Annotated in this window: 105 protein-coding genes, 1 tRNA gene, 1 pseudogene and 1 riboswitch (1 of these 108 only partly in view); of the genes and pseudogenes, 49 read left to right on the top strand and 58 right to left on the bottom strand. The window is 66.7% G+C overall.

Annotation, left to right across the window (positions count from 1 at the left end):
• Positions 1-203: the 3' portion of a lactoylglutathione lyase gene (gene gloA / locus KPB06_RS04260; protein WP_059578709.1), read on the top strand. Its footprint begins 181 nt before the window's first position; the window shows 203 of its 384 coding nt (coding positions 182-384); its start codon lies beyond the left edge, outside the window; it ends in the stop codon at positions 201-203.
• Between the two features lie 108 nt (positions 204-311).
• Here the strand turns inward: gloA and KPB06_RS04255 are convergent, their stop codons facing one another.
• From KPB06_RS04255 to glyQ, 5 genes are read right to left on the bottom strand one after another with little or no spacing between them, the layout of a single operon-like run.
• Positions 312-1,199 (bottom strand): M48 family metallopeptidase, encoded by an 888-nt coding sequence (locus tag KPB06_RS04255; RefSeq protein WP_059578706.1) that lies wholly within the window; start codon positions 1,197-1,199, stop codon positions 312-314.
• A gap of 45 nt (positions 1,200-1,244) precedes the next feature.
• Positions 1,245-2,009, bottom strand: a complete 765-nt coding sequence (locus KPB06_RS04250; protein WP_059578704.1) for a lysophospholipid acyltransferase family protein — start codon at positions 2,007-2,009, stop codon at positions 1,245-1,247.
• Between the two features lie 43 nt (positions 2,010-2,052).
• A complete protein-coding gene (gmhB, locus tag KPB06_RS04245) occupies positions 2,053-2,616 on the bottom strand; it encodes a D-glycero-beta-D-manno-heptose 1,7-bisphosphate 7-phosphatase (RefSeq protein ID WP_059578701.1) in 564 nt (187 codons plus the stop codon).
• A 10-nt stretch (positions 2,617-2,626) separates the two neighbouring features.
• Complete coding sequence (gene glyS / locus KPB06_RS04240) at positions 2,627-4,726, bottom strand: glycine--tRNA ligase subunit beta (RefSeq protein WP_059578699.1); 2,100 nt, start codon at positions 4,724-4,726, stop codon at positions 2,627-2,629.
• Positions 4,727-4,748: 22 nt separating this feature from the next.
• On the bottom strand, positions 4,749-5,753 hold the full coding sequence (glyQ, locus tag KPB06_RS04235) for a glycine--tRNA ligase subunit alpha (protein WP_006477868.1): 1,005 nt from the start codon (positions 5,751-5,753) through the stop codon (positions 4,749-4,751).
• A gap of 287 nt (positions 5,754-6,040) precedes the next feature.
• Between glyQ and KPB06_RS04230 the strand changes: the two genes are divergently transcribed.
• Entirely contained in the window at positions 6,041-7,696 is a 1,656-nt protein-coding gene (locus KPB06_RS04230) for a hypothetical protein (RefSeq protein ID WP_226290567.1), read from the top strand.
• Between the two features lie 57 nt (positions 7,697-7,753).
• Here the strand turns inward: KPB06_RS04230 and lnt are convergent, their stop codons facing one another.
• The 8 genes from lnt to KPB06_RS04190 form a co-directional block, all read right to left on the bottom strand.
• Positions 7,754-9,457: an apolipoprotein N-acyltransferase gene (gene lnt, locus KPB06_RS04225; RefSeq protein WP_059578697.1), complete on the bottom strand. Its 1,704-nt coding sequence runs from the start codon at positions 9,455-9,457 to the stop codon at positions 7,754-7,756.
• Between the two features lie 52 nt (positions 9,458-9,509).
• Entirely contained in the window at positions 9,510-10,397 is an 888-nt protein-coding gene (locus KPB06_RS04220) for an HlyC/CorC family transporter (RefSeq protein WP_059578694.1), read from the bottom strand.
• 276 nt (positions 10,398-10,673) lie between these two features.
• Positions 10,674-10,823 (bottom strand): hypothetical protein, encoded by a 150-nt coding sequence (locus KPB06_RS04215; protein WP_167351617.1) that lies wholly within the window; start codon positions 10,821-10,823, stop codon positions 10,674-10,676.
• 43 nt (positions 10,824-10,866) lie between these two features.
• Positions 10,867-11,499, bottom strand: coding sequence for a gamma-glutamylcyclotransferase (locus tag KPB06_RS04210; RefSeq protein ID WP_059578691.1), 633 nt, complete (start codon positions 11,497-11,499; stop codon positions 10,867-10,869).
• A 12-nt stretch (positions 11,500-11,511) separates the two neighbouring features.
• Entirely contained in the window at positions 11,512-12,288 is a 777-nt protein-coding gene (gene ybeY, locus KPB06_RS04205; RefSeq protein ID WP_059608775.1) for an rRNA maturation RNase YbeY, read from the bottom strand.
• Between the two features lie 151 nt (positions 12,289-12,439).
• Positions 12,440-13,486 carry a PhoH family protein gene (locus KPB06_RS04200; protein WP_059578685.1) on the bottom strand — a complete coding sequence of 349 codons (1,047 nt, stop codon included), beginning with the start codon at positions 13,484-13,486 and terminating at the stop codon, positions 12,440-12,442.
• A gap of 33 nt (positions 13,487-13,519) precedes the next feature.
• The gene (miaB, locus tag KPB06_RS04195; protein ID WP_059578683.1) at positions 13,520-14,893 is read right to left on the bottom strand and encodes a tRNA (N6-isopentenyl adenosine(37)-C2)-methylthiotransferase MiaB; all 1,374 of its coding nucleotides are present in this window, start codon (positions 14,891-14,893) and stop codon (positions 13,520-13,522) included.
• Positions 14,894-15,116: 223 nt separating this feature from the next.
• Positions 15,117-16,049, bottom strand: coding sequence for a LysR family transcriptional regulator (locus KPB06_RS04190; protein ID WP_104011917.1), 933 nt, complete (start codon positions 16,047-16,049; stop codon positions 15,117-15,119).
• A gap of 147 nt (positions 16,050-16,196) precedes the next feature.
• On the opposite strand from KPB06_RS04190, the gene KPB06_RS04185 reads away from it, so the two are divergent.
• The 3 genes from KPB06_RS04185 (at position 16,197) to ribB (ending at position 19,445) form a co-directional block, all read left to right on the top strand.
• On the top strand, positions 16,197-17,372 hold the full coding sequence (locus KPB06_RS04185; protein WP_059578810.1) for an MFS transporter: 1,176 nt from the start codon (positions 16,197-16,199) through the stop codon (positions 17,370-17,372).
• 217 nt (positions 17,373-17,589) lie between these two features.
• Positions 17,590-18,276 carry a helix-turn-helix domain-containing protein gene (locus tag KPB06_RS04180; RefSeq protein ID WP_059578678.1) on the top strand — a complete coding sequence of 229 codons (687 nt, stop codon included), beginning with the start codon at positions 17,590-17,592 and terminating at the stop codon, positions 18,274-18,276.
• Positions 18,277-18,468: 192 nt separating this feature from the next.
• A riboswitch (FMN riboswitch) is annotated at positions 18,469-18,618 on the top strand.
• A 116-nt stretch (positions 18,619-18,734) separates the two neighbouring features.
• Positions 18,735-19,445: a 3,4-dihydroxy-2-butanone-4-phosphate synthase gene (gene ribB / locus KPB06_RS04175; protein WP_012329192.1), complete on the top strand. Its 711-nt coding sequence runs from the start codon at positions 18,735-18,737 to the stop codon at positions 19,443-19,445.
• 72 nt (positions 19,446-19,517) lie between these two features.
• Here the strand turns inward: ribB and KPB06_RS04170 are convergent, their stop codons facing one another.
• The 5 genes and pseudogenes from KPB06_RS04170 to KPB06_RS04150 form a co-directional block, all read right to left on the bottom strand.
• A complete protein-coding gene (locus KPB06_RS04170; RefSeq protein ID WP_059578675.1) occupies positions 19,518-20,204 on the bottom strand; it encodes an HAD family hydrolase in 687 nt (228 codons plus the stop codon).
• Between the two features lie 190 nt (positions 20,205-20,394).
• Positions 20,395-21,380 (bottom strand): annotated as a pseudogene (gene iolG, locus KPB06_RS04165) (inositol 2-dehydrogenase).
• 74 nt (positions 21,381-21,454) lie between these two features.
• On the bottom strand, positions 21,455-22,282 hold the full coding sequence (locus tag KPB06_RS04160) for a TIM barrel protein (RefSeq protein ID WP_104011919.1): 828 nt from the start codon (positions 22,280-22,282) through the stop codon (positions 21,455-21,457).
• 37 nt (positions 22,283-22,319) lie between these two features.
• Positions 22,320-23,327: a xylose isomerase gene (locus tag KPB06_RS04155; protein WP_275905573.1), complete on the bottom strand. Its 1,008-nt coding sequence runs from the start codon at positions 23,325-23,327 to the stop codon at positions 22,320-22,322.
• Between the two features lie 169 nt (positions 23,328-23,496).
• Complete coding sequence (locus KPB06_RS04150; RefSeq protein WP_060966973.1) at positions 23,497-24,561, bottom strand: LacI family DNA-binding transcriptional regulator; 1,065 nt, start codon at positions 24,559-24,561, stop codon at positions 23,497-23,499.
• Between the two features lie 172 nt (positions 24,562-24,733).
• On the opposite strand from KPB06_RS04150, the gene KPB06_RS04145 reads away from it, so the two are divergent.
• Genes KPB06_RS04145 through KPB06_RS04135 form a run of 3 tightly spaced genes read left to right on the top strand, consistent with a single transcriptional unit; the run spans position 24,734 to position 27,434 of the window.
• Positions 24,734-25,816 carry a fatty acid desaturase family protein gene (locus tag KPB06_RS04145; protein ID WP_275905574.1) on the top strand — a complete coding sequence of 361 codons (1,083 nt, stop codon included), beginning with the start codon at positions 24,734-24,736 and terminating at the stop codon, positions 25,814-25,816.
• A gap of 36 nt (positions 25,817-25,852) precedes the next feature.
• A complete protein-coding gene (locus KPB06_RS04140) occupies positions 25,853-26,161 on the top strand; it encodes a non-heme iron oxygenase ferredoxin subunit (protein ID WP_059578663.1) in 309 nt (102 codons plus the stop codon).
• Positions 26,162-26,165: 4 nt separating this feature from the next.
• Positions 26,166-27,434, top strand: coding sequence for an NAD(P)/FAD-dependent oxidoreductase (locus KPB06_RS04135; protein WP_275905575.1), 1,269 nt, complete (start codon positions 26,166-26,168; stop codon positions 27,432-27,434).
• 42 nt (positions 27,435-27,476) lie between these two features.
• Here KPB06_RS04135 and KPB06_RS04130 read toward each other — a convergent pair whose 3' ends face one another.
• From KPB06_RS04130 to glpD, 3 genes are all read right to left on the bottom strand, one after another.
• Positions 27,477-28,193 carry an MIP/aquaporin family protein gene (locus tag KPB06_RS04130; RefSeq protein WP_011546148.1) on the bottom strand — a complete coding sequence of 239 codons (717 nt, stop codon included), beginning with the start codon at positions 28,191-28,193 and terminating at the stop codon, positions 27,477-27,479.
• 81 nt (positions 28,194-28,274) lie between these two features.
• A complete protein-coding gene (gene glpK, locus KPB06_RS04125) occupies positions 28,275-29,777 on the bottom strand; it encodes a glycerol kinase GlpK (RefSeq protein ID WP_226225294.1) in 1,503 nt (500 codons plus the stop codon).
• A 110-nt stretch (positions 29,778-29,887) separates the two neighbouring features.
• On the bottom strand, positions 29,888-31,411 hold the full coding sequence (gene glpD, locus KPB06_RS04120; protein ID WP_059643008.1) for a glycerol-3-phosphate dehydrogenase: 1,524 nt from the start codon (positions 31,409-31,411) through the stop codon (positions 29,888-29,890).
• 162 nt (positions 31,412-31,573) lie between these two features.
• Between glpD and KPB06_RS04115 the strand changes: the two genes are divergently transcribed.
• On the top strand, positions 31,574-31,942 hold the full coding sequence (locus KPB06_RS04115; protein ID WP_275905576.1) for a hypothetical protein: 369 nt from the start codon (positions 31,574-31,576) through the stop codon (positions 31,940-31,942).
• Positions 31,943-32,035: 93 nt separating this feature from the next.
• On the opposite strand, the gene KPB06_RS04110 is transcribed toward KPB06_RS04115, so the two are convergent.
• Together KPB06_RS04110 and KPB06_RS04105 are read right to left on the bottom strand one after the other, a co-directional pair.
• Positions 32,036-32,233, bottom strand: coding sequence for a hypothetical protein (locus tag KPB06_RS04110; protein WP_006477892.1), 198 nt, complete (start codon positions 32,231-32,233; stop codon positions 32,036-32,038).
• A 301-nt stretch (positions 32,234-32,534) separates the two neighbouring features.
• Positions 32,535-33,314 (bottom strand): DeoR/GlpR family DNA-binding transcription regulator, encoded by a 780-nt coding sequence (locus KPB06_RS04105; RefSeq protein WP_034208319.1) that lies wholly within the window; start codon positions 33,312-33,314, stop codon positions 32,535-32,537.
• A 213-nt stretch (positions 33,315-33,527) separates the two neighbouring features.
• On the opposite strand from KPB06_RS04105, the gene KPB06_RS04100 reads away from it, so the two are divergent.
• From KPB06_RS04100 to KPB06_RS04090, 3 genes are all read left to right on the top strand, one after another.
• Positions 33,528-35,168 (top strand): gamma-glutamyltransferase family protein, encoded by a 1,641-nt coding sequence (locus tag KPB06_RS04100; RefSeq protein WP_059643124.1) that lies wholly within the window; start codon positions 33,528-33,530, stop codon positions 35,166-35,168.
• Positions 35,169-35,494: 326 nt separating this feature from the next.
• Positions 35,495-36,322 carry a ferritin-like domain-containing protein gene (locus KPB06_RS04095; RefSeq protein ID WP_011546143.1) on the top strand — a complete coding sequence of 276 codons (828 nt, stop codon included), beginning with the start codon at positions 35,495-35,497 and terminating at the stop codon, positions 36,320-36,322.
• Positions 36,323-36,392: 70 nt separating this feature from the next.
• Positions 36,393-36,899, top strand: a complete 507-nt coding sequence (locus tag KPB06_RS04090; protein WP_059578652.1) for a hypothetical protein — start codon at positions 36,393-36,395, stop codon at positions 36,897-36,899.
• Here KPB06_RS04090 and KPB06_RS04085 read toward each other — a convergent pair.
• From KPB06_RS04085 to KPB06_RS04075, 3 genes are all read right to left on the bottom strand, one after another.
• Entirely contained in the window at positions 36,893-38,332 is a 1,440-nt protein-coding gene (locus tag KPB06_RS04085) for a DEAD/DEAH box helicase (RefSeq protein ID WP_059578649.1), read from the bottom strand. The two genes, KPB06_RS04090 and KPB06_RS04085, sit on opposite strands and share 7 nt — an antisense overlap.
• 137 nt (positions 38,333-38,469) lie before the next feature.
• Positions 38,470-39,768 carry a c-type cytochrome gene (locus KPB06_RS04080; protein WP_059578646.1) on the bottom strand — a complete coding sequence of 433 codons (1,299 nt, stop codon included), beginning with the start codon at positions 39,766-39,768 and terminating at the stop codon, positions 38,470-38,472.
• A 19-nt stretch (positions 39,769-39,787) separates the two neighbouring features.
• Positions 39,788-40,552 carry a c-type cytochrome gene (locus KPB06_RS04075; protein ID WP_006477898.1) on the bottom strand — a complete coding sequence of 255 codons (765 nt, stop codon included), beginning with the start codon at positions 40,550-40,552 and terminating at the stop codon, positions 39,788-39,790.
• A 378-nt stretch (positions 40,553-40,930) separates the two neighbouring features.
• Here KPB06_RS04075 and KPB06_RS04070 point away from each other — a divergent pair, with 378 nt between their 5' ends.
• Positions 40,931-41,863 (top strand): CopD family protein, encoded by a 933-nt coding sequence (locus tag KPB06_RS04070; RefSeq protein WP_059578801.1) that lies wholly within the window; start codon positions 40,931-40,933, stop codon positions 41,861-41,863.
• Positions 41,864-41,998: 135 nt separating this feature from the next.
• Here KPB06_RS04070 and dgoD read toward each other — a convergent pair whose 3' ends face one another.
• Positions 41,999-43,147: a galactonate dehydratase gene (dgoD, locus tag KPB06_RS04065; RefSeq protein WP_059578798.1), complete on the bottom strand. Its 1,149-nt coding sequence runs from the start codon at positions 43,145-43,147 to the stop codon at positions 41,999-42,001.
• A 146-nt stretch (positions 43,148-43,293) separates the two neighbouring features.
• On the opposite strand from dgoD, the gene KPB06_RS04060 reads away from it, so the two are divergent.
• Positions 43,294-43,977 carry a FadR/GntR family transcriptional regulator gene (locus KPB06_RS04060; RefSeq protein WP_059578644.1) on the top strand — a complete coding sequence of 228 codons (684 nt, stop codon included), beginning with the start codon at positions 43,294-43,296 and terminating at the stop codon, positions 43,975-43,977.
• A gap of 34 nt (positions 43,978-44,011) precedes the next feature.
• Here the strand turns inward: KPB06_RS04060 and KPB06_RS04055 are convergent, their stop codons facing one another.
• Complete coding sequence (locus KPB06_RS04055) at positions 44,012-44,257, bottom strand: DUF1272 domain-containing protein (RefSeq protein ID WP_059578642.1); 246 nt, start codon at positions 44,255-44,257, stop codon at positions 44,012-44,014.
• A 141-nt stretch (positions 44,258-44,398) separates the two neighbouring features.
• Between KPB06_RS04055 and KPB06_RS04050 the strand changes: the two genes are divergently transcribed.
• A complete protein-coding gene (locus tag KPB06_RS04050; protein ID WP_059578639.1) occupies positions 44,399-44,746 on the top strand; it encodes a GFA family protein in 348 nt (115 codons plus the stop codon).
• A gap of 39 nt (positions 44,747-44,785) precedes the next feature.
• Here the strand turns inward: KPB06_RS04050 and KPB06_RS04045 are convergent, their stop codons facing one another.
• The 3 genes from KPB06_RS04045 to KPB06_RS04035 form a co-directional block, all read right to left on the bottom strand.
• Positions 44,786-47,893 carry a transglycosylase domain-containing protein gene (locus KPB06_RS04045; RefSeq protein WP_059578637.1) on the bottom strand — a complete coding sequence of 1,036 codons (3,108 nt, stop codon included), beginning with the start codon at positions 47,891-47,893 and terminating at the stop codon, positions 44,786-44,788.
• 242 nt (positions 47,894-48,135) lie between these two features.
• Complete coding sequence (locus KPB06_RS04040) at positions 48,136-49,023, bottom strand: LysR family transcriptional regulator (RefSeq protein WP_059578634.1); 888 nt, start codon at positions 49,021-49,023, stop codon at positions 48,136-48,138.
• 231 nt (positions 49,024-49,254) lie between these two features.
• Positions 49,255-49,416 carry a hypothetical protein gene (locus KPB06_RS04035; RefSeq protein ID WP_155634633.1) on the bottom strand — a complete coding sequence of 54 codons (162 nt, stop codon included), beginning with the start codon at positions 49,414-49,416 and terminating at the stop codon, positions 49,255-49,257.
• Positions 49,417-49,709: 293 nt separating this feature from the next.
• Between KPB06_RS04035 and KPB06_RS04030 the strand changes: the two genes are divergently transcribed.
• Positions 49,710-49,994 (top strand): PAAR domain-containing protein, encoded by a 285-nt coding sequence (locus KPB06_RS04030; RefSeq protein ID WP_059578632.1) that lies wholly within the window; start codon positions 49,710-49,712, stop codon positions 49,992-49,994.
• Between the two features lie 58 nt (positions 49,995-50,052).
• On the opposite strand, the gene KPB06_RS04025 is transcribed toward KPB06_RS04030, so the two are convergent.
• Together KPB06_RS04025 and KPB06_RS04020 are read right to left on the bottom strand one after the other, a co-directional pair.
• Positions 50,053-50,364 (bottom strand): cupin domain-containing protein, encoded by a 312-nt coding sequence (locus tag KPB06_RS04025; protein WP_059578629.1) that lies wholly within the window; start codon positions 50,362-50,364, stop codon positions 50,053-50,055.
• A gap of 59 nt (positions 50,365-50,423) precedes the next feature.
• Complete coding sequence (locus KPB06_RS04020) at positions 50,424-51,107, bottom strand: DJ-1/PfpI family protein (RefSeq protein ID WP_059578626.1); 684 nt, start codon at positions 51,105-51,107, stop codon at positions 50,424-50,426.
• A 115-nt stretch (positions 51,108-51,222) separates the two neighbouring features.
• Here KPB06_RS04020 and KPB06_RS04015 point away from each other — a divergent pair, with 115 nt between their 5' ends.
• The 3 genes from KPB06_RS04015 (at position 51,223) to KPB06_RS04005 (ending at position 54,083) form a co-directional block, all read left to right on the top strand.
• On the top strand, positions 51,223-52,197 hold the full coding sequence (locus KPB06_RS04015) for a GlxA family transcriptional regulator (protein ID WP_104011923.1): 975 nt from the start codon (positions 51,223-51,225) through the stop codon (positions 52,195-52,197).
• A gap of 177 nt (positions 52,198-52,374) precedes the next feature.
• Complete coding sequence (locus KPB06_RS04010) at positions 52,375-53,349, top strand: LysR family transcriptional regulator (protein WP_059578621.1); 975 nt, start codon at positions 52,375-52,377, stop codon at positions 53,347-53,349.
• 431 nt (positions 53,350-53,780) lie between these two features.
• Positions 53,781-54,083 carry a hypothetical protein gene (locus KPB06_RS04005; RefSeq protein ID WP_146125978.1) on the top strand — a complete coding sequence of 101 codons (303 nt, stop codon included), beginning with the start codon at positions 53,781-53,783 and terminating at the stop codon, positions 54,081-54,083.
• A 45-nt stretch (positions 54,084-54,128) separates the two neighbouring features.
• Here the strand turns inward: KPB06_RS04005 and KPB06_RS04000 are convergent, their stop codons facing one another.
• Positions 54,129-54,554: a hypothetical protein gene (locus KPB06_RS04000; RefSeq protein ID WP_275920419.1), complete on the bottom strand. Its 426-nt coding sequence runs from the start codon at positions 54,552-54,554 to the stop codon at positions 54,129-54,131.
• 68 nt (positions 54,555-54,622) lie between these two features.
• Here KPB06_RS04000 and KPB06_RS03995 point away from each other — a divergent pair, with 68 nt between their 5' ends.
• Both KPB06_RS03995 and KPB06_RS03990 read left to right on the top strand, forming a co-directional pair.
• On the top strand, positions 54,623-54,841 hold the full coding sequence (locus KPB06_RS03995; protein WP_176314242.1) for a helix-turn-helix domain-containing protein: 219 nt from the start codon (positions 54,623-54,625) through the stop codon (positions 54,839-54,841).
• An 11-nt stretch (positions 54,842-54,852) separates the two neighbouring features.
• On the top strand, positions 54,853-55,077 hold the full coding sequence (locus KPB06_RS03990; RefSeq protein WP_275920418.1) for a hypothetical protein: 225 nt from the start codon (positions 54,853-54,855) through the stop codon (positions 55,075-55,077).
• On the opposite strand, the gene KPB06_RS03985 is transcribed toward KPB06_RS03990, so the two are convergent.
• The 7 genes from KPB06_RS03985 to KPB06_RS03955 form a co-directional block, all read right to left on the bottom strand.
• Positions 55,057-55,242 carry a hypothetical protein gene (locus KPB06_RS03985; protein ID WP_200062998.1) on the bottom strand — a complete coding sequence of 62 codons (186 nt, stop codon included), beginning with the start codon at positions 55,240-55,242 and terminating at the stop codon, positions 55,057-55,059. The genes KPB06_RS03990 and KPB06_RS03985 overlap by 21 nt on opposite strands.
• A 794-nt stretch (positions 55,243-56,036) precedes the next feature.
• A complete protein-coding gene (locus KPB06_RS03980) occupies positions 56,037-57,131 on the bottom strand; it encodes a plasmid recombination protein (protein ID WP_275920417.1) in 1,095 nt (364 codons plus the stop codon).
• A gap of 466 nt (positions 57,132-57,597) precedes the next feature.
• Positions 57,598-58,974 (bottom strand): site-specific integrase, encoded by a 1,377-nt coding sequence (locus KPB06_RS03975; protein WP_275920416.1) that lies wholly within the window; start codon positions 58,972-58,974, stop codon positions 57,598-57,600.
• Positions 58,975-59,051: 77 nt separating this feature from the next.
• Positions 59,052-59,128, bottom strand: a tRNA-Met gene (locus KPB06_RS03970).
• Between the two features lie 158 nt (positions 59,129-59,286).
• On the bottom strand, positions 59,287-60,945 hold the full coding sequence (locus KPB06_RS03965) for an MFS transporter (RefSeq protein WP_059643034.1): 1,659 nt from the start codon (positions 60,943-60,945) through the stop codon (positions 59,287-59,289).
• A gap of 226 nt (positions 60,946-61,171) precedes the next feature.
• Positions 61,172-62,719 (bottom strand): sensor histidine kinase, encoded by a 1,548-nt coding sequence (locus tag KPB06_RS03960; protein WP_059578611.1) that lies wholly within the window; start codon positions 62,717-62,719, stop codon positions 61,172-61,174.
• Between the two features lie 17 nt (positions 62,720-62,736).
• On the bottom strand, positions 62,737-63,465 hold the full coding sequence (locus tag KPB06_RS03955) for a response regulator transcription factor (protein WP_059578609.1): 729 nt from the start codon (positions 63,463-63,465) through the stop codon (positions 62,737-62,739).
• 190 nt (positions 63,466-63,655) lie between these two features.
• On the opposite strand from KPB06_RS03955, the gene recA reads away from it, so the two are divergent.
• The 9 genes from recA to KPB06_RS03910 all read left to right on the top strand — a co-directional run bounded on the left by recA (position 63,656) and on the right by KPB06_RS03910 (position 72,838).
• Positions 63,656-64,726, top strand: a complete 1,071-nt coding sequence (recA, locus tag KPB06_RS03950) for a recombinase RecA (RefSeq protein ID WP_059578606.1) — start codon at positions 63,656-63,658, stop codon at positions 64,724-64,726.
• The gene (recX, locus tag KPB06_RS03945) at positions 64,726-65,607 is read left to right on the top strand and encodes a recombination regulator RecX (protein ID WP_059578603.1); all 882 of its coding nucleotides are present in this window, start codon (positions 64,726-64,728) and stop codon (positions 65,605-65,607) included. The genes recA and recX overlap by 1 nt, the downstream gene beginning before the upstream one ends.
• Before the next feature lie 146 nt (positions 65,608-65,753).
• Entirely contained in the window at positions 65,754-66,362 is a 609-nt protein-coding gene (locus KPB06_RS03940) for a DUF2889 domain-containing protein (protein ID WP_050014576.1), read from the top strand.
• A 68-nt stretch (positions 66,363-66,430) separates the two neighbouring features.
• Entirely contained in the window at positions 66,431-67,597 is a 1,167-nt protein-coding gene (gene sucC / locus KPB06_RS03935) for an ADP-forming succinate--CoA ligase subunit beta (protein ID WP_059578600.1), read from the top strand.
• Positions 67,598-67,666: 69 nt separating this feature from the next.
• Positions 67,667-68,548 carry a succinate--CoA ligase subunit alpha gene (gene sucD, locus KPB06_RS03930; RefSeq protein ID WP_006477916.1) on the top strand — a complete coding sequence of 294 codons (882 nt, stop codon included), beginning with the start codon at positions 67,667-67,669 and terminating at the stop codon, positions 68,546-68,548.
• A 157-nt stretch (positions 68,549-68,705) separates the two neighbouring features.
• Positions 68,706-69,410 carry a TerC family protein gene (locus KPB06_RS03925; protein ID WP_059578598.1) on the top strand — a complete coding sequence of 235 codons (705 nt, stop codon included), beginning with the start codon at positions 68,706-68,708 and terminating at the stop codon, positions 69,408-69,410.
• A 95-nt stretch (positions 69,411-69,505) separates the two neighbouring features.
• Positions 69,506-70,102 carry a pilin gene (locus tag KPB06_RS03920; RefSeq protein ID WP_059578595.1) on the top strand — a complete coding sequence of 199 codons (597 nt, stop codon included), beginning with the start codon at positions 69,506-69,508 and terminating at the stop codon, positions 70,100-70,102.
• 155 nt (positions 70,103-70,257) lie between these two features.
• Positions 70,258-72,036, top strand: a complete 1,779-nt coding sequence (locus KPB06_RS03915; protein WP_059578593.1) for a PglL family O-oligosaccharyltransferase — start codon at positions 70,258-70,260, stop codon at positions 72,034-72,036.
• A gap of 451 nt (positions 72,037-72,487) precedes the next feature.
• Positions 72,488-72,838 carry a TonB family protein gene (locus KPB06_RS03910; protein ID WP_059578589.1) on the top strand — a complete coding sequence of 117 codons (351 nt, stop codon included), beginning with the start codon at positions 72,488-72,490 and terminating at the stop codon, positions 72,836-72,838.
• A 23-nt stretch (positions 72,839-72,861) separates the two neighbouring features.
• Here KPB06_RS03910 and KPB06_RS03905 read toward each other — a convergent pair whose 3' ends face one another.
• From KPB06_RS03905 to moaC, 5 genes are all read right to left on the bottom strand, one after another.
• Complete coding sequence (locus KPB06_RS03905) at positions 72,862-74,211, bottom strand: hypothetical protein (RefSeq protein ID WP_059578795.1); 1,350 nt, start codon at positions 74,209-74,211, stop codon at positions 72,862-72,864.
• Positions 74,212-74,281: 70 nt separating this feature from the next.
• The gene (locus KPB06_RS03900; protein WP_059578587.1) at positions 74,282-75,433 is read right to left on the bottom strand and encodes a WD40/YVTN/BNR-like repeat-containing protein; all 1,152 of its coding nucleotides are present in this window, start codon (positions 75,431-75,433) and stop codon (positions 74,282-74,284) included.
• 79 nt (positions 75,434-75,512) lie between these two features.
• Positions 75,513-76,379 (bottom strand): calponin homology domain-containing protein, encoded by an 867-nt coding sequence (locus KPB06_RS03895; protein ID WP_059578584.1) that lies wholly within the window; start codon positions 76,377-76,379, stop codon positions 75,513-75,515.
• Positions 76,372-79,059 carry a type VI secretion system Vgr family protein gene (locus KPB06_RS03890; RefSeq protein ID WP_059578582.1) on the bottom strand — a complete coding sequence of 896 codons (2,688 nt, stop codon included), beginning with the start codon at positions 79,057-79,059 and terminating at the stop codon, positions 76,372-76,374. The genes KPB06_RS03895 and KPB06_RS03890 overlap by 8 nt, the downstream gene beginning before the upstream one ends.
• 120 nt (positions 79,060-79,179) lie before the next feature.
• A complete protein-coding gene (gene moaC, locus KPB06_RS03885) occupies positions 79,180-79,668 on the bottom strand; it encodes a cyclic pyranopterin monophosphate synthase MoaC (protein WP_050014564.1) in 489 nt (162 codons plus the stop codon).
• 271 nt (positions 79,669-79,939) lie between these two features.
• On the opposite strand from moaC, the gene KPB06_RS03880 reads away from it, so the two are divergent.
• Complete coding sequence (locus tag KPB06_RS03880) at positions 79,940-81,634, top strand: M48 family metalloprotease (RefSeq protein WP_060011305.1); 1,695 nt, start codon at positions 79,940-79,942, stop codon at positions 81,632-81,634.
• Between the two features lie 39 nt (positions 81,635-81,673).
• Here KPB06_RS03880 and KPB06_RS03875 read toward each other — a convergent pair whose 3' ends face one another.
• From KPB06_RS03875 to KPB06_RS03850, 6 genes are all read right to left on the bottom strand, one after another.
• Positions 81,674-82,261 carry a DUF2946 family protein gene (locus tag KPB06_RS03875; RefSeq protein WP_059578578.1) on the bottom strand — a complete coding sequence of 196 codons (588 nt, stop codon included), beginning with the start codon at positions 82,259-82,261 and terminating at the stop codon, positions 81,674-81,676.
• Positions 82,254-83,291 (bottom strand): hydrolase, encoded by a 1,038-nt coding sequence (locus tag KPB06_RS03870; RefSeq protein ID WP_059578575.1) that lies wholly within the window; start codon positions 83,289-83,291, stop codon positions 82,254-82,256. Before KPB06_RS03870 ends, KPB06_RS03875 begins: the two co-directional genes overlap by 8 nt.
• Before the next feature lie 33 nt (positions 83,292-83,324).
• Positions 83,325-83,771: a nuclear transport factor 2 family protein gene (locus KPB06_RS03865; RefSeq protein ID WP_006477934.1), complete on the bottom strand. Its 447-nt coding sequence runs from the start codon at positions 83,769-83,771 to the stop codon at positions 83,325-83,327.
• 115 nt (positions 83,772-83,886) lie between these two features.
• Positions 83,887-84,924 (bottom strand): lipopolysaccharide heptosyltransferase II, encoded by a 1,038-nt coding sequence (waaF, locus tag KPB06_RS03860; protein ID WP_059578574.1) that lies wholly within the window; start codon positions 84,922-84,924, stop codon positions 83,887-83,889.
• 139 nt (positions 84,925-85,063) lie between these two features.
• Positions 85,064-85,258, bottom strand: coding sequence for a zinc-finger domain-containing protein (locus KPB06_RS03855; protein WP_006482499.1), 195 nt, complete (start codon positions 85,256-85,258; stop codon positions 85,064-85,066).
• Positions 85,259-85,309: 51 nt separating this feature from the next.
• On the bottom strand, positions 85,310-86,233 hold the full coding sequence (locus KPB06_RS03850) for a branched-chain amino acid transaminase (RefSeq protein WP_011546109.1): 924 nt from the start codon (positions 86,231-86,233) through the stop codon (positions 85,310-85,312).
• Positions 86,234-86,440: 207 nt separating this feature from the next.
• Between KPB06_RS03850 and KPB06_RS03845 the strand changes: the two genes are divergently transcribed.
• From KPB06_RS03845 to KPB06_RS03835, 3 genes are all read left to right on the top strand, one after another.
• On the top strand, positions 86,441-87,196 hold the full coding sequence (locus KPB06_RS03845) for an AzlC family ABC transporter permease (protein ID WP_059578571.1): 756 nt from the start codon (positions 86,441-86,443) through the stop codon (positions 87,194-87,196).
• Complete coding sequence (locus tag KPB06_RS03840; protein WP_059578569.1) at positions 87,193-87,516, top strand: AzlD domain-containing protein; 324 nt, start codon at positions 87,193-87,195, stop codon at positions 87,514-87,516. Before KPB06_RS03845 ends, KPB06_RS03840 begins: the two co-directional genes overlap by 4 nt.
• A 279-nt stretch (positions 87,517-87,795) precedes the next feature.
• The gene (locus KPB06_RS03835; protein WP_059578566.1) at positions 87,796-88,992 is read left to right on the top strand and encodes a phosphoglycerate kinase; all 1,197 of its coding nucleotides are present in this window, start codon (positions 87,796-87,798) and stop codon (positions 88,990-88,992) included.
• A gap of 154 nt (positions 88,993-89,146) precedes the next feature.
• On the opposite strand, the gene KPB06_RS03830 is transcribed toward KPB06_RS03835, so the two are convergent.
• On the bottom strand, positions 89,147-89,275 hold the full coding sequence (locus tag KPB06_RS03830; RefSeq protein WP_023476234.1) for a hypothetical protein: 129 nt from the start codon (positions 89,273-89,275) through the stop codon (positions 89,147-89,149).
• Here KPB06_RS03830 and pyk point away from each other — a divergent pair.
• From pyk to KPB06_RS03800, 6 genes are all read left to right on the top strand, one after another.
• Positions 89,274-90,710 (top strand): pyruvate kinase, encoded by a 1,437-nt coding sequence (pyk, locus tag KPB06_RS03825; RefSeq protein WP_050014704.1) that lies wholly within the window; start codon positions 89,274-89,276, stop codon positions 90,708-90,710. The genes KPB06_RS03830 and pyk overlap by 2 nt on opposite strands.
• Before the next feature lie 317 nt (positions 90,711-91,027).
• On the top strand, positions 91,028-92,092 hold the full coding sequence (fba, locus tag KPB06_RS03820; RefSeq protein ID WP_059578563.1) for a class II fructose-bisphosphate aldolase: 1,065 nt from the start codon (positions 91,028-91,030) through the stop codon (positions 92,090-92,092).
• A 233-nt stretch (positions 92,093-92,325) separates the two neighbouring features.
• The gene (locus tag KPB06_RS03815; RefSeq protein WP_027785305.1) at positions 92,326-93,216 is read left to right on the top strand and encodes a phosphoribosylaminoimidazolesuccinocarboxamide synthase; all 891 of its coding nucleotides are present in this window, start codon (positions 92,326-92,328) and stop codon (positions 93,214-93,216) included.
• Between the two features lie 16 nt (positions 93,217-93,232).
• Complete coding sequence (purE, locus tag KPB06_RS03810) at positions 93,233-93,754, top strand: 5-(carboxyamino)imidazole ribonucleotide mutase (protein ID WP_039360624.1); 522 nt, start codon at positions 93,233-93,235, stop codon at positions 93,752-93,754.
• 89 nt (positions 93,755-93,843) lie between these two features.
• Positions 93,844-95,040, top strand: a complete 1,197-nt coding sequence (locus tag KPB06_RS03805) for a 5-(carboxyamino)imidazole ribonucleotide synthase (RefSeq protein WP_059578558.1) — start codon at positions 93,844-93,846, stop codon at positions 95,038-95,040.
• An 11-nt stretch (positions 95,041-95,051) separates the two neighbouring features.
• On the top strand, positions 95,052-96,080 hold the full coding sequence (locus KPB06_RS03800; RefSeq protein ID WP_059578557.1) for an L-threonylcarbamoyladenylate synthase: 1,029 nt from the start codon (positions 95,052-95,054) through the stop codon (positions 96,078-96,080).
• Between the two features lie 89 nt (positions 96,081-96,169).
• Here the strand turns inward: KPB06_RS03800 and KPB06_RS03795 are convergent, their stop codons facing one another.
• The 3 genes from KPB06_RS03795 to dacB form a co-directional block, all read right to left on the bottom strand.
• Complete coding sequence (locus tag KPB06_RS03795; protein WP_059578553.1) at positions 96,170-97,309, bottom strand: SGNH/GDSL hydrolase family protein; 1,140 nt, start codon at positions 97,307-97,309, stop codon at positions 96,170-96,172.
• Between the two features lie 95 nt (positions 97,310-97,404).
• The gene (locus tag KPB06_RS03790; protein ID WP_059578550.1) at positions 97,405-98,319 is read right to left on the bottom strand and encodes a sterol desaturase family protein; all 915 of its coding nucleotides are present in this window, start codon (positions 98,317-98,319) and stop codon (positions 97,405-97,407) included.
• A 312-nt stretch (positions 98,320-98,631) separates the two neighbouring features.
• Positions 98,632-100,164: a D-alanyl-D-alanine carboxypeptidase/D-alanyl-D-alanine endopeptidase gene (gene dacB, locus KPB06_RS03785; protein WP_059578548.1), complete on the bottom strand. Its 1,533-nt coding sequence runs from the start codon at positions 100,162-100,164 to the stop codon at positions 98,632-98,634.
• Between the two features lie 186 nt (positions 100,165-100,350).
• Here dacB and KPB06_RS03780 point away from each other — a divergent pair, with 186 nt between their 5' ends.
• The 6 genes from KPB06_RS03780 (at position 100,351) to KPB06_RS03755 (ending at position 105,729) form a co-directional block, all read left to right on the top strand.
• Entirely contained in the window at positions 100,351-101,013 is a 663-nt protein-coding gene (locus KPB06_RS03780) for a response regulator (protein WP_050014536.1), read from the top strand.
• 3 nt (positions 101,014-101,016) lie between these two features.
• Positions 101,017-102,363, top strand: a complete 1,347-nt coding sequence (locus KPB06_RS03775; RefSeq protein ID WP_059578545.1) for an ATP-binding protein — start codon at positions 101,017-101,019, stop codon at positions 102,361-102,363.
• A gap of 118 nt (positions 102,364-102,481) precedes the next feature.
• A complete protein-coding gene (locus KPB06_RS03770) occupies positions 102,482-103,963 on the top strand; it encodes a DegQ family serine endoprotease (RefSeq protein ID WP_059578544.1) in 1,482 nt (493 codons plus the stop codon).
• A gap of 103 nt (positions 103,964-104,066) precedes the next feature.
• A complete protein-coding gene (locus KPB06_RS03765; protein WP_059578541.1) occupies positions 104,067-104,504 on the top strand; it encodes a carboxypeptidase-like regulatory domain-containing protein in 438 nt (145 codons plus the stop codon).
• A 129-nt stretch (positions 104,505-104,633) separates the two neighbouring features.
• Complete coding sequence (locus KPB06_RS03760) at positions 104,634-104,993, top strand: DUF427 domain-containing protein (RefSeq protein WP_059578538.1); 360 nt, start codon at positions 104,634-104,636, stop codon at positions 104,991-104,993.
• Between the two features lie 28 nt (positions 104,994-105,021).
• A complete protein-coding gene (locus KPB06_RS03755) occupies positions 105,022-105,729 on the top strand; it encodes an SRPBCC family protein (protein WP_059578536.1) in 708 nt (235 codons plus the stop codon).
• 59 nt (positions 105,730-105,788) lie between these two features.
• Here KPB06_RS03755 and KPB06_RS03750 read toward each other — a convergent pair whose 3' ends face one another.
• Positions 105,789-106,796 carry a helix-turn-helix domain-containing protein gene (locus tag KPB06_RS03750; protein ID WP_059578533.1) on the bottom strand — a complete coding sequence of 336 codons (1,008 nt, stop codon included), beginning with the start codon at positions 106,794-106,796 and terminating at the stop codon, positions 105,789-105,791.
• A gap of 154 nt (positions 106,797-106,950) precedes the next feature.
• On the opposite strand from KPB06_RS03750, the gene KPB06_RS03745 reads away from it, so the two are divergent.
• Positions 106,951-107,616 (top strand): cysteine hydrolase family protein, encoded by a 666-nt coding sequence (locus KPB06_RS03745; RefSeq protein WP_059578530.1) that lies wholly within the window; start codon positions 106,951-106,953, stop codon positions 107,614-107,616.
• A 37-nt stretch (positions 107,617-107,653) separates the two neighbouring features.
• Here KPB06_RS03745 and KPB06_RS03740 read toward each other — a convergent pair whose 3' ends face one another.
• On the bottom strand, positions 107,654-108,295 hold the full coding sequence (locus KPB06_RS03740; RefSeq protein ID WP_059578528.1) for a TetR family transcriptional regulator: 642 nt from the start codon (positions 108,293-108,295) through the stop codon (positions 107,654-107,656).
• Positions 108,296-108,694: 399 nt separating this feature from the next.
• Here KPB06_RS03740 and KPB06_RS03735 point away from each other — a divergent pair, with 399 nt between their 5' ends.
• Together KPB06_RS03735 and KPB06_RS03730 are read left to right on the top strand one after the other, a co-directional pair.
• Positions 108,695-109,969: an efflux RND transporter periplasmic adaptor subunit gene (locus KPB06_RS03735; RefSeq protein WP_059578525.1), complete on the top strand. Its 1,275-nt coding sequence runs from the start codon at positions 108,695-108,697 to the stop codon at positions 109,967-109,969.
• A 15-nt stretch (positions 109,970-109,984) separates the two neighbouring features.
• Positions 109,985-111,348 (top strand): efflux RND transporter permease subunit (locus KPB06_RS03730; RefSeq protein WP_275920415.1); only part of this gene is annotated, 1,364 nt, incomplete at its 3' end.

Genomic DNA, 111,348 nt, shown 5'->3' with positions numbered 1-111,348 from the left:
GGGACACGCCGTCCTACGATCTCGGCAATGGCTTCGGCCATCTGGCGGTGGCGGTCGACGATGCGTACGCGGCCTGCGAGAAGATCAAGGCGCAAGGCGGCAAGGTCACGCGCGAGGCGGGCCCGATGAAGCACGGCACGACCGTGATCGCGTTCGTCGAGGATCCGGACGGCTACAAGATCGAGTTCATCCAGAAGAAGTAAGCGCGGGATGAACCGGGCCGCGGCGTGCGATGTGCGCCGCGCCAACGAAAAAGGGCGATGCGGGGTAATCCGCATCGCCCTTTTTCGTTGGCGGCGAAGCCGTGCGCGTCAGAGCGACGGCAGCAGCTCGGGCGGGTGATGCTTGAGCGTGTGCCGCGCTTCGCGGAACTCGGGGAAGATCGATTCGACGGTCTGCCAGAAGGCCGGGCTGTGGTTCATCTCGCGCAGGTGCGACAGCTCGTGCGCGACGACGTAGTCGATGATCGACATCGGGAAATGGATCAGCCGCCAGTTCAGGCGGATCTTGCCGTCGCTCGAGCAACTGCCCCAACGCGTCGCGGCCGACGACAGCGCATACATCGAATACGTGACGCCGAGCTTTTCCGCATAGACCGCGAGGCGTTCGCCGAAGATGCGTTTCGCTTCGCCCTGCAGCCAGCCCTGCACGCGGTCCTTGATCTGCTGCATGTCGGCCTGCACGGGCAGCGGCAGCGACAGCCGCTGCGCATCGGCATCGAACGCGACGGCGCCCGCGCCGAGCGCGATCGTCACCGTCTTGCCCAGATACGGCAGTTGCGCGCCGTCACGCCAGTCGATCTGCGGCAGCGCGCGCTGCTCGGTGCGCGTCTTCCATTCCGCGAGCTTCGCGAAGATCCAGCGCTGCTTCTCGGCGATCGCCGCCTCGATGTCAGCGAGCGTGACCCAGCGCGGCGCGGTGATCGACAGCCCGCTGCCATCGATCGTGAAGCCGATCGTGCGGCGCGCCGAGCGCTTGAGCCGGTATTCGAGCACGCGGCTGTCGAGCGCGATCGTGCGCACGCGCGAGCGATCGGGCGCCGGACCGGGATCGAGCGGCGCGGCAGGGGCGGCTTCGGGCGGCGCCGGCGGGGCGGCGGGCGCCGACGGCGGCGCGGCCGGCCCGTCGAAGAGCGGCAGGTCCATCTGGCGATGATCGAGGGCCACGACGGCAGGCCGTGGCCGCGGACGCTGTTTCATCAGTTCGCTTCTTTTTGTCGTACGCAACGGCTGCAATCCGGGGCGTCAGGCGCGCGCGGCATCGCGTGTGCCGGCGTTGCCCGCCTGACGATACGCATCGGGATCGATGCGGCGCATTTCCGCTTCGATCCAGGCTTCGACCTGCGAGTTCAATACGTCGGGCGTCTTGCCTTCGACCGGAATCGGCTTGCCGATCGACACGGTGACGACGCCCGGGAATTTCGTGAACGAGTTGCGCGGCCACACACGACCTGCATTGTGCGCGATCGGCACGACCGGCGTGCCGGTTTCGATCGCGAAGCGCGCGCCGCCCGTCTTGTACTTGCCCTGCTTGCCGACCGGCGTGCGCGTGCCTTCGGGGAACATGATCATCCATGCGCCTTCCGACAGGCGCTTCTTGCCCTGGCGGATCACCGAATTGAACGCGTTCTTGCCTTCCTTGCGGTTGATGTTGACCATGTGCAGCAGCCCGAGCGCCCAGCCGAAGAACGGCACGTACAGCAGCTCGCGCTTGAACACGTAGCAGAGCGGCTTGGGCATCAGCGCGGGAAACGCGAGCGTCTCCCACGCGGATTGATGCTTCGACAGCAGCACGGCCGGGCCGTCGGGCAGGTTCTCCATCCCTTCGATCCGGTAGCGGATGCCGTTCAGCCAGCGCACGACCCACAGCGTCGACTTGCACCAGCCGGCCGCCATCCAGTAGCGTGCGTCGGGGCGCATGAACGGGAACGCGATGAAGCACGCGGTGGCGTACGGCACCGTGTACAGGATGAAGTAGATCAGCAGCAGCAGGGAGCGAACGAAGCGCATCGGCGTGAGTCTGGCGTTGGGGAGGATGCGCGCGGCAGCCGCATCACTCGTGTTCGTGTGAAAGAAAATCGAGCGCGAACGCGCGCAGGTCGTCGTGCACCTTCGTGCCGGGCGGCAGGTTGCCCGCGGCGAGCGTCTTCTTGCCCTTGCCGGTCAGCACGAGGTGCGGCTGGAAGCCGACCGCGACGCCGGCGAGCAGGTCGCGCAGCGAATCGCCGACGACCGGCGTGTGATCGGGATCGATCTCGAAGCGCTCGGCGATCATCTGCATCATGCCGGGTTTCGGCTTGCGGCAGTCGCAGTGATCCTCGGCCGTGTGCGGGCAGAAGAACACCGCGTCGATGCGCGCGCCGACGGCAGCCGCCGCGCGATGCATCTTCAGGTGCATCTCGTTGAGCGCGGCCATGTCGAACAGCCCGCGACCGATGCCGGACTGGTTGGTCGCGACGACCACGCGGTAGCCCGCGTGGTTGAGCCGGGCGATCGCCTCGAAACTGCCGGGCAGCGCGATCCATTCGTCGGGCGTCTTGATGAACGCGTCCGAATCGACGTTGATCACGCCGTCCCGGTCGAGGACGACGAGCTTTCGGTTGGGGCTGGTCGGCATCGTGCGGCCCTTATGCGGCGAGCTTCGAGATGTCGGCGACGCAGTTCATCTGCTGGTGCAGCGCGGACAGCAGCGCGAGACGGTTCGCGCGCAGCGCCGGATCGTCTGCGTTGACCATCACGTCGTTGAAGAACGTGTCGACCGGCGCGCGCAGCGCGGCGAGCGCCGACAGCGCGCCCGTGTACGCACGCGCCTCGAGCTGCGACTGCACGTGCGGCGTGACGGCCGCGAGCTGCTCATGCAGCGCCTTTTCCGCGGCCTCGACGAGCAGCGTCGGCTGCACCGCGCCGTTCGCGCCGCCTTCCGACTTCTTCAGGATGTTCGAGATCCGCTTGTTCGCGGCCGCGAGCGCTTCGGCTTCCGCGAGGCGCGTGAATTCGCGCACCGCGTCGAGGCGCGCGACGAGATCGTCGATGCGCGTCGGGTTCAGGCTCAGCACCGCGTCGATTTCGCCGGCCGAATAGCCGCGCTCGCGCAGCAGGCCGCGCAGGCGATCCATGAAGAACGCGAAGATCGCGTCGGTCGATTCGGCGACGCCCGGCACGCCGTCGAAGCGTGCATGGGCCGTGCGCAGCAGCGACACGAGATCGAGCGGCAACTGCTTTTCGAGCAGCAGGCGCAGCACGCCGAGCGCGTGGCGGCGCAGCGCGAACGGATCCTTCTCGCCCGTCGGCGCGAGGCCGATGCCCCAGATGCCGACGATCGTTTCGAGCTTGTCGGCGAGCGCGACGGCGGTCGACACCGGCGTGGTCGGCAGCGCGTCGCCGGAAAAGCGCGGCTGGTAGTGCTCGGCGCACGCGAGCGCGACGTCGTCGGCTTCGCCGTCGTGGCGCGCGTAGTACGTGCCCATCGTGCCCTGCAGTTCCGGGAACTCGCCGACCATGTCGGTCAGCAGGTCGGCCTTCGCGAGGCGCGCGGCGCGCTTCGCGTGCGCGGGATCGGCGCCGATCGCCGGGGCGATCTCGCCCGCCAGCGCCTCGAGGCGCTCGACGCGCGCGAGCGCCGAACCGAGCTTGTTGTGATAGACGACGTTGGCGAGCTGCGGCACGCGATCGGCGAGCGGCTTCTTCTTGTCCTGCTCGAAGAAGAACTTCGCGTCGGCGAGGCGCGGGCGCACGACGCGCTCGTTGCCTTCGACGATCTCGCCCGGCGTCTTCGTCTCGATGTTCGACACGATCAGGAAGCGCGAGCGCAGCTTGCCTGCGACGTCGGTCAGCGCGAAATACTTCTGGTTCGTCTGCATCGTGAGGATCAGGCATTCCTGCGGCACCTGCAGGAATTCGTCCTCGAAGCGGCACGGGTAGACGACCGGCCACTCGACCAGCGACGTCACTTCGTCGAGCAGCGATTCGGGCATCACGACCGTGTCGCCGTTCGCATGTTCGTTCAGTTGCGTGCGGATCGTTTCGCGACGATCGGCGAAGTGCGCGATCACGCGGCCCTTGTCGCGCAGCGTGTCGGCGTACGCGCGCGCATGCTGGATCGCGACGAGGCCGTCGGACAGGAAGCGGTGGCCGAGCGTGGTGTCGCCGGCATCGACGCCGAACGCGGTGACGGGCACCACGCGGTCGTCGTGCAGCACCGTCAGGCGATGCACCGGACGCACGAACTTCACGTCCGTGCCGTCCGGGCGCTGGTACGTCATGAATTTCGGGATCGGCAGCTTCGCGAGCGCTTCGTCGAGCGCGGCCTGCAGGCCGTCGGCGAGCGTGGCGCCGGCCGCCGAATAGTTGATGAAGAACGCTTCGGCCTTGCCGTCCTGCGCGCGTTCGAGATCGGCGATCGAGGCGTTCGGGTGGCCGAGCGCCGCGAGCTTCTTCGCGAGCGGGGCCGTCGGGTTGCCTTGCGCGTCGAGCGCGACCGACACGGGCAGGACCTTTTCGCGGACCTGTCTGTCGGGCGCGACGGCGCGTACGTTCTGCACGACGACGGCGAGGCGGCGCGGCGTCGCGTAGCGTTCGAACACGAGTTCGCCTTCGACGAGGTCGCGCGCGGCGAGGCGTTGTGCGATGCCTTCGGCGAATGCGTCGCCGAGGCGCGCGAGGGCCTTCGGCGGCAGCTCTTCGGTCAGCAGTTCGACGAGCAGGGGGGCGGGATGATTGTGCGTCATGTCTGGAATAAATCTCGTCTCGTCAGTCCTGATCGATCTTGCGTTCGACCTTGAGCGGCGGCGCCCATGCCGGCTGCGCGGCATCCTGGGCGTCGGTGGTGAGGCCCGGCACGCCCGGCGGGTTGCCGAGCATCGGGAAGCCGAGCTTCTCGCGCGAGTCGTAGTAAGCCTGCGCGACGAGACGCGACAGCGCGCGGATGCGGCCGATGTACGCTGCCCGCTCGGTGACCGAGATCGCGCCGCGCGCGTCGAGCAGGTTGAACGTGTGGCCGGCTTTCAGCACGAGCTCGTACGCGGGCAGCGCGAGCTGCGCGTCGATCATTTTCTTCGCTTCCGCTTCGTAGCTGTTGAAGAACGTGAACAGCAGGTCGACGTTCGCATGCTCGAAGTTGTAGGTCGACTGTTCGACCTCGTTCTGGTGGTACACGTCGCCATACGACAGGCGGCGCAGCTCGGGGCCGTTCGGGCCTTGCTCTTCCCACTCGGTCCACACGAGGTCGTACACGTTCTCGACCTTCTGCAGGTACATCGCCAGGCGCTCGAGGCCGTACGTGATCTCGCCGAGCACCGGCTTGCATTCGAGGCCGCCGACTTCCTGGAAATACGTGAACTGCGTGACTTCCATCCCGTTCAGCCACACTTCCCAGCCGAGGCCCCACGCGCCGAGCGTCGGGTTTTCCCAGTCGTCCTCGACGAAGCGCACGTCGTTCTGCTTCAGGTCGAAGCCGAGCGCTTCCAGCGAGCCGAGGTACAGGTCGAGGATGTTTTCCGGCGCCGGCTTGAGCACGACCTGGTACTGGTAGTAGTGCTGCAGGCGGTTCGGGTTTTCGCCGTAGCGGCCGTCCTTCGGGCGGCGCGACGGCTGCACGTACGCGGCGCGCCACGGCTCGGGGCCGACCGCGCGCAGGAACGTGTGGACGTGCGACGTACCCGCGCCGACTTCCATGTCGATGGGCTGGAGCAGGGCGCAACCCTGCTTGTCCCAGTAGGACTGCAGCGTCAGGATGATTTGCTGAAACGTAAGCATGAAGAGCCTTCGTGGCGCTGGCGCTCCGTTGCGGACGGCGCTCCGGGCGGGCCCGGAGGGTCGGCTCGCGCGGCGGCGCGGCTTGTTAGTGTGCAGAAACGCGTAATTTTACCGGATCGGCGAGCGGATGCGGCCGGAAGCCGGATGCGGGCACCGCCGCACCGTTCCGGCGGCCCGCGCACCGGTGCGCACGCGCGCGGGCCGCGGCGCCTCGCGCGGGCGTTAAGATGCGCGTATTGCGGCGCGTGCGATGCGCGCCGCGTCACCCGCTCGCCGATGCCGATTGCATGAACGAACCGACCGACATTCTGATTCCGCTGCTTCCGCCGTTCCTCGCGCTGCTCGGGCAGGCCGCCGACGCGCAGGCGCGCGGCGAGCGCCCCGCGCACGATCTTTGGCTGGCCGCCGCCGCCCATCTGCATGCGGTCGATGCCGACTCGCTGGTGCGGCTCACGACCGCGCTCGTTGCCCGGCAGCGCCCGGCCGACGCGCTCGCGCTCGCCGAATGCGCGGCGCGCATGCAGCCGGGCGCGGCCACGCACTTCAACCACGGCTACGTGCTGCAGATGGCCGGCCATCACGCGCAGGCGGTCGCGCCGTACCGCGCGGCGCTCGCCATCGACGCCGGCTGGCCGTCGCTGCGCAACAACCTCGCGATCGCGCTGCGGCTGTCTGGCGGCGACCGCGCGGAAGAGATCGCGCTGCTCGACGCGGCCGTGAAGCACGATCCGCAGGACGTGCAGGCATGGATCAACCTCGTCGTCGCGCGGATCGCGATGCACGACCTGGATGGTGCGCTCGCGAGCGCCGCGCGGCTCGCCGATCTCGCACCCGACAACGCGCTCGCGATGAACAACGTCGCGATGGCGATGAAGGAGGCGCAGCGCTGGGACGACGCCGAGCGCTACGCGGCGCGCGCGTGCGAGCTCGCGCCCGACGACGCGTCGTTCCGCTTCAACCTCGCGATCATCCAGCTCGTGCGCGGCAACTACGCGGCCGGCTGGCGCGGCCACGAGGCGCGCTGGGACGGCGCGGGCGAGCTGCGCGGCCGCCGGCCGGCGCTGCCGGGCCCGCGCTGGCAGGGCGAGCCGCTTGCCGGCAAGACGCTGCTGGTGTGGGGCGAGCAGGGGCTCGGCGACGTGCTGCAGTTCTGCCGCTTCGTCGTGCCGCTCGCCGAACGCGTGCATCGCGAGGGCGGCCGGCTCGCGTGGAATACGTTTCCGGCGCTCGGCGCGCTGATGCAGCGCAGCCTCGGCGCGCATGCGGACGTGTTCGGCGCGGGCGGCGGCGTCGACGCGCTGCCGGCGTTCGATTACGAAGTGCCGCTGATCGGCGTGCCGCTGATGCTCGGCATGGAGGCGTCGACGCTTGCGGCGTCGGTGCCGTACCTGCGGGCCGAGCCGGGCGCCCGCGACGCATGGCGCGCGCGGCTCGCGGGCGACGGCCGGCTCAAGGTCGGGCTCGTGTGGACGGGCAGCGCGGGCCACCAGCGCAATCCGTTCCGGCGCGTCGGGCTCGAACGCTACGCCGACGCGTTTCGCGGCATCGACGGCGTCACGTTTTATTCGCTGCAGCCGGGGGCGGACGCGGACGTCGCCGCCGCGCGCGCGGCCGGTTTCGCGATCGAAGACTACACCGACGAATTGAAGAGCTTCGACGATACGGCCGCATTCATCGGCGCGCTGGATCTCGTGATCACCGTGTGCACGTCGGTCGCGCACCTGGCCGGCGCGCTCGGCGCGCGCACCTGGGTGCTGCTCGACGTGAATCCGCACTGGCCGTGGCTGCTCGATCGCCGGGACAGCCCGTGGTATCCGACCGCGACGTTGTACCGGCAGCCGACGTTCGGCGCGTGGGCGCCGGTGATGGAGGACGTGAGTCGCGACCTGCGGGGCCTCGCCGCGCAGCCGGCGCAATCGGATCGATCGTCCCGGCAGGCCTGAACGGCCGGCCGGTTCGCGGTCACGGGCCGCCGCCGTGCGCGGCAGCGGCCCGTTGCGTCATGCCGCTTCGTCGCCGCCGTGCTGCTGCCGGCCGTTGCGGCGGCGCAGCCCGGGCCCGAACGTGAAGCCGAACGCGAGCAGCACGAACGACACCGCGAGCACGATGTTGTTGCCGCTCGTCACGTACGGCGTGAAGCCGCTCGTGCCTTCGATCCGTACGTCGAGCGAGCCGATCGTGAACGGCTTCAACTGACCGAGCACGCGGCCGTGCGCGTCGATCGCGGCCGTCATCCCGGTGTTGGTCGAGCGCAGCATCGGCCGGCCCGTTTCGAGCGAGCGCATCCGCGCGATCTGCAGATGCTGGTCGAGCGCGATCGTGTCGCCGAACCACGCGAGGTTCGTCACGTTGACGAGCACGCCGGGCGGCTGCGGATTGTCGCGGATCGTCGCGGCGATTTCCTCGCCGAACAAGTCCTCGTAGCAGATGTCGGCCATCACCGGCTGGTTGTGCACGAGGAACGGCTTCTGCACCGGCGCGCCGCGCGCGAAGTCGCCGAGCGGCATCTTCATCAGGTTGACGAACCACCGGAAGCCCCACGGGATGAATTCGCCGAAGGGCACGAGGTGATGCTTGTCGTAGTGATAGATGTCGCGCGAATTCGGCGTCACGCCGTACAGGCTGTTCGTGTAGTCGACGTAGTGGCCGTCCTCGGTCACCGACGCGCCGACCGCGCCGAACAGCACGGCCGACCCGGTCGTGTCGCTGAACTTGCGGATCGCGGCGGCGAACGGCTCGGGCAGTTCCTGGATCATCACCGCGATCGCGGTCTCGGGCGTGACGATCAGGTCGGCCGGCTTCTCGACGATCATCTGCTGGTACATCTTGATCGCCGCGTCGATGCCTTCCTGCTCGAACTTGATGTCCTGCTTCACGTTGCCCTGTAGCAGCCGCACGGTGAGCGGCGCGTTCGCGGGCACGGTCCACGTGACCTGCGACAGCCCGAGGCCGGCCGCGACGAGCGCGAGCGCGATGCCGGCCGGCGCGGCGATGCGCACGCGGGCGTTGCCGCCCGATGCGCCGGCTGCGCCGCCACGCACCGGCGACGGGCGCGCGGCGGCGAGCGCCTGCACGACCAGCGCGGCGAACAGCGCGAGCACCCACGCGATCCCGTACACGCCGACCACCGGCGCGAAGCCCGCGAACGGGCCGTCGACCTGCGGATAGCCGCTGCCGAGCCACGGAAAGCCGGTGAACACGGTGCCGCGCAGCCATTCGCCGAGCGCCCACGCGCTGGCGAACGCAAACGCGCCGTGCCAGGTCGGCGAGAATGGTCGCGGGTCGGGCTCGCGGCGGTGCCACGCATGGCCCGCGCAGAACGACCACAGCCCGGCCGAGAACGCCGGATACAGCGCCAGGTACAGCGAGAACAGCACGAGCGCGCCGCCGGCGAGCGGCGCGGCCATCTCGCCGTACACGTGCATGCTGATGTAGAGCCACCAGACGCCGGTGATGAAGTTGCCGAAGCCGAACGCGCCGCCGGTGAGCGCGGCGCCGCGCCAGCTCGACGTGCGCGTCAGTTGCGCGAAAAACCAGACGAATACGACGAGCTGCAGCCAGCCGCCATGCGGCGTGGGCGCGAAGGTGAGCGTATTGGCCGCGCCGGCGAGCAGCGCGGCCGGATAGTGCCAGCGCGGCAGCGCGCGGCCGGGGGCCGGCGCGAGAAGGCCGCCAGCCGGGCGGGACGGGATCGGATCGTCCATGTGAAGCGGAAGTGGGCGAGCGGTTGAAGGACGCGCGGCTGGCGCGGAGCGGTCAGTCTTCGTGCGAGGTTTCGGCGCGACGGCTGGCGAGCGGGTTGCGGCGCACCAGCAGCACATGAACCTGGCGCGCATCGCCGCGCTGGATTTCGAACACGAGGTTGCCGAGCTGCAGCTTCTCGCCGCGGTGCGGCACGCGTCCGAAATGATGGGTGATCAGCCCGCCGATCGTGTCGACCTCGTCGTCGGGAAAATCGGTGCCGAACGTCTCGTTGAACTGTTCGATCTCGGTCAGCGCGCGCACGCGGTAGCGGCCGTCCGGCCCCGCGATGATGTTGCCGGCTTCCTCGTCGAAGTCGTATTCGTCCTCGATGTCGCCGACGATCTGTTCGAGCACGTCCTCGATCGTGATCAGGCCCGCGACGCCGCCGTATTCGTCGACGACGATCGCCAGGTGGTTGCGGTTCACGCGGAAGTCGTGCAGCAGCACGTTCAGGCGCTTCGATTCCGGAATGAACACGGCCGGGCGCAGCATCCCGCGCACGTCGAACTCCTCCTCGGCGTAGAAGCGCAGCAGATCCTTCGCGAGCAGCACGCCGATCACGTTGTCGCGGTTCTCCTCGTACACCGGGTAGCGCGAGTGCGCCTTTTCCAGGACGAACGGGATGAAATCCTCGGGCTTGTCGGCGATGTTGATCGCGTCCATCTGCGCGCGCGGCACCATGATGTCGCGCGCGCACAGATCGGACACCTGGAACACGCCTTCGATCATCGACAGCGAATCGGCGTCGATCAGGTTGCGTTCGTGGGCGTCTTGGAGGATTTCCAGCAGCTCGCCGCGGGATTCGGGCTCGGGCGAGATGAAGTCGGTCAGGCGCTCGAGCAGCGAGCGCTTTTCTTGCGGTTTGTCGGTTGGCTTACGACTGGGATACGAATCGTTCATGGTGGTGCGCCCGGGTCATGCCGGGGCGCGCGGTCACGGAGTAGGCAAGGATACACCAAGGGGACGACGCGACCGTGTCACCCCGGCCGCACGGCCAGGGCGGGCGGCTCGCGCGGGCCCCGCTCGCGGACGGCCGCGCCGGGCGCGACGTCGTCGTCGGGTCCATCCTATCGCAGAAAGGAGCGGCGGGGCGCGGCGGCCAAAAATCGGTGGCGGGACGGGCGGCGCGGCCGGACGGCGGCATTCTGCCGCAGGCGGGCGCCGCCGGCGCGCCGCTCAGAACCGCATGCCGGCCGAGCAGCCGCCGGCGGCCGCGCCGTTGGTCGCGGCGCCGCCGCAGCCGAGTATCCCGCAGCCGGACAGCGCGACGCTCGCGGCGACGAGCAGCACGGCGATCCTGCAACGCGACCAGTGTGACGGTTTCATTGGCGGTGTCCTCGTGCGGGTGCGCGGGCGGCGCGGTGTCGGATCACCGGCATCGCGCCAGCAACCCTTCCAGCGCGCGGTCGGGGATGCCGCTCGCGCGCAGCGCGTCGACCGTGCGGCTCACGTAGTCGAGCGTCGTGCCGTAGCGGCCGGCCGCGCAGCCGAACACTTCCTTCACGACGGCGTCGGTCAGCTTGCCCGTATAGGTCGGTGCGTCGCGGCGCATCACGAACGCGAGCGCGTTCACGCGTTCGCCGGTCTCGAGCGAGCACGGCAGCCACGCGGGCCGGTACGAGCCCATCGGCATCTCGCGTTTCCACAATGTCTCGAGGTGCGGCTGCGCGGTCGGGCCGGAAAGCCGGAACGCGATGCCCGAGCACGAGCCGCCGCGATCGAGCGCGAGCACGAGGCCCGGCCGTTCGGGCGTGCCGCGGTTCACGCGCGACCACAGGTAGAGCCCGCGATGATAGCCGTGCACCTTGCCGCGCACGGCGGCGACGGTCGGCAGCCCGGGGTTCCAGATCAGCGAGCCATAGCCGAACAGCCAGAGATCCTGCCGGCCGTCCCAGTCGCGCATCGTGTGCGCGAGCGATGCCGCGAGCTCGTCTTCGGTCAGCAGACGGCCTTCGCCGATCGACGGCGGGTAGGCGGGCGGCAGCATCGCGGCGTGACGCATCGTGCGGACGGCTTACCGGTACGGGTTCGGGAAACCCAGTTTCGCGAGGATGTCGACTTCGAGCGCTTCCATTTCGGCCGCGTCCTCGTCGCTCGTCTCGTGGTCGTAGCCCTGCGCGTGCAGCGCGCCGTGCACCAGCAGGTGCGCGTAATGGGCCATGAGCGGCTTGCCTTGCTCGTGCGCTTCCTTCTCGACGACCGGGCAGCACAGCACGAGGTCGCCGATCACGGTGCCGTCGGGCGCCGGGTCGTACGCGAAGGTCAGCACGTTGGTCGGATAGTCCTTGTGGCGGTAGCCGGCGTTCAGCGTACGGCCTTCGTTTTCGCCGACGAAGCGCACGGTGAGCTGCGCGCTCGCGAACAGCGCCGGCTCGAGCCATTCGGCGATCAGCTTGCGCTTGGGCAGCGTCTTGCGCACGTCGCTCGTGATCTCGTCGCCGTACTGGACGGACAAGTCGAGTTCCAGCGCGCGCGGCTCGTCTTCGGGGTCGTCCTCGCGCGGCGCGAATTCGGCGCCGACGTGCAGCGTCACGCTGTCGTAGTGCTCGGGCTGCAGCGCGAGCTTCGCGCGCATCGCCGGGTCGTTGTGCTGCGCGACGATCGCGACAGCCGCGTCGCCCGAGCTGCCCGACAGGTCGAACATCAGGCTGCGGCCGTCCGGGAAGTCGATCCGCAGCCCTTGCGCGTTGACGGTCCGGGCCTTGCCCTTCGCGTCGAACAGCGAAAGGCGGGGGGATTCGGACGCGACGGACTGGGCGCGGCCGGACTTGCGGGAACGGGAGGATTTCATGACGCGTGAGGCGATTGGGACGCGTCGAGGATACACCAAATGGCCGATCGCGCCCGAATTCGGCCGGGCCGCGCACGGGCAAAAAAAGCCCGGCGCGCCGTCGGGCGGGCCGGGCCGGGAGGCCGGGGGGGCGGCACGCGGCGGCCGCCGCTCAGCCGTCCTGATGCTGCGCGTGGAATTCGTCGTACGCCTCGACGATGCGCGCGACGAGCGGGTGGCGCACCACGTCGGCGCTCGTGAAGCGCGTGAGCGCGATGCCGCGCACGCCGCCGAGTACCTGCTGCGCCTCGACGAGGCCGCTCTTGTGGCCGCGCGGCAGGTCGACCTGGCTCGTGTCGCCGGTCACGACCGCCTTCGAGCCGAAGCCGATCCGCGTGAGGAACATCTTCATCTGCTCGGGCGTCGTGTTCTGCGCCTCGTCGAGGATGATGAACGCGTGGTTCAGCGTGCGGCCGCGCATGTACGCGAGCGGCGCGATCTCGATCATCTGGCGCTCGAACATCTTGGCCGTCTTGTCGAAGCCGAGCAGGTCGTACAGCGCGTCGTACAGCGGCCGCAGGTACGGGTCGACCTTCTGCGCGAGATCGCCGGGCAGGAAGCCGAGCCGCTCGCCGGCCTCGACGGCCGGGCGCGTCAGCACGATCCGCTTGACCTGGTCGCGCTCGAGCGCGTCGACCGCGCATGCGACCGCGAGGTAGGTCTTGCCGGTGCCGGCCGGCCCGATGCCGAACGTCACGTCGTGTTGCAGGATCTGCTTCAGGTATTCGCGCTGGGCCGGCGTGCGGCCGCGCAGGTCGGCGCGCCGCGTGTAGAGCTTCGGCCCCGGCTCTTCGTCCGGCTCGCTGGCGTCGAGCTGCACGACCGGTTCGTCGAACGGATGGTCGGGATCGCCGCGAAAGCGCACGTCGAGCGTGTCCTGGCGGCCGTTGCCGGCCGTGTGGCGCACTTCGACCAGCGCGAGCTGGATGTCGTCGACCGACAGCGGATCGCGCGCGCGGTTGTAGAAGTTTTCGAGCGCGGCGAGCGCGAGCTTGGCGCCGCGCCCGCGAATCGTGATCCGGTGGCCGCGCCGCGCGAGCGTCACGTCGAGCGCCTGTTCGATCTGCCGCAGGTTTTCGTCGAGCGGGCCGCAGAGGTTGGCGAGGCGCGCGTTGTCGTCGCGCGGGGCGGTGAATTCCAGTGCTTGGACGGTCTTCAAAGTAGCGTCGGGCTCCTGTCGGGCGTCGGTCGGTCAGTGGGTGGCCGTGCTCGCGTCGTCGCTGACGAGCACGAGCTCGCCGCGCAGCGAGTGCGGGTACGCATGGTTGATCTTTACGTCGATCATCTGGCCGATCAGGCGCGGGTGCGACGCGAGCGGCGCCGGGAAATTCACGACCCGGTTGTTCTCGGTGCGGCCCGCGAGCTCGTTCGGGTCCTTGCGCGACGGGCCCTCGACGAGGATCCGCTCGACCTTCCCGACCATCGACTGGCTGATGCGCGCGACGTTTTCCTCGATCGTCGCCTGCAGGTGTTGCAGGCGTTTGAGCTTGACCTCGCGCGGCGTGTCGTCGGCGAGGTTCGCGGCCGGCGTGCCGGGGCGCGGGCTGTAGATGAACGAGAAGCTCGTGTCGTAGCGCATGTCGTGCACGAGCGCCATCATCTTGTCGAAATCCTCCTCGGTCTCGCCGGGGAAGCCGACGATCATGTCGGTCGACAGCGACAGGTCGGGGCGGATCGCGCGCAGCTTGCGGATCACCGACTTGTATTCGAGCACCGTGTAGCCGCGCTTCATCGCCATCAGGATACGGTCGGAACCGTGCTGGACCGGCAGGTGCAGGTGGCTCACGAGCTTCGGCACCTTCGCGTACGTGTCGATCAGGCGCTGCGTGAATTCCTTCGGATGCGACGTCGTGTAGCGGATCCGCTCGATGCCGGGGATGTCGGCGACGTATTCGATCAGCGTCGCGAAATCGGCGATTTCCGACGAACCGGCCGTCAGTGCGCCGCGGTAGGCGTTCACGTTCTGGCCGAGCAGCGTGACTTCGCGCACGCCCTGGTCGGCGAGGCCGGCCACTTCGGTCAGCACGTCGTCGAGCGGGCGCGACACTTCATCGCCGCGCGTGTACGGCACCACGCAGTAGCTGCAGTACTTCGAGCAGCCTTCCATGATCGACACGAACGCGCTCGGCCCCTCGACGCGCGCGGGCGGCAGGTGGTCGAACTTCTCGATTTCGGGGAACGTGATGTCGACCTGCGCGCGGCCGCTCTCGCGGCGCGCGTCGATCATCTGCGGCAGGCGGTGCAGGGTTTGCGGGCCGAACACGAGGTCGACGTACGGCGCGCGCGACACGATCGACGCGCCTTCCTGGCTCGCGACGCAGCCGCCGACGCCGATCAGCAGGCCCGGCTTCGCTTCCTTCAGCTCGCGCACGCGGCCGAGATCGGAGAACACTTTTTCCTGCGCCTTCTCGCGCACCGAGCACGTGTTGAACAGGATGATGTCCGCGTCTTCCGGCGTGTCGGTCTTTTCGAGGCCTTCGGCCGCGTTGAGCACGTCCACCATCTTGTCCGAGTCGTACTCGTTCATCTGGCAGCCGAAGGTCTTTACGTAAACTTTCTTGGTCATGGGGATTCGCCGTTCGCAGTGGTTGACCTGGGGGCGTCGTCAAAGGTGAGTCGGGACGGCGGTGCGCGGCGCGCGAATCGCGCGCAGCCGGGAGGAAAGGCCGTCGGGAAAGCCTTCCATTATAGCTTTTCACGCCGCGGCGGACGGGCCGCCGGTTGCGGGCGTGCGACGCCGGCTTCCGGGTTCTGACCCCTCGATAGCGGCGACGACGGCGGGCCGGCCGTCAACGGCACGCGTTCAGCAGGTCGTCGAGCGCGGCTTCCTCGCGCGCGAAGCGTTCGGCGAGAAAGTCGAGCAGCACGCGCACGCGCGGCGCCATGTAGCGCTTGCTGTGGTAGATCGCGTGCAGCGGCGCGTCCTGGTGCCGCCAGTCGGGCAGCAGCACGCGCAGCCGGCCCCCGCGGACGTCGTCGGCGATGTCCCATAGCGATTTCAGCGCGATGCCGTGGCCGCGCAGCGTCCATTCGCGCGTGAGCCCGCCGTCGTTGGTCTCGAACGCGGTCGACACGGGCACCGTGTGAACCTGCACTTCATCGCCGCGCGTGAAGTGCCAGGTGTTCATCGGGCCGGACGCGATCGTGATCACGTTGCACGGAAAGCGGGCCAGATCGTGCGGATCGGCCGGGACGCCGTGGCGTTCGATGAACGACGGCGCCGCGCACAGCACCCGCCGGTTGGTCGCGAGCCGGCGGGCGATCAGCGCGCCGTCGGGCGGCGCGGCGAAGCGGATCGCGAGATCGATCTCGTCCTGCCACAGGTTCGACGACGAATCGGACGCCGTCAGCGAGAACGTGACGTCGGGATGTTGCGTCGTGAATTCGTCGAGCCAGTCGAGCAACTGATTGCGGCCGAAATCGGACGTCGACGACAGCCGCACCTTGCCGCTCACGACGTTGCGGCCTTCCTGCAACATCGCGTCCGCGTCGTCGAGCGCCTGCAGCGCCTGGCGGCAGCAGTTCAGGTACAGCTTGCCTTCGTCGGTGAGCCGCAATTGCCGCGTCGAGCGTTCGAACAGCCGCGTCGCGATCTTCGCCTCGAGCTTCGCGAGGCGCGCGCTCGCGGCGGCCGGCGTGAGGTTCAGCTTGCGCCCGGCGGCGGACAGGCTGCCCAGCTCCGCCGCCTCGACGAACAGCCGGATGTCGCCCAGTCGGTCCATGCGATTTTCCAGAAATATTTGAAAATGGTTCAAATGCCACGCCAATTATCAAATATTGGCGTCTTCGGGACAATGCGCGCACATCCCGCTTTCTTGTGCGGTGCGGCACCGAACCGGCGCCGCGGCCGCCGCCTACCGGAGAACGTCATGCCCATTCCACTCCTGGCGCTCGCGATCAGCGCCTTCGCCATCGGCACCACCGAATTCATCATCATGGGCCTGCTGCCCGAAGTCGCGCACGACCTCGCCGTGTCGCTGCCGTCGGCCGGCCTGCTCGTCACCGGCTACGCGCTCGGCGTCGCGGTGGGCGCGCCGCTGCTCGCGGTGCTGACGAGCCGCATGCCGCGCAAGGCCGCGCTGCAACTGCTGATGGCGATCTTCATCGTCGGCAACGTGCTGTGCGCGACCGCGTCCGGCTACGCGATGCTGATGGTCGCGCGCGTCGTCACGTCGTTCGCGCACGGCTCGTTCTTCGGGATCGGCGCGGTGGTCGCCGCGTCGCTCGTGCCGGCCGACAAGCGCGCGAGCGCGATCGCGCTGATGTTCACGGGGCTCACGCTGTCGAACGTGCTCGGCGTGCCGTTCGGCACGTTCGTCGGCCAGGTGCTCGGCTGGCGCGCGTCGTTCTGGATCGTCGCCGCGCTCGGCGTGCTCGCGCTCGGCGGCGTGGCCGCGCTGGTGCCGAACCGTCACGACAGCGGGCCGGTCGGCCTCGGCCATGAAGTGCGCGTGCTGAAGGAGCCGCAGGTGTGGCTCGCGCTGCTGATGACCGTGCTCGGCTTCGGCGGCGTGTTCGTCGTGTTCACGTACATCGCGCCGATCCTCGAGGCCGTGTCGGGCTACTCGCCGCGCGCGGTCGCGCTGATCCTCGTGCTGTTCGGCGCGGGGCTGACGATCGGCAACACGATCGGCGGCAAGCTCGCCGACCGCGCGCTGATGCCGTCGCTGATCGCGATCCTCGTCGCGCTGATGGCCGTGATGGCCGTGTTCGCGAAGACGAGCCACCTGCCGGTCGCGGCCGCCGTCACCGTGTTCGTCTGGGGGATCGCCGCGTTCGCGACGGTGCCGCCGCTGCAGGCGCGCGTGGTCGAAAAGGCCGCGAGCGCGCCGCATCTCGCGTCGACGCTGAACATCGGCGCGTTCAACGTCGGCAATGCGGGCGGCGCGTGGCTCGGCGGCCTCGCGCTGGAGCACGGCTTCGCGCTCGATGCGCTGCCGTGGGTCGCGGTCGCGGTGACGTTCGCGGCGCTGGTCGTCACGTGGCTCGCGATGCGGCTCGACGCGCGCGGCCCGGCGCGCGGCGCGGCGCCGGCGGCGCAGTGAACGCCGCCACGGCGCGCCGAGCGCGACGCCATAGCGGCAGGAAAAGGTTCGCGAGAAACGCATTCCTCCGCGATGCTGATAACGGTGTGAAGATAACTTCGTTTGCCCGTGCAAGGCCGGGTGATAGCGTTTCGATACGCGCCACGACCGGCGCAACCCTATTCCGATTCCGGCTTACCCCCTACGCAGGGCCGCGCGGCGGCCCGGAGGCAATGCTATGTCTTCATCCCTGGCGCTCGTGCGCGACGTGTCTTCCTTCGAGTCCGGCAATGGCGCCGACCTGCGCGCGTCCGCATCGCTCGACGCGCTCGAGCAGGTCGTCGGCGTGAACCTCGCGCGCTTGCGCGCCGAGCGGCAACTGTCGCTCGATGCGCTCGCGCGGCTGTCCGGCGTGTCGCGGGCGATGCTCGCGCAGATCGAATCGGCGCGCAGCGTGCCGTCGATCAAGGTGCTCTGCAAGATCGCCGCGGCGCTGAAGGTGTCGGTCGCCGCGTTCCTGCGGCGCCATGCGGTGAACGGGTTCGAGCACCTGGCGGCCGAGCGCGCGTCGCGCGTCGTCAGCTCGAACGGCCGCTTCTCGGCGCGTGCGCTGTATCCGGAAGGCGAGCCGGCCGCGGCCGAATTCCACGAGCTGCGGATCGCGCCGCTGCATACGGAACCCGGCGCGCGCCGCGCACCGGGCACGACGGTCAATCTCGTCGTCAGCGAAGGCACGCTCGAAGTCAGCGTGCATGATCGCCGCCAGTTGCTGGCGACCGGCGACGCGATCGTGTTCGACGCCGATCAGCCGTACAGCCTGCGCAACCCGGGCGACAGCGAAGCGCGTGCGTTCCGCGTGACGGTGAGCCCGGAGGTGCCGCCGCGCTGGCTCGTGCCCGACGCGGCGCACGCGGCCGCCAACTGATCGCGCGGGTCGCGCGGCGCGAGCGTTGCGGTCCCCGGTTTGCGCGGGAGACGCCGCGTGCGCGCGTCGGCCGTTCGGACGATGCCGTTAGACGGGGTCGTCAGTAAGGTTTTACCGGTCATTCGCTGCGCGTCGTGTGCGGCTGTTGTATGCTTGGCCCGCCGGTCACGGGGCGTTCCCGTCCGGCAATCAGTGCGTCTTCAGGGCGGGGCGAAATTCCCCACCGGCGGTAGGCTGGCGTAAGCCGGCGAGCCCGCGAGCGCCCGCGCATTTCGCGCGGGGTCAGCAGATCTGGTCGAATGCCAGAGCCGACGGTCACAGTCCGGATGAGAGAAGATGTGCAGATAGTCATGTCCGTCAGGGCCGCTTCGCCGCGCGCGAAGCGGGTTGTCGTTCTGTCTGTTTGCAATGCCCTGAAACGTTTTTCGCCCAAATCGTCTTTGCGAGGAGCGTTTCACATGTCCTTGATGTCCGTTTCGTCGGCGCCTGCCGACGCCTTTGCCGATCTCCCTCTGCTGGATTCCGAACCGGTGCCGCCGCGCATCGCCGCCGCGCTCGACGCGATGCGCGCGGGCCGCGCGGTCGTGCTGCAGGACGACCACGACCGCGAGAACGAGGCCGACCTGATCGTCGCCGCCGAGCGCATCACGCCCGAGACGATGGCGCTGCTGATTCGCGAGTGCAGCGGCATCGTGTGCCTGTGCCTGACCGACGACACGGTGCGTGCGCTGGAGCTGCCGCCGATGGTGCAGACCAACGAAAGCCGCAACGGCACCGCGTTCACCGTGTCGATCGAGGCGCGCGAAGGCGTGCATACCGGCGTGTCGGCGGCCGACCGCGTGACGACGATCCGCGCGGCGATCGCCGACGGCGCGAAGCCGCACGACATCGTGCGCCCCGGCCACGTGTTTCCGTTGCGTGCGCAACCGGGCGGCGTGCTCGCGCGCCGCGGTCACACCGAAGGCACGGTCGACCTGTCGATCCTCGCGGGCCTGAAGCCGGCCGGCGTGCTGTGCGAGCTGATGAATCCGGACGGCACGATGACGCGCGGCGACGATGTCGAGCGCTTCGCGCAACGGCACGGGCTGCCGATGCTGACGATCGCGGAACTCGTCGCGTTCCGCGAGGCGCTGGCCGCCGCGCGCGAACGCTGCTGCGAGCCGGCCTGAGCGGAAGGAAACGCGGGCGGGTTCGCGCGCCCGTGGCGCGGCCGGATCGACCCGAACCGGCCCGAATGACGATCAGGACTGCACGTCGCCGAATTCGCCGCGCATGCCGGCTTCGACGAGCGCCGGCAGTTCGTCCATCCTGCGCATGATCCGCGTGATGCCCATCGCGCGCAGCGCGTCCGCGTAGTTGTCGGGGATGTGGCTCGCGCCGACGAACGCGATCGTCTTCATCCCGGCCGCCCGCGCGGCATTCAGCCCCGAGATGCTGTCCTCGACGACGACGCAGCGCGCCGGCGCGACGCCGAGCGTGTGCGCTGCGTGCAGGTACACGTCGGGGTAGGGCTTCGGCCGCGCGACCTGTTCGGCGCTGAACACGCGTTCGCCGAAGATCTCGGTGAGCGCGGCGCGCTTGAGCGAGCTGCGCACGCGCGCGAGCCGGCTGTTCGACACGACGGCGGCCGGCAGCGTGATCTTCAGCAGCGCGTCGCGCACGCCGCTGATCGGCGCGAGCGATTGCGCGAGCGCGACTTCGATGTTGTGCTCGACGGTCTCGATGAAGTTGGCGGGCATCTCGACCCCGAAGCGGGCTTCGATGCCGGTGAGGAAGCGGGACGTCTGCTGGCCGAATGCCGACTTCGCGGCGGCTTCGAAATCGAGGTTCGGGAACGTGGCGGACAGCGTGTCGAGCAGCACGCGGTCGGCGATGACTTCGCTGTCGACGAGCACGCCGTCGCAGTCGCAGATGAGGTGATCGAGCATGGTGATGAAAACGCGGGATATCGGCGACGCCGATCGATTCGCCATCATACGTGCTTTCACGCGCACGCCGCGCGACGTGGCGGCAAATTTGCCCGATGCGGCCGTGCCGTGCGGCAGGTTGTGCCGGACGGCCGGCGCTTGCGCGGCGGCCGCGGTCCGCTTGCCCGGATCGCGGCCGCCGTTCGCGGCGTTACAGCTCGATCACGCGCCCCGTTTTCCAAGACGTCATCGCGGCTTCGGCCAGTTCGAGCGCGGCGAGCCCGTCGTCGATCGTCGTCCTGACCGGCGTGCCGTCGCGCAACGCGTCGACGAAGTGCGCGATCTCGGCCGCGTACGCATGCCGGTAGCGTTCCAGGAAGAACGGCTCCGGCACGTCCGTCGCGATGCCGCTGGCAAGCCACGCGCTCACCTCGGTCGGCCGCACGTTGCCGGCCTGCAGCATCCCGCGGCTGCCGAGCAGTTCGAAGCGCTGGTCGTAGCCGTACGCCGCGCGGCGCGACGTGTTGATCTGGCACAGCAATCGCGCCGCGTGCGGATCGTCACGGCGGTCGAATCGATGTCGCCGGCGTCGTGCACGGCCGGATCGGTCAGGCAGCTTCCCGTCGCATGCAGCGTGTGCGCTTCGTCGCCGAGGATCCAGCGGAACACGTCGAAGTCGTGGATCAGCATGTCCTTGAAAATGCCGCCCGAGCTGCGGAGGTAGTCGGCCGGCGGCGCGCCCGGGTCGCGGCTCGTGACGACCAGCATTTCAGGCGCGCCGATCTCGCCGCGCTCGACGCGCGCCTTCAGCGCCGCGAAGGTCGGGTCGAAGCGGCGCTGGAAGCCGATCATGCAGGTCACGCCGGTGCGCCGCACGACGTCCGCGCATGCACGCGAGCGTTCGACGGCGAGGTCGACCGGCTTTTCGCAAAACACGGCCTTGCCCGCGTTCGCGGCCGCGACGATCAGGTCCGCGTGCGTATCGGTGCTCGATGCGATCACGACGGCCCGCACCGACGCGTCGCCCAGCGCGCGTTCGACGTCGGTTGCCTGCGCGCCGTGCGCGCGAGCGAGTGCGTCCGCCGACGGCGCGTGCCGGTCGATCACGTACTTCAGTGTCGCGCCCGGATGGCGCGCGAGATTCGCCGCGTGGATCTTGCCGATCCTGCCCGCGCCGAACAAAGCGAATTCGATCATTCCGTTCTCCCGTGGATTTTCCTGTCTTGCCGATGCGCGACCGGCGTGGGCCGCACGCCGTCGCGACGGTCCGCTCAGCGATCCGCCAGCTCGCCGCGCACGTAGTCGAGGCTTGCCCGCAGCCGCTCCTCGATGTCGTCGGCTTCGGCGATCTCGTTCGCGAACGGCTCGAACGACAACGCACCGCAGTAGCCGCGCGCGAGCAGCTCGCGCAGTTGGCGGACGTTGCCGAGCCGGTCGGCGCCGCCGACCAGCACGCGGTGGCCGTCGCGCATCCGCTCGACCGGCAGGTCGGCTTCCTCGACGCCCGAGAGGTGCACGAGGCCCGTGAGGTTCGGGAAGAAGACGTCCTCGCCGGCGAGGTGATGGTGGAACGTGTCGTGCACGAGCCGGAACACCGGTTCGCCCGCTGCCGCGTAGATGCCCTTCACCGCGTCCGACTTGCGGCGCAGCGCGCACTCTTCGAAACCGAGCGGCTCGATGAAGCCGAGCAGGCCGCGGGCTTCGAGGATCGGCTTCAATGTCTTCAGCGCCGTGACGAGGTCCGCGTGACGGGCGTGCTCGTCGCGCGTGTCGGCGCGGCTGTTGGTTGGGCACAGCACCAGCGCACGCGCGCCGCATTGCGCCGCGTAGTCGGCCAGCACGGTCGCCTCGTCGGCGCGCTCGGCATTCCACTGCTCGAAGCGCTGCAGTGCGTTGATCGTCAGGATCGTCACGCCGCCGGCTTCGACCGTCGCGCGGACGGCGGCGGCCGGCGTGCCGTCGGCGAGTTCGACGCCGTCGAGATCGTTGCGGATCTCGATCGTGTCGACGCCGAGGCGCCGGCACAGCGCGACGTAGCGGTCGAGCGGCAAGCGCGGCGCGCTCATCCGGTTCAGCGAAAAGTGCAAGGCTCGCGTCATCGTTCTGTCCTTGGGGCTTGAGTGGGGCGGGTTCGGATCAGGCGCCGGCGCGCGCGGCGAGTGCGTGCCACGTGTCGCGCAGCCAGTGCGCGCACGCGACGTTGTTGTCGAAGATCGAATAGCGTGCGCCGCCGCCGTAGTCGGGAAACGGGATGAATTCGCAACTGATCTGCTCGAGCGGTGTCGCTTGCGCATGGGCCTGCCCCCGCGCCTGCAGCAACTGACGCAGCGCGGCTTTCCATGGATCGAGCGACTCGGCACGCCATTCGCCGTGGTACGCGCCCGGCGGCGGCGCGACGAACGGGTACTGGATGCCGCGTCCGGGCCGGCCGTCCGCGCGGCGCATCCAGCGATTGTCCGGGTTGTTCGGCACGACGCTGCGCGCATGCGCATGCCGGACCCAGCCGCGCGCGATCCAGTCGGCGTAGATCGCGGCGGGCGATGCGGGGTCGAGCATCGCGCGGCCGCCGTCGGCCGATTCGTGCAGGCCCGATGCGTCGAGTTCGGCGCGATTGCCGATCTTGAACAGCAGGTGCGAATGATCGAGCGTGATACGGAACGGCGCGCCGGCCTGCTCGACATGCCGCGCGACGCGTGCAACCCGCGCGAAATCCTCGCTCCACATGTCGACGTGCACTTCGAGGCTCGGCAGGCAGCCGGACGGTTCGCCCCATGCATAGGCGCGCAGGTAGAAATCGGCGACTTCGCGATCCGACAGCGGATGGCCGTCCGCGTGATGCGCGAACAGCTGACAGTTGAGCACCGTGCTGCCGAACCGCGCGCCCGCCGCGACGATCTCGGCGACATGCGCTTCGTCGCGGCCCGCGCACCAGATGCCGCCGATCACGCGAATCGGCAGCGCGTGGCGCTCGACCAGCGCGAAATATGGCGACAGGTCCTCGCCGCGCACCGGGTTCTTTTCGACGTAGTCGAACACGCCGGCGGCGGCGACCATCCGGAAGCGCTCGGCGGGCGTGGGCGGCGGCAGCCCGTCGTGTTCGAGCACGCCGTCGAAATTCACGCCGATGAGGATCGGTTCAGCCATCGTCTCCTGTCCGTCGTTGTTCGTGGATGGCTGCCAATGTACGGACGCGCGGCGCGGGCTGCATGACAAACGTTGACGAAAAATCGCCAATGCGGCGATCGATTTTTTCGACGCATGCACGCGCCGGGCCGCACGCCGCATGCCGCATGCCGCATGCCGTGCGGCGGGTTCACGGCTGCAGGTACGCGCTCGTCCTCACGTTCGCCGGACAGAACACGCGGAATTCGACCGGATCGTGCGGCGGCGGCGCCTCGACGATGCCGCATGCATGCAGCACGTGCTGCAGCGCGGAAATCGCCTGACCGTCCGGATCCTGGTCGATCGCCAGATCCATCGCGCCGGCTTCGATGAACGTGCGGTGCAGATCGATCATCTCGTGGCCGATCCATACGACGCGCCCGATCGCGCCGGCCCGGCGCAGCGCCGCCTCGATCCCGGCCGACCCGGCGCCGCTGTTGTAGATCGCGACCACGTCGTCGTGCGCCTGCAGCGCCTTCGACACCGCGCGGTAGCAGCGGTCGTCCTGGTCGAGCGTTTCGACCGGCGCGTCGTCGCAGCGCACGGCGGCGAACGCGTCGGCGAGCTGGTCGCGGCAGCCGGCCATCCGGTCGGCGTGCGCGCGGTAGCCCATGCGGCCGCCGAGCAGCAGCACGCGGCCGGGGCGCGCCGCGAGACGGCCGATGTAGTAGCCGGCCGTGCGCCCGGCGCGATAGTTGTCGATGCCGGCGAAGTGCGCGCGGTCGATGCCGCCGATGTCGGTGACCATCGTGACGACGGTCTCGCCCCGCGCGATCGCGGCGGCCAGCGCGTCGCGCATGCGGGCCGTGTCGTGCGCGGTGACGATCAGCGCCGCGCGCCGGTACGCGGGCCGTTCGATCAGCGCGGCGGCGCGCGCGTCGTCCGCGGCGGGCAGGATCGTCCGGTGCACGACCACGCGCCGGTCGAGCATTTGCAGCGAGCGCTGCAGCGCTTGCTGCAACCGCCGGAAGAACGGCGCGTCGGTGTCCGGCAGCAGTACGTCGACGTGGATCAGCCCGTGCCGCGTGTCGGGCAGCTGCCGCGGCACGCCGAGCTGCCGCGCGGCCGCCACCACGCGTTCGCGCGCCTGCGCGGAGACGCTGCCGCGCTCGTTCAGCACGCGGTCGACGGTCGTCGTGCTGACGCCGGCAAGCGCCGCGATCTCGTCGAAGCGCGCGGTGCGCTTGCGCCAGCGCGGCCCGGATTCTCCTGCCATGGTCGTCTCCATCGTGATAGGCGCCATCGATCGCGTGGCGTTGCCGGGAACGCTAAAGCGATGGCGAAATTTCGTCAACGTTTCGATTGAGCAGCGGAAGCCGGGCGCCTAATTTTGACTCCATGGCAGCGCGTGTCGCGCTTGCATCGCACAAGAACCCCAGGAGACAGACGTGGCCCCTATCGACGACCCGGCACGCAAGCGCAACGCGGCGCGCCGTCAGGAATACCGAATGATCGGCGGCGCGGGCGAGCGCGCGCACGCGGCCGGGCTCGTCAACGCCGCGTGGTACCGGTGCGCGGTGCCGCGGCCGCTGATGAAGCAGTTGATGCAGCGTGGCGACGCGCGTGCGATTCGCGACACGCTGATCTGGTACGCGGCGATCGCGATCAGCGGCGCGCTCGCGTGGCTGGCGTGGCGCGCGCATTCGGCATGGGCGATCCCGGCGTTCTTCGTGTACGGCACCCTTTACTGCAGCCCGGCCGATTCGCGCTGGCACGAATGCGGGCACGGCACCGCGTTCCGCACGCGCTGGATGAACGACGCGCTGTACCAGGTCGCGTCGTTCCAGGTGTTCCGCCGCGCAACCGCGTGGCGCTGGAGTCATGCGCGCCATCACACCGATACGCTGGTCGTCGGGCGCGATCCGGAAATCGCCGCCCCGAAGCCGACCGACTGGCTCGCGCTCGTGCTGAACGTCGTCGCGCTGAAGCACGTGGCCGGCGAGTTGCGCAAGATGATCGCGGTGTCGGTCACCGGTCGGCTCGACGACGAGGAGCGCACCTACGTGCCTGAATCGGAATGGCCGAAGGTCGTGCGCGAGTCGCGCATCCATCTCGCGATCTACGCGCTCGTGACGGGCGCCGCGATGTACTGGCACACGATCCTGCCGCTGCTCTACATCGGGCTGCCGAGCCTCTACGGCGCATGGCTGTACCTGTATTTCGGCCTCACGCAGCACGCGGGCATGCCGGAGAACGTGCTCGATCACCGGCGCAACTGCCGCACCGTGATGATGAATCCGCTGTTCCGCTTCCTGTACTGGAACATGAACTATCACGTCGAGCACCACATGTTCCCGATGGTGCCGTTCCATGCGCTGCCGAAGCTGCACGAAGCCGTGAAGGCCGACATGCCGCCGCCGTACCGCAGCACGCTCGCCGCGTATGCGGAGATCGTGCCGGCGCTGATCCGGCAGACGCGCGATCCGTCCGATTACGTCGTGCGGCCGGTGCCCGATGCTGCGCGTGCATGACAGCTACCGACCATCCCGACGAAGGAGACACACCCCATGACGCAATGGATCGACACCGGCGCGCTCGACGACATCGACGACGAAGACGTCGCGCGCTTCGATCACGCCGGCCGCACGTACGCGATCTACCGGATCGACGGCCAGGTGTACGCGAGCGACGGCCTGTGCACGCACGAGCACGTACATCTCGCGGACGGGTTCGTGATGGATCACGTGATCGAATGCCCGAAGCACAACGGTCGCTTCGACGTACGCGACGGCCGGCCGCTGTCCGCGCCCGCGTGCGAGAAGCTGCGCACGTACCGCGCGAAGATCGAAGACGGTCGCATCCTGATCGAGGTGTGACGCGATGAGCCACGACCGGGTAATGGCGATCGTCGGCGCGGGTCATGCGGGCGGCCGCGCGGCGCAGGTGCTGCGCGCGTCCGGCTGGCGCGGGCGCATCGTGCTGATCGGCGCGGAGCCGCACCCGCCGTACGAGCGGCCGCCGTTGTCGAAGGGCGTGCTGACGGGCGAGCGTAGCGCGGCGCAATGCCGGTTGCGCGATGCCGAGGCGTGGGCGGCCGACCGCATCGAGCGGGTCGTCGCGACCGTCGAGCGCATCGACCCGCATGCACGCGAAGTGCACGTGTCGGGCGGGCATGGGTTCGGCTACGACGCGTTGCTGCTGGCGACCGGCGGCAGCGCGCGCCGTCTGGCCATTCCGGGCGCGGCGCTCGACGGCGTGGTCGCGTTGCGCACGCTCGACGATGCGGCGGCGCTCGGCGCGCGGCTCGTGCCCGACGCACGGATCGTGCTGGTCGGCGGCGGCTTCATCGGACTCGAAGTCGCGGCGTCGGCGCGGCAGCGCGGCTGCCGCGTGACCGTGCTCGATGCGGCGCCACGGCTGCTCGGCCGGGCAGTGCCGGAAGCCATCGCGACGCGCGTGCATGCGCTTCACGACGAGCGCGGCGTGGCGATCCGTCTGAACCGCAAGCCCGTTGCGATCGAGCGGACCTCGGGCGGGGCGCTGGCCGTCTTGCTCGACGACGGCGACGCGCTGCTTGCCGACACGGTCGTGACCGGCATCGGCATCGAACCGGCCGACGCGCTGGCGCGCGACGCGGGCCTCGCGGTCGAGCGCGGGATCGTCGTGAACGCGCGGCTCGAGACGTCGGCGCGCGGCATCTACGCGGCCGGCGACGTCGCGGTGTTTCCGAGCGCGTTATCGGGGCGGCTGGTTCGCCAGGAGACGTGGCATGGCGCCGAGACGCAGGCGCACGTGGCCGCCCGCAACATGCTCGGCGCGGGCGCACCGTATCGCGACACGCCGTGGTTCTGGTCCGATCAATACGATGCGCAGTTGCAGGTGGCCGGGGAGCCGGCGCTCGGCGTGCAGTCGGTCGCGCGCGTGCTCGGCGACGATGCGGAAATCCATTTCCATTTCGATGCGCTCGCGCGGCTCGTCGCGGCGAGCGGCTTCGGCCGTGCAGCGGGATTCGTGAAGGAAATGCGCGTGGCGAGGATGCTGGTCGAACGCGGGATCGACGTGACGCCGGCTGCGGTCGCGAACGTCGGCGTGAAGCTGAAATCGCTGGTGACGGCCGTGAATGACCGGCAGAAGAAGGGAGGGGCGTGAAGCGCGCGGCAGTGAACACCGCGCGCTTCGTTCAAACGGCGATCAGGCCATCGCGTGCAGGCGCAGATACAGCCCGGCTGCCGCGGCGCCGCCGAGCAGCGGGCCGACGACGGGCACCCAGGCATAGCGCCAGTCGCTGTCGCGCTTGCCGGGAATCGGCAGCAGCGCATGCATGATGCGCGGCGACAGGTCGCGCGCGGGGCTCATCGCATAGCCGGTCGGGCCGCCGAGCGAGATGCCGATGCCGAGCACCAGCAGGCCGACGGGCAGCGCGTCGAGTGCGCCGAGGCCGACCTGCGGTGACGCGAGATACAGCACGCCGAGGATCAGCACGAACGTGCAGATCGCTTCGGTCAGCACGTTGTGCGTGGTGCTGCGGATCGCGGGCGCCGTGCAGAACACCGCGAGCTTCAGGTCCGCATCGGCTTCCTTCGCGAAGTGCTGGCGATACGCGAGCCACACGAGCAGCGCGCCGGCCATCCCGCCGAGCATCTGCGCGAGCACGTAGCCGCCCACTTTCGACCACGCGAACTTGCCCGCGAGCGCGAGGCTGATCGTGACGATCGGGTTCAGGTGCGCGCCGCTGAACGACGCGGTCACGTAGACCGCGACGAATACCGCCATCGCCCAGCCCATCACGATCACGATCAGGTCCGCGCCTTTGCCCTTGGTCTTGGCAAGCAGCACGTTCGCGACCGCGCCGTTGCCGAGCAGCACGAGGATCGCCGTGCCGATGAATTCCGCAATATAAGGTGACATGGTTGTCTCTCGTATGTCACGGCGGACTCGCGCATCGCGCGGTCCGCCGGTGTTGTTGTATTTCGTCTGGATTGATTCGGGTTACTGGGTGTCGTCGGCCCATGCCTTCGCGGCGCGTACCGCACGCTGCCAGCCGGCCATGCGCTGCTCGACCTGCTCCTTGGGCATCGACGGGGCGAAGCGGCGATCGAGCTGCCACTGGTCGCGTACTTCGTCGAGGTTCTTCCAGTAGCCGATCGCGAGGCCCGCGAGGTAGGCCGCGCCGAGCGCGGTCGTCTCGGTGATCTGCGGACGCACCGCGTCGACGCCGAGCAGGTCGGCCTGGAACTGCATCAGCAGATCGTTCGCGCTCGCGCCGCCGTCCACGCGCAGCTCGCCGATGCTGATGCCGGAATCGGCTTCCATTGCGGCCAGCACGTCGAGCGACTGGTACGCGATCGCATCGAGCGCCGCGCGGGCGAGATGGGCGGCGCTCGTGCCGCGCGTGACGCCGAACACGGAGCCGCGCGCCCGCGCGTTCCAGTGCGGCGCGCCGAGGCCGGCGAACGCGGGTACGAGATACACGCCGTCGGTATGCGGCACGCTGGCGGCGAGCGCTTCGATTTCCGCGGCCGTCTTGATGAGGCCGACGCCGTCGCGCAGCCACTGCACGACCGCGCCCGCGATGAAGATGCTGCCTTCGAGCGCGTACTGCACGTCGTCGCCGATCTGCCACGCGATCGTCGTGACGAGGTTGTTCTTCGACTCGATCGGCTTGTCGCCGGTGTTCATCATCAGGAAGCAGCCGGTGCCGTAGGTGTTCTTCACCATGCCCGACGTCGTGCACATCTGGCCGAACAGCGCCGCGTGCTGGTCGCCGGCGATGCCCGCGAGCGGGATCTTCGATGCGAACACGGTGGTCTTCGTGTGGCCGTAGATCTCCGACGACGCCTTCACTTCCGGCAGCATGCTGCGTGGGATGTCGAGCAGTTCGAGCAGCTCGTTGTCCCACTCGCGCGTATGGATGTTGAACAGCATCGTGCGCGACGCGTTGGTCACGTCGGTCACGTGCAGCTCGTGCTTCGTGAAGTTCCACACGAGCCAGCTGTCGACGGTGCCGAACGCGAGCTTGCCCTGGCGCGCCTTGTCGCGCGCGCCCGGCACGTTGTCGAGGATCCAGCGGATCTTCGTCGCCGAGAAATACGAGTCGATCGGCAGGCCGGTCTTCGCGCGCACCTTCGCTTCGAGGCCCTGCTTCTTCAGCGAGTCGCAGAAGTCGGCGGTACGGCGATCCTGCCACACGATCGCGTTGTAGACGGGCTGGCCCGTCTCGCGATCCCAGACGATCGTCGTTTCGCGCTGGTTGGTGATGCCGATCGCCGCGATCGACGTGCCGTTCAGGCCCGTGCGCGTGACGGCTTCCGCGGCGACGCCGGCTTGCGTCGACCAGATTTCCTGCGGGTCGTGCTCGACCCAGCCGGGTTGCGGGTAGATCTGTTCGAATTCCTTCTGGGCGATCGATACGATATTGCCCTGGCGATCGAACAGCATCGCGCGGGAACTCGTGGTGCCCTGGTCAAGCGCGAGGATGTACTGGTCCTGCATGTCTCTCATCTCCATCCGTGGATCGGCTTAGTTGTGATGCGCGCCGCTTGGGGCGGCGCGTCGGTGAATCAACGTCGGTCAGGCAACTGCAACTGCAATTTGCGTTCGAGTCACGCGTGCGGCGCATGCGCGGCGGCGAACCACGCGTCGACCGCGGCGGTCACGGCATCGAGCGTGCCGGGCGCGACGTGCAGGCCGAGCTTCGAGCGGCGCCACAGCACGTCCTGCGCGCAGGTCGCCCATTCGGCGTCGCGCAGGTAGCGCAGCTCGGCGTCGTGGATGCCCGGCGCGATTTCGGCGCCGAGATCGGCGAGCGACTTCGCGCCTTCCACCACGCGTTCCGCACGCGTGCCGTACGCACGCGCATAGCGGCGCGCGAGCGCGGCGGGCAGCCACGGGTGACGTTTCGCGAACGCGCCGGCGAACACGTCGAACTTCGCGTCCGCGATGTCGCCGCCCGGCAGCGCGACGCCGGCCGTCCAGCGCTTCGCGTCGCGGCCGAGCGCGCGGCACAGCATGTCGCCGGCTTCTTCCGCGAGCTTGCGGAACGTCGTGATCTTGCCGCCGAACACCGACAGCAGCGGGGCGCCCGCGCCGTCGTCGAGCTCGAGGCGGTAGTCGCGCGTGACGGCCGACGCGTTCGCCGCGTTCTCGTCCTCCAGCAGCGGACGCACGCCCGAATAGGTCCAGTGCACGTCGGCCGGCGAGATCTTGCGCTTGAAGTAGCGGTTGATCGAATCGCACAGATACTGCGTCTCGTCGCGATCGATCGCGACCTTCGCGGGATCGTTCGTGTACTCGACGTCGGTCGTGCCGATCAGCGTGAAATCGTGCTCGTACGGAATCGCGAAGATGATCCGCTTGTCCGGGTTCTGGAAGATGTACGCGTGATCGTGATCGAACAGGCGGCGCGTGATGATGTGGCTGCCCTTCACGAGCCGCACGCTGTGATGTGCGCCGCGGCCGAGCGCGCCGTGCAGCACGTCGCCGACCCACGGGCCGGCCGCGTTCGCGATCGCGCGCGCATGCACGACGCGGATCGAGCCGTCGGCGTGCTGCAGCCGCGCTTCCCACTCGTCGCCGCGGCGCTCGGCGGAAACGAGCTTCGTGCGCGTCAGGATCTCGGCGCCGCGTTCCTTCGCATCCATCGCGTTCAGCACGACGAGGCGCGCGTCGTCGACCCAGCCGTCGGAATACACGAAGCCGCGCTTGATCGAGTCGATCAGCGGCGCGCCGGCCGCATGGCGGCGCATGTCGATGCCGCGCGAGCCGGGCAGCAGTTCGCGTTTCGCGAGGTGATCGTAGAGGAACAGGCCGATGCGGATCAGCCAGGCCGGGCGCAGGTTCGGCATGTGCGGCATCACGAAGCGCAGCGGCCACATGATGTGCGGCGCCGCGCGCAGCAGCGTCTCGCGCTCCTGCAGCGCCTTGCGCACCAGCCCGAACTCGTTGTACTCGAGGTAACGCAGGCCGCCGTGAATCAGCTTGGTGCTGGACGACGACGTGTGCGACGCGAGGTCGTCCTGTTCGCAGAGCATGACCGACAGGCCGCGGCCGGCCGCATCGCGCGCGATCCCCGCGCCGTTGATGCCGCCGCCGACGACGAGCAGATCGTAGCGATTCGGTTGGGTCACCTGCTGTCCTTATCGTCTGTTGAAATTGGGCGAACACGAAATGTTCGAATTCGAAATTTAACGAACGAAATCGAAAAAGTAAAGTTCGAAAAAGCGGGGCCAGTAGCGTGCGACACGATCCCGGACGATACTGACGGAATCGACCGTTTCGCGAGGTGAATCATGCGTATTGGGATGTGGGCCGGCGTGTGCGCCGTCCTTCTGGCGGGATGCGGCGCGGGGACGCCGCCGCTCGCGGGCAACTGGCGGGCGCCGTCGTTCGTCGACCTGCAGACGTCGTGCGGCGGCACGGCGCGCGACTGGGGGGCGGACGCGCAGCCGGTGTACTCGACGCTGTACGACGCGTACGTTGCGAAACGGTATCGCGGCCTGACCGAAGCGAACTATTGTGCGTTCGTAAACGAACTTTCGACCCACTATGCGGCGCCCGACGCGGCGGTACGCGCCGGCTGGATCGCGTATTTCAACGGCGCACGCGCGCAGGCCATCAGCTGGCGGGCGGCGGTCGATCCGACGCTGCGCGGCGGCTGAAGCCGGCGGCGGCGGCGACGGGCAGGCGGGAGGCAGAACGACCGCGCGGCCGGAATCCGGCCGCGCGATCAGGTCAGGTCGGGAACAGCGGGCTTACGAATAGCGGTACTTGATGGATCGCAGCGCGGCGTCGCCGGTCTCGGTCACGCAGTATTTGCGCCCCGAGCCGAGCCCTTCCAGGCGGACGAGTTGTTGTTCGAGCAGGATGTCCAGTTCATCCCGATCCATGTCGCGCTGATCAGGCGCGTCCTTTACAAGCAAGAGCGTGGCGAATTCATGCGGACTCAGCATCGTTCTCTCCATGGCAATCGGACTGCCCGCGCGGCCGGCGTATAAGCCGCCGCGCGATACCCCGCGAGGGTATGGCTTGGGGGGAAAAGCTGCATTCGCCGGCCTGCGATTCGCACCGCCCTGGCACAGGCGGATCGGCGAACGGGCCGGGGAACTGGAGTCTAGTCGAGCGCGCGGGCAACGACAAATCGTGCCCCGTTAATTTTCCGTTTGACAGAAGCGCATGCCACAAGCGGTTCGCGCGCGGCGCCAACTTCTTGATTTCACTTGAAGTTTCAGGTGCGGTGCAGCATCGCGACCGTCATTCCGCGACGTACACCTGCGTGCCGGCGGCGGCGACCGTGTCGGCCATGTCGGGCGGCAGCGGCTTGTCGGTGAAGAGCGCGTGCACCTGGCTCAGGTGGCCCTGGCGCACCAGCGCCGGGCGGCCGACCTTCGAATGGTCGGTCACGAGGTAGACCGTGCGCGCATGCTGCATGATCGCCTCGGCGACGCGCACCTCGCGCGTGTCGAAATCGCGCAGCGTGCCGTCGGCCTCGATCGCCGACGTGCCGATGATCGCGTAGTCGACCTTGAACTGGCGGATGAAGTCGATCGCGAGCTCGCCGACGATGCCCTTGTCCCACGGCCGCACGATGCCGCCCGTGATCAGCACCTCGCAGTCGGGGTAGCCGCTCATCATCGATGCGACGTTCAGGTTGTTGGTGATCACGTGCAGCCCGTGATGGCGGTTCAGCGCGCGCGCGACTTCCTCGGTCGTCGTGCCGAGGTTGATGAACAGCGACGCCTGGTCGGGGATGTGCGACGCCGCGAGCGCCGCGATGCGCCGCTTCTCGTCGTGAAACATCCGCTGGCGCGCCGTGTACGACACGTTCTCCGAGCTGGTCGGCAGGCTCGCGCCGCCGTGGTAGCGGCGCAGCAGGTTCAGGTCGGCGAGCCAGTTCACGTCGCGGCGGATCGTCTGCGGCGTCACCGCGAAGTGCGCGGCGAGATCGTCGACGGTCACGAAGCCGTCGCGCTGCACCCATTCGAGCAATTCCTGCTGGCGCGCGTTGAGGGTGAGGCGGGGATCTCGGGTCATGGCTCGATGGTCGTGTCGTGAGACGGAGCGGGTATTGTAAGGGCGGCAACGGCGTTCGGCCGGCCTGCCGGGCGTCGGTGCGCATGATTCATGCGGAAATGGCATGGATTCATGTGACAAATGAATTTGTGCGATCGTGCCGATCGCGCTGCAATGGCGGATGGCCCGCGCGTGCGGGCGCGCGTTCATCCCGTTTTCGACAAGGTGGCATCGATGACTGACTTCAACTGGCACAACCCTTATCCGACTACCCGCATCCCGGTGTTCGCGCGCAACGTCGTGTCGACGTCGCACCCACTGGCCGCGCAGGCCGGGTTGCGGATGCTGTGGAAGGGCGGCAACGCGGTGGACGCGGCGTTGGCCGCGGCCGCCGCGATCACCGTCGTCGAGCCGGTGTCGTGCGGGCTCGGCGGCGATGCGTTCGCGCTCGTGTGGGACGGCGAGCGACTGTCGGGACTCAATGCATCGGGCGTCGCGCCGGCCGCATGGAACGTCGACTACTTCCGCCAGCGCCACGGCGAGGACGCGCGCGGCATCGCGAACAAGCCGACGCGCGGCTGGGACACCGTCACCGTGCCGGGCGTGATCGCGGGGTGGGAAGCGCTGCACGCGAAGTTCGGTTCGCTGCCGTTCGCGGACCTGCTCGAGCCGGCGATCGAGATCGCGGAGCGCGGCTATTCGGTGCCGCCGATCGTCGCGCACAAGTGGGCGGCGGCCGTCCCCGAACTGCGGGGCCTGCCGGGTTTCGCGGACACCTTCATGCCGCGCGGCCGCGCGCCGCTCGTCGGCGAACGCGTATGCCTGCCCGGTCATGCGCAGACGCTGCGCACGCTCGCGACGGAAGGCGCCCGGGCGTTCTACGAAGGCGCGCTCGCCGAGCGTCTCGCCGCGTTCGCGCGCGAGGGCGGCGGGGCGCTGACCGAAGCCGACCTGCGCGCGTACCGGCCGGAATGGGTCGAGCCGATCGGCAAGCGCTTCGGCCGCCACACGATTCACGAGATTCCGCCGAACGGGCAGGGCATCGCCGCGCTGATCGCGCTCGGCATCGCCGAGCACGCGGGCGTGACCGAATGGCCGGTCGACTCGGTCGATTCGCAGCATCTGCAGATCGAGGCGATGAAGCTCGCGTTCGCCGATGTCTATCGCTACGTCGCCGATCCACGCGCGATGGACGTCACGCCCGAACAGATGCTCGACGACGCCTATCTCGCCGAACGCGCGAAGCTGATCGATCGCGCGCGCGCGACGCACTTCGCCGCCGGCCGCCCGCATTCGGGCGGCACGATCTACCTGTCGGCGGCCGACGAGCGCGGGATGATGGTGAGCTTCATCCAGTCGAACTACATGGGCTTCGGTTCGGGGCTCGTCGTGCCCGGTACGGGCATTGCGCTGCAGAACCGCGGGCACGGCTTCTCGATGGACCCGGCTTCGCCGAACGTCGTCGCGGGCGGCAAGCGGCCGTTCCACACGATCATCCCGGCGTTCGTCACCGAGCAGGCCAACGGCCGTACCGAGGCCGTGATGAGCTTCGGCGTGATGGGCGGCGACATGCAGCCGCAAGGCCATCTGCAGACCGTCGTGCGAATGCTCGGCTATGGCCAGCAGCCGCAGGCCGCATGTTGCGCGCCGCGCTGGAAGGTCAACCGCGACTTCACGCTCGACGTCGAGGCGACGATGAACCGCGCGACCGTCGACGGGCTGGCCGCCCGCGGCCATACGATCAAGTCGATCGACGATCCGTACATGGATTTCGGTTCGGGGCAGTTCGTCTGGCGTCTCGATCCCGACGATCCGGAGCGCGGCTACGTGGCCGCGAGCGACAGCCGGCGCGACGGGCTGGCGGCCGGTTTCTGACGGATCGCTTCCAGCTTTCCTTGCAGTTTCCCGGCATCACGGGCGGCCCGGCGGCCGCCCGTTTCATTTGGCGCGGCGCATGTCCATCGAACGCGCGCAAGCGGTTTGAAGGTCTCATCTAACGAACGGCAACGGACGCCGTGGAACTGCGCCTGTCGGGTATGGTCAGTGCTTTGGAGCACGAACATGAAAGTCCGGCTAAGATGCCAGAATGGTTCGGCCGGACCGACTCACTATAAACGCAAGTAAAACGCCGCCGCGGATCGGCTGGCGCCTGTGCCCCAGGCATGGGCCGGCCTCCGCGCGACGACTGGGAGCGCACCACCATGGACACCAAAACGACGCATGTGATGCCGTGGCGTATCGAGGACATCGACCTGAACCGGATCGATCGTCAGCGTGCCGCCGCGAACGAGGATTTGCTGCTGCTGCTGTGCGCGTCGTCGTTCATCGAAAGCGGCTCGGATCTCTATACGAGCAATCTGAGCGAATTCTTCAATGACGATCCGGAAGTCTCCGCATGGCTCAACAATGCATGGGAGCCCGAAGAATTGCAGCACGGCCGCGCGCTGAAGGCGTATATCGCGCACGTGTGGCCCGAGTTCGACTGGGATACGGCCTTCGCGAATTTCTTCGCCGAGTATTCGAAGACCTGCTCGGTCGAGGCGTTCGAAAAAACCCGCGCGCTCGAAATGGTCGCACGCTGCGTCGTCGAGACGGGCACGGCCACGCTCTATCGCGCGATCAACGAATGCTCGGACGAGCCGGTGCTGAAGGAAATCACCGACAACATCCGTACGGACGAAGTGCGTCACTACAAGCACTTCTTCAAGTTCTTCAAGAAGTACAACCAGGTCGAAGGCAACGGCCGGCTCGCGGTCCTCGGGGCGCTGGCGCGCCGCGTGATGGAAATCAAGAACGAGGATTCCGAGATCGCGCTGCGCCACGTGTTCGCGATCCGCTATCCGGATCGCGTCGGCGACAGCCAATACAACCGCGAGCGCGCCGCACGCATCAATTCGCTCGTCCGGCGCAACCTGTCTGCCGACATGTGCGTGAAGATGCTGCTCAAGCCGCTCGACCTGCCCGCGAAGATCCAGCCGGGCGTCCACTATCCGCTCACGAAGATCACGCGGCACGTTTTCCTGCGCTGATCGCCGCGGCACGGCCCGTCGCGCGTATGCTGGCGGATTCTCATCCGATTCGCGCCCGGGCCACGCCATCATGACCGATACCCATCGCCACGCGCTCGAACAATGGACGTTCGACGCGTGGCCACCCGCCGTCGTGTCGCTGTTCGACGGCACCGCGCTCGAGCGTCATGCCGACCTCGCCGCGTCGCTGATCGTCGCGACCGACGACGGCCAGTTGCGCACGACGCTGCTCGGCGTCGGCGAGATCTACGCACATGATGCACGCACGCTGCTGATCGCGCTCTGGCCGCAGTCGCGGGCGGCGCGCGCGATCGCGCAGCGGCGCACGGCCGCGTTGACGCTCGTCGCGGACGGTGCGTTCTTTCAGGCGCAACTGGAGATGGCGCCGCTCGAAGGAGACTTCGGCGGCCTGGCCGGATTCGCTGCGACGATCGCGCACGGCGATGCGCAGCGGGTCGGCTATGCGCGTCTCGCGACAGGCGTCACGTTCACGCTGGAAGGGGAGCGCGCCGCGGTGCTCGCACGCTGGCGACGCCAGATCGAGCACCTGCGGCGCGCGGCCGCGCGGCTTCAGTGACCGCGCTGGCCGCTGCGCGACGAACGGTTGCGGTTCGGATGCGCGGCGTTGCCGCTTGCCGGGCGGGCGCCGTTGCCGCCGCCTGCCGGACGTCCGCCGCCATTGCCGCCGGCCCCGCCTTGCGTGCGCGGCTTCGCGGCCTTCTGCTGCGCGGCCTTCGGTTGCGCGTTGCCGTCGCGCTTCGCGGCCGGCTGGCCTGAGCCGCCGGCACGCGGCTGACGATTGCCGCCGCCACCGCCACGCGGCTGCTGCTGGCCACGGCGCTGCTGGATCGGCTCCGGTTTCGCGTTCGGATCGGGTTCGAAGCCCGCGATCACTTCCTGCGGAATCTCGCGCTTGATCAGCCGCTCGATGTCGCGCAGCAACTGCTTCTCGTCGACGCACACGAGCGACACGGCTTCGCCGGTCGCGCCCGCGCGGCCCGTGCGGCCGATCCGGTGCACGTAGTCTTCCGGCACGTTCGGCAGATCGAAGTTGACGACGTGCGGCAACTGGTCGATGTCGATCCCGCGCGCGGCGATATCGGTCGCGACGAGCACCTGCAGCGTGCTGTTCTTGAACTCGGCCAGCGCGCGCGTACGGGCCGACTGGCTCTTGTTGCCGTGGATCGCCATCGCGCTGATGCCGTCCTTCGTCAACTGCTCGGCGAGCCGGTTCGCGCCGTGCTTGGTGCGCGTGAACACGAGTACCTGGAACCAGTTGTGTTCGCGGATCAGGTGCGTGAGCAGTTCGCGCTTGCGGTCGCGGTCGACCGGGTGGATCTTCTGCGCGACGCTCTCGGCGGTCGTGTTGCGGCGGGCGACCTCGATCAGCGCGGGCGAGTCGAGCAGGCTGTCGGCGAGCGCCTTGATTTCATCGGAGAAGGTGGCCGAGAACAGCAGGTTCTGGCGCTGCGGCGGCAGCTTCGCGAGCACGCGCTTGATGTCGTGGATGAAGCCCATGTCGAGCATCCGGTCGGCTTCGTCGAGCACGAGGATGTCGAGATCCGACAGGTCGATGGTCTTCTGCTGCATGTGGTCGAGCAGGCGCCCCGGCGTCGCGACGACGATGTCGACGCCGCGCTTGAGCGCATCGATCTGCGGATTGATGCTGACGCCGCCGAACATCACGGTCGAGCGCAGCTTCAGGTACTTGCTGTACGCGCGCACGCTTTCCTCGACCTGGGCGGCGAGTTCGCGCGTCGGCGTGAGGATCAGCGCGCGCACCGCGCGCTTCGCGCCGCGGTGCTCGGCGTAGAACGTGTGCAGGCGTTGCAGGATCGGCAGGGTGAAGCCGGCGGTCTTGCCGGTGCCGGTTTGCGCGCCGGCGAGCAGGTCGCCGCCGCCGAGGACGGCCGGAATGGCCTGCTGCTGGATCGGAGTCGGCGACGTGTAGCCGAGCTCGTTGACCGCCTTGACCAGCGGTTCGGCCAGGCCGAGAGATTCGAAAGACATAGATACCACTCTTGAGTTTTATGATCGGCGATGCATCGCGCGGCCCGCGCGGCAAACCTGCATCGCAAAACAGCCAAAAAGCAAAAGGGCGCGGCCGCGGTTTCCCGCAGCCGCGCCCCGTTTGTGTGCGCCGCTTCTTAGTCGAGCGGCGCGGAACGCAGATCGCTCACCTGTTGCGGCGAGATCGGCGTACCGTTGTTACCCCATGACATCCGGATATACGTGACAACCGCCGCGACTTCCTGGTTCGACAGCGACTGCGCGAACGGCGGCATCCCGTACGGACGCGGATTCTTGAACGTGCTCGGCGGGTAGCCGCCATTCAGCACCATGCGGATCGGGTTGACGGCCGATTCCATCATGATCGAGTGGTTGCCCGCGAGCGGCGGATAGGCCGGCGGCTTGCCCGCGCCGTTTTCGGCGTGGCAGGTCGCGCAGTTGTCCGCGTAGATCTTCTTGCCCTGTTCGAACAGCGCGTTGCCGAACTGCTTCGACGGCTCGTACTGCATGTTCTTCGGCGCTTCAGCCTTCTGCGGGATCGACTTCAGGTACGTCGACATCGCGCGCGTATCTTCGTCGGTCATGTACTGCAGGCTGTTGTGGACCACGTCCGCCATCGGGCCGAATACCGCGCCCTTCTGCGACACGCCGGCCTGCAGCAGGTCGGACAGCTCCTGCACGTGCCAGTCGCCGAGGCCGAGTTCCTTGTCGTTCGTCAGCGACGGCGCATACCAGTTCTGCAGCGGGATCAGGCCGCCGGCGAACGCCGACGAGTTCACCGGGCCGCCCATCATGTTGATCGACGTGTGGCACATCGAGCAGTGGCCGAGGCCTTCGACGAGATACGCGCCGCGGTTCCATTCGACCGACTTCGTCGGATCCGGCTTGTACTCGCCTTCCTTGAAGAACAGCGTGCGCCAGCCGATCAGCAGGTTGCGGTTGTTGAACGGGAACTTCAGTTCGTGCGGACGGCTCGGCACCGACACCGGCGGGACCGAACGCAGGTACGCGTAGATCGCGTCCGAATCGGCGCGCGTGACCTTCGTGTAGCTCGCGAACGGGAAGCCCGGATACAGCAGGCTGCCGTCCTTCGAGCGACCCGTGTGCATCGCGCGGTAGAAGTCGTCCGACGTCCACTTGCCGATACCGTTCTGGTCGTCCGGCGTGATGTTCGGCGTGTACATCGTGCCGAACGGCGTCGCCATCGGCAGGCCGCCCGCGAACGACTTGCCGCCGCGCACCGTGTGGCACGCGATACAGTCGCCGACGCGCGCGAGGTATTCGCCCTTCTTGATCAGCGCGGCCTGGTCGGCCGGCGTGGCCGCGACGGCGGCAGCGCCGTGCAGCGTGTCGTTGCCCGGCCACAGGACCGGCACGAGGGCGGCAGCCGCGACGATCGCGACGGCCGAGAGTGCAAACAGGGACTTGCGTTTCATTGTGTCTGTCTCCCTTGCCTTATTGCGGTTCGCTGCCGCAGGCGAGCGGAGTCTTCATCGAACGCGCCGGGGCCGGCACGGGGTTGGCGGGCGCCGGTTGCGCGGCGAGCCATGCGGTCACGGCCGTCACGTCTTCGTCGGACAGCTTCGCGGCGATGTCGTGCATGCAATCGGGCGCCTTCGCGTGGCGGTTGCCCGAGCGCCATGCGCCGAGCTGGGCGCTCAGGTAATCGGCGTGCAGGCCGACGAGGCCCGGGATCGCCGGCTGCATGCCGGTCAGCCCCGCGCCGTGGCAGGCCACGCAGGCCGGCAGCTTGCGGGCCGGGTCGCCCTGCGTGACGAGCTGCTTGCCGCGTGCGAGCGTCGCGGCCGGCAGCGTCGGCTTCGCCGGCGTCGGGTACGGCGGACGCTCGGCCGAGAAGTGCTCGGCGATTTCGCGCAGGTAGTCGTCGTTCAGGTACGTGAGCAGATAGTTCATCGGCGGGTACTTGCGCCGGCCGTCGCGGAAGTTGACGAGCTGGTTGTACAGGTACTCGGCCGGCTTGCCGGCAAGACGCGGGAAATAGTCGTTGTCCGTGCCCTGGCCGTGGACGCCGTGGCATGCGGTACAGCCGCGCACGCGCTCGGCCATGGTATCGGGTGCCTTGAGCGGCGCCTGCTGGGCGTGCGCTTGCTCCGTGGGCTTGGTCTGCGCTTGGGCAGCGCTCATAAGGCCCGCGCCGCCGATCATCAGAACGGCGAGCAGCGGACGGAAGAGGCGTCTTGAAGACACACGAGACTCCATGTTTATTCGTCGGGGACCTTGTCCGGGCTACGATCGGCTCGGCGCATGGACGGCAGGACAGCCGGGCTGCTGCGACGCGGCATTCTATCATCGATGGGTAATGACGGCTATTTGACGAAAGGACATCGGTTCCTGTCCGTTTGCGACTTGCGACAATTTGACGCGCATTGCACGACGGTCGAGTGAACCGGCGTGCGCTTTCACCCTCGAAGACCGTACACTCGCGGGTCGCGCGGCGCCGCCTCCGCCGCTGACCCAGTCATTTCTCCCGTTTCCGGATTCATCGATGACGTTTTCTACCGTGCCGTTGCCTGCCTCACGCTGTCCGTCCCGTTGCCGCCGCGCTGCCGGCCTGCCGCTTGCGGGAGGGTGCGCGTGATGAAGTTCGACAGCTTGTGGATCGGCCAGGTCGCGCTCGCGGCGCTGATGGATGCGGCGTTCGCGATGGCGGTCGGCTCGGCGCTGCTCAAGGCGTGGCTCGGCAAGGACGGCGCGCGGCCGGTCATCGCGCCGTCGCACCCGGCATGGCTGCGCGCGCAACATTCGCTGGTGGCGGCCGCGCTGGCGCTGGTGCTCGCCGATCTCGGCTGGCTCGTGTACGAGGCCGCGGCGATGAGCGGCGCGGGGCTCGGCGGCGCGTTCGCCGCGATTCCCGTCATGCTGATGCAGACGCACACGGGCTTCGCATGGAGCGTCGCGTTCGCCGGCGCGGTGCTGCTCGCGATCGTCGCGCTCGCGAAGCCGGACGGCCCGCTCGCGCATGCGGTGCTGTGGTTCGCGGTGATCGTGGTGGCGGCCGGCAAGGCGTCGCTCGGCCATGCGGCCGACAGCGGCGTGCTGTCCGCGGCGGTCGGCGTGCAGACGCTGCACCTGCTGGCCACCGCCGTATGGGGCGGCCTCGTGCTCGCGGGCGGGCTCGCGGTGTTGCCGGCGCTCGGGACGTCGGTCGCGCGCGGCGCGCTGATCCGCATCGGCCAGCACCTGTCGCGCACGTCGATCGTCGCAGTCGTCTTCGTGCTCGGCACCGGCGCGCTCAACGCGATCCGCGGGCTCGGCGGCTCGCTCGCGCCGCTCGACGGCAGCACGTGGGGCCGCGTGTTGCTGCTGAAGCTGCTGCTCGTCGCGCTCGCGCTCGTGCTCGGCGGGCTCAACCGCTTCTCGGCGCTGCCGCGCCTGCGCCGCACCGCGTCGACCGAGGACGCGCACACGTTCCGCAACATCCTGCATCTCGAAGGGATGACGATGATCGGCGTGTTCGTCGCGGCGGCCGTGCTGTCGTTCAGCGTGCCGGGCTTCGCGGCGCTCGGCTGACGGCCGGACGGCGCGGCGCCGGGCGCCGGCGCGCGCCGCGCGCGTGGCGCGGATGCAAGAACGGCCGCCTTGTCGGGGCGGCCGTGTCGAACGCGTGGCGCGGCACGCGTGCGTCGCTCTTATCTCACGCGTTCGTCACCACTCGGCGACGCTGCCGTCCGCGTGGCGCCACACCGGGTTGCGCCAGCGATGGCCCGTCTTCGCCATCTCGCGCACCTTCTCCTCGTTCACGTCGATGCCGAGCCCCGGGCCCTGCGGGATCGCGACGAAGCCGTCCTCGTAGCGGAACACCTCGGGGTTGCGCAGGTAGTCGAGCAGGTCGTTGCCCTGGTTGTAGTGGATGCCGAGGCTCTGTTCCTGGATGAACGCGTTGTAGCTGACCGCATCGAGCTGCAGGCACGCGGCGAGCGCGATCGGCCCGAGCGGGCAGTGCAGCGCGAGCGCCACGTCGTAGCTTTCCGCGAGCGTCGCGATCTTGCGGCACTCGGTGATGCCGCCCGCGTGCGACGCGTCCGGCTGGATGATGTCGACGTAGCCGCCCGCAAGGATGTGCTTGAAGTCCCAGCGCGAGTACAGCCGCTCGCCGAGCGCGATCGGCGTGTTGGTCTGGTTGACGATGTCGCGCAGCGCCTCGGCGTTCTCCGACAGCACCGGCTCCTCGATGAACATCAGCTTGTACGGATCGAGTTCCTTCGCGAGCACCTTCGCCATCGGCTTGTGCACGCGGCCGTGGAAGTCCACGCCGATCCCGACGTGCGGGCCGACCGCGTCGCGCACCGCCGCGACGTTCGCGATCACTTGCTCGACCTTGTCGTAGGTGTCGACGATCTGCAGCTCCTCGGAGCCGTTCATCTTCACGGCCTTGAAGCCGCGCTCGACGACCGCGCGCGCATTGTTCGCGACGTCGCTCGGCCGGTCGCCGCCGATCCACGAATACACCTTGATGCGCTCGCGCACCTGGCCGCCGAGCAACGCGTGCACCGGCACGCCGTGATGCTTGCCCTTGATGTCCCACAGCGCCTGGTCGACGCCCGCGATCGCGCTCATCATGATCGGGCCGCCGCGGTAGAAGCCCGCGCGGTACATCACCTGCCAGTGATCCTCGATCAGGAGCGGGTCGCGGCCGACGAGGTAGTCGGCCAGTTCCTGCACGGCGGCCTCGACCGTGTGCGCGCGGCCTTCGACGACCGGCTCGCCCCAGCCGACGACACCCTCGTCGGTTTCGATCTTGAGGAACAGCCAGCGCGGCGGGACGACGAAGGTTTCGAGGCGGGTGATTTTCACGATGCGAGTCTCCATGATTGACCGGCGCGACCGTTCGGGCGCGGCGCACGATCCGTGCTTTCGCGGTTATCCTAGCGTAGTCGAATAAAAAATAGTATTAATAGCATTAATGTGCAGATAGTGGGCAGCCCGCCCGACGGAGAACGATCATTCAACGCGACCTGCATGGACAGACGGCTTTCCGGCTCGCGACGGCGATCCTGCGCGGCGACTATCCGCCCGAATCGCTGCTGCCGAGGGAACCCGACCTGATGGAGATGTACGGCGTGAGCCGCACGGTGATGCGCGAGGCGCTGCGCACGCTGACGTCGAAGGGGCTGGTCGAATCGCGGCCGAAGGTCGGCACGCGCGTGCGGCCGCGCCAGGCGTGGAACCTGCTCGACGCCGACCTGCTCGACTGGTATGCGCGCGTCGCGCCGCCGCTCGCGTTCGCGCTGAAGCTGCAGGAAATGCGCGAGATGATCGAGCCGTACGCGGCCGCGCTCGCCGCCCGCGCGCATACGCCCGACGCGTTCGACGCGATCGAGGGCGCGGCGCGCGCGATGGCCGCCGCGCGCAACGTCGACGAATGGGTGCGCGCCGACCTGCGCTTTCACCTGAGCGTGCTGGAGGCCGGCGGCAACGAGCTGCTGGTGCCGCTCGGCGCGCTGATCGATCGCACGCTCGAGGCGCAACTGCAGTTGAATGCGCGCCGGGCGGACGTTTACAACGCGTCGCTGGCCGAGCATACGGCCGTCAGCGACGCGATCCGCGTGCGCGACGAGGACGGCGCGCGCCGCGCGATGGCGACGCTGCTCGCGGTGACGCGTGCGCGGATCGAGATGTCGTGACGGAAGCGGGGCGGGCGGCGCCGTTGCGGTGCCGTCAGGCGTTCGCGCAGCCGCCCGGCTTGTGGATGCGTTCCGTCGACGGCGGGTACTTCGCGAGCAGGCTCGCTGGCCGCCGCGGCCGCGCGACCAGGTCGCCGCCGCAGTTCGGGCACTGGCCTTTGAGCACGTCGTCGGCGCACGTCGCGCAAAAAGTACATTCGAACGTACAGATGCGCGCGTCCGTCGAATCCGGCGGCAGATCCTTGTCGCAACATTCGCAGCCGGGGCGCAGTTCAAGCATGACGGTCTCCTTGACGGGTGAGGGGGCGCCGCACATTGCGTGCGGCGCATGCGAGCGCTACTGTACGCGTTTGGATCGGCCCGGCCAACGGTGTCCCGCCCGGGCGCCGGCGCTGCGCACGGGCTGCACCGGGAGACGACCATGCTTTATCGCGGAAGCTGTCATTGTGGAGACGTGACGTTCGAGGCGGAAGGCGACCTGCAGGGCGTGATGGCGTGCAACTGCTCGATCTGCCGGCGCAAGGGCGCGCTGATGTGGTTCGTGCCGCGCGACCACATGAAGCTGCTGACGCCCGACGAAAATCTCGCGACCTACCTGTTCAACAAGCACGTGATCCGGCATCGCTTCTGCAAGCGTTGCGGGATTCACGCGTTCGGCGAGGGTGTCGATCCGAAGGGCACCGCGATGGCCGCGATCAACGTGCGCTGCATCGACGGCGTCGATCTCGACGCGCTGCCCGTCACGCACTACGACGGCCGCTCGCACTGACCGGCGCGCCGGTGCGGGCGCCTGCGCGCGGCGATCGGGTCAGGACGGGTGCGCGGTCGTCGCGCCCGGCGCGGGCGTTTCCGCCTGCGGCGCCGGGCCCGCGGTGCGCGTGCCGGCGTCGGCCGGCCGTTCGATCAGCGGCGCGAGCGCCGGCGCCATCGACTTCAGCAGCTGCACGGCCATCGCGCTCGTGAAGTCGTAGCGCGCCGCGTATGGCTCGTGCGCGGTCGCCGTCAGCACGCCGAAGAACCGGTCGCCGATCGCGAACACGAAGGTGCCGCTGCGGTTGACCTTGCGCGATTCGATCAGCCGCGCACCGCGCGCATACACGTTGAAGCGCTGGTCGCCCGTGCCCGTCTTGCCGTACACGTCGAGCGTCTTGCCGTCGGGCAGCGTGAGCCCGCTCGCGAGGCGGCGCGCGGTGCCGTTGAGCACGACGTCGCGCAGCAGCGTGTGCGCCACCTTGACGATCTCCGGCGGCAGTATCGGCTGAGGTTGCGCGGCCGCGCGCACGAAGCGCGTTTCGTACGGCGTGCCCTTCGCGAAATCGAGCCGCGTGATCGTCTCGGTCGGCGCCTTCTGGCCGCCGTTCACGATCAGGCCGATCAGTTTCGCGAGCGCGTCGGGCTGGTCGCCCGATGCGCCGATCGCGGCCGCATACGACGGCGTCACTTCCGCGAACGGATAGCCGAGCGCGCGCCACGACTTCGTGATCTCCGCGTACGCGCGCAGCTCGACCATGCGGCGGATGCGCCGGTCCTGCGTCGCGTGGTAGCGGGTCTTGTACAGCCACGAATACGTGTAGAAACGCGCGTCGCGACTGTCGCGCTGAACGTCCGCGAGCGACGCGGCGGGATGCGCGCGCAGGTAGTTGAGCGTCCACAGCGCGAGCGGATGCACGCTCGCGATATAGCCGCGGTCGTTCAGGTTGAAGCGGTCGATCGCGTATTTCGCGTAGAGCGCGGCGAGATCGTCGTCGGACAGCGTCGCGGCCGGCGTGCCCTTCAGTTGCGCGCGCATCCGCGCGGCGAACCACGCGACCGATTCGTTCGGCGCGACGCTGCGCAGCACCGTCGCGAGCTTCGGCGGCGACTTGCGTACGTCGCGCAGCATCAGCGCGAGCGCGTCGTCGGGCGCCTTGCCCGCATAGCGCGTGTAGTAGCGCTTCACGTAGACCTGGCTTTCTCCGTCGACGAACTGCTGCAGGTAGTGCTGGCGCTGGGCGGGATCGTTCAGCCACGACGACGACGGTCCGGCCGCCTGCAGCGTCTCGTAGTGGACGATGTCGCGCATCAGCCGCACGAACACGAGGTTCACCGAGTGCTCGAACGCCGTGTGCAGCGTCATGATGCGGCCGTTGTCCGACTTCTCGAAGTTCGAGAACACCTGCGCGCCGCCGCCCGTGTAGAACACGTCCGGGCTCGCCGAGTACTTGCGTTCGACGGACGCATCGAGCATCGCCTGCAGCGAGCGGTCGCGCGTATGCGACAGGTAGTCGAGCGCCCAGCGCGACAGCCCGTCGATCGGATCGGGCTTCACGCGCGCCAGCTCCGCGTTCGACAGGTTCGCGTAGCGCGCATGCAGGTCGGAGACGATCTGCAGGTACGTGATCAACGTGCGCAGCTTCGCGGTCGAACCGAGGTTGATGCGGCCGCCGCGATTCACGTCGAACGGCTGGTTCACACTGTCGGTCTGCACGCGCAGCAGGTTCGCGCCGTTGCGATGCTCGTACAGCGTGAAGCTGTACGTCAGGTGCGACGGGTCGTCCTTCGGCGCGAGCATCTCGAAGCCGTACAGGCCGGCCGCCTGCGCGCCGTCGCGGGTCGACGCCTGCGCGAGCCGCTGGGCGACCGCCTGCTGCACGCCGTTGTCGAGCGTGCTGGTCGCTTCCAGGTCGAGCTGGTCGAGCTGGTACAGGTCGGCGATGCCGAGCGCCGACAGCAGCGACGCGCGCGCGGACGTGACGGCCTTGCGCGACACGAACGACTGCACGCGCGCGGCGGCCGGCGGCGCGCTGCGTTCGATCTGCGCGGCGAGCGCCGCATCGCGCAGCGCGGGCGAGATCACGCCGCCGTTCGACAGCAGCCGCAGGTAGCTGTCGGTCAGCTTCTGCAGCGCCGGATACCCGCGATTCAGGAAGTACGACGGCGCGCGCTGCGCGATCAGCAACGACAACACCTCGCGGAACGTCTTGCCCTGCTGGTCGACGTTGTCGCCGGTCGTCGGCGCGGACAGGATGCGGTTCACGTCGTTGAAGTCGCGGCCGTACCACGCGGCGAGACCGTCGCCGATACCGGTGATTTCGCCCACGTGCGGCCGGGCGGCGAGCGGCACCGAATTCAGGTAGCGCACGACGATCGAGCGGCGCGCGAGCATCGTCTGCGGGCCGTTCAGGTACGCGAGGATCGACGCGGACGCGATCTGCCGCAGTTTCTCCGGCGGCGTCGCGGTACGGCCGTCGGGCGAGTGGCGGAACTTCTCGATCTGCGTCGCGAGCGTGCTGCCGCCCGGGCGCGCCTGGTGGTGATTGACGACGTGCAGCGCCTGGTCGGCGAGCGCGCGGCTGAAGCGGCCCCAGTCGATCGCCGGGTTGCGGTTCGGCTGGTTCGGGTCGAGCAGGTAACGATCCTCGATGAACATCAGCGAATCGACGACCATGCGCGGCACCGTGTCGAAATCGGCGTACACGCGCTGCGGGAACACGGTCGCGAACAGCGGCGAGCCGGTCGAGTCGAACAGCATCAGCCCGGTCTGGTCTTTCTCTTCGTAAGGCAGGAACAGGCCATGATCGGCGAGCGCCAGCATCCGGTCGGAATCGCGCGCCTGCTTGCCGACGACGAAGCCGCGCGCGAGCAGCCGCTGCTGGAACGCGGGAATCATCGAATAGCCGAGGCGTTGATCGTACGGCCCGTTCGCGGGGAAACGGATGTGGTTGCTCGCGCCCGTTTCGACCGTGTAGCCGACGTCGCGGGTGAGCTCGGACAAATAGTGCGCCTGCAGGCGCGACGTCGCGATTTCGGTCATCACGAGCCTCACCACGACCGCGATCGCGATCACCAGCGCGGCCAGCAAGGACCACTTGATCCACGTCCAGACCGATGCAGCTCCGGTCACGCGCGGCAGGATGCGATTCAGCGGCCGATTCATGGCGGCGTCTCCCTGAAGGCGCGGGCTCCGGCCGCACCTCATTAAGGATTAGTGTAGTCCTCCGCAGCGGGCTGCCAAGGGTGGTTCACTACTGAGATGCAGCGGCGCAACACCCGTGCCCGCACCGGAATCGTGCGCCGCGAGGCCGGGCCCGCGCGCGGGTGCGGCCTCGCGGTACACGTCGTCCCGCATCCGCGTTCGAAAGCCATCTGGCACCGAAAAGACCGTCGCGATCGCATCATTCAACTGACGAAATGTTCGACGAGGTGATCGATGAAAAGGCGGGATTTACGCGGAAAGTGCTTGCGGCTCGGGTATGCGACGTTCATCTGGAGCGCTTCGAGACGATAGTCGGCGAGCAGGGCCAGAAGCTGGCCATCATGAAGATCCGGTTCGGCGAGGAAGTCCGGCAGGACTGCGATGCCCATGCCGGCAAGCGCCCAGTTCCGGATCATGCCGAAGTTGTTCGACGACGCGGCCTTGTTCGGGCGCACCGTGACACGCGTCTGGTCGTGCTCGAACGTCAGGTAATCGCTCGCGAAGTCGGCATGGAACACCAGGCATGCATGCGTGGCGAGATCGTGCGGATGGGCCGGCGAGCCGTGCCGGCTGACATATTGCGGCGACGCGCAGACGACGCGTTGGAATTGCATGAGCGGGCGCTTCACCAACGTGCTGTTGCCGATGTGCTGCGACAGCAGCAGCCCGATATCGAAGCCTTCCGACACGAGGTCGACATGGCGGTCGACGATCGTGACTTCCGGCACGATGTTGGGATGGCGTGCCTTGAACGCGTCGATCGCGGGCGCGAGCACGTGCATGCCGAACATGACCGGCGCGGCGATCTTCAGCGAACCGATCGGTTCCTGGTGCATCGACGCGATCGTTTCCTCGACGCGGTCGATTTCCTCGATCACGTGACGCATCTGCGCCAGGTAGAGGTGGCCGGCGTCGGTCAGCGACAGGCTGCGGGTCGTGCGATTCAGCAGGCGCGCGCCGAGCCGGTTCTCGATGCTCATGATCATGCGGGTGGCCGACGAATTGGAGATGTTCAGTTCGGTCGCGGCGCGCACGAAACTTTGTAGTTCGGCAACCTTGACAAATAGTCGCATTGGAAGGAGTTCGTCCATTTTTTTGCCTAGAATCAGAAATTGTTTATTTAATTCTATCTTCCAATTTGCTGTTCAGAGCGTCGGACGATGGAGGAAAAAAGTATTATGAAACGACAGGTTGATTTGATGGCTGGGAAGCCCGGAAAATATAGGGTTTCGGCGTTTTGGTAGCGCTGGTTTGCGTCCGGTTAAGGGTAATTTTTACAACCATTTTTAGTAATTGTACGAATGTTCATACGATTGTTTTTTTCACGTATTTGAGATATCGGGCGATTCGATTTTATCGAGATAAAGTATTTCCGGCGTTTTTGCGCCATCGTGCCGACGCACGGCCGCGACGAAGCAGCGGATCGAACCGTCGCATGCAATCGTGTCCGGCCCATCGCGGCGCGCGAGCAGGCTGGCCGACACGGCGGGGAATCGTTGCCCCGATATCGATCCAGGCCATGCTCGCGCATCCGGCCGGCCACCATGAGGCGGTTCGGCGCGCGGTGTGGGCGTACGGTCGGCGGGCGCCGACGCGGCAGGGGCGCGTTTGCCGCGAAACGGCCGCGGCGCGTCGGTGGAGGGCTGCCGGCCGCGTGGATCGGCTGCGGGGGCCGCGAGCGGTGATATGCTCGCGGGACGCCCGCGACCGACGGGCGGTTTCACGATGCCCGTGCACGGCTGCGTTGCGCGGCGTTTCCGAGGGAAGAACCGACATCATGAGCCGCAAATTCATTCTGAAGGGCGACACGACCGATCACGGCGGCGTCGTGCTCGAAGGGATCGCCAATTCGTCGTTCGACGGGCGCGAACTCGCGTATCTCGGCGCATCCGTGTTCTGTGCGGCGTGCAAGTCGCCGGGCGTGATCGTGTCGGACGGCGGCGAGCGCACGATGACCGTGATGGGCAAGGTCGTCGCGCTCGAACACGACCTGTGCCAGTGCCAGTGCACGCCGCAGCCGAAACTGATCGCATCGCAGGCAACCGGGACGATCTCGGGCTGAGTCCCGCCGCCCGCAGGCGCTCGTCGTTCGCGCGGCATCGCGGCGCCGATACCGGCCGTCAGGCGCTGCCTTCGGTCTCGATCACGAGGATGCGCGCGGCGCCAAGCGGATGCGCAACATGTTCGGTGCCGACCGTCGCGTGGAATACGTCGCCCGTTTCGAGCACCGTCGCGTGCTCGACGCCTGCTTCGCGGTAGCGCATCTCGACGCGGCCATCGAGCACCGCGAACACTTCCTCGCCGTCGTTCACGTGCCAGCGATACGGCTGGTCGGTCCAGTGCAGCCGGACCGTGATGCCGTTCAGGTTCGCGATGTCGAGGGCGCCCCACGCGCGGTCCGCCGTGAATGCGGCGCTTCGGATGATGTTCATCGATGTGTTCCCCGGCGCGCGCGGGCGCCGCTTTCCAGTCATTTTCCCGACATCCGCCTTCAGCGCGACGTGGCGCGCAGCGCCTGCTCGACGATCTGCTTGCGCTTCGCGAAGCCGGCCGCCGTACGTTCGGTGACGCGCGTCACGACCGCGGCCGGCGCGGTGTCGGGCGAGCCGGCGTCGAACGGCGGCGCGGGCGCATATTCGAGCTGAAGCTGGATCGCCTGCGCTTCTTCGTCGCCGACGAGCTCCGCGGCGATCGTCAGCGCGAAGTCGATGCCGGCCGTCACGCCGCCGCCCGTGACCAGGTTGCCGTCGCGCACGACGCGCTCGCGCACGGGTATCGCGCCCAGCGGTTCCAGCAGCGAGTGGAACCGCCAGTGCGTCGTCGCGCGTCGTCCGCGCAGCAGGCCGGCCACGCCGAGCAGCAGCGAGCCCGTGCAGACCGACGTCACGTAGCGCGCGGTGGCCGCACGCTGCTGCACGAACGCGATCGTTTCGGCATCGAGCAGCAATTCGTTGATGCCGATCCCGCCCGGGATGCAGATCACGTCGAGCGGCGGGCAGTCGTCGAACGTGCAGGTCGGCGCGAGCGCGAGGCCGCTGCTCGACGCGACCGCGTCGCGCGACTTCCACACCAGATGAACGGCCGCGTCCGGCAGTGACGCGAGCACGTCGTGCGGGCCGGTGAGGTCGAGTTGCTGGACGCCCGGAAAGACGAGAAGGCCGATGTGAAGTGTCATGCGAAGGCTCCGGAGAGGAAGGGAACGCGCCGTTCGGCACGGGATGGACAGATCGATTCTAGGCGCGTAGTGTTTGGCGAAATTGCCATATCACCCACGTTTTCAGCCAATCGCCATGCCTGCCGCCGCCCCGCGTTCGATCCTGATCTTCGCGTTTCCCCGTGCGCAGTTGCTCGATGTGACGGGGCCGCTGCAGGTGTTCGCGTCCGTCAACGAACTCGCGCTGGAGCGCGGGCAGCCGGCGCCGTATGCGCCGCGCGTCGTGGCCGTCGAAGCCGGGCCTGTCGAGACGTCGTCGGGCCTCGTCGTGATGGCCGAGTCGCTGCGCACCATCGCGCGCCACCCTGACACGCTGATCGTCGCCGGCGGCAAGGGTGTGCACGCGGCGTCGAAGGATGCGCGGGTGGTGCGCTGGGTGCGGCAGCAGGCCGGACGCGCGCGGCGCGTGGCGTCGGTGTGCACCGGCGCGTTCCTGCTCGCCGAGGCCGGTCTGCTCGACGGGCGGCGCGCGGTCACGCACTGGGCGCGCTGCGAGGAATTCGCGGCGCGCTACCCGAACGTGCGCGTCGAGCCGGACCCGATCTTCATCCGCGAAGGCGCGCTGTGGACGTCCGCCGGCGTGACGGCCGGCATCGATCTCGCGCTCGCGCTGGTCGAGGACGATCTCGGGCGGGCGACCGCGCTCGACGTCGCGCGCGAGCTCGTCGTGTTCCTGAAGCGTCCGGGCGGGCAGGCCCAATTCAGCACGATGCTGTCGATGCAGCGCACCGCCGACCGGTTCGGCGAGTTGCACGCGTGGATGGCCGAGCACCTGACGGCCGACCTGTCGGTGCCCGCGCTGGCCGAGCGCATGAGCATGAGCGAGCGCAGCTTCGTGCGTCACTATCGCGCGGAAACCGGCCGCACGCCCGCGCGCGCGGTCGAGCAGATCCGTGTCGAGGCCGCGCAACGCCTGCTCGGCGAAACGGCGTGGCCCGTCAAGCGGATCGCCGGGCGGTGCGGCTTCGGTTCCGAAGAGACGCTGCGGCGCAGTTTCGTGCGCGTGTTCGGCGTGTCGCCGCAGGGATATCGCGAGCGGTTCGTGCGGTAACGGTCGACCGATCATCGGGGCCGGAGCGGGTGGCGCCCGGAACTGAACGGAAACCGGTCGGTTTCCAGTCCGAAGTTTCGAAACTATTCAGGATCGGAGAACAATAGGCAGGGGCTTGTGCCGCGCCCACCGCGCGCTCTATTCTGTTCCGTTGGCGATTCGAAAGGGGGGAGCAGCATGGACCGAATCCAGGCAATGGAAGTTTTTACCCGCGTGGTCGACGCGAACAGCTTCACGCGGGCGGCCGACACGCTCTCGATGCCGCGCGCGTCGGTGACGACCATCATCCAGAATCTCGAGGCGCTGCTCGGCGTGCGCCTGATGCACCGGACCACGCGCCGGCTGTCGCTGACGCCGGAGGGCGCCGCGTACTACGAGCATTGCATGAAGATCATCGCGGAGATCGCCGAGGCCGACGCGAGTTTCCAGGCGGGCAACCGCAAGCCGAGCGGCATGCTGCGCGTCCACATGCCCAGTTCGCTCGGGCGGCGTATCGTGCTGCCGTCGCTGTCGACCTTCCGGCAGCGCTATCCGGACATCACGCTCGAGCTGGGGCTGTCGGACCGCTACGTCGATCCGGTCGAGGAAGGCATCGACTGCATGATCCGGGTCGGGCCGCTCGAGGATTCGTCGATGGTCGCGCGGCGCATCGGGATGCTCAAGCGCGTGACGTGCGCGTCGCCCGATTACCTCGCGCGCCACGGCGAGCCGAACGAGATTGCCGATCTCGTCGAACATCAGGCGGTGAATTTTCGCGCGAGCCACGGCGCGCGGACGATTCCGTGGGTGTTCATGATCGACGGCAAGCCGTTCGAGGTGCGGATGAACGGCAGCGTCACGGTCAACGATTCGGATGCTTACGTGACGTGCGGGCTCGAAGGCTTCGGGATGATCCAGCCTACGTTGTTCATGGTGCTGCCGCACTTGCTCGACGGTTCGCTGGTCGAGGTACTGCCGGACTGCAATCCGAAGCCGAAGCCGATCTCGATCGTGTATCCGCACAACCGGCATTTGTCGCAGAAGGTGCGCGTGTTCGCGGACTGGATCGCGGAGGTGTTCGAGGCGACGCCGGCGTTGGAGGGCGGGGAGAACTGGCGCGGGAAGGTGGGGGTGGAGGCGGCAGAGGCGCAGCGCGGAGCGGTGGTGGCGTAGTCGCGGCGCGCGGCCTGAAGGACGGGCAGCGCGCGGCACGGCGGGTGCTGGATGAAGCAATGAAAAAAGCCGCTGTTTCGAAAGAAACAGCGGCTTTTCGCATTTGGTGGCGAATCAGGGATGTTTTTTCGGTTTGACAAAACATCCTTTTCCGTCAACAACTTAGCTCAAAAAGGCGGGTCTGTTTATGAAAAAAACGGACGCACTCAGTGTCCCACATTCGCCCCCAACCGACAACCCATCTGTAAGAAGTTACAGTTGACGCAAGGAGAATAAACAAGACTTCCTTCGGTAAGAGGCTGACTTGCCGCTATCAACTTTCATATAACGATTAAGAATTTCTCATCGGAGCTACACTTGAAATCCCTCGCTTTCCCCTGACGTTGGGATGGCGATGGGATCGGCTCGTTGCATAAACTAAAGGGGTTAATATGGCAAAGTACTGCGTCACGGCAGCCAACCACAATGGTACAAAGGATGGCCGCGCCTCGGAGTTTAAGGTTTGGGAATGGAAATTGGACACCACGGACAATAAATCGAAGTGGTTTCCATTGGGTAAAAAACCTCTCAATTTTGTGGCTAATTTGCTCGCAACGGGGAATGCAGTTGTTTCTGCTAAAGAGGTCAAGAAAGGCAATGAATTGAAAATTAGTACCGGCGCAGCAATTGAACTTGAGCTTCGAATTGCTAAAAATGATGAAAACTTCAAGATTACTGATTTGCCAGAATTTTGATGGGCGCACCAATAAAAAAGCACCCTACTGGGTGCTTTTTTAATATTAAAAAGCGCTTTCGTTTTTAATTTTCTTAACCTTTGAAATGTAACTCAAAGATGGCAGGCTAAACAGGAAAAAGAAAATTCCGAAAAACAAAAATGCACCTTTCCCAAATGGTGCGAACATGCACATCACAATAAAGAAGCCCCACAGGCACATAAGTTGTCCGTAGATCTTGTTCAAGCTCTGGCGGTACGTTTGACCATCTGCCTGAGTGATTCCAACAATAATATTGCGGAACATGTACCTAACAACCCAGAGCTTGACAACACCCTTATCGATTTGAGATTGCAACACTTTATCAAGATCGAGATTAATACAAATATTATTCAGTTGCTCGGTACCGATCTTAAGGAAGCTGTACCGCTTCCATGCAGCGTCAGGCGTACCAGCGCCACCCTCGATCAACTCACCCTCATAAATCCGCATAGGTTCCTCGCATCAGGTTACAAATAGTCTGAAATCGACTATTCTAGATTGGACTATAGCATCGTTCGATGATCTATGGTCAACGGTACGAGAAGCTACGGCATGTCTTGAGGCAGGTGCGCCGTGAGGCTGGTCTCACACAAGTACAGCTTGCTGAGGCTCTTGGCAGGGGGCAGAGCTATGTGTCTAAGGTTGAGCGTGGAGAGCAGTACTTAGACGTGCTAGAGTTCATTGAATGGTGTGAGGCATGCGCCACCCCATCCGAGATAGTAATTAAGAAAATTTGAGGAGTTCGAGAATGGATAATCATCACAACAATGACCCATTAATTCCGATCATTACCGCAATTTATAATTCACTCGGAAAAACAGAAAAAGACAAAGTGATTGCGGAAATTTCTGTTCATCTTCGAGTTCTCAACACTGACTTCAAGACAAGAGGGGCGAATGGCGCTACACAAGTAGCTGATATGGCCAAAAAAATTACCGGAAAAGAGTACAAGTTAGGCAACGGATTTGATTAAAATTGACTCCAGCTTGGAGAGAGTTTCTGTTATCTCAATTTTTATCAATCTTGCAAGTCTTAATTTGGATTCGGAATTTTCCGTATCAAACCGTAGCGCTGCCTGAGCTTCCTCCAAAGCCTTTAGCTTCTCGCCTAACAAGATTATCTGTTGATCTCTAAACATGAAATTCTCCTATTGACATTTACCGTCATGATGGCCTCCGAAATTTCGAAATGAATATCGGAAGTTTTTGAATCTGTCAACGGCTGAGATAAAAAAGCCACCTCTGCAGGTGGCTTTCTATTCATTGCCTCTTGACAATCGATTAAATTATCTTAAGGTATTTGAGCTTACTTGTCAGGGTGAGCGATTTAAATATAATGCGATTTCGACTAAAGTCAAGACCAAATTTAAATTGCCCTGCGGAGTAAGTGGGGTAATTTTTTTATGCGTCGGTTAATTCTCTCGATTCGAAAAATTGCCAACACTGTGTGAGTAACAGGGTGGAAAGGCGTGGTGACCGAAAAGACTGAATAGCCATGGCGACTGTTGCGAGGCAGCACACTATACGTAGGTGACTAAAAAGATTGAATAGCCTATGATTAATATAGTGACGTAGCGAGAATGGGAAGAAGCAAAGCTACAACGATGAGCGAAATAGCGGGACCGTGCTTCAGGGGTGTTATAGACCTCGAATCCGCTAAACTGAATACTTAACTAAGTCAGTCAGGATGTGTAGCAGTGTATTTAATCGACACTGAAAAAATCATAATTTTACACAATCCTGAAAAGCTAACTGCCATGTGAATCTTTCACAAGGTAGGGATTGAGCTTTTCAGGAATTAGTAGTACACATTCTAGCGAAGCTAGAGATAAAATTCTAGTACAGAGGGTGTACTAGAGATCTAGCGAAGCACATTTATGCGAAGCATAAAAGATTCACGTTAGTGAATCAAAAAAGGACGGCGAGCGAAAAATCAATTTTTAGGGGTTTCTGGACCTTTTTGATCGTGAGTAGTGGTAGGGGAAGGGTTTGACGTGTTCATCGCTTCAAAACGCTCAATTTCATCTTTTAAACGTATATTTTCAGTTTCAAGTACTTCCAATTTCCTCAAGACACCCCCGGAATCTTTTAGCCATTCACGATAAATCTTTTTTCGCTTGGCTACAAGTTCCTTGTCAATTTCTAATTTTTCAAGTTCACGCTTGAGGTACTCTTGCAAATTACCCATGTCCAGCCTGGCTGCTTCTTGCAGTGCTTTTTGAGATTTCGCAAAACGTTCAAAAACTGGTTTTAACGCAATTTTTATCTTATTTCGAATTTCATCTTGGCTACTGAATCTATCTCCCATCGAAATTTCTATATTTTCAATAGCCTGATCGAGTGCCTGATCGAACGAATAACCGAAAACTTTCTTCATTGTTCGATAGAAATTTTTCAGGGTCGTATTTTTCAGTTTCGAATATTTGGCACCACGGGATAGTCCAAATATTTTATTACTTTTCGCGTAATTGTCCTGCAGGGTTCTTAGGTACTCAGGATTGATTCTTTCACTATTGAGCGACCATGTTTCTTTTTCGCAGGCACCATATCGGTTTTTGTACTTCTTAATCGATCGTTGCTCCGTGCTCACAAAAAAATGAATGTGCGGAGTGGTTTCGTCAAGATGCAAGACTCCGAATTGAAGTTTATCGCCAAATTCTTTTCTCATAAATTCAACTTGGTGATACGCCCATTTTCCAATCTGTTCTGTAGTTTTTCCCTCAAAAAATTTTGGTGAGGCAGTGACAACATACTCGAACGCCAATGTGTTTTCTGCTTTAATTTTTATCCCGAGACTCGAATAATGCTCGGATAGTTTTCGTTGAAAACTTGTCGCATCATTCGAGTCTATACCTAACGGGTTGTACAATATTTGATTAAGATGTGAGCGATCTGCGTCTATGTTTGCCTGGGTACGCAATCGCAAATTGTGCTCAGCTGCAGCCGTTAGTTTTGATTTGCTCTTTAGTTTTGTCGTGCGCAGGATCGCAAATAGCGGCTTGACTTTGCTTTTGTATTTTTGTGCCATGTTTGCGCTCTATATTGGTTGTTGTGAGCGTACCTCCTGTACATAGCGTAGCGGTATTTTGACGCGAGTCAAATGAACGGAGCTTTTAGCTCCGATCACCTACTATTGCAACCTAACCACTTCGTTCCTTTAGGTTGCGTAGGCCAAAGGGATTTCATCCCTCTGGACACCCAAAAAGCAAAATACTAAAACCGTAAGGGCCAGCCCTTACCAGCCCTTCCGATTGCCAAAAAAAATCCTGCTCGTTGGCAGGATTTCATTTGACAACCGGCGCTTATCTCTCTGCGCTGTATTTGATGGTATTTGTTGCGTTTACCCCAAGGGCGCGCATGCGCACGTACACACGTACACGTACACGCGCGCGCGCCCTTGGGGTAAACGTAGTTAATTTCTACGGTGGATGGAAAAGAATAAGTGTTACCTTTCCACCTCGGACACCCTGTAAGTTTTTACAGGTGCGTCTAAATTAATGAAAATTTTTGATGGGGTAACTCAGTTTATCCATTGCATCTTTCAAAACTTTCATCGGTTTATCTTGCTGATAGTTCGCAAAATGAGGTGATGAAAAATCGACTTTAGCCTGTTCGTAATGTCCAACAATCGCCATGAGAATGGCAGGGTGGACGTGCAGGTTTGTCATCGAATTAATAAAAGTTGTGCGGAAAGAATGAAAAACTTTCCGGTCATCTTTGATTTCAAGTTTGTCCAAATATTCGCCAAAACGCCGAGACATATTTTTAGAAAATCCATTCTTCCCATCTTTGAGGTGAGGGAAAAGATGGGTTGCTTTTGTTGCCTTGACTTGTTCAGCGTAGCTCAGGAATTTTGAATTCAAGATAACATCAGGCAATGGAATTTTACGTACTGAATTTGAATTTTTGGCGGCGTCATGTTGGATATCAAACACCAAGATTCCATCAACCTTAGTAATTTGGTCAAGTCTCAGGCTTGCTAATTCTTCAACACGTGCACCAGTGTACAAACTCAAAAACGGCAACCAATGATAATCCGGTTTTTTGAGAAATGCTCGGTACTTCAATTCCTCAAAAATTAATTTCAGATCGTCATCCTCAAAAGGCTTGTAAGAACGAACCTGCTTTTTTAGTTTTGCTTTTGTGGAAATCTTTACCCGTTCAAAAGGGTTGCCAGCAAAAAACAAATTATTATTAATCGCATATTCAAACAAAGACCTCAAGAATGAAGTTTTTGCGTTAATCGCGCTGGCTGATCCATTGGCAGCCAATAATCTGTTCTTGTAGGCTACTGCTTCATTGGGTGTGTATTGATTAATATCGAGATCACCAAAGAAGCCTTTGAACTCATCGTAAACCCGCTCTTTGTCATAGAGGGTTTTCGCTACGTTGTCAATTTTCTTCTCAGTCAGATAAAGGTTTACGACTGTGCTAAATAATTCGCTTTTCTGCGTAGCCCGTTGTCCTTGGACAATGCCTTTAGGCACACTCTTAATAAGCTCCCCCATGCTTGGGGGCTGGGGGGAAGAGGCTAACTTGGATGCCAATTCAGCATGGCTGAGTTGGTTAAATTGAGCAGGTGTTAACCCCAGTTTCTCGATAATTTGAGAAACAATATCAATGTCACCGGATTTGACATCCTTGAAATTAACAGCCCCAGAGGGGGTAATTTCAACATCCAGCTTTTTAATATTACTGTTACTGGGGTCAAAGTCGTTCATCGCCAGCTTCATGTTCAGGTCTAGTGCATGAATTCTAGCCTGCTTGAAGTCCTTGGTTCCAAGGGACCAGCGGTACTTTTGTTTATTGCGAATGATTCTCAGGTAGTACACGCCATGGCGTGACTTGTACAGACGGGGCAACTTGTGCATGGGAATGACCCACCAAGTGACCCACCGAAAGAGAAAAAGGCTCTGCAACCTATTGATTGCAAAGCCTTTTTTGAAGATGGTGGCGAATCAGGGATTCGAACCCCGGACCTGCGGATTATGATTCCGTCGCTCTAACCGACTGAGCTAATTCGCCGAAGACTTGAATTATGTCGATCGGCCGGCTGGCTGTCAATACCTTTTTCCATCTTTCCCGAAAAAAGTTGCCGCCGCCCCGTGCCGGCCTCCATCACGGGCGGGAGCCGGCCAGCGGAAGCAGTGCCTCCGCCGCCTTTCCCCGCTGCGCACCCGCCATCAATCCTGCGCGTAGATGTCCGAGTCCTTCGTCTCCTTGACGAACAGCAGGCCGATCACGAACGTGGCCAGCGCGATCACGATCGGATACCAGAGCCCCGAGTAGATGTTGCCCTTCGCCGCGACGATCGCGAACGCGGTCGCCGGCAGGAAGCCGCCGAACCAGCCGTTGCCGATGTGATAGGGCAGCGACATCGACGTGTAGCGGATCCGCGTCGGGAACATCTCGACCAGCATCGCGGCGATCGGGCCGTAGACCATCGTCACGAAGATCACGAGGATCGTCAGGATCACGATCGTCATCGGCCAGTTGAGCTGCGCCGGGTCGGCCTTCGCCGGGTAGCCGGCTCCCTTCAGCGTCGACGCGAGCGTCTTGTCGAACGCCGCGCCCTGCGCCTTCGCGTCGGCCGCCTTGCCGTCGTAGGTCTGGATCACCGTGTCGCCGACCTTGATCTGGGCCAGCGCACCGGCCGGCGCCGCGACGTTCTCGTAGTTCAGGCCGGCCTTGGCGAGCGCGCTCTTCGCGATGTCGCACGAGCTGGTGAACTTCGACGTGCCCACCGGGTTGAACTGGAACGAGCAGGTGGCCGGATCGGCGACGACCGTGATCGGCGCCTTCTGCGTCGCGAGTTCGAGCTGGGGGTTCGCGTAGTGCGTGAGCGCCTTGAACAGCGGGAAGTAGGTCAGCGCGGCGATCAGGCAGCCCGCGAGGATGATTGGCTTGCGGCCGATCTTGTCCGACAGCGAACCGAAGAACAGGAAGAACGGCGTGCCGATCAGCAGCGCGATCGCGATCAGGATGTTCGCGCTGGCGCCGTCGACCTTCAGCGTCTGCGTGAGGAAGAACAGCGCGTAGAACTGGCCCGTGTACCACACGACGGCCTGGCCGGCCGTCAGGCCGATGAGCGCGAGGATCACGATCTTCAGGTTCTTCCACTGGCCGAACGCCTCGGTCAGCGGCGCCTTCGACGTCTTGCCTTCCGCCTTGATGCGCAGGAACACCGGCGATTCGTTCAACTGCAACCGGATCCACACCGACACCCCGAGCAGCAGGATCGACGCGACGAACGGCACGCGCCAGCCCCAGTTGCCGAACGCTTCCTCGCCGACGAACGTGCGTACGCCGAGGATCACGAGCAGCGACAGGAACAGGCCGAGCGTGGCCGTCGTCTGGATCCACGCAGTGTAGAAGCCGCGCCGGTTGGCCGGCGCATGCTCGGCGACGTAGGTCGCCGCGCCGCCGTACTCGCCGCCGAGCGCGAGGCCCTGCAACAGCCGCATCGCGATGAAGATCACCGGCGCGGCGATGCCGATCGACGCGTACCCGGGCAGGAAGCCGACCACGAACGTCGACACGCCCATGATCACGATCGTCACGAGGAACGTGTGCTTGCGGCCGACGAGGTCGCCGAGCCGGCCGAACACGATCGCGCCGAACGGCCGCACCGCGAAGCCGGCCGCGAAGCCGAGCAGCGTGAAGATGAACGCGGCGGTCGGATTGACGCCGGAGAAGAAGCTCTTGCTGATGTAGGCCGCGAGCGAGCCGGCCAGGTAAAAGTCGTACCACTCGAACACGGTGCCGAGCGACGACGCGAAGATCACCTTCTTCTCTTCGCCCGTCATCGGCGAGTGCGAAATTTGCCCGCCTAACGTTGCCATGAATCGTCTCCAAGTCCCTTGATATAGATGTGCGGCCGCCTTGGGAGGGCGGGCCTGTCGACGATTATTGGCACGGAAACTTACGGCGTACTGACTCGCGCGTACAAAACGACTGCACGTTAACCCGTGGCGAACCGGCCGCTTCGCGTGTCGATCGTGATGCGAACGTCCGTTAAAACGCCGGTTTCGGCATATTTGCACCCAGCCGCGGCGGCGCGCGTCAGGGTTAATCCGGGGTGGTGTCGGTCAGCGGCAGGCTGATGCGCACCAGCGTGCCGGCGAGGCGCGGCGTGTGCTGGTAGACGTGATCGTCGAGCGTCAGCGTGCCGCCGTGCTGCGTGGCGATCTCGCGCACGATCGCGAGCCCGAGGCCGCTGCCGTCGCCTTCGCGGCCGAGGATCCGGTAGAAGCGCTCGACGACGCGTTCGCGTTCGCCGGCCGGGATGCCGGGGCCCGTATCCTCGACTTCGAGATGCACGAGCCGCCTCGTGCGCTCGGCGCGCACGCGCACGGTGATGCGGCCGCCTTCGGGCGTGTAGCGGATCGCGTTGTCGACGAGGTTGCCGAGCATCTCGCGCAGCATCACCGGATTGCCGTCGACGTCGAGCGGCGCGTCGTCGTCCGGGCCTTCGTAACCGAGATCCATGCGTTTCGCGAGCGCGGCCTGCACCCAGTCGCGCACGGTGCGCCGCGCGAGCGCGCCGATCTCGACCGGCTCGAACGTGAGCCCGCTCGCGCGGTTCTCGGCGCGCGCGAGCGCGAGCAGTTGCGTGACGAGCCGCGCGGCTTGCTCGGAGCTCGTCGCGATCTGCTCGAGCGAGCGCTGCACGTCGGGCGGCACCGGATGGCGCAGCGCGAATTCGGCCTGCGTGCGCAGGCCCGCGAGCGGCGTCTTCATCTGATGCGCGGCGTCGGCGATGAAGCGTTTCTGCAGCGCCATGTTCTGTTCGAGGCGCGCGAGCAGGTCGTTGAACGACGTGACGAGCGGCTCGATCTCGGGCGGCGCGCGCTGCGCCTCGACGGGCGACAGGTCGTCGGGCCGGCGCGCGCGGATGTGCGCCTGCAGCGCGTTGAGCGGCGCGAGCCCGCGCGACAGCCCGAACCAGACGAGCAGGATCGCGAGCGGCAGGATCACGAATTGCGGCAGGATCACGCCCTTGATGATGTCGTTCGCGAGCGCGTTGCGCTTGTCGAGCGTCTCGCCGACCTGCACGAGCACGGGCTGCGCGCCGCTCGCCTGCGGCAGCGCGACGGTCGTGTACGCGACGCGCACGTCGTTGCCGCGCAGCAGGTCGTCGCGGAACACGACGACGCCCGGCGGCGGGCGGTCCTCGTCGCGCGGCAGCGGCATGTCGGCTTCGCCCGCGACCAGCTCGCCGCGCGTGCCGAGCACCTGGAAGTAGACGCTGTCGATGTTGTCCGCGCGCAGGAAGTCGCGCGTCTGCTCCGGCAGCGTCAGCTCGGCGACGCCGTTGACCGGATGGATCTGCCGCGCGAGCACGTACGCGTTGGTCTCCAGCGCGCGGTCGAACGGGCTGTTCGCGATCGTCTTCGCGACGAGATAGGTGACGGCGATGCTCATCGGCCACAGCAGCAGCAGCGGTGCGAGCATCCAGTCGAGGATTTCGCCGAACAGCGAGCGCGGGCGCGGCGTTTCGGCCGATTCGGTTTCGTCGGGCGGCGCGAACGGGTTCTCGTAGCGCGCGTCGCGCGCCTCGTCGGCGGCCGACGACGGCGCGCCGGTCGGGTGACGGGAATGGGCCGGCGTGGCCATCGCGGCGCCGCCCGGCGTCAGCGCAGCGGCGTGCCGGCCGCCGCGGGCTGGGGCGCCGCCGGGTCGGCCGGCGTCGCGGGCGCGACCTTCTCGAGGCAATAGCCGAGGCCGCGCACGGTCGAGATCCGCACGCCGCTCGGTTCGATCTTCTTGCGCAGCCGGTGCACGTAGACTTCGATCGCGTTGTTGCTGACTTCCTCGCCCCATTCGCACAGGTGATCGACGAGCTGTTCCTTCGACACGAGGCGGCCGATCCGCTGCAGCAGCACCTCGAGCAGGCCGAGTTCGCGCGCCGAGAGATCGAGCACGTGATCGTTCGCATACGCGATGCGGCCGACCTGGTCGAACGCGAGCGAGCCGTGGCGCACGACGGTCGGCCCGCCGCCCGCGCCGCGCCGGGTCAGCGCGCGCACGCGCGCCTCGAGCTCGTTGAGCGCGAACGGCTTGGCCATGTAGTCGTCGGCGCCGAGGTCGAGCCCCTTCACGCGCTCGTCGACGCTGTCGGCGGCGGTCAGGATCAGCACGGGGAGATTGGAATTGCGGGCGCGCAGGCGCTTGAGCACGTCGAGCCCGGACATTTTCGGCAGCCCGAGATCGAGAATCAGCAGGTCGAAAGTCTGCATCGACAGCGCGGTGTCGGCGTCGACGCCGCTCTTCACGTGATCGACGGCATAGCCCGATTGGCGGAGTGACCGGGTGAGGCCGTCCGCGAGTATGCTGTCGTCTTCGGCGATGAGAATTCGCATGTTGCTGACCGATGGCCGGCGAGGCGTTCGTGCCGGCGCGGCTGTCTCCGAAGTTATCCGTGTACAACGCAGCCTGCATTGCGGGCTTGCATAAAACACTGTTTTTTTATACAGTGTCTGCATTCGTGGGCGGCGCTTGAAAGCGGGCGCGCCTTTAACAGACGCTGCTCATCATAGCAAAGGACGATTCATGGAAGATAGCAAGAAGGGCTCCGGGATGACCGCCGAGAAGAGCAAGGCGCTGGCGGCCGCACTCGCGCAGATCGAGAAGCAGTTCGGCAAAGGCTCGATCATGCGCATGGGCGACGGCGAAGCGGCCGAGGATATCCAGGTCGTCTCCACGGGCTCGCTGGGTCTCGATATCGCACTGGGCGTCGGCGGCCTGCCGCGCGGCCGGGTGGTCGAGATCTACGGTCCGGAATCGTCCGGTAAAACCACGCTCACGCTGCAGGTCATCGCCGAGCTGCAGAAGCTGGGCGGCACCGCGGCGTTCATCGACGCCGAGCACGCGCTCGACGTCCAATATGCCGCGAAGCTCGGCGTGAACGTGCCGGAGCTGCTGATCTCGCAGCCGGACACCGGCGAGCAGGCGCTCGAAATCACCGACGCGCTGGTGCGCTCGGGCTCGATCGACATGATCGTCATCGACTCGGTCGCGGCGCTCGTGCCGAAGGCCGAAATCGAAGGCGAGATGGGCGATTCGCTGCCGGGTCTGCAGGCTCGCCTGATGTCGCAGGCGCTGCGCAAGCTGACCGGCACGATCAAGCGCACGAACTGCCTCGTGATCTTCATCAACCAGATCCGGATGAAGATCGGCGTGATGTTCGGCAACCCGGAAACCACGACGGGCGGCAACGCGCTGAAGTTCTACTCGTCGGTGCGTCTCGATATCCGCCGGATCGGCTCGATCAAGAAGAACGACGAGGTGATCGGCAACGAAACCCGCGTGAAGGTCGTCAAGAACAAGGTATCGCCGCCGTTCCGCGAAGCGATCTTCGACATCCTGTACGGCGAAGGCATTTCGCGCCAGGGCGAGATCATCGATCTCGGCGTGCAGGCGAAGATCGTCGACAAGGCGGGCGCCTGGTACAGCTACAACGGCGAGAAGATCGGCCAGGGCAAGGACAACGCGCGTGAATTCCTGCGCGAAAATCCGGAAATCGCGCGCGAGATCGAGAACCGCATCCGCGAATCGCTCGGTGTCGTCGCGATGCCCGATGGCGTAGTCAACGAAGCCGAGGCGATGGACGAAGAAGAGTGATGGTTGCGCGCCGAGGTCAGGCTGGCGAGCCGGCGGAGCACGACACGCCCGAAACGGCGGGTCGCTCCGGGCGGCGAGCCGGATCCTCGGGCGCCGACCGGCGGGGCGCAGGCGGCAACGCCGCGAACCGCACCGCGACGAGGGCATCCGACGATGCCCTCGTTTCGTTTGAGATTGCCGCACCGGACGACCCGTTCGACGACGATGAGTCGTTCGACGCGCACGACCGCTCCCGCCGTCGCGTGTCCGGTGTCCGCTTCCCGGGCGATCGCGTCCCGGACGATCGCGCAGCCGATGCGCCCGCGACGGAAGATGTCTATACGCGCAGCAGCCAGCATCCGCGCCGCATACGTCGCACTGCCGGCGCATCTTCCCGCGGCGCTGCTTCGAGCGACGCGTCGGGCGTAGGCGAGCGCAAGCCGTCGAAACCGCCGCGGTCGTTGAAGGGCCGTGCGCTCGGTTATCTGTCAAGGCGCGAATACAGCCGCGCGGAGCTTGCGCGCAAGCTCGCCCCCTACGTCGGCGAAGACGAGTCCGTCGAACCGGTGCTCGATGCGCTGGAACAGGAAGGCTGGCTGTCCGACGCGCGCTTCGCCGAGAGTCTCGTGCATCGCCGCGCGTCGCGCGTCGGCGTCGCGCGCATCGTCAGCGAACTGAAGCGCCATGCGGTCGGCGACAGCCTCGTCGAAGCGGTGAATGCCCAATTGCGCGAGACCGAGTTGACGCGCGCGCAGGCCGTGTGGCGCAAGAAATTCGGTGCGCTGCCGCAAACGCCCGCCGAGCGCGCGAAGCAGGCGCGCTTCCTTGCCGCGCGCGGCTTCTCGAGCGCGACCATCGTGAAGTTGCTGAAGGTCGGCGACGATTTCCCGCTCGACGACTGAGCCGCCCGGTCGCGCGCGGGGCGCGCGATTTTGCTGCATCGCAACCGCTTCCGGACAGGCGGGAATACCCGCCGTCGAGGCCGGATGTCTCAAATACCCAATATGCTAAAATCCACGGGTTTTCCTCTTCGGCCTCAACCTCCAGCATGCCGCTATCCGAGCCCGTGCCCCGTCAGTTGCGACATCGACGCGCAATCCGAGCGGAAGCCTACGAGCGCGGCGACGGCTTGTGGGACATCGAAGCCTGCCTGACCGACCACAAGCCGCGCGATGTCGCGCTTGCGTCGGGCATCCGGCCCCAGGGCCTGCCGATCCACGAACTCTGGCTACGCGTGACCATCGATCGTGACCTCAATGTCGTCGACGCCGAAGCGTCTTCGGAATGGGTTCCCTATCCCGGTCACTGTCAATCCGCTTCTCCCGCCTATCGGGCCCTCATCGGGCTCAACCTCTTCCGCAATTTCCGCCGCAACGCGAACCGGCTGCTCGCCGGCGTCGCCGGCTGTTCCCATCTCACCGAACTGTGCGCCGTGCTGCCGACGGCCGCGATCCAGGCGTTCGCCGGTGATGTGTGGAACGTGCGCGAGGAGGGCGGCGAAGGGCCGGACCATGACGGCGTGCACGCCGAACCGCCTTTCCAGCTCGGCCGCTGCCGGGCGCTGCGATTCGACGGCGAGGTCGTACGGCAGTACTACCCGCGCTGGTACGGCCCGATTCGGCCGGATCTGCCCGGTGAAGGCAGCACGAAGGAATGAACGGAAATCATTCGAAGAAGCGTCTTAAGCGACTTTTCATCCAACTCTCAGACTGAAGGGAATCACGCATGAAGATTCACGAGTACCAGGGTAAGGAAATCCTGCGGAAATTCGGAGTCGCGGTACCGCGCGGCAAGCCGGCGTTCTCGGTTGACGAGGCCGTCAAGGTGGCGGAAGAGCTCGGCGGCCCGGTATGGGTCGTGAAGGCTCAGATTCACGCGGGTGGCCGTGGCAAGGGCGGCGGCGTGAAGGTGGCGAAGTCGATCGAACAGGTGCGCGAATACGCGAACCAGATCCTCGGCATGCAGCTCGTCACGCACCAGACGGGCCCGGAAGGCCAGAAGGTCAACCGTCTGATGATCGAGGAAGGCGCCGACATCAAGCAGGAACTGTATGTCAGCCTCGTCGTCGACCGCATCTCGCAGAAGATCGTGCTGATGGGTTCGAGCGAAGGCGGCATGGACATCGAGGAAGTCGCCGAAAAGCACCCGGAACTGATCCACAAGGTCATCGTCGAGCCGTCGACGGGCCTGCTGGACGCGCAGGCCGACGACCTCGCCGCGAAGATCGGCGTGCCGGCCGCGTCGATTCCGCAAGCGCGCGCGATCCTGCAAGGCCTGTACAAGGCATTCTGGGAAACCGACGCATCGCTGGCTGAAATCAACCCGCTGAACGTCTCCAGCGACGGCAAGGTTACCGCACTCGACGCGAAGTTCAACTTCGATTCGAACGCGCTGTTCCGTCACCCGGAAATCGTCGCGTACCGCGATCTGGACGAAGAAGATCCGGCTGAAATCGAAGCGTCGAAGTTCGACCTCGCGTACATCTCGCTCGACGGCAACATCGGCTGTCTCGTGAACGGCGCGGGCCTCGCGATGGCGACGATGGACACCATCAAGCTGTTCGGCGGCGAGCCGGCGAACTTCCTGGACGTCGGCGGTGGCGCGACGACCGAGAAGGTCACGGAAGCGTTCAAGCTGATGCTGAAGAACCCGGACCTGAAGGCGATCCTCGTGAACATCTTCGGCGGCATCATGCGCTGCGACGTGATCGCGGAAGGCGTGATCGCCGGTTCGAAGGCCGTGAACCTGAACGTGCCGCTCGTCGTGCGCATGAAGGGCACGAACGAGGACCTCGGCAAGAAGATGCTGGCCGATTCGGGCCTGCCGATCATCTCGGCGGACAGCATGGAAGAAGCCGCGCAGAAGGTCGTCGCGGCTGCCGCAGGCAAGTAAGCACGCGCTAATGAACACGTAGGGCGGCGCGGCTTGCTCGCGACGCCCATCGAACAGAGGTCAAAATACATGTCGATTCTGATCAACAAGGACACGAAGGTCATCACGCAGGGCATTACCGGCAAAACCGGTCAGTTCCATACGCGCGCCTGCCGTGAATACGCAAACGGCCGCGAAGCATTCGTCGCGGGCGTGAACCCGAAGAAGGCCGGCGAAGATTTCGAAGGCATTCCGATCTACGCGAGCGTCAAGGAAGCGAAGGCGGAAACCGGCGCGACCGTGTCGGTCATCTACGTGCCGCCGGCAGGCGCGGCCGCTGCGATCTGGGAAGCGGTCGAAGCCGACCTCGATCTCGCGATCTGCATCACGGAAGGCATCCCCGTGCGCGACATGATCGAAGTGAAGGACCGCATGCGTCGCGAAGGCCGCAAGACGCTGCTGCTCGGGCCGAACTGCCCGGGCACGATCACGCCGGACGAGCTGAAGATCGGCATCATGCCGGGTCACATCCACCGCAAGGGCCGCATCGGCGTCGTGTCGCGTTCGGGCACGCTGACGTACGAAGCGGTTGCGCAGCTGACGGCACTCGGCCTCGGCCAGTCGTCGGCAGTCGGTATCGGCGGCGACCCGATCAACGGCCTGAAGCACATCGACGTGATGAAGATGTTCAACGACGATCCGGATACGGATGCGGTCGTGATGATCGGCGAAATCGGCGGTCCGGACGAAGCCAACGCCGCCGAGTGGATCAAGGACAACATGAAGAAGCCGGTCGTCGGCTTCATCGCGGGCGTCACGGCGCCTCCGGGCAAGCGCATGGGCCACGCCGGCGCGCTGATCTCGGGCGGTGCGGATACGGCCGAAGCGAAGCTGGAAATCATGGAAGCGTGCGGCATCACCGTCACGCGCAACCCGTCGGAAATGGGCCGTCTGCTGAAGAAGGCGCTGTAATTGTTTCCGTTGGGCTCGTCCTGCAGAAAACGCCGGCTTTGCCGGCGTTTTTTGTTATGCTCCCGCAATGAATTCGTAAGCACCGGGCATGCGTCATGCATGTGCCGGCGATGAACCGGGTCGCCCGCGAGGCGGCCGTTGTCCTTTCCTCACCTCCATGCTCGAATTCCTGACCTCGCTGCACTGGGGCGCCATTCTCCAGATCGTCATCATCGATATCCTGCTCGGCGGCGACAACGCGGTCGTGATCGCGCTTGCGTGCCGCAACCTGCCGGCGAACCAGCGGCTGCGCGGCGTCGTCTGGGGCACCGCGGGGGCGATCCTGCTGCGTGTCGCGCTGATCACGTTCGCGGTCGCGCTGCTCGACGTACCGTTCCTGAAATTCGGCGGCGGGCTGTTGCTGCTGTGGATCGGTATCAAACTGATGGCGCCGGCCGCCGACGCGCACGACAACATCAAACCGGCCGACCGGCTGTGGGATGCCGTGAAGACGATCGTGATCGCCGATGCGGTCATGAGCCTCGACAACGTGATCGCGATCGCCGGCGCGGCCGAGCAGGCCGATCCGTCGCACCGGCTCGCGCTCGTGATCTTCGGGCTCGTCGTCAGCGTGCCGATCATCGTGTGGGGCAGCACGCTGGTGCTGAAGCTGCTCGACCGTTTCCCGGTCGTCGTGGCGCTTGGCGCGGGGCTGCTCGGCTGGATCGCGGGCGGGCTGATCGTGAACGACCCGGTCGGCGACCGCTGGCCGGTGCTCGATTCGCCGTCGGTGGTCTATGGCGCGAGCATCGCCGGCGCGCTGTTCGTCGTGGCGATCGGTTACGCGCTCAGGAAGCGCCGCGGCGTGACGCACGCGCCCTGACTGGCCATCCGGCCGACTGTCGGCTTCGCGGCCCGCTGGCTACGATCGAGACGCCTGCCTGTATCGGCAGGCGTTTTTCGTTTCCGGAGCCTGTCATGTTCGAAGCTTTTTCCGTTTCCCTGTTTCGTCGCGTTGCCGCCGACCTGCGGCGCGCGAACCGGCCGTCGCCGCGCTGGCGGCCGGCCGGCTTCACGCTGATCGAACTGATGATCGTGCTGGCGATCGTCGGCGTCGTCGCCGCCTATGCAATTCCCGCGTACCAGGATTACCTCGCGCGGTCGCGCGTCGGCGAGGGCCTTGCGCTCGCGTCGTCGGCGCGGCTCGCGGTTGCCGACAACGCGGCGAGCGGCGCGAGCCTCGACGGCGGCTACAGCCCGCCTGCCGCGACCCGCAACGTCGAATCGGTTGCGATCGACGGCGCCACCGGCCAGATCACGGTCGCGTTTACCCCCCGCGTCGCCGCGGCTGGCGCGAATACGCTGGTGCTCGTACCGTCCGCGCCAGACAAGGCCGATGCGCCCACCGCGCGCGTACCGCTCAAAAAGGGGGCGATACAGGCGGGCGCGATCGCGTGGGAATGTTTCGCCGCCGGCAAGGAGGCATCGTCGCTGCCCGCGCCGGGAGCGGGGCCGTTGCCGGGTAACGCCGCGACGCTGCCCGCGAAATATGCGCCCGCGGAGTGCCGTGCGTAGCGCCGCCGCCGGTATGGAAGGGCGGTGGCCCGTGCGCAAAGCCGGCCGCCGCGTGTCCGATGCGGCGGCGGCCGCGCCGCGGTTCATCGCGCGTGCGCCGCACAGAGCGGGGAAAGTTTTGTATAGTGCGCCGGTTGCTGACACCCGGTTCGCTCATGCCTTCTACTTTTTCCCGTTCGTTGTCGCTCGTTGCGCTGGCTGTCGCCCTGATCGTGCCGTATGCGATCACGAATCACACGTATCCGATCCCGACCTTCTATTCCGAGTTTTCCGCGCTCGTGCTGTATCTGTTGCTGGGCGTATCGGTCGTGCTGCTCGCGCGCACGGGCCGGCCGGTCAAGCCGTTCGCCGCGCCGGCTGCGTTCGTCGTGCCGATTGGCTTCGCGGTGGTGCTGATCGCGCAATTGGCGCTGATCCCGCTCAAGGTGCCGTCGATGAACTGGCTGGCGCTCGGTTATCTGGCCGCGGCGCTCGTCGCGATGCAGGCCGGCTACGCGCTCGCGCGCGACGGGATCGCGGAAACCGTGTCGCGGATGATGGCCGGTGCGCTGCTCGTCGGCGGCGTGTTCGCGGTCGGCACGCAGATCGTGCAGTTGTTCCACCTCGAGTCGGCCGTCTCGCCGTTCGTCGTGGTGTACAACATCGCGGTCGACCGCCGTCCGTACGGCAACATGGCGCAGGCGAACCATCTGGCCAGCTATATCGCGTTCGCGATGGCGGGCGCGCTGTATCTGGTGCAGACGCGCCGGCTCGCGGTGTGGGCATGGCTCGCGCTGTCGATCGTGCTGTCGGTCGGTCTCGCGCTGACGGTGTCGCGCGGGCCGTGGCTGCAGGTCGCGGTGATGGTCGTCGCGGGGTTCTGGATGGCGTGGGTCGAATCGCGCCGCACGCAGGGCAATGCGCGTGCGTGGCTGATCCCGGTCGTGCTCGCCGTTGCATTCATCGCGGTCAACGTCGCGGTGCGCTGGGCCAACGTGCACTACCACCTGAATCTCGCGGAGTCGGCAGCCGACCGGATGCGCGACGCCGGGCAGATCGCGCCGCGCCTCGCGCTGTGGAAGTACGGGCTCGCGATGTTCCGCGAGCATCCGCTGCTCGGGGTCGGCTGGGGCGAATTCCCGTCGCACCAGTTTGCGCTCGCGCGCACGCTCGGCGGCGTCGAGATCGCGAACAACTCGCACGACATCTTCATCGATCTGCTCGCGAAGTCTGGTCTGGTCGGCCTCGGCGTGCTCGCCGTCACGCTCGTCGCGTGGTTCGTGCGCGCGGTGCGGGCGCCGCAGTCGAGCATGCGCGTGTTCGGTTTCGCGCTGATCGGCATCCTGCTGATGCATGCGCTGGTCGAGTATCCGCAGCAATACATGTTCTTCCTGCTGCCGGCGATGTTCGTGATCGGGTTGCTCGACGTGAAGCCGCTGCGCATCCTGCCGGGGCGCGCGGCATTCGGGCTGTTCGCGGTGCTGTCGTTCGGTGGCGTGCTGGCGGCGGTGCCGGTGCTGCGTGACTACCAGCGCGCGGAAGTGCTCTATTACGGCAGCAGCCCGGCCGCGCAGTATCGCGATGCGCCGTCGCGGCTGTTCGGCGCATGGGGCGATTACGGTGCGGCGACGCTGCTCACCATTTCGTCGGAGAACCTGCCGCTCAAGCTCGCCGCGCACGAGCGCGCGATCGCGCTGCTGCCGGGCGAGACGGTGCTGCGCCGCTACGCGGTGCTGCAGGCGCTGGCCGGCCGCGAAGCCGACGCGCTCGATACCGTCGCGCGCCTGCATGTGTTTGCAAAGGAATTGAAGGACTGGCCGCAACAGCTGGCCGCGTTGTACAAGCTGTGCGATGACGAGCCGACGCTGAAGACGTTCCGGGCCGCACTGGCAGCAAAGTACGGGGAAGCGCCGGCCGACGCGGGCGACGACTCGGACGACGACGATTCGGATTGACGGCTGCGCGTGCCGGCACGGGGAATACCGGCGTCTATCGGTTGCGATGAAGGCGGATCGACGTCGGGCCCCGCGGCCCGGTGCACGCGCAACGCGCCACGCCGGTCGGGTATCGATTACATCGCGGATCGCGTGGAGTCCGCTCGAATGGGCGGCGATTCGCGTCAACCATTGTCAAATCGCCGCCGTTGACCGGGTGGCGCGTGCACAATGCGCGAAAGCGCTCGCATGAAAGCGGCGCGGGGCTAACCGGTGCGAGCGTAGAAAACGCCCGCGGCTATCCGGGACATTCCACGAACAGGATCGCGGTCGAGCGTCGCTCGGCCGTGCGGCCGTAACGGGGCGCCGGTCCGATGGCCGCGGCGCGGTGCGACACACGCGGCGCGGCCGGGGAAGGCTTCCGTCGTGCGGCGCGCGTGCCCAGACCAGTACTCAAGAACGATATTCGACCATGGCTATCCGCTCAACCTACCTGATCCTGCCCGCCGTCGCGATGCTGTTTTCTGGCTGCGCGATGCTGACGTCGTCGCAGGAAAGCAAGCTGACCTGCCACATTCCGCGCGCGGTCTATCCGGATACCGCGAAGCCGCTCACGCGCCAGGCGACCGTGCTGGTGCGCGCATTGATGACGACGTCCGGCGAAGCGCAGAACGTGACCGTGACGACGAGCAGCCGCAATGCGGCGGCCGATCGCGCGGCCGTCGAGGCGATGACGCACGCGAGTTGCACGCAGACGGGCGCGACGGCGAATCCGTTCCTGCTCACGCAACCGTTCGTGTTCGAGCCGCGGCGCGCCGAATGACGAGCGCGGCGCGGCGCAGTGATTTATTCATCGAATTGAGTCTCCCGTCGTAGCAGCGGGATTCGGTCTTGTAAGGCACGGTTATTTCGGACCGGGAACGACAGTTTCCTCAGTCTTTCATCGAGCAACGAGTACAGCGTGTTCGTATCCTGATTGAAATACCGAGTGTGATAGACGATCGCGTCGATATTCTGCTTCCAGGTCTTGCCTGCGTCAGTGCTGCTGATCATCAGGGGGATCGGTGGATCATCGATTGCCTGCCCGGGGTCGGTCGCATAGACGAGCAATAGGCCATCGCGGCCCACGTCGAGGCCGCTCAGGATGAGCTTCCTGTCAAACGTCGTCACTTGCCGGACTTGGTCGGGGCGCGTGTTCGCCCACGTCGAAAGCACGCCGGTCCGGCGTGCGCGATCCGGTGCAGTATCCTCGCCGCTCTCGTTATCGAGGAGAGACAGCGTGTAAAGCACGTAGCCGCCAGCCGTGGCGGGCGCAGACACGAGTCGAGTGACGGTCTGGTCAGGTAAGACGGTATCGAGAACGAACGCCTGCTGATTTGGCGCGAGTCGGTATACGACGCTGCGGGCAGGGGCCGTAGCCGACCGGTCGACAGGGTAGGTCACTCGCAGGGTGCCGTCGGGCCCAAGATTTACTCCTGCGAAGCTGCGCCAGGGAGCACCGCGGACGGCTGCATCCGGCGGTAGTGCAATCCGCTGCCAGGACACGCCGCCGTCGGATGTTCGCCGCACGGCCGGGCCCCGACCGATCGCATAACCGCGTCGCGCGTCGATGAAGAGCAACTGAGCGATATCCTCGTGCTCGGGCCAGTCGAGCGGTGACCAGTGACGGCCGCCGTCGAGCGATTTCCAGACACGGGTTTGCTGCGAGACGAGGCCGTCTGCCGGATGTGGCGCCGTGTAGCTAGTCCGGCCGACGCCGATGACCTGGACCTGACCGTCTCGCGAATGCCACCACGCCGTGTGTTGGCCCGGCGCTTGCAAGAAGCGCTGCAGCCCTTGATCGAGGGTGCCACGGAAGAAATTTACGGTCCGCCGATTGAGGGTTTCTGCTGCGTTGTTCATCCACGCTTCGGTGGGTTCCGCGACCATTGGATTCTTCCACTCGCCGGGAGGCTTCAGCGTCACCACAGGGTCGGCGACCGTGAGCGACATGATTTCATTGCCGGTGACGTAAAAATCACCTACACCCGCCGGTCGGTCGGGCCACGTCACCTTCGACGAAACGGTTTCCCATCGAGGGCCTGTGTTTTCGAACAGCAGAATCACTACGATGCTGCCGATCGCGATGGCTGCCAGCCACTTCGCTCTGGACCGGTTGCGCACGGGGTGGGCTGGAGTCAATGGAGAAGAGGGCATGAGGCCGATCATGCCGCAGGCGTCGTCCGATTCTGCGGACCCGGCCCACGGCAAATGCGTCTGGTAGCGATCAGAACTGCCGTTTCCGAAGTGTGTAGGCAAACACCGAATAGAGCGTATTCGTTTCCGGGTCGAAGTAGCCGCCCTGCGAAGCCTTGTCGGCGGTTTGCCGCCATGTCTTCCCACCGTCGGTGCTGCTGATGGTCAGATCGATCGGCGCGCCACCGCCGTTCGCGACGTTCGGATCGGTCGCGTGAACCAGCAGGACGCCGTTGCGACCCGCGCTTAGTCCGTTGAGCGTCAGCGAGCTGTCGAACGCATGCAGCTGCTGGATGTGATCGGGATGCTCGCTGGTCCAGGTCGAAATGACGCCCGCACCACGACCACTGCCGGATTCGCCGCTTGTACGCGACAACGCATACACCGCGTAATTGCGGACGGGTGCCGGTGGCGATTCGAGGCTGACGACAACTTGTCCGGGCAGCACCGCTTCCCGGACGAAATCCTGCTGACTCCACGCGAGCCGCCAGACAACGGCTGCCGGTTGCCGATGTTCGGCGTTTTCGACCTGATAGGCGATGCGCAATATGCCGTCCGGACCGAGGCTGGATCCGTCGAAAGTCCCGCGCGGCTTGCCTTGGACGGCGGCACCAGGTGGCTCCGTGATTTCCTGCCACGTTTGCCCGCCGTCTGCCGTTCGCCATACGTGCGGCCCCCAGCCGATGGCGTAGCCTCGTTGCGAGTCTATGAAGAGCAAGCGGTTGATGTTGCGGTTCGCCGGCCATTCGAGCTGGGTCCAGTGCTGACCGCCATCGCTCGACTTCCAGAGCTTGGTCGTCTGAGGGGCCGCTCCGTCGCCGGGGCGCGGTGCCGCGTAATCCATCCAGCCGGTGCTTACGTACAGGATTCGCCAGTCAGGCGAGTACCACCATGACGCGGTCTGGCCCGGTTCCTGAAAGTGACGCACGGAGCTGCCGCCTAGCGTGCCGCGCAGGAAACTCACGGTCGATCGGTTCAGCCGTTGGTTCGAATCGTCCATCCACGGTTCGGCGAACTCCGCGACGTCAGGGTTCTTCTGCTCGCTTTCCGGCTTGAACGTGAGTTCCGGTCGTGCGACCTTCAATGACATGAAGTCGTTGCGCTGTACGCGAAATGCGCCCGCACCGTACGGCTTCTCGTTGCGCATGAATTCGGTCGATACTGTTTCCCACCCTGAAGTCATTTCCGTATATCCGTAAATAGCGATCGGTAGAGCGAGCGCGCATCCCGCGATCAAAAGCCATTGTTTGCTTTTTCGCATGTCACTTCACCAGCAGCCTTCCGAGGGCCTTGCCGACCGGATCATCGACGTCCCATGCGTCGGCCTTGTTCCTGAGCACGGGGATGGCCGAATCGACTGCCTGTCCCCACGTTCTTCCGTCGCCCCATTCCTGAATGTTCGGGCGCATCCCGATCTTGACTAGATCCATGATCGGCAGGTCTGCCAATCCGCCGTCGAGATAGGCCATCGGGTGCGTCTTGAATGCGAATTCCTTGAACTTTTCTGTGTTCATTTCGAGTTCGAACTGTGGCCACGTCATGTCGACGCTACCGTTTCCGGGTGTCGGACTGGCCATCTGGATCGTGTCGCCCATCATGTTCTGATTCAGGCCGTCTTCCATGTTGACCTGAAGCAATTTCCGCGCTTTGTTCAACCACGCTTTCCCTTGGCGGCTGAGTCGAGGGTAAAGATTCTTGCCATAGTCGGAGCAATAGTAGTAGCCGTAACTAACGTAGTAATCGGGTGGTTTATGTCCGCACCCGATATGACGCATCATGAAGTTGCCGTGGCGCGACCAGTCGGAATCCGTGCTTTCCGTTTTGATCAGGTTTTCGCGCCGATGCAGCAATTCCTGGGCGACCTTCTTGTCTTTCCAAGGATCCCATGACGTGGCGAACTTCTTCACGGTTTCCCATATGCTCGACATACTGACTTTCTGGACCGTCTCCCAGTATTCGCCGTGAAGCGGCCGATAGTAAAACGGGCAGGTACCGACGACCCATTTCGGTGCCGGCGTCACATGCTTGTCGCAGATGTTGATCTGCACCTTCGGCCGATCCTGGTATCCCGTCGGGGTGAGCATCGCCGCACCTGTCCCGAGCACCTTGTCGTGTTGTCCGTCAGCCATTCGATTTCCCCAGAAACTTGACGACGACGTCGTGCGGCACGTGGCTCTGCGTGAGCCCCGTCTCGCCTGCCGCGTTGGTGACGCCCTCCGAGATCAGCTTGCCGTTCGAGAACATCTGGTACCGCGTGTTCGCGACCGGAATGTCGGTGCCGGCCCAGTGCGCGATGAACGCCTGGTCGTAGTTGCCGCTGGAGTTCGGCAGCGTCGGCATCGTTTGCGACAGGTGGGTGGGGCCGCTGAACGCATGCTGCGCGCCCTTGATGTCGATCTTGCCGGGCGCGTGCACCTCGATGTTGCCGTCCGCGATGCGGATATAAGCGCCGCCGGACGTCAGCAGGATCTCCTTCGCCGCGGCGCCTTCGACCGATTGCGTGACGGCGATCAGCTTCAGCGCCTTCTGTGCGGTCAGCTCGATGTTGTCCGCCTGCGCCTGCACTTCGACCTTGCCCTTGCCGGCGAACAGCTTCATCCCAGCGTTCTGCGCGAACAGGCTGATCCGGTCGAGGACACTGGCGATCAGCGATTTGCCGGCGGCGACGTGCGTGCTTTGCCCGCTGACGAGGTTGATGTGCTGGTCCGCGGCAAATTGCGCGGATTGCTGCGTGGACAGCCCGATGCCGGCCGGGCTGCCGAACAGCATCACGGGTTCCTTGAACGCATTGGCCGAGCCGGTTCCGCCACCTGAGGTCCTGCCGCCGGCGCTGTTGCCGCCCACGCTGTGCTGCGTCGCATCGCTGAACTGCTTCAGCGCCGTGTGGCCGGCGTCGAGCGATTCGCCCTGATGCTGCGCGCTGACCTGCGACATGGCGTCGATCAGCCCTTGCGCGCGCACGAGCTGCTCCCGCGTCTCGTCGACGTCGAGCGGCTGGCTTGCCGCCTGCTTCGGATGCGTCGTCACATACAGCCCGCGGTTCGCGCGCACCGCGCCGTATGCGTCGGAACGCAGGTCGAAACCGCTGCCGAGATAGCTGCCGCGGTTGTTGCCCGTGTGGTCGATCAGGTAGCCGAGGTGCAAGTGCGTGTTGGCCTGGCTGCTGTACAGGTGCACGCGGTTCTGTGCGGTCGCGTCGTCGAGCACCAGCTGGTTGTAGCCGGCGCCCGCATATTCCTTTGACCGGTATCCGGACAGGAGCCCGTTGCTGTGCCATTGCGGACGCGTCGCGCCGTTGTAGACCTTGCCGACGACGATCGGGCGATCGCAGTCGCCGCCGAGGAAATCGACCAGCACTTCCTCGCCGGCGCGGTGCGGGTGAACGGCGCCGTAGCCATTGCCCGAATCGGACGCCGTGGCGCGCAGCCAGCACGACGCCTTTTCGTCGCCGTCGTTCACGCGGTCCCAGTGGAATCGGACCTTGACCCGGTTGAGCTCGTCCGTGTGAACCTCTTCGCCCTGCGGGGCGACGACGATCGCCGATTGCAGGTGCATCGGCGGCTTCGCATGCTCGAACGGGCTGCGGAACGGCACCGTCGTGCGCTGCGCTTCGATGCGGATCTGAAAGAAGCCCTCGCTGCCGTCGGGATGCCGCACGCGCGACAGGTCGTTATCGGTTTCCCGCATGAGGCGGCCGATTTCGGCCTGCAGGCTGTGCGGGAAAACGGCCGACTCGTCGGCCACGGGCAGGTTGTTGACGATGATCCACGTCGTCTCGATCACGGCGAATTCGCGTTGACCGGCATCGTCCTTGTCATGTTCGGGATGATCGGCGAACTCGAACGTGCGTCCCGCGTCCATGCGTCGCACGCCGCCGACGCCGTGAAAGCGCTTGGCGTGCGATTCCTGTTCCTCCATCCAGATCTTCGACAGATGGTCGCCGCGCGACTGCTCGGGATACGTGTACGCACCCGTGTATTCGTAGACTTCGAGTTGCCCCGGCAGGTCGCCCTGGTTCGCGATCGTCGGCGTGTGAGTGGCCTTCGGATTCGACGCGGTGGGCGGCTGCTTGTAGTCGAACGTGCGCGTGGTGCGCGCGACGCTTCGCAGCGTGCGCGTACCGGCGAACTGGACGAGCGTGTCGGCTTCGTCGCCCGCGCCCGCGTGATGAAAGCGCACGGTTCGCGGCGACAGCGCGGGCAACGCATCGAGGCGATCGACGATGACGAGTCGGTGCGACTTGCCGTCGTCGTCCTGTTCCCAGAAACCGTACAGGCCTTCCGATTCCATCAGGCGATGGACGAAATTCCAGTCGTCCTCGTATTGCATGCAGAACGAGCGCGACGGCAGCGGCTGGTAGAGTTTGAACGTGAAGCGGCCCTTGGCCTGCGGGTGCTGGTTCAACACGTCGGCGATGATGTCGTCTGCCGACCGGTCCTGCCAGATCCGCTGATCGCGGCGGAATTTCAGGAAGTGCAGGAACGACGCAAAAACGACCTGAAAGTGCGTGAGGCCGCTGTCCGATCCGAGCCGTCGGACCGCATGCACGTAGCCGTGGTGTGGCGCGTACGATTGGTCGGCCTGCTGGATCCACAGCGTTACCGGCTGCGCGATCAGTTTCTTGAGTTCGACGTCGTCGGATACCGACACGGTATCGACGGTGAACTCGAAATGGCGTCCGAGCCGCGACCGGCCCGTGACCCGCTGCGGCAACAGGACGTCAGGGCCGAGCGGGGTATCCAGCTTGACGAGGCGCTCGTGCTGGACCGGTCCGGCCAGCAACGCGCTTCTTGACGCTTGCGAATTCATCACCAGGGCTCGCTTTGTTGTGCTGTTTTGCTGGTTCGCACGCTCTCTCGTGCGGAATCCGGTAATTGTATGAGATAAACGGCTTTATCTCGAATTTGCGGGCCGGCCGCGCCCGGCCGTTCAGCCCGCCGCGTCTTCCGCCTTCCAGTCCCCCGACTTCCCGCCGCGTTTCTCCCGCACGCTCACGTCGGTGATCACCATTCCGCGATCGACGGCCTTGCACATGTCGTAGACGGTCAGCAGCCCGACCTGGACGGCCGTCAGCGCTTCCATCTCGACGCCGGTCCGGCCGAACGTCTCGACCTGCACGACGCAATGCACGCCGGGCAGCGCGTCGTCGAGTTCGAAGTCGACGGCCACGCGCGTGAGCGCGAGCGGGTGGCACAGCGGGATGAGGTCGGCCGTGCGTTTGGCACCCTGGATCGCCGCGATGCGCGCGACGCCGAGCACGTCGCCTTTCTTGGCCTTGCCGTCGCGGATCAGCGCGAACGTGGCCGGCAGCATCCGGATCGTGCCGCGCGCGATCGCGATGCGCCGGGTTTCCTGCTTGTCGCCGACGTCGACCATGTGCGCATGGCCGGCGGCATCGAAATGGGTGAGTCCTGACATGTCTTCCTCTTGTGAGAACGGAGTGCGCGCGCACGTCCGTCGATCGCTGCTTCGCGATCGGCCGGGTACCGGAACCCATGCCGACGCGGCGAACCGATCCAGCCTCGCGACGGGCGCCTATCATAGCAGCGGCGCCTGCGTCGCCGGGGGCGCAGATGACGCACGCGCGGCACGGGACAGTCGTCGCGGCGCCGGTACAATGACCCGAATATTCAGACCAAACGCCGCGATGCGCGCCGCTCGCGCGGGACGGCGTCGTTTTCATCCTGCCATGCGTGTCAAACAGTTGCTTGCCGTGTCGCTGTCGGCGGCGCTCGCGCTGCCGCCGGGCGGCCATGCTCAGAGCGCATCCGCGCCACCGCTCGAGCCGGCGGCCGGCGGCGGGACGTCGATTTCCACCGTGCCGTCCGGCATCGCGACCGGCGTGTTCGGTACATACGGCGGCGCGGAGAGCCGATTCTCGGGCGCGGCCGGTGCGTCGGCGCCCGTCGCGAGCTTGCGCGCGCCGCTGCGTGCACTGGAGCTGCCCGATCTCGGCGATGGCTCCGGCGGTTCGCTGACGCCGCGAGCCGAGCGCCGGCTCGGCGAGCGCGTGATGCGCGAAGTGCGGCGCGATCCCGACTATCTCGACGACTGGCTCGTGCGCGACTACCTGAACGCGATGGCGGCGCGGCTCGCGGCCGCGGCGGCCGCGCGCTACATCGGCGGCTACACGCCGGACTTCGACCTGTTCGCGGTACGCGATCCGCAGATCAACGCGTTCTCGATGCCGGGCGGCTTCATCGGGATCAACAGCGGGCTGGTGGTGACGACGCAGACGGAATCGGAGCTCGCATCGGTGGTCGGCCACGAGATGGGCCACGTGCTGCAGCGGCACATCGCCCGGATGATCGGCGCGAACGAGAAGACCGGCTACACGGCGCTGGCGACGATGCTGCTCGGTGTGCTGGCCGGCGTGCTCGCGCGCAGCGGCGATCTCGGCAGCGCGATCGCGATGGGCGGGCAGGCGTATGCGGTCGACAACCAGTTGCGCTTCTCGCGGTCGGCCGAGCGGGAGGCCGATCGCGTCGGCTTCCAGCTGCTCGCGGGGGCCGGCTACGACCCGTACGGGATGCCGGGCTTCTTCGAGCGGCTCGACCGCGCGTCGATGGGCGATGCGGGCGTGCCGGCCTATGCGCGCACGCACCCGCTGACCGGCGAGCGGATTGCCGACATGGAAGATCGCGCGCGCCGCGCGCCGTACCGGCAGCCGCGCCAGTCGGCCGAATACGGGTTCGTGCGTGCGCGTCTTCGCGTGCTGCAGAACCGGGCGCCGACCGACATCTCGGCCGAGGCGCGGCGGATGCAGCTCGAGATCGACGATCGCACCGCGCCGAACGTCGCGGCGAACTGGTACGGCATCGCGCTCGCGAACACGCTGCTCGGCCAGTACGACACGGCGGACAAGGCGCTCGCGTCGGCGCGCGGCGCGTTCGACGCGCGCGAGCGGCGCGACGACGATCCGGCGACGAGTTCGCCGAGCCTCGACGTGCTGGCCGCCGACATCGCCCGCCGCGCGGGCCGCACCGACGACGCGGTGCGGCTCTCGGCGCTCGCGCAGCGGCGCTGGCCGGCGTCGCACGCGGCGATCGTCGCGCACCTGCAGGCGCTGCTCGCCGCGCGCCGTTTCGCCGAAGCGCAGACGCTCGCCCGGGCGCAAGCGAAGGCCGACCCCGAACAGCCGGACTGGTGGGATTACCTCGCGAAGGCGAGCGACGGCAAGGGCGACGTGCTCGCGCGGCGCCGGGCGCTGGCGGAGAAACTGGCGCTCGACGGCGCGTGGCCGTCGGCGATCCGGCAACTGAAGGAAGCGCGCGATGCGAAGGACGTGTCGTTCTACGAGCAGTCGATCATCGGCGCGCGGCTGCTGGAGTTCGAGGCGCGCTACAAGGAAGAGCGCGACGACGAGAAGAACGGCCGCGGGTAGCGGCCGCCACGGGGCGAACGCCGACGGCGCCGGGGCGGGTCAGTTGCTGCTGCCGGCGGCGTCGCATGCGTGGCGCGCCGGGCTCGCGACGTAGCCGAACCGCGCAGGCACGTCGGCACAGGCGATGCTGCCGAGCGGCAGCGTGCGGCCGTCGCGCCAACGCAGCATGGGCGGCTCGGCATCGAAATCCGCGTGATCGGCGAATAGCCCGAGATCGTGGTCGTGCAGCGCCGCGATGCGCGGGGGTGTGCCGGCCTCGCGAAACAGCACGCCGCCGCCGTCGTCGAGCCAGGCTGCGTCCGGTTCGAACGGGGCGCCCGTCTGGTCGGTGAGCGCGAGCTGCCCGTCGCGTTCGGCGAGCCGCACGATCCACGGCGTATAGGCGAGCTCGACGTACACGCGCTGCGGCCCGTTCTGGAAGAACCACTGGCCCTGCGCGTCGCATGCGTAGTTGCGGCCGATGAACGCGTTCAGCGCCGCATGCCGGACCGGCGAGCCGAGCTCGCCGGCCGCCTGCGCCGCGTCGTCGCGCAGCCGCCATGTGCCGCGCCGGTCGAGCAGCAGCCAGCCGGTGCAATGCGGCACGTTCGGCCATTTGGCGAGCGCCTGCCTGACGATGTCATCCATGGTCGACGAATTTCGAGCAATAACCGAACACCCGCGCCGACAGCCAGTCGAGGCGGCCGGGGAACGGGCCGGTCATGAAGCCCGCATGGCCGCCGTGCGCGGGCTGGTCGAGCTCGACGGCCGGCGACACGTCGGCGGCGCCCGGCAGCGCGGACTCGGGCAGGAACGGATCGTTGCGCGCGTTGAGCAGCAGCGTGGGCACGTCGATCGCGCGCAGCAGCGGGCGGGTCGTGGCCTGTGTCCAGTAGTCGTCCGCGTTCGCGAAGCCGTGCAGCGGTGCGGTCACGACTTCGTCGAAGTCGCGCATCGTCACGGCCCGCAGCATCGCGTCGCGGTCGAACAGCCCCGGATACTGCTCGAGCTTCGCGAGTCCCTTGCGTTTCAGCGTCTTCAGGAAGCTGCGCGTGTAGACCATCGCGAACCCCTGCGACAGCGCGCGGCCGCCCGCGTGCACGTCGATCGGCGTCGAGATCGCGGCGGCGGCGCGCACGATCGACGTGTCGCTGCGATGCTCGCCGAGCCAGCGCAGCAGCACGTTGCCGCCGAGCGATACGCCGGCCGCGACCAGCGGCCCGCGATGCTGCCCGGCGAGCCGGCGCAGGATCCAGTCGACCTCGGCGCTGTCCGCGAGATGGTAGAAGCGCGGCTGGCGGTTGATCTCGCCGCTGCAACTGCGAAAGTGCGGGACGACGGCGTGCCAGCCCTTCGCGCGCGCGGCGGCCATCATCGCGAGCGCGTAGTGCGAGCCGGAGCTGCCTTCGAGGCCGTGGAACAGCACGAACAGCGGCGCGTCGGGCGCCGGCGCCGCGCTGTCGAGGTGCGCGACCCAGTCGAGATCGATGAAATCGTGATCGGGCGTTTCCCATCGCTCTCGCCGGTAGGCGACAACCGGACGCCGCGCGAACAGCGCGGGCACGATGGTTTGCACATGGCTGTTGGGTAGCCAGCGCGGTGCGCGATAGCGCAGTGTGTCGTCGGCGGGGGCCGGGGCCCCGGTCAGCGGCGAGGTGGGCGGAGAAGCCGTACTCATGATCGCCCCGCTAATGCGTTGCTTCGTTTTTCGTCAGTGCAGCGGACCCTGCCCATGACGGATCTTCGCGGCGAATTGTCCGGCCGCCTGTTCGGGAATCGGGCTCGCGTGGATGTGCGCGATCCGCCACTCGCCACGTTCGTGGATCATCACGTACGTCGCGAAAACCATGTCGGGTTCGGCCGTCAGGTCGGCCTGCTGATGCGCTTCGGCGATCGTATAGACGACCGTGCCGAGGCTGTCGTACACGCGGATGTCGAGCGGCTCGATCGTGACCGGGCGCGTCGCGAGCCGGTTGGCGAGCCCGCCGCGGATCTGGTCGAGACCGTGCAGATGCTCGCCGTCCGCCCATACGCAGCTGGCGAAATCCTCGTCGATCCACAACGCCAGCAGCGCGTCGAGATTGGCATCCGCGACGGCCTGGTAGTAGGCGTTCAGCGTATCGGCAGCGGCTTCGAAGAGGCGGGCAAAACGTGGCATCGGGGTTGTCTCTCGCGCGCGTCGCGCGCCGTATTCAGCGCGGCGGCCCGGATGGAGCCGCCGCACACCGGTGAATCGGATTGCCCGGCGCGCCGTGCGACGCTGCCGGCCAGGGTCAGCGCTGCCCGACGAGCATGCCGCGCAAATCGCCGAATACCTGCTCGGGACCGAGTTCGCGCAGGCACTTCAGGTGGCCGAGCGGGCACTCGCGTTCGAAGCAGGGACTGCATTCGAGATGTAACCATTGTACCTTCGCCAGGTCCGACAGCGGAGGGGTATGGCGCGGATCGGTCGATCCGTACAACGCGACGAGCGGCCGGCGCAACGCGGCCGCGACGTGCATCAGCCCCGAATCGTTGGTGACGACCGCGTTCGCGCGCGCGATCAGCGCGCACGCCTCGGACAACGACGTCTGCCCGCACAGGTTGCGCACGTTCGGCGCGTGGTCGGCGATCGCCTGCGCGGCCGCGGCGTCCTTCTGCGAGCCGAGCGCGACGATCTGCGTATACGGGAACGACTGGTGGACGATGGTCGCGAGCGACGCGAAGTGCTCGGGCGGCCAGCGCTTGGCCGGGCCGTATTCGGCGCCCGGGCAGAACACGACGAGCGGCTTGCGTGTATCGAGATTGAAACGTGCGGACACGCGCGCCGTCTCGTTCAGGTCGGCGTCGAGGCGCGGCGCGGGCAGGGTTTTCATCGACTCGGGCAGCTTCGCGCCCGGCGCGTACGCGAGCGCCGCGTAGTGGGTGGTCATCGGCGGCCGCTCGCCCGACTTGTCGGGGTTCGCGTGCCGCACGTTCAGCAGCCCGTAGCGGTGCTCGCCCGTATAGCCGATCCGCAGCGGGATGTTCGCGAGCCACGGGATCACCGCGGACTTCAGCGAATTCGGCAGCACGTACGCCGCGTCGTAGCCGACGTCGCGCAGGTCGCTCGCGAGCTGCCAGCGGCGCAGCAGCTGCAGCTTGCCGTGCGCGAGATCGGTCGCGTGGACATCGTGGATCTCGGGCATCCGCTCGAGCACGGGCGCGACCCACGACGGTGCGACGGCATCGATCGCGATGCGGGGATGGAGTTTCTTCAGCAGCGCAAAAAGCGGCTGCGCCATCAATGCGTCACCGATCCAGTTCGGTGCGATAACCAGCGCTCGACGCATCAGGTCGACTTCCGATGTCGTAATGAAGCACGGCGCGCGGGCGCCGCGTTCGGGTTGCCAGAATGGGAAAGGGCGGCGCGCCGGGCGTCCGGCTGCGCCGCCTTGCGGGTCGGCGGGCCGTGAGGCCCGGCGCCGGGGCTCAGTGGCCCTTGACGACCTCGCCGTCGCGCAGCTTGTAGCGCGTGCCGCAGTACGGGCAGCGCGCCTCGCCGTGCGACACGTCGATGAACACGCGCGGGTGCGCGTTCCAGCGCGTCATGGCCGGGTTCGGGCAGTAGGCGGGGAGATCCTTGGCCGTCAGCTCGACCAGCGGCATTTCCTTGATTTCGCTCATGAGACTTTCTCTTGTCACTCTTTGTGTGGGGCGGTCGGTGGCGCGGCGCGCTCAGACCTTCGTCAGCCAGTGCGCGTACTTCGCGTTCTTGCCAGACACGATATCGAAAAACGCCGACTGGAGCTTTTCCGTGACGGGGCCGCGCGCGCCGCTGCCGATCGTGCGGTTGTCGAGCTCGCGGATCGGCGTGACTTCGGCGGCCGTGCCGGTGAAGAACGCCTCGTCGGCCGTGTAGACTTCGTCGCGCGTGATGCGCTTCTCGATGACCTCGATGCCGGCGTCCTTCGCGAGCGTGATGACCGTGTCGCGCGTGATGCCGTCGAGGCACGACGATAGATCCGGCGTGTACAGCTTGCCGTTGTTCACGAGGAAGAAGTTCTCGCCGGAGCCTTCGGACACGTAGCCGTCGACGTCGAGCAGCAGCGCTTCGTCGTAGCCGTCGGCCGTTGCTTCCTGGTTCGCGAGGATCGAGTTCACGTACCAGCCCGACGCCTTCGCGCGCACCATCGACACGTTCACGTGGTGGCGCGTGAACGACGACGTCTTCACGCGGATGCCCTTCGCGAGGCCGTCCTCGCCGAGGTACGCGCCCCACGGCCACGCGGCGATCGCGACGTGGATCGTGTTGCCCTTCGCGGCCACGCCGAGCTTTTCGGAGCCGACCCAGATGATCGGGCGCAGGTAGCACGACTCGAGCCGGTTCTCGCGCACGACCGCGAGTTGCGCGGCTTCGAGCGTTTCGCGGTCGAACGGCACGTCCATCTGGAAGATCTTCGCCGAATTCAGCAGACGTTTGGTGTGCTCGCGCAGGCGGAAGATCGCGGTGCCGCCGTCGGCCGTCTTGTACGCGCGCACGCCCTCGAAGACGCCCATGCCGTAGTGCAGCGTGTGGGTGAGGACGTGGATCTTGGCGTCGCGCCAGTCGATCAGCTTGCCGTCCATCCAGATCTTGCCGTCGCGGTCGGCCATTGACATACGATTCTCCTGGAAGCGGTGATGTGCTGCGGGTGGTGTGCAGCGTTGAGCCGGAAAGACGCTTATTTTAGCGTCATTTGGGGGCGATCCGGTCGGACGGCACGGAGCCGGCGCTATAATCGTCCGGTACCGATTCCAATAACGACGGGCCGCACCGGCAGGAGGCGCCGGCGTCCCGACGAACCGCCCGCCGCGGCCCGCTTTCCCATGCTCGCTCGATTGTCCGCCACCGACCGCTTCGCGCTGATTCAGGGCGCGCGCGACTATTCCCCGACACTGATGGCGATCCTGTCCTGGGGGCTCGTCACCGGCATCGCAATGAGCAAGTCCGTGATGACGCTCGGGCAGGCGAGCGCGATGTCACTGTTCGTCTACGCGGGCTCGTCGCAGCTCGCCGTGCTGCCGCTCCTCGCGGCGAAGCTGCCGATCTGGACCGTGCTGCTCACGGCCGCGATGGTCAACCTGCGCTTCGTGATCTTCAGCGCCGGGCTGGCGCCCCATTTCTCCTACCTGCCGCTGTGGCGGCGTCTCGCGATCGGCTATTTCAACGGCGACGTGATCTACCTGCTGTTCCAGAAACAGGGCTTCGCGTACGGCCGCGTGCCGGGCAAGGAAGCGTATTTCTGGGGGATGGCGCTCGCGAGCTGGGCGTCGTGGCAGGTGTCGTCGCTCGCCGGCATCCTGCTCGCGAGCGTCTTTCCCGCGAGCTGGGGGCTGGAACTGGCCGGCACGCTCGCGCTGATTCCGATCATGGTGTCGGCGGTCGCGAACCGCTCGACGCTCGCGGCGGTCGCGGTCGCGGGCATCGTGTCGCTGATCGCGTTCGACCTGCCGTACCGGCTCGCGCTGCCGCTCGCGGTGCTCGCCGCGCTCGCGGCCGGCTGCACGGCGGATTTTTTCGTCGAGCGGGCCGACTGGCGGCGCATCCGTACCGAAACCGTGCACGAAAAGGAAATCGAATGAGCGCGACCGAGATCTGGATCGTCATCGTCGGGATGACGATCGTCACGGCCGTCACGCGCGCGCTGTTCCTGATCGGCGGCGAGCGCACCGTGCTGCCCGAACGCGCGCAGCGCGCGCTGCGCTACGCGCCGGCCGCCGCGCTGGTCGCCGTCGTGCTGCCCGATGTGCTCGAAACGCCGGCCGGGCTGTCGTTCGCGCTGTCCAACCATCCGTTCTACGCGGCGCTCGCCGGCCTCGGCTGGTTTCTGTGGCGGCGCAGCATGCTCGGCACGATCGTCGTCGGGATGCTCGTGTTCACCCTCCTGCGCCTGATCTTCTGATGGGCCGCCGTTCCGGTTCGGCGCGTGCCGTCCGGCTGCGCGCACGCATTGTTGCGTTGCAGCAATGCGTCGCTGCCGGCGCGTCATCCCAAATAGGCGGAATTCGCCGCCGCACGGGTCAGTCTGCCGGGTGGATCGGCTAGAATGCCCGTTCGAGATTTTGACCCGTGCGCGTCATGCGAACCGCCAGCCACGGCCGCATCCGGCGCCCTTTCGCGGCAGCCCGCGCACGTCCAGCGTGAACCCCTTTTCCCCATCCACTACTTCAATCTGTTCAACATGAGCCAAGTCAAGCGTCTTACCGACCTGATCGCCGCCGGCCAGCTCGCCGGCAAGCGGGTGTTCATCCGCGCCGACCTGAACGTCCCGCAGGACGATCACGGCAACATCACCGAGGACACGCGCGTGCGTGCGTCCGTGCCGGCCATCCAGGCCGCGCTCGACGCCGGCGCGGCCGTGATGGTCACGTCGCACCTCGGCCGTCCGACCGAAGGCGAATTCAAGCCGGAAGACTCGCTCGCGCCGGTCGCGAAGCGTCTCGCCGAACTGCTCGGCCGCGACGTGCCGCTGGTGTCGAACTGGGTCGAGAACGGCGTGAACGTCGCGCCGGGCCAGGTCGTGCTGCTCGAGAACTGCCGCGTGAACAAGGGCGAGAAGAAGAATTCGGACGAGCTCGCGCAGAAGATGGCGAAGCTCTGCGACGTGTACGTGAACGACGCGTTCGGCACCGCGCACCGCGCGGAAGCGACCACGCACGGGATCGCGAAGTACGCGCCCGTCGCCTGCGCGGGCCCGCTGCTGGCCGCCGAACTCGACGCGCTCGGCAAGGCGCTCGGCAACCCGGCGCGCCCGCTGGTGGCGATCGTCGCGGGTTCGAAGGTGTCGACCAAGCTGACCATCCTGAAGTCGCTGGCCGGCAAGGTCGACCAGCTGATCGTCGGCGGCGGCATCGCGAACACGTTCATGCTCGCGGCCGGCCTGTCGATCGGCAAGTCGCTCGCGGAAGCCGATCTCGTCGCCGAGGCGAAGGCGATCATCGACGAAGCGCGTGAGCGCGGCGCGTCGGTGCCGATCCCGTCCGACGTCGTGACGGCCAAGGAATTCTCGCCGACGGCCGCGGCCACGGTGAAGCAGGTCGCCGACATCGAAGCGGACGACATGATCCTCGACATCGGCCCGGATACGGCCAAGGCGCTCGCGAGCCAGCTCGAGAAGGCCGGCACGATCGTGTGGAACGGTCCGGTCGGCGTGTTCGAATTCGACCAGTTCGGCAACGGCACCAAGACGCTCGCCGAAGCGATCGCCAAATCGTCCGCGTTCTCGATCGCGGGCGGCGGCGACACGCTCGCGGCCATCGCGAAGTACGGCATCCACGACCAGGTCAGCTACATCTCGACGGGCGGCGGCGCCTTCCTCGAGTTCCTCGAGGGGAAGAAGCTGCCGGCGGTGGAAGTGCTCGAAACGCGGGCGGCCTGAGCGTGGCGGCGCGCGCAGGGGTGAAGGCCGCGCGCTCCGCGAAAGCGGAGCAGCCGGCCGGCGCGGGCAAGCGCACACGCGCGCCCGCGCGGGCGAACACCGCCCCGCGCGCACCGGCGGCCGCCGGCGACGCGGCCGTGCAGCACCACGAGATTCAGAACAAAGCGATGCCGGGCGCCAGCACCGGCACGCTCCCCGGAGCGGCGGCCGCTGGGCCTGCCGCTTCCGGCTCTCGCAGCGTTTCACCCAGCGCATCCACCTTGATCCAGATGAGGAGTTTCATGCAGCGCGCCACCAAGATAGTCGCCACGATCGGCCCGGCTTCCAGTTCGCCGGAGATTCTGCTGCAGATGATGCAGGCGGGCCTCGACGTCGTGCGGCTCAATTTTTCGCACGGCACGGCCGACGATCACCGCCAGCGCGCCGAAATGGTGCGCGAGGCCGCCCGCAAGGTTGGCCGCGAGATCGCGATCATGGCCGATCTCCAGGGCCCGAAGATCCGCGTCGGCAAGTTCGAGAACGGCAAGACCACGCTCGTGCCGGGGCAGCCGTTCATCCTCGATGCGGGCTGTGAGCTCGGCAACGACGAGCGCGTCGGCCTCGACTACAAGGAGCTGCCGCGCGACCTGAAGCCGGGCGACCTGCTGCTGCTGAACGACGGCCTGATCGTGCTGACCGTCGAGCGCGTGCTCGGCGACGAGATCCACACGATCGTCAAGGTGGGCGGCGAGCTGTCCAACAACAAGGGGATCAACCGCCAGGGCGGCGGCTTGTCGGCCCCGGCGCTGACCGCGAAGGACATGGAAGACATCCGCACCGCGATGTCGCTCGGCGCGGACCTCGTCGCGGTGTCGTTCCCGAAGAACGCGACCGACATGGAAATGGCGCGCCAGCTCGCGAACATCGCGGGCGCGCCGTACGGAATCAAGCCGAAGATGATCGCGAAGATCGAGCGCGCGGAGGCGATCCCGGCGCTGCAGAGCATCCTCGACGCATCCGACGGCATCATGGTCGCGCGCGGCGATCTCGCGGTGGAAGTGGGCAATGCGGCCGTGCCGGCGCTGCAGAAGCGGATGATCCGGATGGCGCGCGAGTCGAACAAGCTCGTGATCACCGCGACGCAGATGATGGAATCGATGATCTACGCGCCGGTGCCGACCCGCGCGGAAGTGTCGGACGTCGCGAACGCGGTGCTCGACGGCACGGATGCGGTGATGCTGTCGGCCGAGACGGCCGCCGGCAAGTACCCGGTCGTCACGATCGAGACGATGGCGGCCGTGTGCGTCGAGGCGGAAAAGTCGGAAGAAGTCGAGCTGGACAAGGATTTCCTCGACCGCACGTTCACGCGGATCGACCAGTCGATCGCGATGGGCGCGCTGTTCACCGCGTACCACCTGGGCGCGAAGGCGATCATCGCGCTGACCGAATCGGGCGCGACCGCGCTGTGGATGTCGCGTCACTACACGCACGTGCCGATCTTCGCGCTGACGCCGCGCGTCGGCAGCGAGCGCACGATGGCGCTGTACCGCAACGTGACGCCGCTGCACGTCGACTTCAACAGCGACCGCGATTCGGCGCTGCAGGCGGCGCTCGAGATCGTCGTGAAGCAGGGTTACGTGCAGCACGGCGACATGGTCGTGCTGACCGTCGGCGAGCCGATGGGGCAGGCAGGGGGCACCAACACGCTGAAGATCGTGCGGGTCGGCGAGCACTATTGAGCGCCGGCTGAGCCTTCTCGAGCCGGCCCGCGAGCCGGCGGCCGGGTCGTCAGGAATCGAACTGGCACCGTTTTTTTACGCGCAAGCCGCGCGGGGTCCGAAGCCCCGCGCGGCTTTTTTTCTCCTTTTTGGCCGGATTGTGCCGTGCGAACGTAACAAATTGCGAGCGGGGGCCACCGGGCGGTCGGAATCGGAGGCGCTTCGCGATAAAATGCGGCTATTCGACGCTCAGCCGCGCCGCGCCGTTCCGGTTCAGCCGGGAGCGAGCGCCGCGCCGGCGTCAGGGCGCACCGGTTTTCATTCCAAGGAGTTCCACAATGCCTCTCGTATCAATGCGTCAATTGCTGGACCACGCGGCAGAGCACGGTTACGGCCTGCCGGCCTTCAACGTGAACAATCTGGAGCAGGTTCAGGCGATCATGGCGGCGGCGGACCAGGTCGGCGCGCCCGTGATCATGCAGGCATCGGCCGGCGCGCGTAAGTATGCGGGCGAGCCGTTTCTGCGCCACCTGATCGAAGCAGCGGTCGAATCGTATCCGCACATCCCGGTCGTGATGCACCAGGATCACGGCCAGTCGCCGGCGGTCTGCATGGCCGCGATCCGCAGCGGCTTCACGAGCGTGATGATGGACGGTTCGCTCGAAGCCGACGGCAAGACGGTCGCGTCGTACGAGTACAACGTCGACGTGTCGCGCAAGGTCGTCGAGATGGCGCACTCGATCGGCGTGACGGTCGAGGCCGAACTCGGCGTGCTCGGCTCGCTCGAGACGATGAAGGGCGACAAGGAAGACGGCCACGGCGCGGAAGGCACGATGACCCGCGAGCAACTGCTGACCGATCCGGAGCAGGCCGCCGACTTCGTGAAGCTCACGCAGTGCGATGCGCTCGCGATCGCGATCGGCACGTCGCACGGCGCGTACAAGTTCACGAAGAAGCCGACGGGCGACATCCTGTCGATCCAGCGCATCAAGGAAATTCACGCGCGCATCCCGAACACGCACCTCGTGATGCACGGTTCGTCGTCGGTGCCGCAGGAGCTGCTGGCCGAGATCCGCGAATTCGGCGGCGACATGAAGGAAACCTACGGCGTGCCGGTCGAGGAAATCCAGGAAGGCATCAAGCACGGCGTGCGCAAGATCAACATCGACACCGACCTGCGTCTCGCGATCACCGGCGCGATTCGCCGCTACCTGTTCGAGAACCCGGGCAAGTTCGATCCGCGCGACTACCTGAAGCCCGCGCGCGAAGCGGCGAAGAAGGTCTGTGTCGACCGTTACCTCGCGTTCGGCTGCGAAGGCCAGGCCGCGAAGATCAAGCCGGTGTCGCTCGACAAGATCGCCGAGCAGTACAAGTCGGGCGCGCTCGCACAGGTCGTGCGCTGAGACTGTAGTACGATTGCCCCGCCCGGTTCTGCCGCCGGGCATGGGCTGGCCGCCTGGCTGGCCGGATCCGATCCGGCCCCGGCAGCCGTTCCGTCCGGCCGAACGAGGGCCGGCCGGCAGCCGCCCGGGCGCTGCGCCCGCCGGTTCGCCGACGTATTGCAAGACCGCCGTTCCCGCCTGCCGCGGGGAACGGCGTTTCCCTTTTTGTTTGGCTCCTTATCTGCGAAAAGACGATGTCTACCCTTTACGAATCCACGCTCCGCTCGCTGCCGCTCCTCGGTCGCGGCAAGGTTCGCGACAACTACGCGGTCGGCAACGACAAGCTCCTGATCGTCACGACCGATCGCCTGTCGGCCTTCGACGTGGTGATGGGCGAGCCGATTCCGAACAAGGGCCGCGTGCTGAACCAGATGGCCAACTTCTGGTTCGACAAGCTCGCGCACATCGTGCCGAACCACCTGACGGGCGACGCGCCGGAAGCGGTCGTCGCGGCCGACGAGGTCGAGCAGGTGAAGGGCCGCGGCGTGGTCGTCAAGCGCCTCGAGCCGATCATGATCGAAGCGGTCGTGCGCGGCTACCTGGCCGGCAGCGGCTGGAAGGAATACCAGGCGTCGGGCGCCGTGTGCGGCGTGCAGCTGCCGGAAGGCCTGCAGAACGCGCAGAAGCTACCCGAGCCGATCTTCACGCCGGCCGCGAAGGCCGAGATGGGCGAGCACGACGAGAACATCACGTTCGAGGAAACCGAGCGCCGCATCGGCACCGAGCTGGCCGCGACGATCCGCGACATCTCGATCCGCCTGTACAAGGAAGCGGCCGACTACGCGGCGACGCGCGGCATCATCATCGCCGACACGAAGTTCGAATTCGGCCTCGACAACCACGGCAAGCTGTACCTGATGGACGAAGTGCTGACCGCCGATTCGTCGCGCTTCTGGCCGGCCGACCAGTACGAAGTCGGCACGAATCCGCCGTCGTTCGACAAGCAGTTCGTGCGCGACTGGCTCGAGGCGCAGCCGTGGGGCAAGACGGCGCCGGCGCCGGCGCTGCCGGCCGACGTCGTCGAGAAGACGGCCGCGAAGTACCAGGAAGCGCTCGAGCGCATCACGGGCCAGTCGCTCGCCTGACCAGAAGGAAGACGAAATGAGTGAAGTCCAGACCGCCCACACGCACAGCGCGCCGCTCGTCGGCGTGCTGATGGGTTCGAGTTCCGACTGGGACGTGATGAAGCATGCGGTCGCCATCCTGCAGGAATTCGGCGTGCCGTACGAAGCGAAGGTCGTGTCCGCGCACCGGATGCCCGACGAGATGTTCGACTATGCGGAGAAGGCGCGCGAGCGCGGGCTGCGCGCGATCATCGCGGGCGCCGGCGGCGCCGCGCACCTGCCCGGCATGCTCGCCGCGAAAACCACGGTGCCCGTGCTCGGCGTGCCGGTCGCGAGCAAGTACCTGAAGGGCGTCGATTCGCTGCACTCGATCGTGCAGATGCCGAAGGGCGTGCCGGTCGCGACGTTCGCGATCGGCGAGGCCGGCGCCGCGAATGCCGCATTGTTCGCGGTGTCGATCCTGTCCGGTAATTCGGTCGACTACGCGAACCGGCTCGCCGCGTTCCGCGTGCGCCAGAACGAAGCCGCGCATGCGATGGTGCTGCCGCCGCTGGAATGACGGCATGGCGCGCGGCCGCATGACGCGGCCCGCGCCGGATTTTCCCCACTGCGGCGGGCATCCGCGTTCCGCCGCGACCGACCACTGACATGACCGCAACTCCTGATTCCGTTTCCCCGATCCTGCCCGGCGCGTGGCTGGGCATGGTCGGCGGCGGCCAGCTCGGCCGCATGTTCTGCTTTGCCGCCCAGTCGATGGGCTATCGCGTCGCCGTGCTCGACCCCGATCCGGCGAGCCCCGCGGGCGCGGTCGCCGATCGGCACCTGCGCGCGGCGTACGACGACGAAGCCGCGCTCGCCGAACTGGCCGGCCTGTGTCAGGCCGTATCGACGGAATTCGAGAACGTGCCGGCCGCGGGCCTCGATTTCCTCGCGCGCACGACGTTCGTCGCGCCGGCCGGCCGCTGTGTCGCCGTCGCGCAGGACCGCATCGCGGAGAAGCGTTTCATCGAGGCGTCCGGCGTGCCGGTCGCGCCGCACGTCGTGATCGAATCGGCGGCGGCGCTCGCCGCGCTCGATGATGCTGCGCTCGGCGCCGTGCTGCCGGGCATCCTGAAGACGGCCCGCCTGGGTTACGACGGCAAGGGCCAGGTGCGCGTCGCCACCGCGCAGGAAGCACGCGACGCGCATGCCGCGCTCGGCGGCGTGCCGTGCGTGCTGGAGAAGCGCCTGCCGCTGAAATACGAAGTGTCGGCGCTGATCGCGCGCGGCGCGGACGGCCGTTCGGCCGCGTTCCCGCTCGCGCAGAACGTGCATCACAACGGCATCCTCGCGCTGACGGTCGTGCCGGCGCCGGCCGCCGATGCGGCGCGCGTCGAGGAAGCGCAGCAGGCGGCCATCCGGATCGCCGATACGCTCGGCTACGTCGGCGTGCTGTGCGTCGAATTCTTCGTGCTGGAGGACGGTTCGTTCGTCGCGAACGAAATGGCGCCGCGCCCGCACAACTCCGGCCACTACACGGTCGATGCGTGCGCGACGAGCCAGTTCGAGCAGCAGGTGCGCGCGATGACGCGCATGCCGCTCGGCAATCCGCGCCAGCATTCGCCGGCCGCGATGCTGAACATTCTCGGCGACGTGTGGTTCCCCGACGGCGCGGCGGCCGAGGCCGTCACGCCGCCGTGGGACACGGTCGCCGCGATGCCGGCCGCGCACCTGCACCTGTACGGCAAGGAAGAAGCGCGCGTCGGCCGCAAGATGGGCCACGTGAACTTCACGGCCGAGACGCGCGACGAAGCCGTCGCCGCCGCCACCGCATGCGCGCAACTGCTGCGCGTGCCGCTCGACTGAGGCGCGGGCCGATGTCCACCGATCTCCCAAAGCACGTGACGCCCGCGCAGATCGACGCGGCCGCCGCGTTGCTCGACGCGGGCCAGCTCGTCGCGTTTCCGACCGAAACCGTGTACGGGCTCGGCGGCGACGCGGCGAATCCCGAAGCCGTCGCGCGCATCTATGCGGCGAAGGGGCGGCCCGCGAACCATCCGGTGATCGTGCATCTGCCGCCCGGCGGCGATCCCGGCTACTGGGCCGACGGTCTGCCGGCCGACGCGCAGGCGCTGATCGATGCATTCTGGCCGGGGCCGCTCACGCTGATCCTGAAGCGTCACGCGCGCATTCCCGACGCCGTCAGCGGCGGCCAGGATTCGGTCGGGCTGCGCTGCCCGTCGCATCCGGTCGCGCAGGCGCTGCTGGCCGCGTTCAGCGCGCGGCGCGGCGGTCACGGCGGCGTGGCCGCGCCGTCCGCGAACCGGTTCGGCCACGTGAGCCCGACGACCGCGCAACACGTGCGCGACGAATTCGGCGACACCGTGCACGTGCTCGACGGCGGCGCGTCCGACGTCGGCATCGAGTCGACGATTCTCGACCTGTCGCGCGGTTTCCCGGCGCTGCTGCGTCCGGGCCACGTGACGCCGCAACAGATCGCCGACGTGCTCGGCCGCGCGCCGACACTGCCGGACGGCAGCGATGCGACGGCACCACGCGCGTCCGGCACGCTGAAAGCGCATTACGCGCCGCGCACGCCGCTCGCGCTGCTGCCGTTCGACGCGCTCGAGCCGCTGCTCGCGGCCGCGCAAACCGACGGCGAACGCGTCGCGCTCGTCGCGCGTGCGTCACGGGCAGGGCACTGGGCGCAGGCCGACGGCGTGCATTTCATCGCGGCGCCGGAAGATCCGCAGGCCTATGCGCGCGATCTGTACGGGATGCTGCGGGCGCTCGATCGCGCGCAGGTCGCGCGCATCCTCGTCGAGAAGCTGCCCGAGACCGTCGAATGGATCGCGGTCAACGATCGCCTCGGCCGCGCGGCGGCCGCGTTCGAAGCGCGCGACTGACGCATCCGTCCTCATCCGTCCGCACCAACAAAAAACGCCCGACCGGCGAACCCGGTCGGGCGTTTGCGTTGGGGCGCGTGGCCGGCGGCTTACTTGCCGACGCCCGCCTTCGCGATCTGCTGTTCGACGTACTGCGCGAACAGCGCATGCAGGCGCGTCGTCGGGTGGACCGTGTCGGCGAACATGTAGGTCTGGTCCGCATTCGCGACCGTGTAGTTCTGCGGCGAGCAGAACAGCGACGAGCCGAACGCGGTCGCGTTCGCGACGCCGTACTGCGTGGCGGCCTGGACCATCGCCTTCAGGTTGCACGCGGTGTCGGTATTCGACACGCTGAAGCCGTTCGCCTGGAAGTTCGCCGCGATGCCGTCCTGCCACGTGAACGAATCGACCACCGCGACCTTCGTCGGGTCGACCTTCAGCGCGGCGAGCGTGCCGGCCAGCGTCTTGTTGAACAGCCCCGACAGTTGCGTGAACGCGGCCTGCGTGCCGCCCTGCAGCGCGAGCGGCGTGCCGCCGATGTCCGGCACGTTCGCGACGAACACGTGCGTGGCGCCCGACGCGACGATCTGCTGGACGATCCCGCCGAGTTGCTGCGCGGCCAGGCCGATCGCCTGGGCCGCGGCGAGCTGCGCGGCCGGCGTGTTGCCTTGCGCCTGCGCGACCTGCGCCTGGTAGAAGATGTCGTTCGCGCCGCCGTTGATCAGCACGATCTGGCCGGCGTTGAAGCTGCCGTGCTGCGTCAGATACTGCTTGACCTGGTCGGCGATCGGCGTGGTGGTCGCCTGCGCGTAGTCGGAGTTCGGCACGCTGGCGTCCGCATGGCCGATGCCCGGCTGCAGCGTCACGCGCGAGCCGCCCTGCGCGTAGCCGAGGCCGCCGGTGGCTTGCAGCGGGATGCCGAAGCCGCCCTGGTTCGCGGGCTGCAGCGTGTCGCCGTAATATTGCGCGACGTTCTGCGTCCATACCTGGCCCGGGTTGGTCGTGAAGCGGCCGCCGCCGAAGCCGAGCTTGATCTGCGAGTAGGTGCCGACGTCGGACAGGCTGTCGCCGAACGACACGATCTGCATCTTCACGCCCGACGGCGGCGTGTTCGACGCGCTGCTGTTGTTGTTGTCGTCGCCGCCGCCGCACGCGGCGAGCAGCGCGAGCGCGGCGCCGGCGATCGCGATCTGCGCGGTGCGCAGCATGCGTTGACGCGTGCGGGAAGGTGCGTGTTGTTGTGTCTGCATCGTTCTATCTCCTCGTAGATATGGCCTGATGTGTTTCTCATCTGCCGCGTGCCTGCTCGGTTCCGGGCTGCGCGGCGGCCGTTGGCTGAAACGGTTTATCGGTCGCGCACGGCCGCTGTCGGCACGGTGCGCGGATCCTGGTTCGCGGCCTCGGCAATCTGCGCATGATAAGCGCTCGCCCATTCGGGCGGGCCGAAAATCGCGCGCAGCTTGTTGCGCCATCCGCCGACGCGCCACGCGTCGGACGCCATCGACACCCACTCGTGGAACGTCGCGACGAACGGGTTGTTCGAGCCGAGCCGCTCGACGATCCCGTACCGCGGCGGATCGTCGGGCGTTTCCTCGACATAGCTGCCGAACAGGCGATCCCAGATCACCAGGACGCCTGCGTAATTGCGGTCGATGTAGCGGGGATTGCGCGCGTGGTGCGCGCGGTGGATCGACGGCGTGTTCAGCACGTATTCGAGCCAGCCGAGCTTGCCGATCGCCTGCGTGTGCACGAAGAACTGGAACGCGAGGTTGATCAGCACGATGCCGACGACCTGTTGCGGCGGAAAGCCGGCGAACGCGAGCGGCAGCCAGAACAGCCACATGCCCGCGACCGGATACATCAGGCTCTGGCGGAAGGCGGTCGAGAAGTTCATCCGTTCGGACGAGTGGTGCACGACGTGCGCGGCCCACAGCCAGCGCACGCGATGGCTCGCGCGATGAAACACGTAGTAGAGGAAGTCCTGCGCGACGAACAGCACCGCGAACGACAGCCAGCCGTCGTGCCACGTGTGGACGCGATAGTGCCGGTAGCAGTACGCATAGACGGGAATCACGAACAGCCACGCGAGCTTGTCGGCGGCCTGGTGCATCAGCGCGAGCGCCGCGTTGCACAGCGTGTCGCGCCATGCATAGATGCGGTCCTGCGCACGGGTGCGGGCGAGGTGCCAGGCCTCCCACGCGATGCAGAGCAGGAAGACGGGCGCCAGCGCGAGCAGAAGCAATTCGACGTCGAATCGCATGGGCGTGTCTCCTTCGTTCCCCTGCAAGCCTTGAGGCCGGGCGTATGGCCCGTTGTAGATATCGTCAGGCCAACAGCCTACGCAATCGCCACGCGCTAGGCGAGGGGGCAGCGTAGAGGGTTCCCTCTGAGGACAGGGTTTCTACGGAATCCGTACTGCACGGGGCCCGGCGGTACGGCCCCGTTTTGCGGGACACGGCGCGCGCGCGGGGTATCGCGCGAGGGTGGCGGGGGCGTTTCAAACCGCGCGGGGCGCGGCGTGGGTCGCCCGGGCCGCCCTGTCGGGACGGCCCGATGCACGATGCGCGGATCGTCAGTGCGCGCCCACGTAGATCCACTCGAGCAGCGAGTCGTGCGCGGCGCGCGCGGCTTCCGCGTGATCGTCGTTGATGAAACTGACGACGACGTAGCTCTGCCCGTCCGCCCCGGCGACGTAGCCGGCGATCGCGCGCACGTCGCGCAGCGTGCCGGTCTTGATGTGCGCGTTGCCGAGCACGCCCGCGTTGGTGAGGCGGTTCTTCATCGTGCCGTCGATGCCGGCGATCGGCAGCGAATCGACGAACGCCTGCGCGACCGGGCTCGCGTTCGCGGCCTGGAGCAGCGCGGCGAGCGACAGCGCGCTCACGTGCTCTTCGCGCGACAGCCCCGAACCGTTCTCGAGCACGAGGTCGGGCATCGCGATGCCGTTCTTCTGCAGGAACGCCTGGATCGCGCGGCTCGACTGCTCGGGCGTCGCGGGCGGCTTGCCGCTGACCGCCCCGATCGTCAGGAACAGGTTGCGCGCCATCACGTTGTTGCTGAACTTGTTGATGTCGTAGACGATGCTGCCGAGCACCGGGCCGTGATGCACGGCGAGCGGCCGTGCGGTGGTCGGCACCTTGCCTTCGCTCACCGGCCCCGCGATCGTGCCGCCGTCCTGCTGCCACAGCGCGAGGAAGCCGCGCGCGAAGAACGTCGTGTGATCGAGGATCGCGAGGTTGGTCGTGTGCGCGCCGCAGCGCAGCGGGTAGTCGCCGGCGAACGACGCGGTCATGATCCCGCCGCCAGCCGTCAGCGTCGGGCGCGCGGCCGCGGCGGCCGCGCTGCACGAGCCGGCGCCTTCGACGAGCCGGTTGTCGATCGACAGGTCGGCGAGCGGCGGCAGCACGTCGACGGCGACCTTGCCGTCGTCGCCCGGCGTGACCGTGAACGACACGGCCTTGAACGCGTACAGCAGCGGATCGGGGCCGACGTTGTACGGCGCGCTGGCATCGTCGTCGAACGACGGCAGGTCGCGCGTCGACGCCGCGAAATAGCTCTTGTCGAGCACGAGGCCGCCAGCCACGCGCTTCACGCCGGCCTTGCGCAGCTTGTCGACGAGGTCGATCAGCTCCTCGGGCACGAGCTTCGGATCGCCGGTGCCCTTGATGTACAGGTTGCCCTGCAGCGTGCCGTCGGGATCGACCGTGCCGTCCGTGTACGCGGTGGTGCGCCACCGGTAGTCGGGGCCGAGGATCGACAGGCCCGAGAAGGTCGTCACGAGCTTCATCGTCGAGGCCGGCATCATCGGCCGGCTCGCATTCCACGCGACCAGCGGTTGCGGATCGCCGACGCGCTCCACCACGACGCTCATCGCCGACGCCGGCACCTTCGCGCGCTGCAGCGCGACGAGCACGGACGCAGGCAGCCCGGCCGCGCGTGCGGCGGGCGACACGACGGCGGTCTTGCGCGCTTCCTTGTGGGATTTCTTGCGGGCCTGCGCGGACGGCGCGAACGCGAGGGCCGTGCAGGTGGCGACGACGGCGGCCGCGCGCAGGCAGACGCGGGCGCGCGGGGCGAACCGGGCGGAAAGATCGGAAATCGGCATGGGCGAATACGGGAAAAGCAGGGGCTCGGGCAGGGCGCGCGCGGGCGCCGAAGCGCACATTGTAGAGACAAGTCGGGGCAGGTCCCTTGCAATCCGCCTTACTGTTGCATTGCACGGTGCCGCGCACGCGATTCGCGGCGCTACAATGGTCGCCGTGTTTGATTCGCCCCATGGATGCCTGTCGCGATGCGGATTCTGCTTGTCGAAGATGATCGAATGATTGCCGAGGGCGTGCGCAAGGCGCTGCGCTCGGACGGCTTTGCGGTCGACTGGGTGCAGGACGGCGACGCGGCGCTCACGGCGCTCGGCGGCGAGACGTACGACCTGCTGCTGCTCGATCTCGGCCTGCCGAAGCGCGACGGCATCGACGTGCTGCGCACGCTGCGCGGGCGCGGGCTGGCGCTGCCGGTGCTGATCGTCACCGCGCGCGATGCGGTCGCCGATCGCGTGAAGGGGCTCGACGCCGGCGCCGACGACTATCTCGTCAAGCCGTTCGACCTCGACGAGCTGGGCGCGCGGATGCGCGCGCTGATCCGCCGTCAGGCCGGGCGCAGCGAGTCGCTGATCCGCCACGGCGCGCTGACCCTCGATCCGGCTGCGCATCAGGTGACGCTCGACGGCGCGCCCGTCGCGCTGTCGGCGCGCGAGTTCGCGCTGCTCGAGGCGCTGCTCGCGCGGCCGGGCGCGGTGCTGTCGAAGAGCCAGCTCGAGGAGAAGATGTACGGCTGGGGCGAGGAGATCGGCAGCAACACGGTCGAGGTCTATATCCACGCGCTGCGCAAGAAGCTCGGCTCGGACCTGATCCGCAACGTGCGCGGGCTCGGCTACATGGTCGTCAAGGAAAGCTGACGCGTGCGGTCGATTCGTCATCAATTGCTGATCTGGCTGCTCGCGATCGTCGTCGCGGGCGTGGGCATGGCGGGCTGGCTCATTTACCGGCAGGCGCTCGCCGAGGCGAACGAACTGTTCGACTACCAGTTGCAGGAAATCGCCGCGGCGCTGCCGTCGGAGCCGTTCTCGCAGGTGTTCGGCTCGCGTACCAACGGCGACGAAGGCATCGTGATCCAGATCTGGAATCGCAACGGCGTGCTGATGTACTTCTCGCATCCGCGCGCGCCGATCGCGCCGCGCGCGGAGCTCGGCTTTTCGACCGAGCGCACCGATCGCGGCGAATGGCGCGTGTACGGCGCCATCGTCGGCGACAACGTCGTGCAGCTCGCGCAGCCGCTGTCGGTGCGCAACCGGCTGGCGGCCAACGTCGCGCTGCGCACGCTGTGGCCGCTGATCGTGCTGCTGCCGTTCCTCGGCGCGGCCGTGTGGATGATCGTCGGCCGCGGGCTCGCGCCGCTCGGCCGCGTGACGCGCGCGGTCGAGGCGCGCCGGCCGGAAGCGCTCGACCCGCTGCCCGACGCGCGCCTGCCGCTCGAGGTGCAGCCGCTCGTGCGGGCGCTGAACGGGCTGCTCGCGCGGCTGTCGGCGGCGCTCGACACGCAGAAGGCGTTCGTCGCCGACGCCGCGCACGAGTTGCGCACGCCGCTCGCGGCCGTGCAGATCCAGGCGCAGCTCGTCGCCCGCGCGAAGGACGATGCGTCGCGCGGCGAGGCGATCGCGGATCTCCAGGACGGCGTGTCGCGCGCGACGCGTCTCACCGAGCAACTGCTCGCGCTCGCGCGCGCGGAGCCGGACGGCGCGACGATGCGCGAGCCGGTCGACCTGCAGGCGCTGCTTACCGAGTGCGTGGCCGCGCATGCGCCGCTCGCGCAGCGGCACGACATCGATCTCGGCTTCGAGGAAACGTGCGCGGCGAGCGTCGTCGCGGACGTCGGCGCGCTGCGCGTGATGTTCGGCAACCTGCTCGACAACGCGGTGAAGTACACGCCGGACGGCGGCCGCATCGACGTATCGCTGACGCGCGACGCGGCCGGCCGCGCGTGCGTGCAGATCGCCGACAGCGGGCCGGGCATTCCGGCCGACGAGCGCGAGCGCGTGTTCGACCGCTTCTATCGCGACAGCACGGCGCGGGCACGCACCGACGTGTCGGGCAGCGGGCTCGGGCTCGCGATCGTCAAGCGCGTGGCGGCGCAGCAGGGCGCGACGGTGTCGCTCGGCGATGCGGCCGCGGGCGGCCTGCTCGTCAGCGTCGTGTTCCGCGACGCCGAGATGTCGACCCAGGCGCCGCAGCCTTCCGAATCCGCCTGAAGGGCGAGCCCGGCCGCCGGTAGCCGCGCGGCAGCCGCTTAAGCCTCGCTTAAGGCTGATTAAGCCTCCTTTAAGTCAGGGTCGTTACGCTGCGTCCTAACAACGAGGAGGTCCTACGATGAACACCCGATTCCTTGCGCGCGGCACCGTCGCGGTCGCCGTGGCGGCCGCCCTGTCGGCAGGCTATTTCGCCGGCACCCGCCGCGCCGATCCGCAGATCATCACGCCCGCGCAGGCCGCCATGATGCCGGCCGAAGCCGCCGCCAAGACCGGCATCCCCGATTTCTCCGGGCTCGTCGAAACCTACGGCCCGGCGGTCGTGAACATCAGCGCGAAGCATGTCGTGAAGCAGGTCGCGCGGCGCGCGCCGCAGCCGCAGCTGCCGATCGATCCGAGCGACCCGTTCTACCAGTTCTTCAAGCACTTCTACGGCCAGGTGCCGGGCATGGGCGGCGACGCGCAGCCGGACGACCAGCCGAGCGCGAGCCTCGGGTCGGGCTTCATCGTCAGTTCCGACGGATACATCCTGACCAACGCGCACGTGATCGACGGCGCGAACGTCGTCACGGTCAAGCTGACCGACAAGCGCGAATACAAGGCGAAGGTCGTCGGCGCCGACAAGCAGTCCGACGTCGCCGTGCTGAAGATCGACGCGAGCGGCTTGCCGACCGTGAAGATCGGCGACCCGGCGCAGAGCAAGGTCGGCCAGTGGGTCGTCGCGATCGGCTCGCCGTACGGCTTCGACAACACGGTCACGTCGGGCATCATCAGCGCGAAGTCGCGCGCGCTGCCCGACGAGAACTACACGCCGTTCATCCAGACCGACGTGCCGGTGAACCCCGGCAACTCGGGCGGCCCGCTGTTCAACCTGCAGGGCGAGGTGATCGGCATCAACTCGATGATCTACTCGCAGACGGGCGGCTTCCAGGGCCTGTCGTTCGCGATTCCGATCAACGAGGCGATCAAGGTGAAGGACGAGCTCGTGAAGACGGGCCACGTGAGCCGCGGCCGTCTCGGCGTCGCCGTGCAGGGGCTGAACCAGACGCTCGCGAGCTCGTTCGGGCTGCAGAAGCCGGACGGCGCGCTCGTCAGCTCGGTCGACGCCAACGGCCCGGCCGCGAAGGCCGGCCTGCAGCCGGGCGACGTGATCCTGTCGGTCAACGGTTCGCCGGTCGCCGATTCGACGTCGCTGCCCGCGCAGATCGCGAACCTGAAGCCGGGTTCGAAGGCCGACCTGCAGATCTGGCGCGACAAGTCGAAGAAGTCGATCAGCGTGACGCTCGGCGCGATGGCCGATGCGAAGCTCGCATCGAACGACGGCGGGCCGGTCGAGCAGGGCCGCCTGGGTGTCGCGGTGCGTCCGCTGTCGCCGCAGGAGCGCAGCGCGGACAACCTGTCGCACGGGCTGATCGTGCAGCAGGCCGGCGGGCCGGCCGCGAACGCGGGCATCCAGCCTGGCGACGTGATCCTCGCGGTGAACGGCCGCCCGGTCACGAGCCCCGAGCAGTTGCGTGACGCGGTGAAGGGCGCGGGCAACAGTCTTGCTCTGCTGATCCAGCGCGATAATGCACAGATCTTCGTGCCGGTCGACCTGAGCTGACCGGCAGCGGCCGCGGCCGGCCAGCCCGGCTGCGGCGGGCGCCGCCGCCGTGCGATCGCGTGACGCTGCGCCCAGTATGTGTTCCGACCCCAAGGAGAGAGCCATGCAAAATCTACGCAACGTGTCCCGATTTGCCGTCGCCGCGGCGCTGGCCGCCGGCCTCGCAGCCGGCGCGACCGGCGCGTACGCGCAGTCGGACGGCTTGCCCGCCGCGCGCCAGCAGGGCGACGTCACCTTCGTGTCCGGCGGCGTCGGGCTGGACGAATCGACGGCGTTCCAGCGCAGCGAGGCGCAGTGGCCGCTCGCGCTGCGCTTCACCGGCAAGGGCGGCGAGTTCCTGGCCGACGTCCATGTCCGGATCGTCGACGGCAAGGGCGCCGAAGTGCTAAAAACCGATGCGCGTGGGCCCTACATGCTCGTGAAGGTGCCGCCTGGGCGCTACACGGTGCACGCGTCGTACCAGGGTAGCGACGAATCGCGCGCCGTCACGGTAGGCGCGAAGGGCGGCGCGAAAGCCGCGTTCCAGTGGAGTGCGCAGTAGCCCGCCGCACGCGGCCGCGATCCCGGTCGCGCAATCGGACGAAGTTTCGCCCATAATGAAAGCCACGGCATGCGTGCCGTGGCTTTTTCGTTTCCTGCCCCGGCCTGACTGCCGCCCGAAGGAGAGACGATGTCCGATGCAGCCGACCCTCGACTCGAAATCGTGCCGAACCGTCATCGCGTGCGCGTGATCCATCGCGGCATCACCTATGCCGATTCGCACGGTGCGCTGACGGTCCGTGAGGCGGGGCTTCCGGACATCCATTACCTGCCGCGCGGCGACGTCAACATGCGCCGGCTCGTGAAATCGGGCGTCACGTCGGCCTGCCCGTTCAGGGGGCAGGCCGTGCATTTCGACTTGCAGACGGAAGACGGCGTGATCGAGAACGCCGCATGGAGTTACGAACAGCCGAAGGAGGCGGCGGCCGTGCTCGCGCTCTACGTCGCCTTCGATGTCGCACGGGTCGACAGTCTCGTCGAGACGTCCTGATGCGGCGCGCGTTCATCGGGGAGGCGACATGGAACTGAACGACACGTTACGCGTACCGCTCGCGCCGCCTGTCGTGCGGGACGCGCTGGAGGATCTCGCACTGCTGCGCGCGAGCTTCGATCATTGCGAATCGTTCGTGAAACTCGCGCACGGCGAGTTCGCGCTGACGATCACGGTGCCGCTCGGCCCGCTGCGCGCCCGCTACGACGTGCGCGCGCACGCGGCCGCCGAGCAGGGCGACGCGCAAGGGCAGCCGCGCCGCGTGCTCAACTTCAAGGCGCGGGCCGACGGCCTCGGCGCGCTGCGCGGCCAGGTCGAACTCGTGCTGATGCCGGATGACGATGCGACCGCCACGCGGATCGAGTACGTGGTCTGGGCCACCGCGAGCGGGCCGCTCGCCGAATTGCCGGGGCGGCAGATCGACAATGCGCTGCGGGAATGGACCGACACGTTCTTCCGCGAGTTCAGCGCGGTCGTGCAGGCGAAGCACGGCCTCGCGCCGAATCGCGCGAGCGCTTCTGCGCAGCGGCGCCAGCATGTGTTCCTGCGGCCGGCATCGCTGATGGCCGCGACGAAGCGTTCGCTGCCGCCGCATCTCGGCGGCGCGCTGAGCGGGCGGGCGGCGAGCGCGCTCCGGCATCGCGATTCCGGCACGGTGCCCGTGTGGGCCTGGGCGGCGATGATCGTGTTCGTCGCGCTCCTGCTTTACGCGGCGCGCTGGTTCAACGGCGGCTGAGCGGCCGATCGGCCGCCCGGTTCCGCGTCACGGCCCGCGCTGCGCCCGCGCGGCGGGTGTCACCGTCTCCCGTCGGCACCGGCTCCGGCGCCGCGAAATTCCCTCCGATACGCAGACGGCGACGTGCCGAGCGCGCCCGTGAAATGCTGGCGCAGCGACACGCTCGAGCCGTAGCCGGCCGCCTGCGCGATCGCGTCGATCGATTGGCCGGTGGTTTCGAGCAGAAGCCGCGCACGTGCGAGCCGCTCGGCCTGCAGCCACGCGGTGACGGTCGTGCCGGTCGCCTGGCGGAAGTGGCGCGTGAACGTGCGCCGGCTCATCAGCACGCGTTCGGCGAGCGAATCGACGCTGTGCGCGGCGTCGAGATGGCCGCGTACCCAGTCGAGCAGCCCCGCGAGCCGCGCGTCGCGCGGGTGCGCGGCGACCGGCTGCGGCACGTACTGGGCCTGCCCGCCCTGACGGTGCGGCGGGATCACGAGGCGGCGCGCGATGCGGTTCGCGGCGTCCGAGCCGAAGCGCCGCCGCACGACGTGCAGACAGCAGTCGAGGCCTGCCGCGGTGCCGGCCGACGTCATCAGGTTGCCGTCGTCCACGTACAGCACGTCCGGATCGAGCTTCACGCGGGGAAAGCGCTGCGCGAAATCGTCGGCCCACGCCCAGTGCGTGGTGGCCGGGCGACCGTCGAGCAGGCCGGCCGCGGCGAGCACGTAGGCGCCGAGGCACAGGCCGACGAGTTCCACGCCGCGCGCGGCGACCGCGCGGACCGCATCGAGCAGCGCGTCGGGCGGCGTTTCGTCCGGGTCGCGCCACGAAGGCACGATGACGATGTCCGCATCGTCGAGCGCGTCGAGCCCGTACGGCGCGGTGATCGTGAAGCCGCCCGTCGTCGCGAGCGGGCCGCGCTCGACCGAGCAGACGCGGAACTCGAACGCGGGCGACACGGCCGCGTCGCGTGCCTGGCCGAACACGACCGACGGCACCGACAGGTGGAACGGGCTGATGCCGTCGTACGCGATCACCGCGACGACGGTCGGAATGGAGCTGACGGGCGACGCGGCGGCGAGCATGGCGCGGTTCCGGGAAGGTGATGGCCCGATTCTATCGAAGAATGGCTATCGGGCCACTATCAGCCCGGGTCGCGCGCGCCGACAATGCATCGCATCGCACTGCTGGCCGCCCCGCTCCGGGGCGGGGCAGCGCCTCCCCGACCAGGAGATCGCCATGTCGAACACGGCCCCGCATTCCGCTTCCCGTCCCGCTGCCCGCCGCGCACTGATCGTGATCGACGTGCAGAACGAATACGTGACGGGCAACCTGCCGATCGAATATCCGCCGCTCGACGTGTCGCTGGCGAACATCGGCCGCGCGATCGACGCCGCGCACGCGGCCGGCGTGCCGGTGATCGTGGTTCAGCACGTCGCGCCGGCCGGCGCGCCGATCTTCGCGCCAGGCACCGACGGCGTCGCGCTGCACGCGGTGGTGGCCAGCCGGCCGTACGCGCATCGGATCGAGAAGGCGCAGGCGAGCGCGTTCGCCGGCACCGATCTCGCCGCGTGGCTCGACGCGCACGGGATCGACACGCTCGCGGTGGCCGGCTACATGACGCACAACTGCAATGCGTCGACCGTCTATCACGCGGCGCATGCGGGGCTGAAGGTCGAGTACCTGAACGACGCGACGGGCGCGCTGCCTTACGAGAACGAAGCGGGCGCGGCGAGCGCCGAAGAGATTCACCGCGCGTACGGGGTGGTGTTCCAGTCGAATTTCGCGGCGGTGATGTCGACCGACACGTGGATCGCGGGGCTGGCCGGCGCGGCGATGCCGGCGCGCGATTCGGTGGCCGCGTCGAACCGGCGGGCCCGCGCGCGGCGCGCGAAGGCAGCCTGACCCGGTACGGCGACGCGGCGCGCGATGCGCCGCCCGGTCAGTCGCCGTCCTTCAGCATCGCCGGGCTGTAGCGCAGCATGTCGAAGCAGCCGTCGACGAGCTTTTCCGCATGCTGCTCGGCGTCGATCTCGTCGGGCAGCATCAGCATGTCGCGCACGAAGCCGCTGACGAGCGTGTGCAGCATCAGCGCCGCACGCCACGTATCGAGCCGCTCGGGCAGCAGCTTGAGCCCCACGGCCGCCGCGAGATCGGCGTCGATCATGTGCAGCGCCTCGCTCATCCCCGCGCGGTTGCGCTGCAGCAGCGGCTCCATGTCCGCGACGTACTCGCACTTCATGAACAGGATGCTGAACACGCGCCGCAGCTGTGCGTCGCGCTGCACGCCGAGCAGGCACCAGATCAGGATCTGGCGCACCTTCTCCAGCGGATTGCCGCCCGGCGCGTCGAGCGGTATCCGCTTCAATTCGTCGATCGGCAGGAACACGCGGTCGAACATCGCATCGAACAGTTCGCTCTTGTTCGCGAAATGCCAGTAGATCGCGCCGCGCGTCACGCCGGCGTGCTGGGCGATGTCCGCGAGCGACGTGTGCGACACGCCTTTTTCGAAGAACACGTGTTCGGCGGCGTCGAGAATGCGATTGCGCGTCTCGAGCGCCTCCTCCTTGGTACGTCTGACCATGTGCAGGCCTGATTGGATCGATCGTGGATGAATATAGGGTCCGCAACCCCTCGTCGCCGTCATGCGGACGGGCTATGCTGGCGGTTGGTAACAATCCGTAAGACTGAACAGCCGGCGGAGCACGAACGGGCTTTTTACATACATTCGTGAATGTATATACAATACCACCCTACGATCGAATGACCCAAGTGGCAATCAGTTAATATCCCACTCTGCTGATTCCCGCCCTAGTATCAGTCCGCAGTTCGCGGCATCCCCGTCGGCACGGAGGTCTCGTGCCGACGTGCTGTATCCAGCAGTCCAGTAATTCGGTGTTCGATCTGCGCCGCGAGGCGCATCCGTGTTGCGCTCCCGCCGGGTGCCGCACTTATTCCATTGGTTACACACAGAGGTCGCTCCATGCGCGTCGAACGGGTTCCATACCGCTTGATCACTGTCGCGGCAGCCGCGGTTTTCCTGGCTGCCTGCGGAAAAAAAGAATCGGCACCGCCGCCGCAAACGCCGGAAGTCGGCGTCGTCACCGTCCAGCCGCAAGCCGTACCGGTCTTCACCGACCTGCCGGGCCGCACCAGCGCATTCCTCGTCGCGCAAGTGCGTGCACGGGTCGACGGCATCGTGCTGCGCCGTGAATTCACCGAAGGCACCGACGTCAAGGCCGGTCAGCGCCTCTACAAGATCGATCCGGCGCCGTACATCGCGGCGCTGAACAGCGCGAAGGCGACGCTTGCGAAGGCGCAGGCGAACCTCGTCACGCAGAACGCGCTGGTCGCGCGCTACAAGGTGCTGGTCGCCGCGAACGCGGTCAGCAAGCAGGACTACGACAACGCGGTGGCCACGCAAGGCCAGGCCGCGGCGGACGTCGCGGCCGGCAAGGCGGCGGTCGACACCGCGCAGATCAACCTCGGCTATACGGATGTCGTGTCGCCGATCAGCGGCCGCGTCGGCATCTCGCAGGTCACGCCGGGCGCCTACGTGCAGGCGAGCCAGGCGACGCTGATGTCGACGGTGCAGCAGCTCGATCCGGTGTACGTCGACCTCACGCAGTCGAGCCTCGAAGGGCTGAAGCTGCGCCAGGACGTGCAGAGCGGCCGTCTGAAGACGAGCGGCCCGGGCGCGGCGAAGGTGTCGCTGATCCTGGAAGACGGCAAGACCTACTCGGAGCCGGGCAAGCTGCAGTTCTCGGACGTGACGGTCGACCAGACCACCGGCTCGGTGACGATCCGCGCGGTGTTCCCGAACCCGGGCCGCGTGCTGCTGCCGGGGATGTTCGTGCGCGCACGGATCGAGGAAGGTGTGAACGAGAACGCGTTCCTGGTGCCGCAGATCGGCGTCACGCACGACCAGAAGGGGCAGGCGATCGCGATGGTCGTGAACGCCAGCAACAAGGTCGAGCCGCGTCCGCTGAAGACGACCGGCATGCAAGGCCAGAACTGGATCGTGGAAGGCGGTCTGCAGGCGGGCGATCACGTGATCGTGCAGGGCGTCGACAAGGTGCGCCCGGGCGCGACCGTGAAGACGGTCCCCGCGCAGCTCGCGCCGGCGGCCGATGCCGCCTCGGGCGCCGCTGCCCCCGCCGCGCCGGCCGCTGCCGGGTCCGGCGCCGCCGCCGCTTCCGGTGCCGCCGCATCGGGCGCCGCGCCGGCGAGTGCTGCCGCTGCTTCGAGCGCGCAATAACAGGGAGCCTGTTTCATGGCAAAGTTTTTTATCGATCGCCCGATCTTCGCGTGGGTGATCGCCATCATCCTGATGCTGGCCGGGGTTGCGGCGATCTTCACGCTGCCGATCTCGCAGTATCCGACGATCGCGCCGCCATCGATCCAGATTACCGCGAACTACCCGGGCGCTTCCGCGAAGACGGTGGAAGACACGGTGACGCAGGTGATCGAGCAGCAGATGAGCGGTCTCGACAACTTCCTGTACATGTCGTCGACGAGTGACGACTCGGGCAACGCAACGATCACGCTGACCTTCGCGCCGGGCACCAACGCCGACATCGCGCAGGTACAGGTGCAGAACAAGCTGTCGCTCGCGACGCCGGTTCTGCCGCAGGTCGTGCAGCAGCTCGGTCTGTCGGTCACGAAGTCGAGCAGCAGCTTCCTGCTGGTGCTCGCCTTCAACTCCGAAGACGGCAGCATGAACAAGTACGACCTCGCGAACTTCGTGGCGTCGCACGTGAAGGATCCGATCAGCCGGCTGAACGGCGTCGGTACCGTCACGCTGTTCGGCTCGCAGTACGCGATGCGGATCTGGCTCGACCCGAACCGCCTGACCAACTACGGCCTCACGCCGGTCGACGTCAGCTCGGCGATCACCGCGCAGAACGTGCAGATCGCGGGCGGGCAGATCGGCGGCACGCCGGCGAAGCCGGGCACCGTGCTGCAGGCGACGATCACCGAATCGACGCTGCTGCAGACGCCCGAGCAGTTCGGCAACATCCTGCTGAAGGTCAACCAGGACGGCTCGCAGGTTCGCCTGAAGGACGTCGCGCAGATCGGCCTCGGCGGCGAAAACTACAACTTCGACACGAAGTACAACGGTCAGCCGACCGCGGCACTCGGTATCCAGCTCGCGACCAACGCGAACGCGCTCGCGACCGCGAAGGCCGTGCGCGCGAAGATCGACGAGCTCGCACCGTTCTTCCCGCACGGCCTCGTCGTGAAGTATCCGTACGACACGACGCCGTTCGTGAAGCTGTCGATCGAGGAAGTGGTCAAGACGCTGCTCGAAGGTATCGTGCTCGTGTTCCTCGTGATGTATCTGTTCCTGCAGAACCTGCGGGCGACGATCATCCCGACGATCGCGGTGCCGGTCGTGCTGCTCGGCACGTTCGCGATCATGTCGATGGTCGGCTTCTCGATCAACACGCTGTCGATGTTCGGTCTCGTGCTCGCGATCGGCCTGCTGGTCGACGACGCGATCGTGGTGGTCGAGAACGTCGAGCGCGTGATGGCGGAGGAGGGGCTGTCGCCGAAGGAGGCGACCCGCAAGGCGATGGGGCAGATCACCGGCGCACTCGTCGGCGTGGCGCTCGTGCTGTCGGCGGTGTTCGTGCC

This window comes from Burkholderia semiarida (assembly GCF_029268935.1).
In the GTDB taxonomy this organism is placed as follows: Bacteria; Pseudomonadota; Gammaproteobacteria; order Burkholderiales; family Burkholderiaceae; genus Burkholderia; species Burkholderia semiarida.
This window is presented reverse-complemented; position numbering and strand designations above follow the sequence as displayed.

Excerpts from the sequence above, each read along its gene's own strand:
- KPB06_RS04055 (WP_059578642.1), bottom strand. The coding sequence starts at position 44,257 with ATGCTTGAACTGCGCCCCGGCTGCGAATGTTGCGACAAGGATCTGCCG.
- KPB06_RS04250 (WP_059578704.1), bottom strand. The coding sequence starts at position 2,009 with ATGCGCTTCGTTCGCTCCCTGCTGCTGCTGATCTACTTCATCCTGTAC.
- ribB (WP_012329192.1), top strand. The coding sequence starts at position 18,735 with ATGTCCTTGATGTCCGTTTCGTCGGCGCCTGCCGACGCCTTTGCCGAT.
- KPB06_RS04075 (WP_006477898.1), bottom strand. The coding sequence starts at position 40,552 with ATGGAGTCTCGTGTGTCTTCAAGACGCCTCTTCCGTCCGCTGCTCGCC.
- KPB06_RS03870 (WP_059578575.1), bottom strand. The coding sequence starts at position 83,291 with ATGAGTACGGCTTCTCCGCCCACCTCGCCGCTGACCGGGGCCCCGGCC.
- KPB06_RS04045 (WP_059578637.1), bottom strand. The coding sequence starts at position 47,893 with ATGAATCGGCCGCTGAATCGCATCCTGCCGCGCGTGACCGGAGCTGCA.
- KPB06_RS03975 (WP_275920416.1), bottom strand. The coding sequence starts at position 58,974 with ATGCACAAGTTGCCCCGTCTGTACAAGTCACGCCATGGCGTGTACTAC.
- KPB06_RS03740 (WP_059578528.1), bottom strand. The coding sequence starts at position 108,295 with ATGGTCAGACGTACCAAGGAGGAGGCGCTCGAGACGCGCAATCGCATT.
- KPB06_RS04185 (WP_059578810.1), top strand. The coding sequence starts at position 16,197 with ATGCCCATTCCACTCCTGGCGCTCGCGATCAGCGCCTTCGCCATCGGC.
- KPB06_RS04110 (WP_006477892.1), bottom strand. The coding sequence starts at position 32,233 with ATGCTGAGTCCGCATGAATTCGCCACGCTCTTGCTTGTAAAGGACGCG.
- KPB06_RS03905 (WP_059578795.1), bottom strand. The coding sequence starts at position 74,211 with ATGCCCTCTTCTCCATTGACTCCAGCCCACCCCGTGCGCAACCGGTCC.
- KPB06_RS03750 (WP_059578533.1), bottom strand. The coding sequence starts at position 106,796 with ATGCTCGCCGCCGCGTCGCCCGTCAGCTCCATTCCGACCGTCGTCGCG.
- KPB06_RS03980 (WP_275920417.1), bottom strand. The coding sequence starts at position 57,131 with ATGGCACAAAAATACAAAAGCAAAGTCAAGCCGCTATTTGCGATCCTG.
- KPB06_RS04170 (WP_059578675.1), bottom strand. The coding sequence starts at position 20,204 with ATGCTCGATCACCTCATCTGCGACTGCGACGGCGTGCTCGTCGACAGC.
- KPB06_RS04155 (WP_275905573.1), bottom strand. The coding sequence starts at position 23,327 with ATGGCTGAACCGATCCTCATCGGCGTGAATTTCGACGGCGTGCTCGAA.
- KPB06_RS03805 (WP_059578558.1), top strand. The coding sequence starts at position 93,844 with ATGACCGCAACTCCTGATTCCGTTTCCCCGATCCTGCCCGGCGCGTGG.
- KPB06_RS04105 (WP_034208319.1), bottom strand. The coding sequence starts at position 33,314 with ATGACCCGAGATCCCCGCCTCACCCTCAACGCGCGCCAGCAGGAATTG.
- waaF (WP_059578574.1), bottom strand. The coding sequence starts at position 84,924 with ATGCGTCGAGCGCTGGTTATCGCACCGAACTGGATCGGTGACGCATTG.
- KPB06_RS04095 (WP_011546143.1), top strand. The coding sequence starts at position 35,495 with ATGGACACCAAAACGACGCATGTGATGCCGTGGCGTATCGAGGACATC.
- KPB06_RS03910 (WP_059578589.1), top strand. The coding sequence starts at position 72,488 with ATGGCTATCCGCTCAACCTACCTGATCCTGCCCGCCGTCGCGATGCTG.
- KPB06_RS04215 (WP_167351617.1), bottom strand. The coding sequence starts at position 10,823 with ATGAAACCGTCACACTGGTCGCGTTGCAGGATCGCCGTGCTGCTCGTC.
- glpK (WP_226225294.1), bottom strand. The coding sequence starts at position 29,777 with ATGCAGGACCAGTACATCCTCGCGCTTGACCAGGGCACCACGAGTTCC.
- KPB06_RS03845 (WP_059578571.1), top strand. The coding sequence starts at position 86,441 with ATGCTCGCTCGATTGTCCGCCACCGACCGCTTCGCGCTGATTCAGGGC.
- KPB06_RS03890 (WP_059578582.1), bottom strand. The coding sequence starts at position 79,059 with ATGAATTCGCAAGCGTCAAGAAGCGCGTTGCTGGCCGGACCGGTCCAG.
- moaC (WP_050014564.1), bottom strand. The coding sequence starts at position 79,668 with ATGTCAGGACTCACCCATTTCGATGCCGCCGGCCATGCGCACATGGTC.
- recA (WP_059578606.1), top strand. The coding sequence starts at position 63,656 with ATGGAAGATAGCAAGAAGGGCTCCGGGATGACCGCCGAGAAGAGCAAG.
- KPB06_RS03865 (WP_006477934.1), bottom strand. The coding sequence starts at position 83,771 with ATGCCACGTTTTGCCCGCCTCTTCGAAGCCGCTGCCGATACGCTGAAC.
- KPB06_RS03800 (WP_059578557.1), top strand. The coding sequence starts at position 95,052 with ATGTCCACCGATCTCCCAAAGCACGTGACGCCCGCGCAGATCGACGCG.
- ybeY (WP_059608775.1), bottom strand. The coding sequence starts at position 12,288 with ATGAAATCCTCCCGTTCCCGCAAGTCCGGCCGCGCCCAGTCCGTCGCG.
- KPB06_RS04140 (WP_059578663.1), top strand. The coding sequence starts at position 25,853 with ATGACGCAATGGATCGACACCGGCGCGCTCGACGACATCGACGACGAA.
- KPB06_RS03795 (WP_059578553.1), bottom strand. The coding sequence starts at position 97,309 with ATGCAGACACAACAACACGCACCTTCCCGCACGCGTCAACGCATGCTG.
- KPB06_RS04080 (WP_059578646.1), bottom strand. The coding sequence starts at position 39,768 with ATGAAACGCAAGTCCCTGTTTGCACTCTCGGCCGTCGCGATCGTCGCG.
- KPB06_RS03915 (WP_059578593.1), top strand. The coding sequence starts at position 70,258 with ATGCCTTCTACTTTTTCCCGTTCGTTGTCGCTCGTTGCGCTGGCTGTC.
- pyk (WP_050014704.1), top strand. The coding sequence starts at position 89,274 with ATGCAGCGCGCCACCAAGATAGTCGCCACGATCGGCCCGGCTTCCAGT.
- KPB06_RS04255 (WP_059578706.1), bottom strand. The coding sequence starts at position 1,199 with ATGAAACAGCGTCCGCGGCCACGGCCTGCCGTCGTGGCCCTCGATCAT.
- KPB06_RS04190 (WP_104011917.1), bottom strand. The coding sequence starts at position 16,049 with ATGGACCGACTGGGCGACATCCGGCTGTTCGTCGAGGCGGCGGAGCTG.
- KPB06_RS04015 (WP_104011923.1), top strand. The coding sequence starts at position 51,223 with ATGCCTGCCGCCGCCCCGCGTTCGATCCTGATCTTCGCGTTTCCCCGT.
- KPB06_RS03875 (WP_059578578.1), bottom strand. The coding sequence starts at position 82,261 with ATGGATGACATCGTCAGGCAGGCGCTCGCCAAATGGCCGAACGTGCCG.
- KPB06_RS03955 (WP_059578609.1), bottom strand. The coding sequence starts at position 63,465 with ATGCGAATTCTCATCGCCGAAGACGACAGCATACTCGCGGACGGCCTC.
- KPB06_RS04040 (WP_059578634.1), bottom strand. The coding sequence starts at position 49,023 with ATGGACGAACTCCTTCCAATGCGACTATTTGTCAAGGTTGCCGAACTA.
- KPB06_RS03900 (WP_059578587.1), bottom strand. The coding sequence starts at position 75,433 with ATGACTTCAGGGTGGGAAACAGTATCGACCGAATTCATGCGCAACGAG.
- KPB06_RS04180 (WP_059578678.1), top strand. The coding sequence starts at position 17,590 with ATGTCTTCATCCCTGGCGCTCGTGCGCGACGTGTCTTCCTTCGAGTCC.
- sucC (WP_059578600.1), top strand. The coding sequence starts at position 66,431 with ATGAAGATTCACGAGTACCAGGGTAAGGAAATCCTGCGGAAATTCGGA.
- KPB06_RS03835 (WP_059578566.1), top strand. The coding sequence starts at position 87,796 with ATGAGCCAAGTCAAGCGTCTTACCGACCTGATCGCCGCCGGCCAGCTC.
- KPB06_RS03920 (WP_059578595.1), top strand. The coding sequence starts at position 69,506 with ATGTTCGAAGCTTTTTCCGTTTCCCTGTTTCGTCGCGTTGCCGCCGAC.
- KPB06_RS03765 (WP_059578541.1), top strand. The coding sequence starts at position 104,067 with ATGCAAAATCTACGCAACGTGTCCCGATTTGCCGTCGCCGCGGCGCTG.
- KPB06_RS03770 (WP_059578544.1), top strand. The coding sequence starts at position 102,482 with ATGAACACCCGATTCCTTGCGCGCGGCACCGTCGCGGTCGCCGTGGCG.
- KPB06_RS04160 (WP_104011919.1), bottom strand. The coding sequence starts at position 22,282 with ATGACGCGAGCCTTGCACTTTTCGCTGAACCGGATGAGCGCGCCGCGC.
- KPB06_RS03855 (WP_006482499.1), bottom strand. The coding sequence starts at position 85,258 with ATGAGCGAAATCAAGGAAATGCCGCTGGTCGAGCTGACGGCCAAGGAT.
- KPB06_RS04150 (WP_060966973.1), bottom strand. The coding sequence starts at position 24,561 with ATGGCAGGAGAATCCGGGCCGCGCTGGCGCAAGCGCACCGCGCGCTTC.
- KPB06_RS03995 (WP_176314242.1), top strand. The coding sequence starts at position 54,623 with ATGATCTATGGTCAACGGTACGAGAAGCTACGGCATGTCTTGAGGCAG.
- KPB06_RS03990 (WP_275920418.1), top strand. The coding sequence starts at position 54,853 with ATGGATAATCATCACAACAATGACCCATTAATTCCGATCATTACCGCA.
- KPB06_RS03780 (WP_050014536.1), top strand. The coding sequence starts at position 100,351 with ATGCGGATTCTGCTTGTCGAAGATGATCGAATGATTGCCGAGGGCGTG.
- purE (WP_039360624.1), top strand. The coding sequence starts at position 93,233 with ATGAGTGAAGTCCAGACCGCCCACACGCACAGCGCGCCGCTCGTCGGC.
- KPB06_RS03815 (WP_027785305.1), top strand. The coding sequence starts at position 92,326 with ATGTCTACCCTTTACGAATCCACGCTCCGCTCGCTGCCGCTCCTCGGT.
- KPB06_RS03940 (WP_050014576.1), top strand. The coding sequence starts at position 65,754 with ATGCCGCTATCCGAGCCCGTGCCCCGTCAGTTGCGACATCGACGCGCA.
- sucD (WP_006477916.1), top strand. The coding sequence starts at position 67,667 with ATGTCGATTCTGATCAACAAGGACACGAAGGTCATCACGCAGGGCATT.
- KPB06_RS03830 (WP_023476234.1), bottom strand. The coding sequence starts at position 89,275 with ATGAAACTCCTCATCTGGATCAAGGTGGATGCGCTGGGTGAAACGCTG.
- KPB06_RS04130 (WP_011546148.1), bottom strand. The coding sequence starts at position 28,193 with ATGTCACCTTATATTGCGGAATTCATCGGCACGGCGATCCTCGTGCTG.
- KPB06_RS03965 (WP_059643034.1), bottom strand. The coding sequence starts at position 60,945 with ATGGCAACGTTAGGCGGGCAAATTTCGCACTCGCCGATGACGGGCGAA.
- KPB06_RS04135 (WP_275905575.1), top strand. The coding sequence starts at position 26,166 with ATGAGCCACGACCGGGTAATGGCGATCGTCGGCGCGGGTCATGCGGGC.
- KPB06_RS04230 (WP_226290567.1), top strand. The coding sequence starts at position 6,041 with ATGAACGAACCGACCGACATTCTGATTCCGCTGCTTCCGCCGTTCCTC.
- KPB06_RS04025 (WP_059578629.1), bottom strand. The coding sequence starts at position 50,364 with ATGAACATCATCCGAAGCGCCGCATTCACGGCGGACCGCGCGTGGGGC.
- gmhB (WP_059578701.1), bottom strand. The coding sequence starts at position 2,616 with ATGCCGACCAGCCCCAACCGAAAGCTCGTCGTCCTCGACCGGGACGGC.
- KPB06_RS04070 (WP_059578801.1), top strand. The coding sequence starts at position 40,931 with ATGAAGTTCGACAGCTTGTGGATCGGCCAGGTCGCGCTCGCGGCGCTG.
- dacB (WP_059578548.1), bottom strand. The coding sequence starts at position 100,164 with ATGCCGATTTCCGATCTTTCCGCCCGGTTCGCCCCGCGCGCCCGCGTC.
- KPB06_RS03960 (WP_059578611.1), bottom strand. The coding sequence starts at position 62,719 with ATGGCCACGCCGGCCCATTCCCGTCACCCGACCGGCGCGCCGTCGTCG.
- KPB06_RS04220 (WP_059578694.1), bottom strand. The coding sequence starts at position 10,397 with ATGAACGATTCGTATCCCAGTCGTAAGCCAACCGACAAACCGCAAGAA.
- KPB06_RS03985 (WP_200062998.1), bottom strand. The coding sequence starts at position 55,242 with ATGTTTAGAGATCAACAGATAATCTTGTTAGGCGAGAAGCTAAAGGCT.
- KPB06_RS04085 (WP_059578649.1), bottom strand. The coding sequence starts at position 38,332 with ATGTCTTTCGAATCTCTCGGCCTGGCCGAACCGCTGGTCAAGGCGGTC.
- KPB06_RS04030 (WP_059578632.1), top strand. The coding sequence starts at position 49,710 with ATGAGCCGCAAATTCATTCTGAAGGGCGACACGACCGATCACGGCGGC.
- KPB06_RS04100 (WP_059643124.1), top strand. The coding sequence starts at position 33,528 with ATGACTGACTTCAACTGGCACAACCCTTATCCGACTACCCGCATCCCG.
- KPB06_RS03745 (WP_059578530.1), top strand. The coding sequence starts at position 106,951 with ATGTCGAACACGGCCCCGCATTCCGCTTCCCGTCCCGCTGCCCGCCGC.
- KPB06_RS03895 (WP_059578584.1), bottom strand. The coding sequence starts at position 76,379 with ATGGCTGACGGACAACACGACAAGGTGCTCGGGACAGGTGCGGCGATG.
- KPB06_RS04090 (WP_059578652.1), top strand. The coding sequence starts at position 36,393 with ATGACCGATACCCATCGCCACGCGCTCGAACAATGGACGTTCGACGCG.
- KPB06_RS03840 (WP_059578569.1), top strand. The coding sequence starts at position 87,193 with ATGAGCGCGACCGAGATCTGGATCGTCATCGTCGGGATGACGATCGTC.
- KPB06_RS04210 (WP_059578691.1), bottom strand. The coding sequence starts at position 11,499 with ATGCGTCACGCCGCGATGCTGCCGCCCGCCTACCCGCCGTCGATCGGC.
- fba (WP_059578563.1), top strand. The coding sequence starts at position 91,028 with ATGCCTCTCGTATCAATGCGTCAATTGCTGGACCACGCGGCAGAGCAC.
- miaB (WP_059578683.1), bottom strand. The coding sequence starts at position 14,893 with ATGACCAAGAAAGTTTACGTAAAGACCTTCGGCTGCCAGATGAACGAG.
- KPB06_RS04050 (WP_059578639.1), top strand. The coding sequence starts at position 44,399 with ATGCTTTATCGCGGAAGCTGTCATTGTGGAGACGTGACGTTCGAGGCG.
- KPB06_RS03735 (WP_059578525.1), top strand. The coding sequence starts at position 108,695 with ATGCGCGTCGAACGGGTTCCATACCGCTTGATCACTGTCGCGGCAGCC.
- KPB06_RS03760 (WP_059578538.1), top strand. The coding sequence starts at position 104,634 with ATGTCCGATGCAGCCGACCCTCGACTCGAAATCGTGCCGAACCGTCAT.
- KPB06_RS04115 (WP_275905576.1), top strand. The coding sequence starts at position 31,574 with ATGCGTATTGGGATGTGGGCCGGCGTGTGCGCCGTCCTTCTGGCGGGA.
- KPB06_RS04005 (WP_146125978.1), top strand. The coding sequence starts at position 53,781 with ATGGCAAAGTACTGCGTCACGGCAGCCAACCACAATGGTACAAAGGAT.
- glyQ (WP_006477868.1), bottom strand. The coding sequence starts at position 5,753 with ATGCTTACGTTTCAGCAAATCATCCTGACGCTGCAGTCCTACTGGGAC.
- glyS (WP_059578699.1), bottom strand. The coding sequence starts at position 4,726 with ATGACGCACAATCATCCCGCCCCCCTGCTCGTCGAACTGCTGACCGAA.
- KPB06_RS03850 (WP_011546109.1), bottom strand. The coding sequence starts at position 86,233 with ATGTCAATGGCCGACCGCGACGGCAAGATCTGGATGGACGGCAAGCTG.
- KPB06_RS04010 (WP_059578621.1), top strand. The coding sequence starts at position 52,375 with ATGGACCGAATCCAGGCAATGGAAGTTTTTACCCGCGTGGTCGACGCG.
- KPB06_RS03925 (WP_059578598.1), top strand. The coding sequence starts at position 68,706 with ATGCTCGAATTCCTGACCTCGCTGCACTGGGGCGCCATTCTCCAGATC.
- KPB06_RS03755 (WP_059578536.1), top strand. The coding sequence starts at position 105,022 with ATGGAACTGAACGACACGTTACGCGTACCGCTCGCGCCGCCTGTCGTG.
- KPB06_RS04020 (WP_059578626.1), bottom strand. The coding sequence starts at position 51,107 with ATGACACTTCACATCGGCCTTCTCGTCTTTCCGGGCGTCCAGCAACTC.
- KPB06_RS04000 (WP_275920419.1), bottom strand. The coding sequence starts at position 54,554 with ATGCGGATTTATGAGGGTGAGTTGATCGAGGGTGGCGCTGGTACGCCT.
- KPB06_RS03880 (WP_060011305.1), top strand. The coding sequence starts at position 79,940 with ATGCGTGTCAAACAGTTGCTTGCCGTGTCGCTGTCGGCGGCGCTCGCG.
- lnt (WP_059578697.1), bottom strand. The coding sequence starts at position 9,457 with ATGGACGATCCGATCCCGTCCCGCCCGGCTGGCGGCCTTCTCGCGCCG.
- recX (WP_059578603.1), top strand. The coding sequence starts at position 64,726 with ATGGTTGCGCGCCGAGGTCAGGCTGGCGAGCCGGCGGAGCACGACACG.
- KPB06_RS03790 (WP_059578550.1), bottom strand. The coding sequence starts at position 98,319 with ATGCGATTCGACGTCGAATTGCTTCTGCTCGCGCTGGCGCCCGTCTTC.